Annotated in this window: 70 protein-coding genes, 1 tRNA gene and 2 pseudogenes (2 of these 73 only partly in view); 6 read left to right on the forward strand and 67 right to left on the reverse strand. The window is 33.3% G+C overall.

The features are described from left to right. Both ABD939_RS05505 and ABD939_RS05510 read right to left on the reverse strand, forming a co-directional pair. A protein-coding gene (locus ABD939_RS05505) for a type II toxin-antitoxin system HipA family toxin (RefSeq protein ID WP_345165439.1) crosses the window boundary here: on the reverse strand, positions 1 to 821 show its 5' portion. The gene continues 430 nt to the left of window position 1, outside the view; 821 of the gene's 1,251 nt are visible here — the first part of the coding sequence; it begins with the start codon at positions 819 to 821; its stop codon lies off the left edge, out of view. Between the two features lie 5 nt (positions 822 to 826). Next, positions 827 to 1,060 carry a helix-turn-helix transcriptional regulator gene (locus ABD939_RS05510; protein ID WP_345165442.1) on the reverse strand — a complete coding sequence of 78 codons (234 nt, stop codon included), beginning with the start codon at positions 1,058 to 1,060 and terminating at the stop codon, positions 827 to 829. Between the two features lie 125 nt (positions 1,061 to 1,185). On the opposite strand from ABD939_RS05510, the gene ABD939_RS05515 reads away from it, so the two are divergent. Further along, entirely contained in the window at positions 1,186 to 1,770 is a 585-nt protein-coding gene (locus tag ABD939_RS05515) for a hypothetical protein (RefSeq protein ID WP_345165444.1), read from the forward strand. A gap of 316 nt (positions 1,771 to 2,086) precedes the next feature. Here ABD939_RS05515 and ABD939_RS05520 read toward each other — a convergent pair. From ABD939_RS05520 to ABD939_RS05660, 29 genes and pseudogenes are all read right to left on the reverse strand, one after another. Next, positions 2,087 to 3,313 (reverse strand): annotated as a pseudogene (locus tag ABD939_RS05520) (type IV secretory system conjugative DNA transfer family protein); the annotation flags it as partial. After that, positions 3,303 to 4,026: pseudogene (gene mobB, locus ABD939_RS05525) on the reverse strand (MobB family relaxase); the annotation flags it as partial. The pseudogenes mobB and ABD939_RS05520, both read right to left, overlap by 11 nt. A gap of 66 nt (positions 4,027 to 4,092) precedes the next feature. After that, positions 4,093 to 4,392: a hypothetical protein gene (locus ABD939_RS05530; protein ID WP_345165446.1), complete on the reverse strand. Its 300-nt coding sequence runs from the start codon at positions 4,390 to 4,392 to the stop codon at positions 4,093 to 4,095. 381 nt (positions 4,393 to 4,773) lie between these two features. Further along, a complete protein-coding gene (locus tag ABD939_RS05535; protein WP_345165449.1) occupies positions 4,774 to 6,345 on the reverse strand; it encodes a M81 family metallopeptidase in 1,572 nt (523 codons plus the stop codon). A gap of 15 nt (positions 6,346 to 6,360) precedes the next feature. After that, entirely contained in the window at positions 6,361 to 7,005 is a 645-nt protein-coding gene (locus ABD939_RS05540; protein ID WP_345165451.1) for a copper homeostasis protein CutC, read from the reverse strand. Next, positions 7,006 to 8,937, reverse strand: a complete 1,932-nt coding sequence (locus ABD939_RS05545) for an endo-beta-N-acetylglucosaminidase (protein ID WP_345165454.1) — start codon at positions 8,935 to 8,937, stop codon at positions 7,006 to 7,008. Positions 8,938 to 8,968: 31 nt separating this feature from the next. Next, positions 8,969 to 10,366 (reverse strand): hypothetical protein, encoded by a 1,398-nt coding sequence (locus ABD939_RS05550; protein WP_345165457.1) that lies wholly within the window; start codon positions 10,364 to 10,366, stop codon positions 8,969 to 8,971. A 43-nt stretch (positions 10,367 to 10,409) separates the two neighbouring features. After that, on the reverse strand, positions 10,410 to 11,483 hold the full coding sequence (locus tag ABD939_RS05555; protein WP_345165459.1) for a mannonate dehydratase: 1,074 nt from the start codon (positions 11,481 to 11,483) through the stop codon (positions 10,410 to 10,412). 6 nt (positions 11,484 to 11,489) lie between these two features. Beyond that, a complete protein-coding gene (locus ABD939_RS05560; protein ID WP_298554124.1) occupies positions 11,490 to 12,677 on the reverse strand; it encodes a CaiB/BaiF CoA transferase family protein in 1,188 nt (395 codons plus the stop codon). 2 nt (positions 12,678 to 12,679) lie between these two features. Beyond that, on the reverse strand, positions 12,680 to 13,450 hold the full coding sequence (locus ABD939_RS05565) for an enoyl-CoA hydratase/isomerase family protein (RefSeq protein WP_298554127.1): 771 nt from the start codon (positions 13,448 to 13,450) through the stop codon (positions 12,680 to 12,682). Then, positions 13,437 to 14,591: an extracellular solute-binding protein gene (locus ABD939_RS05570; protein ID WP_345165469.1), complete on the reverse strand. Its 1,155-nt coding sequence runs from the start codon at positions 14,589 to 14,591 to the stop codon at positions 13,437 to 13,439. The genes ABD939_RS05565 and ABD939_RS05570 overlap by 14 nt, the downstream gene beginning before the upstream one ends. A gap of 29 nt (positions 14,592 to 14,620) precedes the next feature. Continuing rightward, positions 14,621 to 15,673: a lactonase family protein gene (locus ABD939_RS05575; RefSeq protein WP_345165471.1), complete on the reverse strand. Its 1,053-nt coding sequence runs from the start codon at positions 15,671 to 15,673 to the stop codon at positions 14,621 to 14,623. A 53-nt stretch (positions 15,674 to 15,726) separates the two neighbouring features. Then, positions 15,727 to 16,524: an SDR family NAD(P)-dependent oxidoreductase gene (locus ABD939_RS05580; protein WP_345165474.1), complete on the reverse strand. Its 798-nt coding sequence runs from the start codon at positions 16,522 to 16,524 to the stop codon at positions 15,727 to 15,729. Positions 16,525 to 16,535: 11 nt separating this feature from the next. Continuing rightward, positions 16,536 to 16,952: a hypothetical protein gene (locus tag ABD939_RS05585; RefSeq protein ID WP_298554135.1), complete on the reverse strand. Its 417-nt coding sequence runs from the start codon at positions 16,950 to 16,952 to the stop codon at positions 16,536 to 16,538. Position 16,953: 1 nt separating this feature from the next. Continuing rightward, the gene (locus tag ABD939_RS05590) at positions 16,954 to 18,414 is read right to left on the reverse strand and encodes a sugar porter family MFS transporter (protein ID WP_345165479.1); all 1,461 of its coding nucleotides are present in this window, start codon (positions 18,412 to 18,414) and stop codon (positions 16,954 to 16,956) included. A 38-nt stretch (positions 18,415 to 18,452) separates the two neighbouring features. Then, positions 18,453 to 19,157: an RraA family protein gene (locus tag ABD939_RS05595; RefSeq protein WP_345165482.1), complete on the reverse strand. Its 705-nt coding sequence runs from the start codon at positions 19,155 to 19,157 to the stop codon at positions 18,453 to 18,455. A 23-nt stretch (positions 19,158 to 19,180) separates the two neighbouring features. Then, the gene (locus ABD939_RS05600; RefSeq protein ID WP_345165485.1) at positions 19,181 to 22,036 is read right to left on the reverse strand and encodes a glycoside hydrolase family 38 N-terminal domain-containing protein; all 2,856 of its coding nucleotides are present in this window, start codon (positions 22,034 to 22,036) and stop codon (positions 19,181 to 19,183) included. Between the two features lie 64 nt (positions 22,037 to 22,100). Further along, a complete protein-coding gene (locus ABD939_RS05605) occupies positions 22,101 to 23,126 on the reverse strand; it encodes a LacI family DNA-binding transcriptional regulator (protein WP_345165488.1) in 1,026 nt (341 codons plus the stop codon). Positions 23,127 to 23,272: 146 nt separating this feature from the next. After that, on the reverse strand, positions 23,273 to 24,583 hold the full coding sequence (gene fucP, locus ABD939_RS05610; RefSeq protein WP_298554149.1) for an L-fucose:H+ symporter permease: 1,311 nt from the start codon (positions 24,581 to 24,583) through the stop codon (positions 23,273 to 23,275). Between the two features lie 144 nt (positions 24,584 to 24,727). Further along, positions 24,728 to 28,759, reverse strand: coding sequence for a two-component regulator propeller domain-containing protein (locus ABD939_RS05615; RefSeq protein ID WP_345165490.1), 4,032 nt, complete (start codon positions 28,757 to 28,759; stop codon positions 24,728 to 24,730). Between the two features lie 15 nt (positions 28,760 to 28,774). Further along, on the reverse strand, positions 28,775 to 30,568 hold the full coding sequence (locus ABD939_RS05620; RefSeq protein ID WP_345165492.1) for a metallophosphoesterase: 1,794 nt from the start codon (positions 30,566 to 30,568) through the stop codon (positions 28,775 to 28,777). A 7-nt stretch (positions 30,569 to 30,575) separates the two neighbouring features. After that, complete coding sequence (locus ABD939_RS05625) at positions 30,576 to 33,491, reverse strand: glycosyl hydrolase 115 family protein (RefSeq protein WP_345165495.1); 2,916 nt, start codon at positions 33,489 to 33,491, stop codon at positions 30,576 to 30,578. 22 nt (positions 33,492 to 33,513) lie between these two features. Further along, the gene (locus ABD939_RS05630) at positions 33,514 to 34,590 is read right to left on the reverse strand and encodes a phosphatidylinositol-specific phospholipase C1-like protein (RefSeq protein ID WP_345165499.1); all 1,077 of its coding nucleotides are present in this window, start codon (positions 34,588 to 34,590) and stop codon (positions 33,514 to 33,516) included. Continuing rightward, positions 34,591 to 36,030: a glycoside hydrolase family 125 protein gene (locus ABD939_RS05635; RefSeq protein ID WP_345165502.1), complete on the reverse strand. Its 1,440-nt coding sequence runs from the start codon at positions 36,028 to 36,030 to the stop codon at positions 34,591 to 34,593. A 98-nt stretch (positions 36,031 to 36,128) separates the two neighbouring features. Further along, positions 36,129 to 38,435: a GH92 family glycosyl hydrolase gene (locus ABD939_RS05640; protein WP_345165507.1), complete on the reverse strand. Its 2,307-nt coding sequence runs from the start codon at positions 38,433 to 38,435 to the stop codon at positions 36,129 to 36,131. A gap of 5 nt (positions 38,436 to 38,440) precedes the next feature. Continuing rightward, the gene (locus tag ABD939_RS05645) at positions 38,441 to 40,069 is read right to left on the reverse strand and encodes a glycoside hydrolase family 28 protein (RefSeq protein ID WP_345165510.1); all 1,629 of its coding nucleotides are present in this window, start codon (positions 40,067 to 40,069) and stop codon (positions 38,441 to 38,443) included. Between the two features lie 2 nt (positions 40,070 to 40,071). Then, positions 40,072 to 42,147, reverse strand: a complete 2,076-nt coding sequence (locus ABD939_RS05650; RefSeq protein ID WP_345165513.1) for a glycoside hydrolase domain-containing protein — start codon at positions 42,145 to 42,147, stop codon at positions 40,072 to 40,074. A gap of 143 nt (positions 42,148 to 42,290) precedes the next feature. Next, a complete protein-coding gene (locus ABD939_RS05655; protein ID WP_345165517.1) occupies positions 42,291 to 43,949 on the reverse strand; it encodes a RagB/SusD family nutrient uptake outer membrane protein in 1,659 nt (552 codons plus the stop codon). A gap of 18 nt (positions 43,950 to 43,967) precedes the next feature. Further along, positions 43,968 to 47,021 (reverse strand): SusC/RagA family TonB-linked outer membrane protein, encoded by a 3,054-nt coding sequence (locus ABD939_RS05660; protein WP_345165520.1) that lies wholly within the window; start codon positions 47,019 to 47,021, stop codon positions 43,968 to 43,970. Between the two features lie 381 nt (positions 47,022 to 47,402). On the opposite strand from ABD939_RS05660, the gene ABD939_RS05665 reads away from it, so the two are divergent. Both ABD939_RS05665 and ABD939_RS05670 read left to right on the forward strand, forming a co-directional pair. Beyond that, positions 47,403 to 48,272 carry an inositol oxygenase family protein gene (locus tag ABD939_RS05665; protein WP_345165523.1) on the forward strand — a complete coding sequence of 290 codons (870 nt, stop codon included), beginning with the start codon at positions 47,403 to 47,405 and terminating at the stop codon, positions 48,270 to 48,272. Between the two features lie 33 nt (positions 48,273 to 48,305). Further along, entirely contained in the window at positions 48,306 to 49,883 is a 1,578-nt protein-coding gene (locus tag ABD939_RS05670; protein ID WP_345165526.1) for a solute:sodium symporter family transporter, read from the forward strand. Between the two features lie 35 nt (positions 49,884 to 49,918). Here ABD939_RS05670 and ABD939_RS05675 read toward each other — a convergent pair whose 3' ends face one another. From ABD939_RS05675 to ABD939_RS05700, 6 genes are all read right to left on the reverse strand, one after another. Further along, positions 49,919 to 51,529, reverse strand: a complete 1,611-nt coding sequence (locus tag ABD939_RS05675) for a UxaA family hydrolase (protein WP_345165529.1) — start codon at positions 51,527 to 51,529, stop codon at positions 49,919 to 49,921. 30 nt (positions 51,530 to 51,559) lie between these two features. Continuing rightward, a complete protein-coding gene (locus tag ABD939_RS05680) occupies positions 51,560 to 53,011 on the reverse strand; it encodes a tagaturonate reductase (protein WP_345165534.1) in 1,452 nt (483 codons plus the stop codon). Positions 53,012 to 53,025: 14 nt separating this feature from the next. After that, a complete protein-coding gene (gene uxaC / locus ABD939_RS05685) occupies positions 53,026 to 54,420 on the reverse strand; it encodes a glucuronate isomerase (protein WP_345165537.1) in 1,395 nt (464 codons plus the stop codon). Between the two features lie 66 nt (positions 54,421 to 54,486). After that, positions 54,487 to 56,793, reverse strand: coding sequence for a GH92 family glycosyl hydrolase (locus tag ABD939_RS05690; RefSeq protein WP_345165539.1), 2,307 nt, complete (start codon positions 56,791 to 56,793; stop codon positions 54,487 to 54,489). Between the two features lie 43 nt (positions 56,794 to 56,836). Continuing rightward, the gene (locus ABD939_RS05695; protein ID WP_345165542.1) at positions 56,837 to 59,530 is read right to left on the reverse strand and encodes a GH92 family glycosyl hydrolase; all 2,694 of its coding nucleotides are present in this window, start codon (positions 59,528 to 59,530) and stop codon (positions 56,837 to 56,839) included. A gap of 28 nt (positions 59,531 to 59,558) precedes the next feature. After that, positions 59,559 to 60,761 carry a CaiB/BaiF CoA transferase family protein gene (locus ABD939_RS05700; RefSeq protein WP_345165546.1) on the reverse strand — a complete coding sequence of 401 codons (1,203 nt, stop codon included), beginning with the start codon at positions 60,759 to 60,761 and terminating at the stop codon, positions 59,559 to 59,561. Positions 60,762 to 61,185: 424 nt separating this feature from the next. Between ABD939_RS05700 and ABD939_RS05705 the strand changes: the two genes are divergently transcribed. Together ABD939_RS05705 and ABD939_RS05710 are read left to right on the forward strand one after the other, a co-directional pair. Then, entirely contained in the window at positions 61,186 to 64,779 is a 3,594-nt protein-coding gene (locus tag ABD939_RS05705; RefSeq protein ID WP_345165550.1) for a glycoside hydrolase family 38 N-terminal domain-containing protein, read from the forward strand. 18 nt (positions 64,780 to 64,797) lie between these two features. Next, positions 64,798 to 68,406: a glycoside hydrolase family 38 N-terminal domain-containing protein gene (locus tag ABD939_RS05710; RefSeq protein WP_345165553.1), complete on the forward strand. Its 3,609-nt coding sequence runs from the start codon at positions 64,798 to 64,800 to the stop codon at positions 68,404 to 68,406. Between the two features lie 102 nt (positions 68,407 to 68,508). Here ABD939_RS05710 and ABD939_RS05715 read toward each other — a convergent pair whose 3' ends face one another. The 25 genes from ABD939_RS05715 to ABD939_RS05835 form a co-directional block, all read right to left on the reverse strand. Then, the gene (locus ABD939_RS05715; protein ID WP_345165555.1) at positions 68,509 to 69,594 is read right to left on the reverse strand and encodes a peptide-N-glycosidase F-related protein; all 1,086 of its coding nucleotides are present in this window, start codon (positions 69,592 to 69,594) and stop codon (positions 68,509 to 68,511) included. Positions 69,595 to 69,627: 33 nt separating this feature from the next. Beyond that, positions 69,628 to 70,938 carry an L-fucose:H+ symporter permease gene (fucP, locus tag ABD939_RS05720; RefSeq protein WP_345165560.1) on the reverse strand — a complete coding sequence of 437 codons (1,311 nt, stop codon included), beginning with the start codon at positions 70,936 to 70,938 and terminating at the stop codon, positions 69,628 to 69,630. Positions 70,939 to 71,272: 334 nt separating this feature from the next. Next, positions 71,273 to 71,986 (reverse strand): LytR/AlgR family response regulator transcription factor, encoded by a 714-nt coding sequence (locus tag ABD939_RS05725; RefSeq protein WP_345165564.1) that lies wholly within the window; start codon positions 71,984 to 71,986, stop codon positions 71,273 to 71,275. After that, positions 71,983 to 72,756, reverse strand: a complete 774-nt coding sequence (locus ABD939_RS05730) for a sensor histidine kinase (RefSeq protein WP_345165568.1) — start codon at positions 72,754 to 72,756, stop codon at positions 71,983 to 71,985. The genes ABD939_RS05725 and ABD939_RS05730 overlap by 4 nt, the downstream gene beginning before the upstream one ends. Positions 72,757 to 73,170: 414 nt before the next feature. Next, the gene (locus ABD939_RS05735; protein WP_345165572.1) at positions 73,171 to 75,027 is read right to left on the reverse strand and encodes a LamG domain-containing protein; all 1,857 of its coding nucleotides are present in this window, start codon (positions 75,025 to 75,027) and stop codon (positions 73,171 to 73,173) included. A 19-nt stretch (positions 75,028 to 75,046) separates the two neighbouring features. Then, the gene (locus tag ABD939_RS05740; protein WP_345165576.1) at positions 75,047 to 76,576 is read right to left on the reverse strand and encodes a SusD/RagB family nutrient-binding outer membrane lipoprotein; all 1,530 of its coding nucleotides are present in this window, start codon (positions 76,574 to 76,576) and stop codon (positions 75,047 to 75,049) included. A gap of 10 nt (positions 76,577 to 76,586) precedes the next feature. Then, positions 76,587 to 79,676 (reverse strand): SusC/RagA family TonB-linked outer membrane protein, encoded by a 3,090-nt coding sequence (locus tag ABD939_RS05745; protein WP_345165579.1) that lies wholly within the window; start codon positions 79,674 to 79,676, stop codon positions 76,587 to 76,589. Between the two features lie 483 nt (positions 79,677 to 80,159). Beyond that, a complete protein-coding gene (locus tag ABD939_RS05750; RefSeq protein ID WP_345165582.1) occupies positions 80,160 to 83,114 on the reverse strand; it encodes a T9SS type B sorting domain-containing protein in 2,955 nt (984 codons plus the stop codon). 122 nt (positions 83,115 to 83,236) lie between these two features. Next, positions 83,237 to 85,027, reverse strand: a complete 1,791-nt coding sequence (locus ABD939_RS05755; RefSeq protein ID WP_345165590.1) for a hypothetical protein — start codon at positions 85,025 to 85,027, stop codon at positions 83,237 to 83,239. 58 nt (positions 85,028 to 85,085) lie between these two features. Beyond that, positions 85,086 to 87,341 (reverse strand): GH92 family glycosyl hydrolase, encoded by a 2,256-nt coding sequence (locus tag ABD939_RS05760; protein WP_345165593.1) that lies wholly within the window; start codon positions 87,339 to 87,341, stop codon positions 85,086 to 85,088. Positions 87,342 to 87,346: 5 nt separating this feature from the next. Next, positions 87,347 to 89,689 carry a GH92 family glycosyl hydrolase gene (locus ABD939_RS05765; RefSeq protein WP_345165596.1) on the reverse strand — a complete coding sequence of 781 codons (2,343 nt, stop codon included), beginning with the start codon at positions 89,687 to 89,689 and terminating at the stop codon, positions 87,347 to 87,349. Positions 89,690 to 89,700: 11 nt separating this feature from the next. Then, positions 89,701 to 90,672 (reverse strand): type I phosphomannose isomerase catalytic subunit, encoded by a 972-nt coding sequence (locus ABD939_RS05770; protein ID WP_345165599.1) that lies wholly within the window; start codon positions 90,670 to 90,672, stop codon positions 89,701 to 89,703. A 296-nt stretch (positions 90,673 to 90,968) separates the two neighbouring features. Next, complete coding sequence (locus tag ABD939_RS05775) at positions 90,969 to 91,946, reverse strand: isoaspartyl peptidase/L-asparaginase family protein (RefSeq protein WP_299431846.1); 978 nt, start codon at positions 91,944 to 91,946, stop codon at positions 90,969 to 90,971. A 2-nt stretch (positions 91,947 to 91,948) separates the two neighbouring features. Further along, positions 91,949 to 94,225: a GH92 family glycosyl hydrolase gene (locus tag ABD939_RS05780; protein WP_345165607.1), complete on the reverse strand. Its 2,277-nt coding sequence runs from the start codon at positions 94,223 to 94,225 to the stop codon at positions 91,949 to 91,951. A 10-nt stretch (positions 94,226 to 94,235) separates the two neighbouring features. After that, positions 94,236 to 95,321, reverse strand: coding sequence for a glycoside hydrolase family protein (locus ABD939_RS05785; RefSeq protein ID WP_345165609.1), 1,086 nt, complete (start codon positions 95,319 to 95,321; stop codon positions 94,236 to 94,238). Between the two features lie 6 nt (positions 95,322 to 95,327). Then, positions 95,328 to 96,407 carry a carbohydrate-binding family 9-like protein gene (locus ABD939_RS05790; RefSeq protein ID WP_345165612.1) on the reverse strand — a complete coding sequence of 360 codons (1,080 nt, stop codon included), beginning with the start codon at positions 96,405 to 96,407 and terminating at the stop codon, positions 95,328 to 95,330. A gap of 3 nt (positions 96,408 to 96,410) precedes the next feature. After that, positions 96,411 to 97,379, reverse strand: coding sequence for a glycoside hydrolase family 130 protein (locus ABD939_RS05795; RefSeq protein ID WP_345165614.1), 969 nt, complete (start codon positions 97,377 to 97,379; stop codon positions 96,411 to 96,413). A gap of 10 nt (positions 97,380 to 97,389) precedes the next feature. Further along, positions 97,390 to 99,267 (reverse strand): sodium:solute symporter family protein, encoded by a 1,878-nt coding sequence (locus ABD939_RS05800; protein WP_345165617.1) that lies wholly within the window; start codon positions 99,265 to 99,267, stop codon positions 97,390 to 97,392. 5 nt (positions 99,268 to 99,272) lie between these two features. Beyond that, complete coding sequence (locus ABD939_RS05805; protein ID WP_345165620.1) at positions 99,273 to 101,531, reverse strand: GH92 family glycosyl hydrolase; 2,259 nt, start codon at positions 101,529 to 101,531, stop codon at positions 99,273 to 99,275. 150 nt (positions 101,532 to 101,681) lie between these two features. Then, positions 101,682 to 103,595, reverse strand: coding sequence for a glucosamine-6-phosphate deaminase (nagB, locus tag ABD939_RS05810; RefSeq protein ID WP_345165622.1), 1,914 nt, complete (start codon positions 103,593 to 103,595; stop codon positions 101,682 to 101,684). A gap of 180 nt (positions 103,596 to 103,775) precedes the next feature. Beyond that, complete coding sequence (locus ABD939_RS05815) at positions 103,776 to 105,092, reverse strand: sugar MFS transporter (protein WP_345165624.1); 1,317 nt, start codon at positions 105,090 to 105,092, stop codon at positions 103,776 to 103,778. A 1,737-nt stretch (positions 105,093 to 106,829) separates the two neighbouring features. Beyond that, positions 106,830 to 106,902, reverse strand: a tRNA-Met gene (locus ABD939_RS05820). Positions 106,903 to 107,022: 120 nt separating this feature from the next. After that, positions 107,023 to 107,205: a CPXCG motif-containing cysteine-rich protein gene (locus ABD939_RS05825; RefSeq protein ID WP_345165626.1), complete on the reverse strand. Its 183-nt coding sequence runs from the start codon at positions 107,203 to 107,205 to the stop codon at positions 107,023 to 107,025. A gap of 78 nt (positions 107,206 to 107,283) precedes the next feature. Beyond that, the gene (locus tag ABD939_RS05830; RefSeq protein WP_345165629.1) at positions 107,284 to 108,108 is read right to left on the reverse strand and encodes a leucine-rich repeat domain-containing protein; all 825 of its coding nucleotides are present in this window, start codon (positions 108,106 to 108,108) and stop codon (positions 107,284 to 107,286) included. A 96-nt stretch (positions 108,109 to 108,204) separates the two neighbouring features. Next, a complete protein-coding gene (locus ABD939_RS05835) occupies positions 108,205 to 110,115 on the reverse strand; it encodes an ABC-F family ATP-binding cassette domain-containing protein (protein WP_345165631.1) in 1,911 nt (636 codons plus the stop codon). A gap of 85 nt (positions 110,116 to 110,200) precedes the next feature. On the opposite strand from ABD939_RS05835, the gene ABD939_RS05840 reads away from it, so the two are divergent. Beyond that, the gene (locus tag ABD939_RS05840) at positions 110,201 to 110,584 is read left to right on the forward strand and encodes a DUF983 domain-containing protein (protein ID WP_345165634.1); all 384 of its coding nucleotides are present in this window, start codon (positions 110,201 to 110,203) and stop codon (positions 110,582 to 110,584) included. Here the strand turns inward: ABD939_RS05840 and ABD939_RS05845 are convergent, their stop codons facing one another. The 5 genes from ABD939_RS05845 to porK form a co-directional block, all read right to left on the reverse strand. Then, positions 110,585 to 111,625, reverse strand: coding sequence for an NAD(P)/FAD-dependent oxidoreductase (locus ABD939_RS05845; RefSeq protein ID WP_345165636.1), 1,041 nt, complete (start codon positions 111,623 to 111,625; stop codon positions 110,585 to 110,587). A 93-nt stretch (positions 111,626 to 111,718) separates the two neighbouring features. Beyond that, positions 111,719 to 112,609 (reverse strand): type IX secretion system ring subunit PorN/GldN, encoded by an 891-nt coding sequence (gene porN, locus ABD939_RS05850; protein WP_345165638.1) that lies wholly within the window; start codon positions 112,607 to 112,609, stop codon positions 111,719 to 111,721. Between the two features lie 55 nt (positions 112,610 to 112,664). Next, entirely contained in the window at positions 112,665 to 114,227 is a 1,563-nt protein-coding gene (porM, locus tag ABD939_RS05855; protein ID WP_345165641.1) for a type IX secretion system motor protein PorM/GldM, read from the reverse strand. Positions 114,228 to 114,276: 49 nt separating this feature from the next. After that, the gene (gene porL / locus ABD939_RS05860; RefSeq protein ID WP_345165643.1) at positions 114,277 to 114,915 is read right to left on the reverse strand and encodes a type IX secretion system motor protein PorL/GldL; all 639 of its coding nucleotides are present in this window, start codon (positions 114,913 to 114,915) and stop codon (positions 114,277 to 114,279) included. 79 nt (positions 114,916 to 114,994) lie between these two features. Then, a protein-coding gene (gene porK, locus ABD939_RS05865; RefSeq protein ID WP_486303712.1) for a T9SS ring complex lipoprotein PorK/GldK crosses the window boundary here: on the reverse strand, positions 114,995 to 115,343 show its 3' end. It continues 1,016 nt past the right edge of the window; 349 of the gene's 1,365 nt are visible here — the last part of the coding sequence; the start codon falls outside the window, past its right edge; it ends in the stop codon at positions 114,995 to 114,997.

Here is a 115,343-nt window from a genome sequence, read left to right on the forward strand (position 1 = left end):
ATATCTTCCGTATTTCCGGTCATCGTCATAGCTGAAGCAAAGTGAATGCGCTTTCCATTGTCTCTATCAAATCTTCTAGTTAGAAAAGTATGGTACTGACCACTAATCTTTTCTATTTTAGAATCTGCCATATCTATTCCTGCTGCAGTAGCTAATTGATAGGCTAAAAATTCCCACGCTGCTTTATCAACGGTATCTGTTTTTGATGGAAACTTAGCTATCCAAAGATTCTTTTTAGCGTCGAAAATATTTGCCTTGGGTCTTGCACCACCTAAAGATGAGCCTGGTGCAATCAATACTGCAATCCATTTTCTCACAGCTTCGCTTTGGTCATAACTTTCCAATTGTTTGGCAGCTTCCTGCAATTCACCCAAGGAAGACCAAGGTGGTGTTGGGCTATGCGCATCATTATCTAAAAAAGGACCTTCCAATTCAGTTTTAAAGCGCAAAGCACCCATCCTACTTTCATCATAAACCCCAAGCAAATAATCTATTTCATAGAGTGTACTTGCCTTTTCATTATTTGCACGAGCATCTTGAGCTGCTCTAAGCTTCATTAAAGTCTTACCCCAAGTGTCTGGCATACTATCTAAAAAGATTCCGAAATTCTCTTTGTTGGTTGGATATTGCGGACCAGAATAGAAATCGATGTCTGGGTCTAACAATCTTTGTGCATCGGTTTTTAACCAATCTTTATCATACTCAAAACTGAATGCTTTTTTTCCCTTGGCAAAATGTGCCGATAAAGTTCCTATTAGTGTTGGTTCTTTAAGACCTACCCAATCAGCAAAAACATATATGTCAAATTTTCCTGTTGCCATCTTTCTTATAATAAATCAAGGTCTTGTAATTTTCTACCAAATTCATCATCTACTGCTAGCTTTTTAAAATCATCTTCCAAGTTGAGAACTCTAAATACATTAAAATAAGAACCTATAGCAACCGTAGGGTCACCTTTTTCAATTCTGTATAATGTAGTCCGGTTAATACCTGCACGTTCGGAAACCTGCTCAGTCGTGAGCTTTCTTCGCTTTCGAGCAAGCTTTATGCTCTCACCCAAATGTTCAAATATTTTCTGGTACTTCGGTAAAAGAACTACTTTCTTAGAATTCATTTTGTTGCATATTTACCACAAATTTACTACTTTTGTTGATAATATACAACATTTTATGCGATTTCAAGTTTATGCTCAATATTTTTAATCAAGACCATGACTTAGCTATACCGATGGGAATACCACATGTATTTCGCTTCCGTCCACCTAACGAAAAAACCATAAGCGAGCTTAAAGAACATTATATTTGGTTTTCAGATAGGAACTCACTTAATGATGAATTGGATTCTAACCCAGAGTTTGTTAAACTTTCAACTAATCCTGAAGAGCAAAAGTTACTATATGATACAATTGCTGAGCATATCCTTGATCCAAAAGTCAAAGCTTATTTTGATAAGCATATGAATACAGAAAGACTTCAAGAATTTGCTTCAACTAAAATAAAACCTTTTGTATCAAGCTTTGGTATTGCTTGCTTTACAATGTACACCATCAACGAGAAGTTATGGGACATCTATTCAGAAAACAACAAAGGTGTTTGTCTTCATTTTGATAGCAGTAATGACCCAAAATTCTTCCATAACATTCTTCCGATGTTTTATGTCTCTGAAATCAAGGAAAGAGAATATAGTGCCATTTCCCAACCTAATCATATCATTGACTTGTTTTATAAAAAAACAAAAAATGGTCTTATGAAAAAGAACTTAGACTTCTAAAAGACAAAACAGGTAGAATTAGCTTTAAGCCTTCTTCTTTACGAAATGTACTTATAGGTTATGATGCGGAAAAAGGCTTTATTGAAGCTGTACTATATACAGTCAAAGACAACTACAAAAATGTGAAAGTTTTTCAAATAGTTAAGCCAGTTAGCATAGGGAAATTATCATATAAGCCGTTGTACATTCCTTGATACAAAGTCGTATTAACAGACTAACATTACACCACCTATTGTACCACCTTTAATAGTTGTTCTAAAAATCTAACTTCTTATTAAAGATTTTTATTGCATCATCTATTACATCATTTACCGCATCATTTGAATATCGACTTTGCCTCTTTATAAACTCTATCAAAATTAACTTGTAAATCAGCATCAGAATAGTTCTGCTGCTTTGTTGGTAGTCGCTTTTCAATTTTAAGCAATTTAAATTGTACTTTTCTGTCCTTTCCATCTGCGAACGTAATAAATTCGCCTTCTTTCAGTCTGAAAAACACATCAGCTCTAATTTTTGCAACCTCACGCTCTCCTGTTGTAATTCGTGTGTCAAAATTAAGATTATGACCTCTGTTTACGCTTGTGATTTCTTTCTTTACAATTTCAAAAAAGCGTTCGTAATATTTAGCTGTGTCTGGATCGTTTACCTTTCCGAAGAATTGATATGATAAATTACTTAAAATTGCTTTACTCGCCTTATCTCCATACATCATATCATTCTGTATTTTGTCTTGCATTACATAAATCGTTGTAATATCATAGCTTCGTAATGTGGCTGGAATTCTGTGCATATTTAATAATCTGATTGTTGGTGCTTCTTCCATCAACAAAAATGAAGCATTTGAATTTCGCACGCTCATTTGCTTTGTAATGGTGTGAATAATAGTCGCTATGATTGGCGAATAAGCTGTTTCGTATTTTGGATTATTGACTACTGAAATCGCTAAAGGTTTGTCCTGGCTATTTATGTCGAGCGGAACATCATCTGCGGATAAAGCCATAAAAATACGTTGCGTACTTATTTTTTTGAGCGCATTGGCCAAAGTGCTTTTTACACCAGCCGTTTGTCTGTGTGAATCCTTACCACTAATAAAAGCGTCAGCCATCACTCTCGATGTTGTATTCTTACTTAAAAATGCAATTAGACTTGAAGTGTTGAGATATTGGTAAACAGCTATTAAGTGAGGTAATGTACAATATTTTGGATGCGAGGTTCTTAACTTCCAAATCAATCCACTAATTAAGCCTTCATCTGCATCATTAAAAAATTTTGTTGTTCCTATACTTCCGGATTCTCTTTGTTCTAATAGGTTTTCTATAAGCACTCTAGCGACCTCATTTACGCTTTCTTCATTGGTCATATATCTTGGTGCTATTGGATTTACTCGGTCATAAATGTTATCGAATGAAATTACTTTGAAATCAATCTCATTTTTTTCAAATAAAGGAAAAGCCATTTCTGTAATTTCAAAGTTTTTATAATCGTGAATCACACCAGAAAATTTATGTTTGCTGAAATGCTGAAGGAAATTAAAAACCACGTTTTACAATTTTACCATGCATCTCAACTTCCGAACCTTTGTATTTAGATCCTGGTGATAGACTCACAGAATTTGAGGCATCTTTTCGACTCACGATAATATGAATTTGACTTTGATTACCTGCTTTTTTTTATGCCTTGAACAATCCGTTTTCCATTTTGTTGATTTGGTGCTTCGGATTCGAGTTTGCTAATTTGAGATTTCATTTTCTTTATATTCCCATCTAATTGATGATTCTCTATTTTTCGAATATCAGTTTTTAGTTGAAGTATTTTAGTAGCAAAAGGTTGGTTTTCTTTAACCTGTTTATCTGTGTCTTTGAATGTTCTTTGATGCTCAATTTTTGCAAAATATTTTATGTCGTCAACAGTTATTGGTTTACCATTAATTTCTCGATTAAAGGACGTTGCATAATCGTTCATTATGGCTCTGGTATATCTTTTTAAATCCTCAGAATTATTCTGTAATTTTCTTAATTCCTATTTACTAGGACGAACTGTAATGGAATAAAATTTTGGTTCTTTCTTTTTGAGTTTTGCCGTATTACCATCGATTTCTTTTACCATCTCTTTGGCTTCAATTTCATCTCCATATTGATTAAAAAAATGCTCTATATCTTCTTGCTCCAAACCTTGATTTTCCTTCTCCAGATACTCAGCAAAATCCGCAGAACTTTGTGAATAATCTCCTCCTAATTTTTGAGCTGTAATTGTGATTTTAAAGGACTATATAAAAAAATAAGAGCCAGCACGAATGCTGCCCCTTACTTCCAACAACAAAAGCTAATCGTTTAATTCCTGAATTTTCTTTTCAAGATTTCCTACGCGCTCTTCCAAACGTGCTTCACGCTTGTTTCTCTCTTCTGCATATTCCTTTTCAATATTAGCAATTTTAGTTTTATAATACCCTTGCATCGCATTGTAGAATGAAATAATCGTTAAGTTATTAACGTTATTGCTTTCGCCAAAATGTACTTGCTTAGTAAGGATGTAACGAATCGACTTATAAAAAGTTTCTTTTTTGAAATTCTTTTTGAAATTCTCGACAGTTTCCACATCAGCCTTCTTGGATGTGTTGCCCAATAATTTTGAAAAGTGTTTTTGCCGACCTACATAGTCTACATTGTTTTCACATAAGGTTAATGAGAAAGCCGCTATCTGATCTAGCGGAAGTGGTTTACGTCAGGAAAAACGAAAAAATTCATTACTGAAGCTACTAGTGGAAGCAATATTAAATTTTATAGAGACCCCGAAAAGGTAAACAAAAATGACAATGTTTCTGGAAGCATAAGAAAAATGTAAATACAATACTGCTTTTAAACAAAAAGGGCTTAAAAATTGAAGACCTTTTTTATTTCTAATGATGGTTTAATCAATTGTTAAATCAATACAATGCTCTTTTATTGAAATTGAAAATAGGTTGATAAAATCTAACCATATGTCTTAATCTCAAAAAATCACCATTTATTCAAATCCAGATACACTAATCCAACGCACACTCAAATCAGGATTCTCCATATCTATATCGAAAGGAAACATAGGGCGTTTAATACGGTTGTAGGATAAACGTTCTAAATCTTGGTCTACACCTCCAGGAGTTAATGCCATCACCCAATCGCCACGCATGTTGTACAACTCTGGAACCAAATAGCCTATTTTAACAACTACAATATCGGCATCTCTAGGGCTTAAATCTAAATCGGCAAAGTCCTTTTCGTAATGATAAGGCTTACGCTTTTTAGTCACAATAACTGATATATTCCCTGTTTTAACCACAACTTCAACTTCGGCATTTTTATCACCTGTTTTAATTGCCGTAACTTCACCTTCTAACAATATTGGAGGTGCATATCTATTATCAACCTCAGCGCCTACATAAGCTTTTACCTTGCCACCAACACCTACTTTTAATGCCTCTTTAATCAATTTTGGTCCGGGAATAGAAGCATATATTAAGAACATACCACCTTTCTTTTTAAATTTATCAATATTTAATAGTTCATTCAACGTCCACGTGACATCGCCTGCCCCACCCGCAGTAGGATTATCTCCCATATCACTAAGCATAAAAGGTTTTTTATAACTTTTTATGGCGGTTTCTATAGCTTCTTCAAAGGATAATGTGGGTGCTACAAACTCGAATTCATGGCGTACATCCCAAAAACTTTGTGCTAACATTTCAGCGGATGCCTTTACGTCTTCTTTACCATCTCCCACTACCATAACTACAGCATGGTTTCTGGGCTCGTCTGCCCACGCATAACCCACCCAAATGCCTGCATCAATAACACCTTCTTTCAATGTTTGTGGTTCTACTTTAGCATACAAACTTTTTCCTGGTTCTATACGTGTACTGGTTTTCTCTCCTGGTAATAAAATGGGTACTGGAATCCATGCTTTATATTTTGGTTTGCCTTTACCAGATTTTAATCGTTCTACTAGATTGACTAACGCACGCTCTTTAGATTCCATAGCATCTTCGTGTGGTGCTAACCTGTAACAGGTGATTAAATCTGTTTCTCTAGCTAAGGTTTCAGATACATTACCATGTAAATCCATACAAGTAGAAATGACACAATCATTCCCCACAACTCCTCTAATTTGTTTTATCATATCACCTTCGGGGTCGTCTAATCCTTGTACACTCATAGCTCCGTGAATATCAAAGAATAGTCCGTCATAAGGCAAATTCTTCTTTAAACTATCTAAAGTTTTTTTCATCAAAGCATCATAGGCTTCTTTTGTAACAATACCTCCTGGTAAGGCATGCCCTTTTACCGCTGGAAAATATTGAGCCTGTTGCCTTAATGTATCTTTTAGCTCTCTTAAAAACTTAAAATATTGAAACACATCTTCTCCATAATAGGCATGAAACGCTTCTTCCGATGTCGTTGCTGGGGAAAATGTACTTGATTCAATTCCCAAACCTGTAATGGCTATTCTTGGAAGATTGTTGTTTTTTTTGGTGCCTTTTTTACAACCAACGAAAACAACAAAAACAAAACCCAAAACAGTTAGACTTATTAATTTTTTCATGCTCTAATTACAATTTTATAATGTTCCTACTATTAATTTACCATGATAGGCTTTGGCTTTAAACATATGATGCGCTTCACAAAGATTGTGCTGTGTTATACCTCCGCAGGGCATGATTTCAAGATGACTTCCCGCTGCAGCTTTCATCATTTGTAATATTAATTCTTGTCCCTCTTGCCATGTTTGACCTTTACCTGAAGTTAATATAGTATCTATGCCATCAATTTTAATCAATTCCTTAATTGTTTCAACGGGGTTATCTATAGCATCAATGGCTTTATGAATCGTTACTTTCATAGGTTGAGCCAGTTCAACTAGTAATTGAGTTCTTTTTATATCCATTTTATTATTGAGGGTTGTAATCCCAAAAACCACACCTTCAACACCTAAAGCTTTGCAAGTTTCTATTGCCTGCTTCATACTTTGAAATTCAGTTTCGGAATAATTAAAATTGCCTTCTCTTGGTCTTACAATTACTCTAACTGGAATATTACATTTCGCCGTAACCTCTTTAATTCTTTCGATATCAGGTGTTAGGCCATCTAAATCTAAACGTGCACAAAGTTCAATTCTATTCGCACCTTGTTTTTCAGCATTTATGGCTTGTTGTATACCTTCTACACAAGCTTCTTTAATGTATAAATGATTTATTTGATTCATTTATTTTAAGTAAGCTGTACTTCTTGAAACCTTACTTCGTGTTCCATCTTTAGCTATAGATTCTACAAGAATTTTTATAGAGTTTTTACTTTCTTTTATATCGAAAGGTGCCACATAATAATCTGCACTTCTTGTTTTACCAAGCCATATTTTTTGGTTGTTATTTAGGTAATAAATATTGTGAAATTTGGCTCGTTTATCTCCTTCTATATGTACGTAAAGTTCTATTTTATTTTTACTAAAAAAGGGCGTTACTTTTACCTTTGGCTTTTTTATAGATGACGCCTTATCTTCTGTTATTGAAAGTGATCCCAGATTTACAAACTCATTTTTATTCCCAGTAAACAAAGCCTCAACCTTAATAACTCTAAGGCCTTTTAATTCTGATAAACTAAATTGACTTTTAGTCCAATCTTGATGTGTTTCTGCTAAAAAAGACTGTTGAGAACCGTTATTGGTATAAATTACAAGATTCAATGTTCCTGAACCTTTAATTGCAAAAGACAACATTTCGCTGCCAGATAATTCTAGTGCTGTTTTATATAAAGGTATTTTAATATTTTTAACACGCTTTACTGCCTGAAACTTAACAGAAGAGCCTCCTGTATAACTTTCGGTAAAATCAAAATTCGCTTTAACCTCAGTACTATCCACTTGCCATTGCCATGTGGGTAAAATATCTTGAATACTTAAATTATGCCATTCTCTAGTTGATAATGGCTTCCCTTCTTCATTATAAAAGCGACCTAATCCATAATTAAAATTTGTAACAAAAGGAAGCGCACTAATAACCGAACGTGCAGGAATATATTTTGAAAATCCTTTCCATTCTTTAGATTGCCATGCAGGAACATCTTCTTCTAGAATAGTACCATTCCAAAATTTTTGTTCCTCATCATAAACTGATTCTGGTTGTTTATCTTTGGCAATGTTGAATGTAGAATTTGGCCAATATAAACCAATAGATGTTGTATATGGCTTTTCGTTTTTATAAAGACCGTTCCAGTTTGTTGGTGTTTTATAACTTTTACCTTGTACATCTATGCCTGAGAACAAGTCCCACGGACTTCTATTAAGTTCTTTTGCACGTTTATGAGAATCTTCTAGTTGGGTTTCGCTCCAACCAAAGTCTAGGAACATAATATCTGATAGTTTTTCATCCCCATTTTGAAAATATATACTGTTATGATGATTTAACTCATCTTGCCAAATAACACGACCGTCTTCTATCATCGCATCATACCACATAATTTTTAATGATGCGTTTGATTTTTTTTGATAGTATTTTAAAAAAGCTTGCATCAAATCTGCTTCTTTTTTCTCCATACCATTGGTTTCTTGATTGATAAACCAACCTTCAAAACCATATACCTTTGCAACCTCAATGAGTTTATCGGCCACGGGGAAGTTTCCGTTAGTATCTTGTTGTAAAAATTCCCGAACCCATTCCTCTTTACCACCATATACATTTGGTGGAAAAAAAACAGTCCCTAAAATCTCTACACCATTTAGGTGTGCAGATTCTATCCAAAACGTTGTAGGTGTAACAATTATTCCTTCTGCTGCAGATCCACCCCATTGAACCAAATAATCTATGTATTGCCAATACGGAAATGCATATTGCTCTACCGTTTGAAATCCTTGTGATGGGTGACTGTTAGTTGGGTGAGGTGCTATTAAAGACACAATAGAAGGCTTAGTACTTAATGCAGGAGAAATTTGTGTTACACTATCTGTAAAACGCTGTTTTAAAGGTAAATGACTTATATTGAATTTGGTATTAATGTCCGTTTCTGGATTCCATTTTAAAAGCTCATCTATAAACCAATATGATGAAAATGGCTGATGCTTGCTAAGTTTTCTTTGAGCATTAGAAAAATTAAAAAAAACAACGAGTACAAGTATCTGAAATGGTATTTTAAATTGCTTCATATTAATACTACATTCTTAATAGTGTGATTATTTATTTTTGATTGCGAATTACAGCTCCTAAAACATCTAAACCTATAGACTGGCAAACTCCGTTTTTATTCTTTTCTTTCATCATATCCAGATTCCACTTATAAACTTCATCAGCTAATCCCCAAAGTTGTTTAAATTGTTTAACATATAATCTGTCATTTTTTAAAATTGTAAACTCTGGTTGAAATTGATTATTGGTTTTATCTCTTGTTTCCCAAATAGCATTTAGAGTTTTTGATACGTTTTTGGTTAAATCTATATCTAATAAACTATGTATTTCTTTTTGGCCTAAGTAGCGCATCATTATACCTCTGCCTGCCAAATAATCTCTACCATGTTTAGCTCCAAAACTAGATAAACAAGGAGCTTCTCTAATTACACCATCCGTATTAGCTACAAATGCATTTTTAATACCCTCCCCTAGTAATTTTATATAATTTTTTAATTTTGATTCATAGTCACTTATGTTAAAATCAGAATCGATATTATTTTCAATTAAATAATTAGATAATTCATTTTTAATAGCTAACATATCTACTAAAGCAGCAATTATCATTCCTTGATCCCCAGTCCAAACCCATCCTTCTACCCATGGCGGGTGGATTTTTTCTTGATATGTAGAACCTTCAACAAAAGCCATTGGTCGCTCTTGAACTAATGCACCATTAGAATCTAGTTTCTTTAGGTACTCAAATTCTTGGAGACTAAACCAACTATCAAACCAAACCCATTGTCTATAGGCCATATCCAAGTATTTATTTTTATCTTCTTTAATACTTTCATCCAATAAAAGTCTATAAATACGAGACGACAATAAAAAAAGTAATACGTTAGTCACCGTATTTTTTACCCCTTTACTGTATCCGTTGGCATCTCCATTTCTACATCCGTGAAGGACAGGTTTTGCATCCTCTGTATAATCGTAAGCTGTTTTCTTTTTATACTCCCAGCATAAATCGGTAGATAGCTTTAAATAAGTATCAGCCAACTCTTTATTATCAATTTTTAAAAGATGTTTTCTTGCATTTAGTGCCATTAACCCCCACCAACCAAAATCATCCGCCCAAAGTTCACCGGGATCATAGCTATTGAAAAAGGTTAAATTTTCCTCTAGCATACCTTCCACTTTTTTCTGGATAGTAATAATTTGATCGTCTTCTGGCCAACGCTGTTGTAATGCTTCAACAAAAACAAGACAAGCATCAAAGGTATTTCCTCTTTTCCAAAAATCATTAAAGTTCCAAACTTCCGCAAAGCGCTTAAATGCTAATAAAGCTCGATTTTTTAATATCTTTTCTGGTAAATTAGAATTAAAATGAGCAAAAGAAGTAAATGAAGAAAAACTCATTAAAGACACTCCAAATAAACTCGTATTTCGAATAAATTTTCTTCTTTCCATCTTTTGACTTTTAATACTATTAGATAATAATGATTCTTTAATTTTATTGCTCATTCACAGCTCTTAAAGCCGCTTTCATATACCCCATAGCATAAGCCATACCTGCATACCAAGAACCATCACAACTCATTTGCGGTGTATGGTCTGGAATTAAAATGCCTTCAAAATTATTCTGTTTTAAAATTTCTAAAATTTTAAACATATCAATATCTCCTTCATCCACAAATACCTCTTTATAATTAGGCACTTTACCTACTACATTTCTAAAATGGATATAAGCAATTTTATTTTGTTTACTATACTGATTTGTTGCTTCGTAAACGCTGCCATCTGTCATTTCTGCTATGGTGCCTAAGCAAAATTCAAGATTATTACTTTCACTGGGTTGCATGTCTATAAGACGCTGATACATATCTGGCTGATAAACCAATCGCGGTGTGTTTCTAACATAGGGCATTGGTGGGTCGTCTGGGTGAGCAGCCATTTTCACACCCGCTTCCTCTGCAACAGGAATAATTTCATCTAGAAAATACTGCAACCTTTCCCATAGTGTATCATGAGAAATACGTTCTACGGTTCCTTCAGTAGCATTTTCATCATAGACCATGTTCCAAACCATGCCATTAGGAATAGGGGTTTCGTCTACTGAACCTTCCATCCCAACAGAAACAGCGCCTCCTCTAGCAAATGGTTTTTCAACTCTACTAGATACGCCTGCCAAAGAAAAATTGTATCCAAAAACAGGTATTCCTGCTTTACCAACAATACGAATCTGCTCTTTAACCAATTCTATTTGTGCTTCTTTTTTTGGGCCATCCAAAAGAATATCATGCCAAATAGAAGGGTCGAAATTTTCTATAGCATACCATTCTAAACCGTGACTATTTATCTCTTTTTTAATTTTAAGAAGTTCTTCTAAAGTCCATAGCTCGCCATTACCTGCTTTACCCCAACCTCTATCGCCACCAATAGGCTGGTTGGCGTTAGATTTACTGTTATCTGCATTACCAAAATAATCTACCATGTGCACTACTAAATGTGTAGCTCCACATTGCTTTGCAAATTTATAATGCTGCTCATTGAGCATGTGGCGGTATAATCCAAATCCTAATTTCATCTTATACTATTTTTGTTTTAAAAATGCTTTAACCTCTTCATCTGTATAGCTACTAAAGTGTTTCAATATCTCTTCAGCATGTTGATTTAATAAAGGCGCTGGTTTATCAATTTTTTGCGGTGTATCACTAAATTGAACAGGGAAACCTGTAGTTTTCACTTTACCTATTGTAGGGTGCTCATATTCTAAAATCATGTTGTTGTGTTTTATCTGAGGGTCTTCTACCATCTCTTTAAAACTATTAACCTGTGAGCACCAAATATCTTCAGCTAACAATATATCTAACCATTCGGTAGTAGTTTTTGTTTGAAAAACCGCGTTGAAATCATTGCGAATCTCATCCCTTCTTTCTATAATATTATTTGAATCGAATGTTTCATTATCGTACTTATCCAAACCGATGACCTGGGCTAATTTTCGAACAGCATTCATGCCTATAGCAATATAGCCATCACTTGTATCATACAATCCATATGGCGCTCCAAGCCACGGATTTGGAATACCACTTTCACTACGTTCAGGATTTTCGCCTTTGTGTAAAAACGCCGTAATTTCCTGAGTATGAAACCCTACTGCCGAACTCAATAAATTAGCTTCTATTTTCTGTCCTTTTCCTGTAACGCTGCGTGAATAAATCGCTGCCAAAACCGATTGTACAATAAACAAACTCGTTAATAAATCTGCTTGTCCAACCGCAGTCACTACCGGTAAATCTCCTTTTTTTCCATTTAGGAATGGCCCACCACTAATAGATTGTGCCAGTAAATCTTGCCCTGGTCGTTTTAAATAAGGTCCAGATGCACCATAACCTGAACTAGAGCAATACACTAATTTGGGGTTTAGCATTTTCATATCTTCATAACCTAATCCCAAACGCTCCATAACTCCTGGGCGAAAATTCTCTAAGAGTATATCGGCTTTGGCAATAATATCTTTTGCTATTTGTTTGCCCTCATCGGTTTTCATATCGAGCGCAATACTTTTTTTATTTCTGTTGAAACTAATAAACGAAATACTTTCACCTTTTGGATATAGATTGCCATAAGCATAATGACGCATCCAATCGCCTTTGGGGGGCTCTATTTTTATGATTTCCGCACCCATGTCTCCTAACATCTGTGTTGCCCAAGGGCCTTGTGCTAATTGTGAAAAATCGGCAACAACCAATCCTTTTAATGGTCCGTTTTGTTCCATAGTTATTTTTCTGATTTTTTTATAAAACTTTGAATGGCCTGTTGTGCTTCCTCATGCAAAAACAATTTTTTAACGGTGCGTGCTTCATTGTTTATGCGTTCTTCAAAGGGGGTAGCCGTCATACTTAAGTTTACCAAGCGTTTCAACTGCGCAATAGATTGTTGTGGTCGCCTTGATAATTTACCCGCGTAATTCATAGCCTGAGAAAGAAAATTATCACTTGGAAATATGGCGTTAACAACACCCCAATTGTTTAAGGTTTTAGCATCATATTGCCCTCCTAAAAACAACATTTCTTTAACACGGTTTACACCTATCTTTTGAATCAATCGCTGTGTACCACCACCTCCAGGAATTAAACTTAAAAATACTTCTGGTAATCCCATTTTGGCATCTTCTGAAGCTACAATCATGTCACAAGACAAAGCAATTTCAAAGCCACCCCCTAGCGCAAAACCGTTTACGGCGGCAATCCATGGTTTTGATGCATGTTCTATAGCATCATACAATTGCATTCCTTTTTCTTGAAATGCATCAAACTCTTCAGCAGTTTGACTGCCATATTCTTTAATATCGGCTCCAGCCATAAATGCTCTTCCTTCTCCGGTTATGACAGCGACGTTTACTTTATTATTTGAATTAATCCATCGAATACCTTCAACAATTTCATCCATCATCAGCCTATTCATGGCATTTAATTGTAAGGAGCGGTTAAATTTTAACACCGCTATTTTATCTGTAACTTCAATCTGTATCGTTTTAAATGTTTTCATTACCAACTGATTTATAAAGTTCGTTTAAATTTTTCATGATAATTTCAGAGCTTATATTTTTCAATATCCCTTCATGAATAATATCTGCACCATGCTCCTGAAATTGATTCCATCCTGGATGTTGTGGACGTATGTAAGCGTTTTCAATAGTTAACTTAGTGTCTTTAAAAAAGTTATTACATAGCTCATTGTTCTCTGCATTTTCCCAAGCAGTTTTACTTGCGGGTTGCCCCCCATTTAAAGTAAAAACACCTTTTTGAATAGCTGCACTTGCGGCATACATTACAAAATTTGAAGCTATTGAAGGGTGCTTACATAAAGCTGATACTGCTAGTCCTACACCTCCCATTATCGTTGACACGTTTTGCTGCTGGCCAACTGGACTATTGGTGAAATGCACGATATTTTTGGTGTAACTTTTTCGGGAATAATTGGTATATCCAAATAAATAGGGTGAATAAATGATTTCATCTTCATTACCCATGCTGTCTAATATTTGAATAGGGTTCCAGTTTAAAGACTCTGGATGACTATGCGTTGCATGAAACTTTATATCGTCTAATGCCTCCACTCCAACTTGCGAATTTATATGTTGATTTTGAATAAAGCCTTTACCATAATTCTGAGCACAAAGGCTTAGAAACGTACACCAAATATCGGTTGGACATAGTGCCCATGCTACTGAAAACTCTGATGGTAGTTTTTTATAAAACCCTTTAAGTTCTTCACGGTTTTTTGGGAAGCTTAAACCTGTATTTCCAAGAAGGTCTTTTCTATATGAAGCCACTAAAGCCGCTGCATCTATAGGCGTTGCATAGAAATGGCTGTTGTAATTATATATATCATAACATTTACCTAAAGCGTCAGATTTTAATAGTTCTAATGCTCCCGAAGAAACACATGTTTCTAATTTAAGTAACAATCCATTTTTATCGGCTTGCCCCATGTAAGGATGGTCAATAGTTATAAAATCGTACTTACCAATTAAATCCTCTATTGGCATGTCTCCAAATTCTTTTAAAGAGCGTACATCCCATTGAATATTTACTTTCGGATTTGTTTTTTTGAATGCCTTTGATGCTGCAATCAGAGGTTCATACCCTCGTGGGTGGTCCCACGCTATACCTTTAAGTTCAATCATTTTAGATTATGATTATTTATTTTTTCAATTTACAACCAGCAAATATTTACTGGTGTTTGTACTTCTAATTTTGATTGTTCTCGCAGCGTTCCATTTTTTGGATTAATTTGAAAAACAACTAATGTATTTGAATCTTGATTTGCTGCAATCAACCATTTACCTGTGTTATCAATATTGAAATCTCTAGGTGTTTTACCATTAGTAGATTGATGCCCCACAAGATTCAATTGTTTAGTTTCACTATCTATTCTAAATATTGTAATAGTTTCTGATCCTCGGTTTGAAGCATACAAAAACTTCCCGTTTGGATGAATTCTTATAGCTGCACCACCAATAGCTCCCGTATGATTTTCTGGAATAAAACTTAGTTTTTGTACGATTTCAGGTTTACTTCCTTGTAAGTCAGCCACAGAAATTTCACCTGTTAACTCTCCCAATATATAAGCAAAATCTTCGGCGTTATCCATAACCATGTGCCTTGAACCGCTACCCTTCTCAATTGTAATATCAAGATTTGGTTTAGCCTCCCATTTTTTAGAAATAGGATTTAGTTGATATGCCTTGGCCGTATCTAAAGTTAAGTCTACTCCATACATTTTATCTTCTCCGAAAGGATATACCATATGGGCATGTGCAGCTTCTTGTCGTTCTGCATTAGGCCCTGTACCTTTGTGTTTCATCTCTTGCGAACAAGGTGCTAAACTCCCATCGTTTAGAATTGGAAAAGACAATAAATTTCCTGAAACATAATTAGCTAACACCAGTTTATCCTCAATTATATCTAAATGACATGCATAATCTCCATTTATTTTTTGTGAGTTTAAAAGTGTTAATGCCCCATCTTTTTCAATTTTATACGCATACACTTTAGGGTTTAAGTTTTCAAACATTTCCTCAAGAGCATAGAGATATTTTTTGTCTTCAGAAATTGTAAGATAACTAGGGCTACGTTGTTTTGTATAGTACAGGTTTTTAATTTCTCCAGTTTCTAAATTTAGCTGAAAGCACCCTATACCATTACCTGTTGGGTTTTCGGCAGGTGCACCCGCTTGCGTGTAACTTCCTGTATAGAATATTGCCATACTTTGTAGCGTTAATGTTAAGAAAATCAATTTCATAAATAAATTATGATTTATTATTTTTTACGTGGTGGCCGTGGGTCATACTGTATGGTATGATTCATATACGCACCATCTATATAAAGGTCTGAACCATTAATATAGGCTGCCATATCACTAGCAATAAAGGCTACAGTATTTGCAACTTCGGTAACATTACCTACGCGTCCAGATGGAATCCAATTGTTGAATTTTTCTCGACCAAATTTGTTAATTTCTTCTCTATTCATATTAGTTTCTATAGCTCCTGGTGCTAGAGAAACCACTCTTATATTACTTTCTGCTAATTCTAGAGACAAGCATTTTGAGAACATTTTTAAACCCGCTTTTGCAGAACAGTAATGAATTAAGCCTTTTCTTGGTACAACATCATGAATGGATGAAATGTTTATGATAACACCAGATTTCTTTAATTCCATTCTTCGTCCCGCTTCTTGAGCACACAAAAAAGGACCTTTTAGATTGATGTCTAATACTCTATCCCATTCATCTTCTTCTAAATCTAAAACATGCTCTACGCTTTCACTACCAGCATTATTTACTAAAATATCTAAACTGCCGAGTTCTTCATCTAGTTTATTAAACATAGCTTTAACCTCTTTAAATTTAGATACGTTTGCTCTACCAATAGCTACTTTTACATCAAAAGACTTTCTTATCTCTTCGGCAACAACTTCTGCCTTTTCTTTATTACTGTAATAATTTATAAAAACATTTGCACCACAAGCTGCTAGTTGCTTACAAATTTCGGCTCCTATGCCTTGGCTTCCCCCAGTAACTAAAGCTGTTTTTCCAGTTAAATCAATATGTTTCATGTTGCTTATGTTTACTTTACTGTATTAAAAAGAGTTTTAACCTTTTCCTTTAATTCAATTTGTTTCTCTTTACTTAATTCAAAGAATTCAAAATCAGAAATGTGTGTGTTCGATTTTTCTATAATTATAACTTCACTACCTTCTTCCATGGCTATATTATGCCACATATCTTGTGGGATATTATAAACTTTTTGTTGTTCCATGAGTTGCAATTCAAAAACGGGCTCTCCATCTTCTATTTTGGCTGCAATTAATACTGAGTTTCCTTTTGTTAAAACAAAAACCTCATCTGTTTCTAGATGAACATCTAGTTTTTTTATATTATCAATATGCTGCTCTTCTTGATAGTTAAGTTGAGCTACTTGCCATCCTTCTCGTATTAAAAAAGGATGGTACCCATCGCCCTCTATTTTATATGTTTCTATCATTTTATGATTTGTTTCTAGTCTTAATTAATGAATGCCAGTGTTTTTCTATGTCTTCTAAAGTTTTTCCTTTTGTTTCTGGAACAAATTTCCATATAAACCAAATGGCTGGCATGGTTAAAAAGGCATACAAAAAGAAGGTTCCAGAAGCATTAATAGTTTCTATTAAAACAGGATTGGTAAGCGTGACTACAAAACCAGTAACCATTAATGAGAAACTTCCGATAGACACCGCTAAACCTCGTATTCTAGTGGGGAAAATCTCACTAATAATAACCCAAACAATTGGACCAAATGAGAATGCGAAACTTGCAACGTACATTAGTAACGGTATGATAACATATTGTGAACCAATAGCGAACAATATACCAACACCTGATAATGAAATAAAAGCGCCTACAACTCCTATAAGTAGTAGTTTTTTTCTACCAAACTTTTCAATCTGAGAAATGGCTACAAACGTAAATGCACTATTTACAACCCCCACTAAAACCGCACCTAAAAAAGCACTTTCTACACTTTTTACAGATTCGTTAATAATATTTGGTGCATAGTACATTATTGCTGCAATACCGCTTAAATGCGCAAACATTGGAAGTAGAATACCTATTAAAAGTGGAATTCTTAAAAACGGTTGAAACAATTCTTTAAAGCCTCCTGTCTCTTCTTTTTCTAGAGCCTCTATTTCTTTCATCTCCAGTTGTGCTTCTTCTTTTCCAAGTATCTTTTCCATTATCGCTAACGCTTCAACTTTTCTCCCTTTAGTAATTAACCATCTAGGGGTTTCTGGCACTATAAAAAGTAAGCCTAAGAATAGTAATGCAATAGGAACTTCTGTACCAAACATACCACGCCATAATTCATCTACAAATAGCCAATTCCAAAATGAAGACGGCTCTTTAGTAATGACTCCTGCCGCATCGCCTGCATTACTTAATACAATCCAATCTATTAAAAAGGCTAATAAAATACCTAAAGTAATGGACAACTGATATAAAGACACCATTTTGCCTCTACTCTCTGGTTTAGAAAGTTCCGAAATATAAATTGGTGCTACTACAGATGTTATACCAACACCAATACCGCCTATTAATCTGACTACTATTAAGAAATTAAAAGATGTAGTAACATCTGATGTTATCCAAAAGTTGTTATCCAAATTACCTAAAAATTGTGGCGGTAACATAGAACCTAAGGCCGATACGGTTAAACAAAGTGCCGCTAAAACAAGAGCCTTTTTTCTTCCAAATTTATCTGTTATAGACCCTGCCACTACGCAGCCTAAAATTGTACCCAGTAATGCTGATGATACTACCCAACCTAACATGGCTGCGGACAATTGAAAGTGCTGTTCTAAAAACGAATTACAGCCAGAGATAATAGCTGTATCGTATCCAAACAGAAATCCTCCGATGGTAGACACAAAACTGATTCCCAATAAATAGTTAGATTTTTTAGTACTCATAATATGTGGTTTTAGTTTAGTTAGTTTGCATTTTACTTTTACATAATTCCGAATTTATTATAAGCGTCAACAGTACTCATACCTTCTTCTAAAGCTTTTTTAACTAACTGTTCGCCTCTAGCTTTTCCTATGGCACCCATAAATGCTTCTTCTTCAACAGCTTTAGGTACTATAATTACACCATCTCTATCTCCATAAATAATATCTCCTGGATTGATGCGCGTACCTTCAATTTCAATTGGCACTCTATAATCTATCACTTTTCCTCGTGGACCTTGGTCTTGTGCATAACCACCATAAGAAAATGTTGGAAAATTAAGCGATAAAACTTCGTTTGTATCTCTGGAATAGCCATGAAGTACAGCCCCAGATGCCTTGAGTTTCATAGCTCTTGTACTCATTAATCCACCCCAAAGTGCATATCTTGGAGACGACCCTGAACAGATGTAAACTTCATCTTCTTTTAAATCGTCTAAAGCTTCGAACATAATCCCAAAAGGTTTTTTCATCATTGGGTTATTGGTATTTTCAGCAGACTCTTCAAAAACATCCGCTTCTAACACAGGCATAGCTCTTCCTATTAAAACAAAATCTGTGTTTAAAGGTTTTATATTTGGTGGAAGAAATTGATGTTGATAACCAAGTGTATCTAAAATATCGCCTACTAAGGCAACGAATAATTCTGATTTAGCTATACTGAATAGCTCTTTATCATTTTTCCATGTTTTCTTTGTACTGCTCATATAATTTAATTACAAAATATTAATTAGTTGTTTAGTAGAATCTTATAGGTTTCAATAGCGTTGTTACCTAAATCAATTTTTATATTCTTACCATTTACATCAAGTGTTTTAACTTCCTCTTCAATTAAATTTGTTTTAATCACTTCTGAAGCTGCTTTAGGTAAAGTAATTGTTGGTTGACTATTTTTCCCATCAAGCTCAACAAGTCTTAAAATAAGTGCATTTTCATCTTCCGCTTTTTTAATAGTACTAACGCGTACCATAGGGTCTGAAACGTTAAAGAAGCTATGACTTGTAGGTAAAGTTCCTGAATAGTTTTTCTTGTCTTGTTTTACAACTTGTAATGGGTGGTTTGAACCATTTCCAAATTGATAAGACGTTTCATCATTGGCTTTATTTGATGTTATTGAAAACTCAAAATGATGATCTCCTGTTTGATGGTACCAATTCCCTTCGCCGTGGCAACTTTTATGTGATGCCATAAGAATACCTTGAAGCACTGTATATTCTACCGATTCTCTCGTTGGATCTATCCAGTCTGCCAACGATACATCCGTAGCTAAGGTTACTTGAAAACCATCTTTTTCTGAAGAAATAAAATTCATTACTTCTCTTGGATGAATCTCTACAGGTTTTTGATCGTAAGTTCCACCCCACGCCCACCCGCGTGGTGCTTCTTTCATTTCTGACTTTCCTACTTCTGCAATTGCAAGAGGTACTTCATATTTAATTGTGGAATCCTCCATATCTAAAGGTAGCATGAATCTAAACTCACGATTGTGAGTACCATCCCAGTTTAAAATATCAACTGAAAAATCGATTTTCTTAATATGGTGATGCACTTTTACATATTGAACAATATCTGCATGTTTAAACTTAACCTTGTTTTTATACTCGGTATAAACTGCCCCATCACTTACTATTTCCCAATTTGCTGTATGTTGACTTGTTTTATTAAAACCGTCCATTTTAGGTTCTGTCATTTGGGTAAACTCCCCTGCACCATTACCATCATATTTCATGGTAATAATATCTCCACCTGCAAATCTTGTTGTTTTTACTACTTCCCTATTTAACTTCTTATCAAACAAATAAGTTAAACCACCATCTCCTAATCGTAATGTGTAAAATTCGTTACTTAGTGCGTTAGGGGATACCGTTTTTTTAATCTTAACTGATTTTTTTCCTTTTTTTAAGTAAAATGTAGCATATCCTAAAGAAGGAATGTTTGGAGCCACAAATTCCAGTGTTCTTTTTCCGTCTCGTTTCGTTATCTGTGAAGCAACAGCTGTTCCGTTGGCATCAACAACGTAATAATTTGAATTATCCTTTAATTCTACAGCTGCGGTAGTGGTTCTTGCCCAAGAAAGGTCGTTATAAACAACAATGGCATTGTTGCGGTTGGTTTTTACTTTTTTAGTGATTGATTGAAGTGATTTTTCAATTAATCTATCTGCTTCAGAAGCTGCAAATTCTAATTTAGAACGAAAAATACTATCGGTTATATGTCCGTTCTTTCCTCCCCAACCATGATCTGGATAAATGGATTCTTCAAAGGCATTAGAAATTTCTTCTGTCGGATAATCATCAAATGACCCTTTCAAAACCGCATCTACTGAAGCAAAAATTTCTGCTGAAGGCAACAAACGTCCTGCTTTTCTTGAAGCAGTAATTGCTTTTGCATGTCCTGGTCCATGAATATAAGACCATATATTTGGTCTTTCTCCAGAAATTGTTTCAAAAACGGCATCTGGTGTTTTTACTTCATTCATTAATGCGGTTACCGTAGAATGCCTTAGTATTGGCATTTTTACACCTGTTTTCTTTATAATAGCATTCCATTCAGACACAATATTCCCATAATTTGCAGGTCCAGCAGCGTCGTTACTAATTAATATAGCAAAATGAGGTGGCAGATTTCGTTCTTTATAATAATCTCCCCACATTTTTACTCTTGATTGTAATTTGTGCATTGCCTCAATGGCATCTTGTTCAAAAAGTTTATAAAACATAACCGCCCAACCATAATTTCCTGGGCTATATGTTGGTATTGATGAACCATCAGGTGAATACCAATTATAGAAACCTTCTTTCATTCTTGAAACAAATAAGTTTTCTACACCAGATTTTGCTAGTATTTGAGGAAACTGTAACGTTCTTCCTGGTACGTCTGTATTAAAAGCGGTAACCACATCGTTACCTTCAAAATTCTTTTTAAGCCAACGTCTTCCAAAATACATTTCTCGAATCAATTGTTCATCGGTTTGCATCCCTTCATAAGGTTGATTGTAGGTTGCTCCCCACGTAAATCTTCCTTCGTTAGAGCGTGTCATAACCTCTTGCTTTCTATCTGGAAACTCTTCAATAAATTCTTTAAGGTTTAGCGTTTGTTCCATTCCAAAATGAAACCCTTTATCGTCATGCATGATGTCTAAGGCTGGCGCAATAATATCATGTATACGTTCATGTCTACAATGGCCAGGTGTATCCATCCACGCTATATCTTGGTGTGATGAAGAAATAACATGAAATGTACCTTCTTCAAAATACCCCCAGTCTGTTGTCACTAAAGGTGTGAATAATTGCTTTGTAGTATACTTTCTAGAAGTACCAACGAATGTCATGCTTTCTGGTGTTCCAAAAACTGGCAACCAAAGCCACGCTTTACCATCTTCATATTTAACCTCTATTGTTTTACCACTTTCTAAAACTACTTTTTTATAATGTTGATGCTTCTCAACATCTAAACTTGCTTTAGCTAATAAATTTCCGGTAACCTCTGTATATTCATAAGGTTCTACGTAATTAATGTTGATTGTTTTTTGTCCAAATGCAAAACTAAAAACTAGCATTAGGATTAAAATTGAGTGTTTTTTCATTACTATTAATTTTAATTATATTTTCACTAAATCGGTTTAGTTATTGATTAAAAAATTATTTTACTCATAATAATTGACCACAAGATTCTCTTATTTCAAGTTTTGTTTTTAAGACAGTTGGCTTTATGTCTTGCTGAACTGTGCTTTCAATTTTATTTAATAATATTTCTATGACTGAACAACCTATTTCTTTAATAGGCTGAATTACCGCTGTAATTGGTGGCTCAACAATATCAAAAGCACTTAACTCATCAAAACTAACAATTGCTACATCTTGCGGGACATTTATATTTAGTTTTTTAAGTACTCTTAATCCTTGTGAAGCCAAATAATGCGTTGCAAATACAATAGCATCAACAGGCGTTGAACTTAATATTAATTTTGATACAGCCTTTTCAATTTCCTCTAAATATGCTTCGCGCTCAATTTCAATTATATACTCTTTTCTTGATTCAATATTAAAACTTTTCAATGCATCATTATATCCCAAAAGTCTTTGCGCAATAGGTTCTAAAGCTGGTTTCAATGTTATCAACCCTATTTGTTCTCTGCCTAAATTTAAAAGGTGCTCAGTAATTTTTTTAGTGCCTAAATAATTATCAACTACCACATAATCGGTATCCTTATTAGGGTAATGTCTATCAAACAAAACAAAAGGAAACTTCTCTTTTTTTAAAAAATCAATTTCTTTTTGATTCTTCTGCGTAGATGCTATAATTAGTCCATCCACTTGCCTATTTAACATTGACTGTATTAGCTCTCCCTCCTTTTCAGGATCTTCATAAGAACTACTAAAAAGTACTGTGTACCCTTGTTCTTTTGCTTTCCTTTCAATTACACCCGATACTTTAGAATAAAATGTATCTGAAATATTAGGAATAATTAAACCAATAGTTTCACTCTTACCTCTACTTAACCCACGTGCTAATTGATTTGGAATATAGTTATGCTTTTTAGCATATTCTATTATTCTTTGCTGGGTATCTTGACTTATTTTATTTTCGTCTCCTTTATCATTCAAAACCAGCGAAACTGCCGTCTTGGAAACATTTAAATCATTTGCAATATCTTTCAGGTATACCTTTTTCATTTAGTAAAACTAAAACGGTTTAGTCTTAGCTATACAAATAAAGTTAATTAGATTTAAATTTCCTAAATTTTTGCTTTTAAAATTTAATATACATAAATCAACTGAACAAAATTATTGTTTATTAACCTTCTTATAAATTGAAAAAGTTAAACTACTACCCGTTTGCAATTCACAAAATAACCGTACCATGAAATATATAAGAAACACAACAATGGTAATATAAATGAAAAGTTAACCTCTGAAACACCTAATACTTTAGTATCAGATACGCCATTACCTCCCAAATCTATAATCATGCCTTGCAATTTTGGCATTAATGCTCCGCCAACAATAGCCATTACTAATCCTGCTGACCCAACTTTTGATTGCTCTTCAGTTAAATCTCCAAGTGCAATTCCATATATTGTTGGAAACATTAAAGACATACAAAATGACACACCCACTAGCGCATACAAACCAACAATACCGTTAATAAAAATAGTACCTAAAACAAAACACATTGCCAATACAGCAAAAACCATTAACAAGTTACCAGAACTCATAAATCTTAACATATAAGTGCCAATAGCTCTACCAATTGTGAATAATATAAACGCAGCCATTTGATAATAGCCTGCTGTAACACTATCCATACCAATAGCCTCTGCATACTGATAAATGTAAGTCCAACACATTATTTGGGCACCAACATATAATATTTGAGCTAAAACACCTAAAGTGTACTTACTATCTTTAAACAGGTTACCAAACGTATCACTAATACTAGGCATTGCGCCTTCCTCTTTAGATTGTGGCATTTTAGCAACCAAAAACAAAACAAAGATGCCTAGAAGAACGAGCCCAAGAATAACATAAGGATTTCTAATTACTAATAAATCTGATGTTTTTATTAAAAGTTTTGAAGCTTCATCTAAAGCACTGAAATTTTCTATATCATCAGATTTTAAATTTTTTAAAACAAACTGTTGCGCAACAAATAATCCTACAATTAATCCTATTGGATTAAATGCTTGTGCCAAATTTAAACGTTGAGTTGCTGTTTCTTTTGGCCCCATAGCAAGTGCATAAGGGTTGGCGGCAGTTTCTAAAAAAGCTAATCCAAAAGTTAAGACATATAGCCCCAAGCAAAAAAACCAAAATTGCTCTGTTGTTGCGGCTGGATAAAATAATAAAGCGCCAACGGCATATAAACCTAAACCTATGAGAATACCAGTTTTATAAGAATACTTCCTCATAAACATAGCAGCTGGTAAAGCCATACAAAAATACCCGCCATAGAATGCCATTTGCACCCATGCTGCTTGTGAATTTGAAAGCTCTAACACCTTTTTAAATGCTTGAACCATGGGGTCTGTAACTGCATTTGCAAAACCCCAAAGCGCAAAAAGTGATGTTACCAAAATAAAAGGCAATAGCATCTTTTTAGGGACAACTTCAATTTTTTGTTTTGAATTCATGTATTGAATTTAAATTATAGAGTTTAATTTATAAACATCAAATGTCGCATTTAAGCTATAATAGCATACAGACATTTTATTCAAAAACATGGATGTTTTCAAAATGAAAAATTTTAGAACGCCTTAAAAGACATAAAAAACACTTTACTTTAATAATTTACTAGGAGCGTAACCAAATTGCTTTTTAAAAACCCTACTGAAATATAAGGGGTCATTAAATCCAACCATATCCGATACTTCAGAGACATTGTAGTTTTTAGTTTTTAAAAGTTGAGCTGACTTTTTTAAACGAATGGTTCGAATGAACTCGTTAGGAGACAAATCTGTTAACTGCTTTATTTTTCTGTATAATTTAGAAGAACTCATAGCCATTTCATCTGAAACGAAACTTGGCGATAAATTAGGTTCGTTTAAGTTGGTTTCAATAACTTCTTTGATTCTAGATACTAAATCAATATCAATTTGAGAATGTGCCAAGGTCATTACATCGCTTTCTGCAACCCCTGAAAAACGTTGTTTTAAATCAAAATGAATTTTTATAACGTTATCTATTCTCGATTTTAATAAGGCGGGGTCAAAAGGTTTAACTAAGTAGCCATCTACTCCAATTTTATAGCCCTTAATTCTATTTTCGTTTTCTGCCAAAGCTGTTAACAAAATAACTGCTATATGACTAATATTTTCATCATTTTTTAAGGCTTCTACAAACTTAAAACCATCCATTACTGGCATCATAACATCTACTACGCACAATACTGGTTTTATCTTTTTACAAATTTCTAAGCCTTCTTTTCCATTTTCAGCTTCATAAACTGTAAAAAAGTCAGACAAATAGTCTACAGCATATTTTCTAAGTTCAGAATTATCTTCTATAACTAATATTTTATGCTTAACATCAATATTTAAATTTTTGGTTTTAGATTCAGTTTGATTCAACACTAAAGGAGCTTCTTTAATAATTTCCTCAGTATTCTTTTGAGAATTCTCAGTATCTACTTCTTGTATTTCTTCAGTTGTAAAAGCATTTTTATAAACTGGCAATTCAATAGTAAATACACTTCCTTTTTTAGTTTCACTTTCAACCTTTATTAAGCCTTTATGAATTTCTACCAAGGCTTTTACTAAGGAAAGTCCTATACCAGTTCCCGTTGTATTCTTCATACTATTTTTAGCTTGATAAAATCTTGAAAATATTTTTTCCTGACTTTCTGAGGGTATACCAATACCATCATCACTAACTTCAATGATTAAGGTTTTATTTTTTTTATCTCCGATACCTATAAATAAATCAACATTACCATGATTATCAGTAAATTTCATTGCATTTGACAACAGATTATAAAGCATCTTATTCAACTTATCAATATCTACCCAACACATAATTGCATCGTCTTCGGTATTGAAATTAAAATTGATGTTTTTTGACTGCGCTAACTCTATAAAAGAATAGAAAACACTTTTTGTGCTTTGTATTACATCAACTTCTGAAACTTTTAGTTTTAGTTCTCCAGTTTCAGCTCTTCTAAAATCTAATATTTGATTTACTAGTCTTAAAAGTCTGTTGGCATTTTGATGAATTAAACCAATTTTATGTTTTGATTGACTTCCTCCAACTTGTGCATTTAGTAATTGTTTTGCTGGACCTAAAATTAACGTTAAAGGGGTACGCAATTCATGAGAGATATTTGTAAAAAACCGCAGCTTTTCGTTATTTAATTTTTCATCTCGTTCTCTTTTTACTTTTTCAAGTAAAAGTTCTTGCTTTAGTTGAATACGGTATTTAATCTGTTTTCTTAAAAAATAAATAAAAACTGAAAGTAACACCAAAACCAAAATAAAGAATTGGTATGTTAACCAAAAAGGAGACGATATACTTATATTATAAGTTGATACATCACTCCAATATCCGTTATTATTAGACGCTTTTACCCTCAAAATATAATCATCAGGATATAAGTTAGTGTATTGAACTGTTCTTGAATTACTTGTAGTTGTATTCCAGGTATCATCAAAACCTTCTAGCTTATATTCATAGGTATTTAACCGCTCATTGGCATAAGATGGTATTGCAAACTTTATTGAAAAATTACGATTGCGATATTTTAATTCAACTGAATTATTATAGTTTAAATCTTTATTAAGAACTATTTGATTATCAATTTCAATGCCTGGCAATACTTCCTTGTTTTGTATTTTAAAATCCGTTATTAAAGGCTTAGGCGCGTTGGTATTTTCCTTTATATCAATAGGTGAAAAATATATAATATCCTTGTCTCCACCTATATAAATTCTTGTGTTATCATATTGCAAAAACCCACGTTTATTAATAAGATTTGAACGCACACCATTGTTTATATGAAACGATCTGTACTCGTTTTTTTCTGGGATATACTTTACAATCTTATTATAATTCATATTTAACCATAAACAGCCATGAATGTCAGTTGTCATATCTGTTATCCAACTATTCTTCAATTCTACAGGATTCTCTTTAAGAAAAAAGTCATCTCTTAATGAATCATAATAATTAAGCCCTTTTCGTGTACCTGCCCAAACTGTACCCTTACCATCAATAATAATGTCTTTTATTTTATTATTAGATAATCGTCTTTTATTTTCCTCAAATTTGTAATGCCTTGTTTCTTTATTTTCTATGTTATACTTAACTACACCTTCTTCTGTTGCCAACCATAAAACATCTTCTTTATCAGGTACAATTTTATTAATATCTTGCATAGCATCAAGCTCAGGATTAATTTTTAAAGACGTTCTCTTTTTTAAATCAAACTCAATTAACCCTTCTCCAACAGACCCTATTAATAACTTGGTATCAGAAATTTTATAAAATGTTGATATTGGAGATGATTTTACACCAACATTTAGCTCTGTTACGCTGTTAGTTTTTAAGTTATAGTTTAGAACTTTTCCGCTCCACAATCCTATAAAAAACTCAATATTATCAATGGTATAAATACTACTTATTCTCTTGTAAGATTTTAGTATTTGCTTAAATGCATTACCATATTTTATATACAATCCGTTAGAATTTGTTCCTACTAACACTTTATTATCATAGGTTTTTGCAAAGGAGCTTATAACTGGAATATTGCCACTTGAAGTAAAATTTGCCTTTATAGATTTAAATTGATTTTCGTAAGGATCTAATTTATCTAAGCCATTCTCTGTACCTATCCATAGTATGCCAGATTGATCAAAATAAAGAGATAAAATATAATTATTTACTAAAGAACTCGTGTTTCTAATATCTGGAATATACCTATTAAATGTGTTGTTTTTTATATCCTCAATACTTTCACATTCTATAATACCGTTTAATGTACCAAACCAATATTTTCCATCAGGAGCAATGGTATAGCATCTAAAATAATCAGTAGAATTATCTTTATGAATCAGGCTAAACTCGTTATCAATATTATTAAATTGATATAATCCATCTTTTGTTCCTACATATAACTCATGCAACTTATCTTCTAAAATAAAATAAGCGTCCGAATCATTAATTAATTCACCTTTTTTAGGAGACAACTTATAATTTTTGAAATTAGAAATATTATTTTTTTCATCTATAGTAAGACTAAAAACACCTTTATTAAAAGTTGTAAACCATATTTTACCATCGCTAGTTTGATATATTGACCTTATATTCTTAGCTCCATCTGCATTGACTTTATAAAAACGTTCTTCTTTTTTATTAAAATAACATATTCCATTTTGCATGGTACCCACCCAAAGTCTATCTGAGTTATCAATAAAAATAGACCTGATTTTATCTCCTACAATTGCATTCTTCTTATTTTTATTGCTATGATACGTTTTAAATGTGTGTGTTGGAATATTGTATTTAGTTAGACCAAAATCTGTTGCAATCCAAAGATTATCGTGCTTGTCTGCAACAATCTCCAAAATATCATCACTATTCAGAAAATTAGAATCATCAACTTTAACTTCAAAGGTTTTAAAATCGTAACCGTCAAACCTGTTTACTCCTCCAAATGTACCAATCCACAAAAAGCCTTTACTATCTTGTACAATAGACCTTACTGAATTGTGAGACAATCCATTTACTTCATTATAATGTTCAAAAACGAGTTCTTGAGCACTTGTTATGCAAGTACAAATAAAAATGAAAAATATAAACAGTCTATTCGTTTTCAAATTAGTGCTCGATATTTAGTTAACTATAATTTTGTGCTCCTCTAAATTTATCACAAAATTTTGAGATGGCTCACCATTTAAAAACTTTTTAAAGATGAAACAAAACTGATTGAAGTCTTTTTGTCTATTAGAAGGTGTTTTTAAATGTTGGAATTTATCCTGAAACAGTTCAATGATTTGTTTGTAATTATCTAATCTTTTTTCTCCAATATCACTAAAAGCAAGAGCATCGGCAGAACGCAGTCGATATAAATCAAAAAGCATATCAAAACCTGCCCAAGTTTTAAATTCAGTATTATTTTTAGTATCCCCTGAAGCAAATTTTAGTAAATCCTCCCCTGTTGCTTCTACTAGAAAATCGGTAAAAGAAATATTCCAATCTTCTTCTAAAAATCGTAATCGCACCAATTCCTTTAAATGAAATTGGGTGAAATCTTTATAACTTTTAGCTTTTAAAATAGTAGAATCCCATACTGTTTTTGAATTACTTTTTTTCAGATGTTCATACTCTTGCTTGTATAGCGGAAATAACTCCCTAAATCTAGGAACACTATCCACTACAATAGTTTCTATTTTAAATTCTTTGGCTGATACAGTTGCAATTTTATACGCTGGAATATATGCTGCTAATGATGGAATTTGAATGTTTACCAAACTACCACTTTTAAAAGTTGCAACGCCCGTATCATTAATATGCATATGACCGCCAAAATGGACTTTTACACCAGCATTTACAAAAGCTTTTGCAACAACTTCTTTAGGTGCTCTGTGCAATTGCATTTTAGTTTCTCCTAATAAATTTTGAATATGTTCTGAGGCACCATCGTTAAAATCTACAGTTGGATAATGACTAAAAACGATTAGTTTTTTATTTAACTTTTCTGCACGTTGTGTAACAGTTTTAATCCAATTTAGCAGGTGTTTTTTATGCGTTAAAACATTATTATAACCAATACTTGCACTACCGTAATTTTTTGAATTCCTTGGCACATAAACATTCGCATCAATAGCTAAAAACCAAAGCCCTTCCGTGGGTTCTACCAAATAACTTACATCTGGAATTTTGTTTCCAAAAGGCGGAATTTCATAATTTCTATTTGATAAATCGGCTTGTTGTATTGCCTCATTAAACTGATAATTTGAATACGTATAATCTGAAAACGGTGTTTCCCAATACACATCTTTTTCCTTTGGAAAAAACCCAAAATCCTTTAATTCGGAAAGTATTTCTTTATACCCCAACTTAGCAATATCTTTGGTAAAAATGGGGTTCAATTCTTGATTTTCTTCAGCTTTAAACGCTTTTTCTGAACTAAAAATAGGTTGTTGTTTTCCGCCTTCTCCAAGAAAATCGTATTTACCCGACTCTTGGTAAAACGGGCGCACAGGGTCATGATTACCTGTTGTAAGTATAAACTCAATATCATGCGCTTCTGAATACTTTTTTAATATTTGTTTTAGCCCTTTTATATTCAGCATTTGTCCGTCGTCACTAAAATCCCCTGGCAGCACCACGTATTTTATGTTACGAGACGCTACATCATCTAAAGCAGCTAAAAAAGCAAAATAGTTTTCGTTGAATAATCGCGTAGATTGCAATTGCGATTGCATGGTTCTTACCAAGGTATATTTGCCTGTTGCTGAATTTAAAACACCTTTATACTCATTATCTGAAAACGTGCCGTAAATATCTTGCAGATGCACATCTGCCATAAAAGCCACTTTAAAGCTCTTATCTGTTTTTCCTTGCTTCTCATTACAAGAAAACAATAGCAAACCAATAAAAATGACACTAAGTCTTTTGAACATTTAGATACTACATTTTAGTTTCTGGAGGAAATGCATACGATTTTTTCCATCCTCCAAAGTCGATTAAAATTTGGTCTATCATTACGCCAGCATCTACCATCCAAATTTTCAATTTGTGTTTTCCTGCTGTATTTACAATTTGCTTTACAGATTGTACGGATGCATTTTTTAATACATTTTGTTTCCAAGCATCACTTCTCCCAAAAGTTTGAAAATCGACTATAACAGGTTCTGCATCATCAATAGCTATGGCACAACGCACACCTGTTTTGTTATTAGGCGCATGTGTTGGAATGGCTTGTAAAAACACATCAACCTCTCCAAAATTAAACGCATAAAAATCGTATTCTAAAATAGGACTATTTTGTTTTATAGCTTCCAATTCTATTTCAGACTTTGCTTTTCGTGGTAATGCCACACTTACATTTCCTGTGTAACCAACACCATTAAAAGTAGTCCATTTTGCTTCTTTCCCATCAACTTTACGAGAAAAGTTTTCTGCATTTATAGAAACAAATCCTTTGTCTTCAACAAAGCCTTTGTAATCTTCCAACACTTTTAATTTTGGATTAAAAACAGACACCCCAATATGTGTTTTCTTATCTTTTGAAATAAAATCTATTCCAGAATTTACTTTAAAACTTGGTGGAATCAGTTGATAATCGTGCCCTAAAGGTGCTTCTTTTCTGTTTTCTCCTTTCGGGACTTTATCCCAATCTATAGTTACCCAAATACGCTCTTCTAAATGGTTTTTATTTAGTTTTCCTGATGTTTTCGATACTATAATCCAATCTGCTTTAGGCACTGCTTCCCATTCCAATTCATCTTTTCCTTTTAAAAATAAATCGATGTAATACTTGTTTTTGGTGTAAGCATTAAAAACGGGTAAAACATCGGCATAGGAATTTATAACCGCATCATTTACTTCCATTTGATAGCTTTCTAAAGCCATACCCAAAATACTCGTTTTTTCTTTTAAAGGGATTGTTGCCGTTGGTTCAGCAAACACAGGCAAATGCCTTGGCGCCATTGTCATAATATGCTTCCACTTTCCGTTTTGGAGCGTATTGTTAAAATAGTCCGTTTCTTTTTGAATTGCTTTAAATGCATCAAAAGATTTCGTAGCAAAATCGCTAGCACTTTGTCTTCCTTGAGCTGCAACAAATTTATTTTTATAACTGTAAAGCCATTTAAGATTTAAATTTGATGCGCCTGTAATGGGATAATGAATTAGTTGATAAAAGGCATCTTTTCGGTATGCTGGAATGTTTTTTTGAATTTCATTTACATCACTAATTAAATTTTGATGCGCTTGAATGCGCTTACCAACTTCATCTCCATAATGATATTGTGTCAACTCTGTTTCTCCTGATTTGGTAACTGGTTCTACGCTACTCCAAGCCATAAATTCTGGTCTGCGCTGAAAGGCTAATCGGTTATATTGAAACATCAAATTGGTAATAGCTTTTGCGTTTTCTTTTCCAAATGCATTAGCACTCCAATTTAGATGATGATTTTTAACTGAATCGTCATTTTTAAAAGTATCAATATTCCAAGCCATATCTAAAAATAACTCGATATTATATTCATGTGGTTTGATATCGCCACAATTTAAAATCCAAATGTTTTGAGACCCAAACTCATAGGCTTTCGTCATTTCCTCCCACATTAAAACAGGATTTGTAGAATTTAACCATAGGTAATCGTGGGGTCTTCCCCAATACGAGGTATGGTAATAAACTCCTGCCCCTCCACTTCTTTTTTGTTCATCTTCATTACTCAATTGGCGCATGTATCCGTAATTATCATCGGTCCAAACCAAACTAATATCTTCGGGCAAGTCTAAACCACTCTGGTAATAATGCAACACCTCTTTATAAGGTACAAATGCCTGTGGTTTTGCAACTCCTCGCTTTGTATTGGCTTTAAGAATTTCGCGTTGATCGGTTATTACTTTTTCTAATAATTTTACTTGAGAATCGGTATCATCTTCGCCAACTATCATAGGTGAATCGTGTTCTCCACGCATTCCAACGGTATAAATACCTTCAAAATTTGCCGTTTCTTTTGCTCGTTTTTTAAATAATGATTTTATGGATTCTGAATTCGTATCGTATCTATAATCGCCCATAGTTTCATGATGCCATTCTGCGTTTATATTACACAGCATGGGTTCTGCATGCGAACTCCCAATAACTATAGCATAATTATCGGCAACTATTTTATTTTCTGGATAATGATAAAATGCCTTTGTACATTTATGCATTGCAGGCCAAATGGTATTGGCTCTTAAACGCAATAAAAGCTCAAATACTTTTGCATACGTTTTCGGACCAATATCTCCCGTTTCTGGTTCGTAATTTAATGCAGCCCACCGTTGTAAGCCCCAATCTTCATCATTTAAAAAAATGCCTCGATATTTTACTGATGGCGCACCATAAATCTTGTTTTCTATGTTTAAAACTAATTCTTGTTGCTTTTCTGGATTAACATCTGCCCACCATTCCCAAGGAGACATACCAATCATTCGAGATATTTCTAACAGTCCGTAGGCAGTTCCTCTTCGGTCTGAACCGATAATTACTAATGCTTTTTTTATTCCTTTTGAAGGATTATTTATAACTTGAATGTTATATGTTTCCCATTTGCCTTTAATTTGAGAAACATCAATATTATGATTTTTAACGAATTGCTGAATTACTTTGCTTTTCCCTAATGTACCTGCAATAATTTGGTATGCTGCTTTATTTTGATGAGTTGCAACTGTTTTTCCTGAAACATTTTTTACATCGTTTGCTAAAATTTTAGAAGCAATTCTAACCACTTCCGCATCTTTTTTATCAATGTGTATTGAAGCTATTTCTCCATTTTTAACCAATGGGAATTGAATCGTATTTTGCCCCCATGCGGAAAGACAAAACATTAAGAATAAGAGTTTAAAGAGTTTAGTCATTGTATTCTGCTGCTTTTTTAATCCTTTCATAAGTGCCATCATCAAACTTCACTTCAAAATCAGATTTAAATAATGTTGATGGTTTATAATAATCGGTAGATATTACTTGCGCTCCCGATGCTTTTGCTTTTTCAAATTTGGTGTAATCGTTTGTTCTAGCTTCTTTAGTTCCTGCATCGGCACGCGTGCGCACCATATACCCTTTTGCAACTAACTGCTTTATATATTCAAAATCGGTAATGGGATTATTTACAATTCTAAACGCAGCTTCAGGATTTCCTTCTTTACTATTCACAAAAAATACGCGGTTTTTTAGTGTGCTATCACCATTAATGTAAAGCTTGTTTTTTTGTTCTTTTTCATCTAAAACGAAAAGGAATTTCCCTTTACAGTCTTCTAATTTTGGCCAGCCGTTTTTTAAGACTGCTTCTTCCAAATTATTAAAATCTTTCCGCACGTCATCTGGCACTATCAAATCGTCTTTTGAAAAAACCGAACGTATTTCAGCATCTAATTCTTGATAGGCTTTGACTGAAAATGGCAATGGCTTTGTTAACTGTGGTAGTGCTTTATCTTTCGTATTCATTAAGATGATAATTGGTGTATGTGTTGGGTTTTCATCCGACCATTGCTTCATCACGCTTAAACAATCTTTGAATAACAAATGATGACTTCTAAAGTCGATATCTTGAATATGAAACAATTTAAATCCAGATGCTTCTAAAGTATTATCTTCATCATAAGGCATTGGAATAGCTCCAGATTGTTTTACAATTTCTAAACCTTTCGGATTGGAAAAATGACCACCTTTTGGGTCGTAAAACACATCTAATTCTAAATTTCGCAAACCTAGATTTAGCTGTTCTTTAATACTAATATGCTCATATTCTAAAGATTTTGCTTTGCTAGAATCAATAGTTCCAATATAATTTAACAATGGTTTTTCCATACCTATTTTATATGAATTATGACTTCCAATAACCTGAATATCATTCAATTTTAAATGTGTTTTATTTGCACACCCAAAACAGATAACAATAATCAGACATAAAAGAGCCCGTTGTTTCATTTAAATAGATTTTAAAAGTTTCGGTTTTTCGTTGTATAGCTTTAAAATTAGCTCCCCAAATAAGGTATTCGCCCAAGCAAACCAAGACCTAGAGAATTTAGAAGCATCATCTTTATGAAAGGTTTCATGCATAAATCCTGAGCCATTATGCGTATTCATCAATTGTTTGATACACCAAACTATTTCCTCATCATTATCACTTGTCATGGCTCTTAAAATAATGCCCATAGGCCAAATGGTATCTAAACCTGCATGTGGGCCACCTTGCCCTTCGCCTGCTTTCCCTTTAAAATAATAAGGGTTATCATCACTTAATAAATAGGCTCTTGTATTTTTATAGACTTCGGAATCGTAAAACGCTTCATTCATCAAATATTTCATGGCGATTAATGACGGAATATTAGGGTCGTCTATACATACTTTGTTTCCAAAACCGTCTATTTCGTAGGCATATATTTTGCCATAGTGTAAATGCTCTGAAATAGCGTATTTATTTACTGCTTGCAATACTTCGCTAGAAAATGAAGCACATTCTTTAGAAAACAAATCGTCTTTAAAAACCGTTTTATAAACCTCACTTAATTGTGCTAAAGATTCTACTGCAAACAGGTTTGATGGAATTAAAAAGGGGTACATCGTACCATCATCAGATGGTCTAAATGCAGAACAAATGAGTCCTACTGGTTTTATTGGTCTGCCTTTTCCACTAAAAGGTGCTGTAACGTTTTTATTTCTTCTAACGCGTTCAAAATAATAGGGTGTTGTTCCGCTTTTGCGTTGTTCTGTTCTTAAGGTTTCTACTGCTAATCGCATGGCCTTATCCCAATCTGCATCAAAAACAGAAGTATCTCCGGTTTCTTTATAGTATCCGTAAGCCAAACGAACGGCATAACATAAAGAGTCTATTTCCCATTTACGTTCGTGAATACCTGACTGTGGCGTTGGTTTATCGTCTTTCCATTTTGTTGGTCTTGCAACATCTTTGTAAAATGCATTGGCATAAGGGTCTAGCAACACGCATTTGGTTTGCCTATTTATTAAGCCTTTAAATAAATTTTTTAGTTTTTCATCTTTATGAACCAAAGGTAAATATGGCCAAACTTGAGCTGTAGAATCTCGCAACCACATGGCATCAATATCGCCTGTTATAACAAATGTATCTGGTTTATCATCAATAATCTCATAATCTACTGTGGTGTCTAAAGTATTTGGAAAACAGTTTTCAAACATCCACGCCAATTCTTTATTACTGATTCCTTTTTTTACATTTTTTATAGTTTTTTCAACCGCATCACTAACAAATGTTCTTTTAGAAGGAATGGGTCTGTTGGAAGGATACGCTTGAAAATTCTGAGCTACTCCTAAAGCAGAACAGTTTAATGCTGTAAGTCCAGCAACACCCAAAGCACTTTGTTTTATAAATTTTCTTCTTGTTGTCATTTATTTAAGAATTAGCATCTGAAAATGGTACGAATAAAATAAGGATTAGTGCCTCTAAGAAAATAGATATCATCCTAATACACTAAAGATAATACACTTTAATTATCTCTGGCTTCCATTTTCATGTTAAGTACACCACCACTCGTTATGTCTTTATGAAACAAGGTAAATTCTTTTAATGACTTACCATTAAAGGTCGCTTCTTTTGCAAAAACGTTGGTTTCATTATTATCAGTGGCTAGAATTTCTAAGGTTTTTCCTGAATAATAATCGGGATGCAATTGAATGGAAATTTTATCGAAAATAGGACTTCCTATTTGATATTCTGCATCTGCATCTGTTCCGCCATTTATTTGGAATAAACCAATTTTCATTAACACAGCAAGACTTCCCATTAATCCTTGGTCTTCGTCTCCATTATAACCTGTTGATGGTGCTAAACCTCCAAAAACGGTAGATGTTACTTTTCGAGACCAATACTGTGTTAAGTCTGGTCTGCCCAGTTTATGAAAAGCAAAAGCTGTTTGTATAGAGGGTTGATTGCCATAGTTTATTGGAATCTTTCTATATTCTGGATGTAATTCTGATGCATGTGATGTTCCAGAGGTAAAGTTTAAGGTTTCTGCCTCTTCAAATTGGGTATTCAATTTATCGGAAGCCACATCTTTTCCTCCCATTAATTCTCCTAATTCTGGAATATTATGAGGTACAAACCATGTAGATTGTGCACCATTGGCTTCTATAAAACCTTCCTCATAATTGTAAGGACTATAGTCAGCTTGCCATTGTCCCTTTATATTTTTGGGTTGCATCCACCCTATTTTTTTATTGAATAGGTTCTGATAGTTTTTAGAACGCTTCATAAAATAATTATAATCTGCTTTCTTGCCTAACTTTAATGCCAATTGGGCTAACGTCCAATCTTGATACGCATATTCTAAAGTTAAACCTGCACCATCTTGATGCCCTCCAAATTTACCTTCTGGATTTGGATGCGGCACAAAACCATTTTTTAAATAATATTTAAGACCACCTCCTTTTTGTGTTTTATGCTCATAGCCCGCCTTTTCCATAATACCATTTGGCATATGGTTTTTCTTTAAAGCTTCGTAAACATATTCTAAATTATTTTTAAGAATACCTTTTTGAATGGCACTCACAAAAAAAGGTGTGGACGAACTTCCCGTCATAACATAAGTATAATTTCCTCCTGATGGTCCTCTAGCAACTAAACCACCATCTTTGTAATACTGCAGTAAAGACCATGTAAATTCTTCATAAATTTCTGGATATACTAAGCCCCATAAAGTATTTATTGTCCATTGCGCCCCCCAAAAAGCATCTGAGTTATAGTGATTAAACTTAGGCGTACCATCTTCTTTTAAAGGCAATTGCCCTATTCTAAAGCTTTTTCCTGTATTATCTGGATACGCACCATTTACATCACTTATGGTTCGTCTTCCTTGAAGCGCATGCCACAAGTCTGTATAAAATCTCTTTTGTTGCTTTTCAGTATTCCCTTCAACTTTTATTCTTCCTAAAAGACTATTCCATTCGGTTTTTGAATCTGAAACTACAGCATTAAAATCCCAATGCGGTAATTCTGTTTTCATATTTAAACTGGCATTTTCTTCTGAGGTATATGAAATAGCAACTTTCATAAAAAGCGGCGTATTCAAATCCTTAAAATGCAACATGTAATTCCCTGTTTCTTCATCTTTTTGAAGATGATTTACAGACTGATTTAAAGCTATTTTAAAAAATACTTTTAAATCTTTTGGTCTCCTATGCGTTGGCGTAGCTACTACAGAGCCAACAAATTCTTTATCGTTAATTTGTTTTAATATGCCATTTGCATTATCGCTAGGTCCTAAAACGGTATTTAAATTTAATAGGATTCCTGCTTCAGATTTTTCAGGAAATGTATATTTATGAAAACCGACACGTTTGGTACTTGTTAATTCTATTTTAATATTAAAACGTTGAAGTTCTAAGCTATGATAACCTGGTTTTACCACTTCATTATCATGACTAAATTTTGAATAGAAATCGGTAAAAATGTTATTTTTATTTTCTTCGGAAAAGGTAACTGGCATTACAGAAACACCAGATATTTGCCAACCATGAATATGGCTAAATCCTTTTATTGTATCTGTTTTATAACGATAACCACTACCCCAAGCTCCATCTATTTGATTATCTGGACTTAAATTTACCATTCCAAAAGGACGGCATGCCGACGAAAAGAAAAACCATCTAGAATTTTCTGTATCTAGTTGAGGATAGACCATATTTGAAAAATCGACCTCTTTATAAACCTCATCTGTGATTATTTGTTTACTATCATTTTTACAAGCAAAAACTGATAATAGTATAAACAATATAAAAAATTTACAATATCTCATTGGGTCTATTTAATAATGGCAGTAGCCGTTTTCAATTCATCATCTTTTGTTACCTCATGCGTTTCTTTTAATGCAAACTGTTTATGATTAGTTTCTGGTAAAACCACATTTTCTAAATTTAAAACATTTACTTTATCAAATACAAATGCTGGTCTAAAATCTTTGTTTTCCAGTTTTAAATTTACATTTTTAAAAGTAACATCTTTTGCATAGCGAACATAGAACCCCCAAGCAGGCAGTTCTCCAAACATTGAAAACTCTGGATAATCCTTTATTTTATGAGGCACTTGTTCTAATCTACTTAAAGGCACATAAGCCATTCCTTTTGATGCTCTACCTGGATATGTAATATCTATATTTTCTATAATTACATTTTCTATATTATGCCCAGGAATACCTACAATTGAAGATGGAAAAGGGTTGTGGAAAAAATCGACCTCTGGTCCTCTTAAATCGTAATTTATATCTGGTCTTCCAAAAGGTATTTCAACCTTTACATCTTTTATATGTACATTTTTTATGGTTCCCGGTTGCTCGCCACCTCTATGACCTAAGCGAATAAAAATACCATTACCTGTATTTTTAGCAACAATATTAGACACACTAATGTTTTCTATAGCACCTCCATCAACACTTTCAATAGCTATTGCAGAACGAAATGTATCAAAAACATTAATATTTTCGATAGTTACATTTTTAAATCCACCGTAAGATGCAGTTCCAAACTTTAATGCACTTGCACTACTTTTAATTGTACAATTTGCAATATATATGCTATCATTATAATACTTTGGAAAATATGATTTTAAACAAATGCCATCGTCGGCAGAATCTACATCGCAATTGGTTATTTGTACATTTTTACAATCGGTAATATCCATACCATCGTTATTCCAAAAGGCTCTGTTAACTATTTTAAGGTTATCTAATTTTAATTTTTCGCAAAGCTCAAAAGAAAGTCCCCAACATGCTCCATTTTGAAGATTTAAATCCAAGACATCTACATTTTTACACATTGAAAACCTGAATAATTTAGGTCTTGCCGTTTCATTGGGACGCATGCGCCTGTAGTTGTACTTTGGATCTATACGTTCTCCTGAGTGGTGTAAACTATCTATATTTAGTGCTAAAGCTCTCCCTTGCCCATCTATTTTACCTTTGCCGTAAATTTTAAAATTATTGGCTTTATAGGCTACTAAAAATGCCATATTTGAGTAATCATCTCTCTTTGGAGATTCAGGTCGTTCTGGCATTGGTACATCTTTATAATCATAAGGGTTTGTACTCCCTAATAAAACAGCACCTTCTTTCAAATACAAGCTTACATTAGATTTCATTACAAGACCTCCAGAAAGGTATCTCCCTTTAGGAAACACTAAAGTACCACCATTAGCTTGATGAACTTTATCTATTAATTTTTGTAAAGCAACTGTATTTAATATTTTATGGTTACCTACTACACCATAGTCTGTAACTAAATATTCTTTATTGTTAGTCTTTTTTAGGTACTCTTTTTTAACTTCACTTTGAGAGACATTTACAGGTGTTTCGGATGCTTTTTTACATGATCCAAAAAATAAAATCAGTAAAAAAACATATAAAACAGAAGTACTACATTTTGTCTTGTATGCCATGTTTAATTTTGTTTACCCCAGTCTTTATTGGGTGTATCAGTTAATTCAAATTGCAAAATGCCGCCTTTAGAAATTAAATTAAAGTCTATAATACTTGAGTTAATTTCTTCTCCATTCCAAGTTACTTTTTGAATGTATATCTTTTTTGATGTTCTGCCATTTGCAATTATTTGCAACGGTTTATCATTTGTTTTTATAGTAAATTCATCAAATTGTGGTGTAGTTAATGCCAACTGAGTAGTTCCTGGAAAAACAGGATATAAACCCATTGTAGACCATACGTACCATGAAGACATGGTGCCTGCATCGTCATCCATTTCTTTGATATAACCATTGGGCGTATTAGTAAAAATTTTACGCGTAATGGGTTGTTCTAATTTATGGTGTGTTCCGTACCAATTATTCGTTTCTTTATTTAACAATTGGTCTATTAACCTTTGCGTTTTCCATGGCGAATTTGTGTAATTATACAAATACGGTACTTGAATATCGGGTTGGTTACCTATGTTAAATAATTCGTTTTCAAAGAAATAATCTAATTGAGTTTCAAACTCATCTTTACCACCTATCATGGTTTGAATTCCATTTATATCAAAAGGTACAAACCATCTGTATTGCCACAACGTGCCTTCGTATAATCCGTCTCCATGCATGATATCTGAATTTTCATCCATAGTTAAAAACTTGTCTTTCCAAAGGGTTTTATATTCAAAAGCTTTATCTCTATAAAATTTAGCTTCTGCATTTTCTCCTAAAGCTTTAGAAATTTCTGAAAGTGCCCATAAATCATAACTCGATTCTAATACATTATCTGGCGATTTAAACGGTAAATGTTTGGCTTCTGCTTTCATTTCTTCATAAATATCAGATAATGGAAATGGCAAAATTCCTTTTTGATATGCATCTAATACAATAGCTATGGTATGCTCTGTTCTAATGGTTAAAAAAGGTTCTGTTTCAGTTGCCCAATCAGGTTTCCCTTGTTTGTACAATGCTTTTAAAGACGTTAACATGTCTTTATATCTATTTGGATATAAAAATGAAAATAAAGGAAGTTTTGTTCTAAACGTATCCCATACAGACCAACCGTGATAATGCGATGAATTAGATTTGTATGGATTACCATCACTACCTCTAAACACTCCATTTTTATCATTTATAATAAATGGCGATTGTGTTGCGTGGTACAAATGTGTATAGAATAATTCCTTTAGTGTATCATTTTCTGTCTCTACATGAACAACATCCATAAGATTGTTCCATGATGTAAATGCTTGCTCTTTAACTTCAGAAAAACTTAATTTTTCTGATAATTTTAAATTTTGGATTGCACTGTTTTCATCAACAACCGACAAAGCACATCGTAATAAAATATCTTGATTATTTTTAGTTGAAAACTTAAAAATCAATTTAGAATCATCTTCAGTTACTTCTGATACTTCATGATTAAATCTAATAGCATAGTAAAATGTGTATTTACCTTTTCTACAAACATTAACGCTTGTTATTTTGCCACTAATGATACCATTTTCTATATGATAACTATGAGATACGTGACCCGCATAACTACTTGCTAAATCTATGGTAAATCCAGCATTTTTAGATTCTGGAAATGTATATTGATGAAATGCGACTTGCCTATTTGCAGTAAGTTGTGTTTTTACACCGTTTCTTAAATTAACTGAATAATATCCAGCTTTAGCTTTTTCACTTTCTTTTGAATATGTTAGACCTTTAGGAATTGAATCTTCTTTTGAAATAACAAAAGGTAATATTCTTAAATTTCCTCCTACGCCTCTACATCCTACTCCAGAAAATCTGGTATTTGAAAAACCAATGATTTCTTTAGCACTGTAATCGTACCCAGAATGTGCTATTGGGTTTGTATCTGGACATGGTTTTACCATTCCAAAAGGAACACTGGCAGCAACATCTGTTTGCCCATGGTCGTTTTCTGTAGAAATAAAAGGGTTAATATATACTGCATTGCTTTGCTTTTCCTCTGGTTGAGGAACTATATTATTTTGTCTTTTACAACAAAACAAGCTTAGAAAAACAAGTGTAAGGTATATATGCATAATGAAGTTAAAAAATAAAGGCAGACAACTAAATTCATCTGCCTTTATAAAACTAAACTAACTCAAACTAATTACTCAAAAATTAAAGTTTTAAATATTAAATATAACTCTTTTTTCACATTTAATGATGCGAGAATAATACATTAATAATTTGGATTTTGCTTTAGTGCCCCCTCTGATAGTCCCACTTCGTTATCAGGAATTGGTCTTACCAAATGTGTATTTGCACTGAATGTTCCATGATCCACATTATGAGGGTTATATATATTTACACGTTCTTCTAACTTACCTGTGCGTTTTAACACAGCCCATCTATCTTCTTCTCCAGCTAGTTCTAAAGCTCTTTCATCAAGAATTGCATCAATATCTATAGATGTATAATGATTGACAACACCTGTTGCACGCTCTCTAACAATATTTAAATTATTTAAAGCAGAGGTTGTATTACCAGCTCCTAGATGAGCTTCTGCAGCAATTAAATGGGTTTCTGCAATTCTAAATATAAATGTATCTCTAGAGCCACCATTTTCAGCATCAATACCTACATCATCAAATTTTTTGAATATTGGAAAATTAGTCCTAAGAACATTTGAAGAATATTGATAAACTACACCTGGAATATTATCTGGAAGTCCAAATAAATATTGGTCAGGTTGATATACCCAGTAACGGTCTAATTTATCTGCTAATTCAGCAGTATCAATCGGGGTTTTAGGATAATATACAATAGTGTCACCAACAGCTATATTATCAGTTCCTTCAGGAGAAGTAAATTCACCTGCCTCATCTGCAAATAAAACTCTGTGTAATGTAACCTCATCTCTAGTGTCATTATCTGCTAATAACTCATAAAAACGTGGTGTAGGCATTAAGCTCGTATTATTAGCTCCATAAGGATTACCGCGACCAATACCAACATAATCGTTAACTGGATTCATAAAAATACCATGCTTAGAGTTGTTTCTATCATCAAAATTACCCCCTGGACCATACTGAACAGCAAATAGTATTTCTGGGTTTACTTGATTACCATAGTCAAATACTTGAGCGTAAGTTTGACTTCTAATATCAAAAGACCCTATAGCTTGTTCTGCTAAAGAAGCAGCAGTTGTAAAATCTGAGGTACTACCAAAAGATTTGTAAGCTTTAGTTAAATACACATCCGCCAATAAATGTTGTGCTGCTCTTTTTGAGAATCTACCTGTTTGTGGACTATCCAAAAGATTAGGAATTGCCTCTTCTAAATCTTTTATAATTTGAGCAAAGGTTTCCTCTTCAGTAGACCTCACATAGTCTGTACGAATAGAAAGGGTTTCATCTAGCTCAAGTACAATTCCACCAAAATGCTTTGCTAAATTATAAAAACCGAGCGCTCTTAAAGCCTTTGCTTGAGCTATACCATAATCTCTGTCATCTAAAAAAGCTTCACTCCAAGAAATTTGGTTTTCATAACGATTAATTACGGTATTGGCCTCTGAAGTTAAAGCATAATTAGCTCCCCAAAAATTCGCAGAATTACCGTCGCTTGCTGTAAGCCCAAAGTAATCATTAATAGCCGTATTACTCCTCACATCATCTTGCGATGTAAACATATCTGTTCCAGAGAACATAATGTTATATTGCTTGTAAAGGTTTCTAAGATTAGTATAAACCCCTGCAACTAATTGATCTGCATTATTTTCATTAATTGAGTTCTCTACAACTAAACCGCCATAAAACTCTTCTTCAATATAATCATCACAAGCGGTAAATATTAACGCTAAAGCTATGATTATATATTTTATTTTAAAAATTGATTTCATCTTCTTAACAATTTATATTTATAATGATACATTTAATCCAAACAATACTGTTTTGGTCATATAGCCAGCTGCATAAGAATTTTGCAAACCTGTTTCTGGGTCTGGACCTTCATAATCTGTAAAAATAAAAGGATTTTGAATGTCTAACGATAGCCTCATACCTTGTAATTTCAACTTATCTAGTAAGTTTGAAGGTAAAGTATATGTAAAGCCAATGTTTGCTATTTTAACAAAATCAAACTCTTCATAATAGTATTCTCCAGGGTGTGCATAAGACAACGCTGGTCTAGATGCATTTGGATTATTTGGAGTCCAATAGTCTAGATTAATTTTATTAAATTTTGCTTGGTCATTTTGATAAGGTGCGAAATTTTGATAAAACTCTGAATGTCCTAAAGAACCTTGCCTTGTATTAATTTGTATTCTAGCTTCGAAGTTCTTATAATTAAAAGTATTCGTAATACCTGCTATCCAATCAGGAGAAGTTGACCCAATAACAACTTTATCTTCGTTATTAATAACATTATCGCCATTTTGATCCACAAATTTATATTGCCCTGGTCTTGCTCCAAATACAGCAGCCTCTGCATATTCATCTAATTGCCATATACCGTCATTTTCATAAGAAAAAATCGCAGCAGGGTCTTCTCCTACTTTAGTTACACCATGACGACCAAATGGTACTTCTTCAACATCCCCTTCAATTTTCAAAATTTCATCTCTGTTTCTTGAAAAGTTAAAATTCGTACGCCATCTAAAATCATCAGTTTGTATATTAGTAGTACCAATAACCACCTCAATACCTCTACTTCTTACTTTACCAAAATTACCTACAGCACTAGCAAAACCTGATACGTTTAGTAAAGATCTTGGAAACAAACTTCCGTCGGTGTCCTTATTGTAATAATCTACTGTTAAATTTACTCTATTATTAAAAAGTCCAAGATCTAGACCGATATTGGTTTCTGTAGACACAGCCCAAGTTAATTCATTATTAGCCAAACCAGATATAAACTGACTATTTGATAAATCGTCACCAAACAAATAAGTACCATTATTTAAAAAGGATAAGGATTGATATGGTGCAACCGTATCAATATTTCCTGTTTGTCCATAACTTACACGTAATTTCGCATTGCCGATCCAATTTATATTTTGTACAAAGTCTTCTTCAGAAAGTTTCCAAGCTAATGCAGCTGATGGAAAGAAATCCCATTTGTTACCAACAGCTAAACGAGAAGCTCCATCATATCGACCTGTAAAGGTTAACAAATATTTGTCTTTATATGAATAGTTTAATCTTCCAGCAAAAGAGGCTATGTTATCTTTCAAAAATCCACTACTAAAGTTACGTATATCTAAACCCGCTCCAGTATTAAAAAACAAAAATTCATCAGACAAGTTACGGGTTTGTATATCTCCTCTTTCAAATTCTCTATGAAATAATGATGATATAAATGTGGCTTTTAAATTATTGTTTTCATCTAAATCAAAATTCATATTAGCAATATTATCCCAAGTATATGTCACAATTGAAGCAGTTTCGTACACAGCTCTAGTTCTGTTAGCTTCATTTCTTGCTGCTTTTGTTAACAAACCTCTATGTTCTCCTAATCTATTATAAGTTAAACTTGGAGAAAACTGCGTTTTTAAACTTAACCAACTTAGTGGTTTATATTCTAGAAATGTATTGGCGATAATATCAAAGCGTTTAGTATTTAAACGCCAAGAACCTTGCTGTTCATAAATTGGGTTTATAAAACGTTGGTCTTGCTGATCAGGAATCAATGTAATAGAACCATCATCCTCATAAGGATCCACTGTTGGTGCTAAACGGAAAGAACTTCTCATTAATTCAAGACTACCTTCTTCTCTTTCAGAAAAAGCTAAATAAGTTTTAACCCCAAAAGTTAGTTTATCATTTACTTTCTTTGTAATTGCTCCAGAAAGATTATATCGTTCAAAGTTTTCAATACCAACAACACCTTCATCTTTTAGATACCCTAATGAAGCATTATAAACTAGACCATCTTTTCCACCAGATGCAGACAAAGTATGACCCGTTTGAACACCTGTTTCTTGAAACATTCCAATCCAATCAGTATATCTTCTGTTCGCAACATTACTCTGTTCTTCAGCACCTATAAATTCAATTGTATTATCAGTTACAATATTATTGTAATCGGATACAGTTGCAGCTCCTGAATTTAGTAAATTACCAAATTCTCTAGCCCTAACTACATCATCAGTAAAAGCAACAAATTCATCACCGCTAAAAAAATCTGGCGAATTCACTACACTTCGAACACCAAAGGTAGCATCATAAGTAAAACGCGTTCTTCCTTCTTGTCCACTTTTTGTTGTTATAATAACAACTCCATTAGCTCCTCTAGCTCCATAAATGGCTGTGGAAGAAGCATCTTTTAAAACATCAATTTGCTGAATATCAGCTGGATTTAAAGCATTAATGTTGTCAAAGAAAATACCATCAACTACATATAATGGTTGTGATAAATCGGCGAAAGGACTATTATTAATACCGTCATTTCCCTGATTGTTATTTCTTATAGCTCCATTACCTCTAATATTTATAGATAGAGGCGCCCCTGGCTTGTTGTTAAGAGTTCTAACATCTACACCTGCTAAACGCCCTTGCAGTGCTTGTGCAACGTCTGTTTTTCGTTGCTCAACAACTTCATCGCTACCAATTGAAGCAACTGCCCCTGTTAAATCTTTTCGTTTTACACTTCCATATCCAATTACTACCACCTCATCAAGTTTAGCAGTGTCTTCTGAAAGTTGAACATCTAAAGGAGATTGTCCTGCATAAGTTACCTCAAAAGTTTGGAAACCTAGATAGGAAAATACTATAACATCTCCATTATTTGCTTTGATTTGATAATTACCATCAAAATCAGTGGCAGTACCAGTTGATGTGTTTTTAACAAGAACATTAACCCCTGGTATAGGTACATTCTGTTCATCAGTAACAACACCAGAAACATTATCCTGTGCAAAAATTGATAAAGCCCCTATAAAGAAGGCAATCAATAATAGTTTTAGTTTTTTCATTTTAATAAATTTAGATTAGTCAAAATTATTTGGTTAAAATTAAGTTAAGGCTTAAGACTTGATATGGAATTTTATATCAAAAACATGGAAATATTATTTAAATTATGTTAAAACGTTAATCTTTACCTCACATAAAACTGCATTAAAATTTCAATCATTATTTAAGCTAATACATTCTATACATCTCTTAGATAAAGAAAGAAAAGACTTATTATTGATTAGATAATCCATATAAATAAATTATTAGTCCATCTTATAAAATATTGATGTGGTTAAATTTGTTATAGAACGTATTTGACATCATTTCGCATTTATTTTAAAATTTAAGTAGATTATTTTAAGAATGAGAAATTAAGGAATAAAAACTAAATAAGTTAGAGTATGAAAAAATCATCAATTCATCAACCTCTCGAGAATATAGAGCATTGGGAAGAAGATCTAATTAAAAGGTATCCTGATCCCGATACTAATGGTAAAGAAAAAGAAGACTTTAGAAACTACGAAGATTCAGATAGAGCTGAAAGTGTGAAAGAATTTTATAGACTTAATCATATATTTCAAACCTATGATTTTGTATCAAAAAAAGAAGCTGGTTTTTTAGAGTTCAATAGAAAAGAAATGTCTATTTGGGAAGCTGTTGATTTCTTAAACACCCTTGTTGATGATAGCGATCCTGATATTGACTTAGATCAACTACAACATTTATTACAAACGTCTGAAGCTATAAGAGCTGACGGACATCCAGACTGGTTTGTCTTAACTGGGTTTTTACATGATGTTGGCAAAGTGCTTTGCTTATTTGGAGAACCTCAATGGGCTGTAGTTGGAGATACTTTTCCTGTAGGTTGTAAATTCTCTGACAAAATTGTACATGCCAATTATTTTGCTGACAATCCTGATTCAACAAACCCAAAATACAATACAAAATATGGTATCTATTCACCAAATTGTGGGTTAGATAATGTTAAAATGAGTTGGGGACATGATGAGTACCTATATCAAATCATGAAAGATTATTTACCGGAACCAGCATTATATATTATTAGATATCATTCTTTCTATGCACAACATCGAGAAAACGAATATAGCCACTTGATGAATGAAAAAGATGTTGAAATGTTTGAATGGGTAAAGAAATTCAACCCTTATGATTTATATACAAAAGCACCTGTTAAACCAGATGTTAAAGCTCTAAAACCTTATTACCAAGAACTTGTAAAAAAATATCTACCTAAAACGCTAAAATTTTAAGAACTAAGAAATCAACTAATCAGCCAAACAATAATGTTTTATACCTATTTAGGATTTTTTGGATTTACCTTATTCGTAATACTTTATACAACATATAAACTCCGAAAAGATAAATTTACAACCTCAGAGGGTTTTTTTTTAGCTGGGAAAAGTTTAACAGGCCCAATCATCGCAGGGTCTATGATACTTACCAACATTTCTACGGAACACTTAATAGGAATGAATGGTAGCTCATATAAAAACGGCATCATTATAATAGCTTGGGAGGTTACTTCTGCTATTGCTTTAGTTATAGCGGCCATTTATTTTATTCCGAAATTCATTAAATTAGGGATAACTACCATCCCCGAATTTCTAGAAAGGCGTTTTGATGGTGTAATACGCTCTGTTGTTGCCTTTTTGCTAATGTCATCATTTATTATAACGCTTTTACCAATTGTTTTATATTCTGGAGCTATTAATATTGAAAGTGTTTTTGATTTTTCTGCAATATTCAATGTATCAAAAAGTGAATCGCTTATTTATACTGTTTTAGCCATAGGTATTATTGGTTCTATGTATGCCATTTTTGGCGGTTTAAAAGCTGTAGCATACTCAGATTCTTTAAACGGTATTGGCTTAATGCTAGGAGGACTTCTTATACCCACAATTGCCTTATATCAAATTGGTAATGGTAATATGTTTGATGGCTTAAGCACAGTGTACCATTTTGCACCAGATAAATTTGATATTATTGGTAAGCCAGATTCAGTACTTCCTTTTTCTGTTTTATTTACCGGGTTAATGATTAATCAGTTGTATTTCTGGGGAATGAACCAGGCTATTATTCAGCGAGCATTTGGAGCTAAAAATTTAGTCGAAGCTCAAAAAGGACTTATTTACACTGGTGTATTGAAGCTCTTTGTTCCTGCCATAATCGTTTTACCAGGTCTAATTGCTTATTACTATTTTCAAGACACCTATTATGCAACACCAGATTTGATATATCCTATGTTGGTAAAAAAGGTACTACCTTCTTATCTGTTCGGTTTTTTTGCGGCTGTCATTCTGGGCGCAGTTTTGAGCACATTTAATAGTGTACTAAACTCAGCAAGTACCATTTTTTGTTTAGATATCTATAAAAAGATTTTTAATAAAAATGCTTCTGATGCCAAATTGGTGAAATATGGTAAAATATCGTCTGTTATTCTGGCCTTAATAGCTATTGCTGTAGCACCAATGGTTGCTTATGCCCCTGATGGTTTGTACCAGTTATTACAAGAACTAAACGGCATTTTCTTTATTCCTATTTCTTCTATTATAATTGCTGGAATATTCTTTAAACAAATAAATACTAAGGGTGCAAAAGCAGGACTCTTCTTCGGATTTACATTTTACATTCTAACCACTTTTATATTTAAAGTAAATATACATTTTGTGCATTTGTGGGGTATTGAATTTCTTCTAAATTTTGCAATCATGTTTTTAGTTTCAAAAATGTATCCTTCAGAAATTAAAACGGATTATTATAGTATGAAACAAGAAGTTATAGAAAAGTCTTGGCCTAAAGTTAAACTTTACGGCAGTATACTTGTTGCTTTAACTGTACTAATCTATATTTTGCTATCGTAGATAAAAGAATGATATAATAGCTTTAAAAAATCAACTTATAAAGACACCCCTCGTCTCCAAGGTATAAAGTCGTTTTGATTCAATGCTTTGGCTTTGGTTTGTATTTCTCCGCTTGCTACTTTAATGATAAATTCTAGCATTTCATCTGCCATTTCCTCTATTGTTTTTTCACCGTGAATAACACCACCCGTTTCAATATCAATAATATCTGGCATTCTATTGGCCAAATCTGTATTAGAAGACACTTTAATTACCGGAGCTATTGGATTTCCTGTTGGTGTTCCTAAACCTGTTGTAAATAAAACTAGGTTGGCACCTGCACCAACTATAGCCGTTGTACTTTCTACATCATTACCGGGCGTACACAATAAATTGAGTCCAGATTTACTAACATACTCTCCATAATCTAAAACATCTTGTATTGGAGACGTTCCTCCCTTTTTGGCAGCTCCTGCAGATTTCATGGCATCTGTAATTAAACCATCTTTTATATTTCCGGGAGACGGATTCATATCAAAACCAGAACCTGATTCTACTACAGATTTCTCGTAAGCTTTCATTAGTTTTAAAAACTTTTCGCCTTTTTCATCATCTATACATCTATTTACCAACTCCTGCTCTACTCCACATAACTCAGGGAATTCGGCTAAAATAGCAGTGCCATGTAACGCAGTTAAAATGTCTGAAACAGCTCCTAAAGTAGGGTTTGCAGATATTCCCGAAAATCCGTCCGAGCCTCCACATTCTAAACCTACTTTAAGTTTAGATAAAGAAGCTGGTTTCCGTACTATATTATTTGCATTTTTTATGGCTTCGAAAGATTCTTTTATAATCGTAGACAACATATTGTCCACTGTTCCCATCTGTTGCTGTTCGTATATTAAAACTGGCTTATTTAGATTAGGATTTATGCTTTTTATAGCATCTTTAAATATATCTATTTGAAGGTTTTGACACCCCAAACTTAACACAGTAGCACCAGCTACATTTGGGTTATTAACATAACCTGCCAATAATTTTGCTAAACTTTCTGAATCTTGACGAATGCCTCCACAACCACCAGGATGCGTTATAAATTTAACATCAATATTATCAAAAACTTTTGTAGTATTTTCAGTTATCTCTGTTGATGATTCTTCTCCCCTTACTAAAGCTCTTAACATGAGTTGATGGGTGCTTACTTGCTGATGTAAAAGCTCTTTTTCAAAAATATCTTTTAAAATTTCAACATTTCTATTTTCGCAAAATACCAGCGGAAAAAATAACCAAACATTTTCTGTACCTACTTGACCATCTGCTCTATGATAACCTAAAAAGGTCCTTTCTTTCCATTTATCAACATTAGGGGCTTTCCAAGTAAAAGGAACTGTTCTACCAGACACTTTTTCGGTTTCATGTTTTACATTCTTCGTCGTTAATACATCTCCTTTGTTAATCACGCCATTAGCTTTTCCTACAAGAACACCATACATAATAATACTATCGCCCAAGTTAAAATGCTCTAAGGCAATTTTATGTTTAGACTTTGTATTTGATATGACTTTAATATCCTCTTCTTCAAAGGAAATAACCTCTCCTGCTTTTAAATCTACCAGAGCAACAGCAACATTGTCTGAGGTGTTTATTTTTATAAGCTTTTTTAGCATCTTGTAAACTGTAATTCGTGTTGTTTAAATTTAAAACTGTTGACTATAATTCGCAAATCCTTTTTCAATACCATTGGTCTCTATTTCTTTTAATGCAAACGCAATGGCTTCTGTTAAACTTTCAACATGCGTTAAATCTTCTCCCCAATAATCTTGAATACTTAAAACACTTTTTGCCACCAGAAAATAATCATTAGATTTCCATATTTCAGAAAATTTTAAAACAATAGCCTCACTATCTTGAACAGGTAAGGATTTCCCTTGCCACACTCCTTTATAAAAACGTATTAAGCAAGCAAAAGCAAAGGTTAAGTTTCTTGGTACTTCATTGTGAATATTTACATATTCTAATAAACTAGGTAGTACTCTTACTTTAAATTTTGATATTGAATTTAAAGCAATACTCGATAAATTATGACTAATAAAAGGATTTCTAAAACGGTCAAAAACTTCATCAGCAAAACTATTCAATTCACTTTTATCCATATCTAATGTATCTATAATTTCATTAAATACGGCAGTATTTATAAACGAACCAGTAAATGAATTATCTACAGATTGTTTTACTGTTTTGTTCCCATAAAGCAAAGAAAAAGGCACCATGGCGGTATGCGCTCCATTCAAAATGCGCACTTTCCGTGTGCGGTAAGGTTGCATATCATTTACAATCTTAACATCTAATTTTGTTTTATAAAATGGTAGTTTCTTTTTTAATGTATTTCCGCCTTCTATAACCCATAATAAAAAAGCTTCTGCGGCTACGATTAAATTATCTTTATAATCTAGCTTAGCGTTATATAGTTCTATTTCATCTTTTGGATAACCAGGTACAATTCTATCGACCAAGGTATTATGGAATGTATTACTTTCTAATAACCATATTTTAAAACCGTTTTCCAACTTCCAATCGGAAACATATTTTAAAATGATTTCTTTTAATGTTTTGGCATTGTAATTAATAAGTTCGCAAGGAATAATGGTTACCCCTTTATTAGTAGCACCTTTAAAATGTTTAAATCTTTCGTACAATAGAACAGTTAGTTTTGCCGGAAATGAACTTGGTGGTTTCATGTGTGGAGAATCAGTACTTACATAAGCAATACCTGCCTCGGTTGTGTTAGAAATGATAAATTCTAACGATTCTTCTTTTGCTAAACCTAAATACTCGTCAAAATTAAGATACGGGTTAACTCCTTTTACAATATTCTCTATGAGTTCAACCTCTTGAATTTCTTCTCCTTTCTTTACCCCTTTCATGAAAAGCGTGTATAGACCATCTTGGTTATTTAGCATTTCTACCAAACCCTTATCAATTGGCTGAACTACAGCTATTCCTCCATTAAAAGCTGCCTTTTTGTTTAACTCCTGAAAAGCATATCCAATAAAGGCCCTTAAAAAATTACCCTCTCCAAATTGTATTATTTTTATAGGTGGATGTTCCGTTAATCCTATATTTTTTCTATTTAGTAATGGTTTACCCATGTCAATTTGTAGAATTAAAGATTAAAATATTCTTTAGCGTTATTATAGCAAATGTTTGATACTAGTTTTCCTATCAAATTCATATCGTTGGGCAGTTCTCCACTTTCAATTTCATTACCTAAAATATTGCATAAAACACGCCTAAAATATTCATGTCTGGGAAAGGATAAAAAACTCCTAGAATCTGTTAGCATCCCAACAAAACAGCTTATTAATCCCATATTAGAAAGTGCATTTAATTGTTTGGTCATACCATCTTTTTGGTCTAAAAACCACCATCCAGAACCTAACTGAACTTTCCCTTTAATACTCCCATCGTTAAAATTACCTATCATTGAAGCGAACACTTCATTATCAGCAGGGTTTAAGTTGTATAAAATTGTTTTGGTTAATTTATTATTGGCATCTAATGCGTTCAAAAATTTTGATAGGCTTTGGGCTTGTGGATAATCTCCAATAGAATCCCATCCTGTATCAGGACCCAAAATTTTATGCATTCTCTGATTATTATTTCTCAATGCCCCTAAGTGAAATTGTTGTACCCATCCAAATTCATGATAGGTTTTACCTAGAAATATCAATATGGCAGTTTGAAACTTTATAGCTTCATTATTAGTTATAGGTTGTTTATATCTTTTCTTCTTAAAAATAGATTCAACCTCACCTCGTGTATAGGTTTCAAAATAGATTTGATTCAAACCATGATCACTTAGCTTACAACCATTAGCATCAAAAAATGTAATCCTGCTATATAGAGCATTACATAAATCTGTAAATGTATTTATCTCCTTATCAACAGTCCTTGCCAAACTATCAATATAATTGTTATAGTTGTCGTCTAGAATTGCAATACTCTTATCAGGTCTAAATGAAGTACTTACTTTTACCCCAAAATCAGAATTAGCTATTTCTCTATGATACTTTAAGTCATCCGTAGGGTCTTCCGTAGTGCAAATTATTTCAGTATTAACCATTTTTAATAAATTTTGACAACTGTAAGGTTTTGAACTTAATTTTTCCTTCGTAAAATCATAAATGCTTTCTGCTGTAATATCGTTCAAAAAATCATGTATATCAAAATATCTTGCTAATTCTAAATGTGTCCAATGGTATAGTGGATTTCTAAGTGTAAATGGTACCGTTTTCGCCCATTTGAGAAACTTTTCTTTATCTGAAGCTTCACCAGTTATAAACCTCTCATCAATACCTAGAGTTCTCATGGCTCGCCACTTATAATGGTCACCATCCACCCAAACTTTTGTTAAATTTTCAAAAACCGTATCCTCGGCGATATCTTTAGGAGATAAATGATTGTGATAATCTATTATAGGTTGATTTTTAGCGTAAGTATGATAAAGTTCTTCTGCAAACTTTGTTTGTAGCAAGAAATCTTCATGTATAAATTTCATAAAATATAGTTTAAGTTTTTATACTATTTCTGTTTTGTAGAAATACAACCTTATGTTATTTTTACACTATTTGCCTACCATTTCAAAAACGAGTGCACCCCCATTTAGTATTTCCTCGTGTGTAATATAATTTCTGCTCAACAATTCCCCATTTAAACTTACCGAATTAACGATGTAATTGGTATCACTCAAATTTTTAGCTTTTATACTAAACTGTTTACCGTTAGTAAGGTTAATAGTAGCTTCCTCCACTTGTGGTGCTCCTAAAACATACTCACCTCCTGTTGGGTTTACTGGATAAAAACCAAGTACACCAAACATATACCATGCAGACATTTGTCCGCAATCATCATTCCCCATCAATCCATCTGGTTTTGTATAATAATAGTCATCAATTAGTGTTTTTATAATTTTATCTGTTTTATGAGGTTTATCTGAGTATTTGTATAAATACGGTACATGATGACACGGTTCATTTCCATGCCAATATTGCCCATACGTCCCATGAATATTCCAAACCAGAGTTTTAACCTCTGGCTTAAATTCTGAATAAAACATATTATCCAATTTTTTTCCAAATTCTGTTTTACCTCCCATAATATCAACCAAACCTGGGATATCCTGTAACACATGAAATTGATAATGGTATGCATTACCTTCGGTAAAATCTGAACCTTCAAGCCATTCACCAACCACTTCAGATAAATCTATATCTTTTTTAAATTCGCCTTCAGCATTTTTACCTCGCATAAAACCACTTTGTTTATCATATACGTTTTTATAATAAGTAGCTCTTTTTTTAAGAAAATTAGCTTCTTTATGTTTTCCTAGTTTTTCAGCAAGTAAAGCACCAGCATAATCGTCATATATGTTCTCTAAAAGACGCGACACCGTTTCTCTTCCATCGTCAATACTAGAAAGTTTTACATCGTAAGGTATATATCCAAAAGAATCTATTAATTTTACGTGGTTGCGGTAATGTGGTTTGGTTAAAGATGTCCAGACGGCATCAAAAATTTCCTCATCACTATAACCTTTTGGTTTAATCCCTTTTAAATAAGCATCAGCAATTACAGGTACGGCGTGGTTACCTACCATGGTGTGAGTTTCTATACCCCAAAGCTGCCACCTAGGCAGATACTTGTTAGCCTCTTTAGGATTTAATGAATCAATAGTCATAAATTTATAACTATCAAGCATAGAGGTGTTAATATCGCTTACCAATTCTGGGCTAAGAATCGTGTACATAGGGTTTGCCGCACGATAGGTATCCCAAAGAGACAATGTTGAATAGTATTTACCGCAAGTTGCTTTTTGCACACCCGAATCGGCACTTCTAAATCTTCCGTCTACATCTGCAATATTATTAGGCTGAATATGGAGATGATACAAACTCGTGTAAAATGCTACTTTTTTTTCTTCTTTTCCTTTTAAGTGAAACTTTGCTAATATGTTATTCCATTTTTTGTTGGTTTCTGCTCTAATGGTATCAAAACTATTCCATGTATTAATTTCAGCATCTAGGTTCTTTTTAGCCTCTGCTATTCCTACTGTAGATACTCCTATTTTTACTTCAAGAACTTTAGCACCTTGCATATCAAAATCAAGAATATAGCGTGGTGCCTTTTCATCCTTGTTTACTGGTGGTGTTAGCTCTTGCTTTTTTACAATTTTCTTATTGAATTTAATTATATAATACAAATCTCTGGGCGCCCACACCCTAGCTTTTCTATAGCCAGTTAACGTATAGTCGTCTTCAAATTGTTGATTAGCTTCTAAAATATTTAAAGGAATTTCATTGATATCCCAAGAGACGCCGTATTGTAAATCTATCAATAGTTTTGCATTTTTTTCATTATCATAAGTATACCTATGATATGCCACTCGTTCTGTAGCCGTTAACTCTACCTGCACTTTAAAATCATCTAAATACACCTTATAATAACCTGGTTTGGCTATTTCAGTATCCTTATTATAAGTAGACTTATAATTATAACGAGATGCACTATTAATAGTATCTGTGTTTAAAGGTTGTAATAAAATATCGGACATAGAAGGACATCCAACACCATTTAAATGTGTTTGAGTAAAGCCTATTAACCAAGGGTCGTTGTACTGGTAACCAGCAATATGATCCATTTCATATCCTTTGTAATGAATATTATAAGATTCTGGACTTGGTTGCACCATTCCTAAGGGCGTTGTTGCTCCTGGAAATGTATGTCCTTCGTTTTGGGTTCCTATAAATGGGTTTACGTAGGAGGTATAATCCACTGCGTGAATTGGTGCTTTTTGTTTTGATTTTTTTGTGCAACTCAACACGAAAAAAACCATCAATAAAATGAGCTTTATATTTATTATTCTAGTCTTCATAAAAGTTTTTTTTATTATAAACAATACTATTTTTTCGCTTCAATTATTCACTAATTGAAGCATGTCTATCTCCTTTAAAGGCTCCCCAATCTTTATTAGGCTTTGGTCCCATTTCAAATTCTAAAGTACTGCCGTTCATAATAGCATCATGATGAATCCAAGATTTTGTGTAAGCTTCTCCATTTAAAGTCGCAGATTGTATGTACACATTTTCTTTTGAATTGTTATTCGCTATTATAGTAAAGACTTTACCATTTGCAAGATCTATACTTACCTTTTTAAATGCGGGGCTTCCTATTTGATAGGTTGGACTTCCGGGGCAGGTAGGATAAAATCCCATGGCTCCAAAAATATACCAAGACGACATTTGTCCGCAATCTTCATTACCTGGTAAGCCACCAGGAGTGTCTTCAAAATTATCATTAATTAATTCTCGGATAAGCTTTTGAGTTTTCCATGGTGCTCCAACGTAATTGTATAAATATGGGGAATGCATGGAATATTCATCGCCTACGTAATAGAAGTCGTTTTTAAAGAAATGGTCTAAGTATTCCTCTAGTTTATGATTGCCTCCCATAAAATTGGCTAATCCTTGCACATCATGCGGGGCAAAAAGTGTAATGTTCCTAAAATAATTTTCTCTGTCCTTGTCGCTTCCATACGCCCACCCACTAATTGATGGGTCGTTAGCATCTCGCCAAGAACCATCGGCATTTCTTCCTCTAACCAATTTTGTTTCGGGGTCTAGCATATTTTTATAATATAGAGCACGTTTCATGAATTCATCATAAACATCTGTTTTACCCATAGCTTTCGCCATTTGTGCGATACAATAATCATCATAAGCAAACTCCATGGTTCTTATGGCAGACTCTCCATATTTATCAGTAGGTACATACCCTAATTTTTGATACTCTAAAATTCCTGCACGCGCCACATAACGACCAGTACTTTTAGTAGTTGCATTTTTCATCATGGCTTCAAACGCTTTATCAACATTATAGCCTCTGATTCCTTTTACGTATGCATCCGCAATTACAGCATCGCCATGTGTACCATGCATAATGTTTGAATAGCCTGGACTTGGCCATTTTGGAATCCAACCCCCTTCATCATAAGAGTTAAGCAACGCTTCAATCATTACTGAAACCTTCTCAGGTTCAAGAAGTATAAGCAATGGGTGTTCCGAACGGAATGTATCCCATAAAGAAAAATCAGTATACATAACTCCTGGCATTACTTTGCCATTAAACGCACTATAATGATAACCATCTTCTGTTATATTTCTTGGTAAAAGCATACAACGTTGTAAAGCGCTGTAGAAAATTTTCTTATCTATTTCTGAGGCTTCAATCTTGATTTTACTTAATGCTTGATTCCATTTATTTTTAGTCTCTTCTGCTGTTTTTTCAAAATCCCAATGATTAATTTCACTATTTAGATTTTTTCTTGCTTGGTCTATACTTATAAAAGAAGTTCCAATTTTAACTTGTACTTTTTCGCCTTCGTTAGTTTTAAAAGATACATGAACTGCATTAGCCTCAGCGCCTTTAGTTGCCATTAGACTAATTTGTTCTGGCGTATGTGTTACTGGAGGTGCGCAACCAAACTTTAATGTAGCACCGCCACCACTATCAAAATACTCAATTTTAATGTTATATGTTTTAGCGGCTTCTAAAGAAATGCTATACGTATCAGTAGTTGCACCTCGATTATACCAAGAATCTATAACTAATTTTTCATCTATAAATAAGCGTACGCCATCATCACTAGTAACATAGAATGTATAAACTCCTGCTTGTGTTGTAACGAGTTTGCCAATGTATTTTGCTGAAAATAGATCTGGTTTTATGCCTGCAAAAGGAGATCCGCTCCACTCGAAATCTATAATAGCATCATTTCTTGTAACACTTGGTTTTCCAGATAAGTTTAGATTGTTATAAAATTCACCTGTAAATCCTTCAGGAAACAGTAGAGATGTCTTAGTTATATCGGGTTTTGGTACTATCGTAAAACTATCAAAAGGCTTACTAAATTTTGCCACGAAATAAGATGCAAATTCTCTGCCGGTATAGCCCATATTTCCAGCTCTACCCGTATTATCTGTATAACCTTCTATCTCATTTTTTTCTGGGTTTACACGAAAATAGCCATGGGCAACAGGGTTATCAATTAAGATATGCGACTCATCTGATTTTGGATACGTAAACTGTAAAAACTTAGCTTTAGCAACAGCAGTTAATTCTGCTTTAATATTGTAATCCTCTAAAGTAACCGAATAATAATGTGGTTTTGCTATTTCATTAGCATGGTTAAATGTTGATGCCCTTTCTTCGGCTGTAACTTTTAAGTCTCCAACCATAGGCATTATAGTTAGCGGACCATATTCAGACATAGAGGCTCCGTTTGGATAATGCGTACTTCTAAATCCTTGAATTTTTTCATGCTCCCACCAATACGGAATATCTTTTTTTGTGGTTTGTGGGCTAATCTGCGTCATTGCAAAAGGTGCTCCAACACCAGGATAAACATGTCCTTGCGGTAATTCGGCTTGACTTAAGGTAGATTTACCAGACCATGGTTTTGTTCCTATTCGTGTATCAATGTAATCTATTGGAGAATTCACTTCGGTAAGTGAATCTTGAGTTTTATTAGGATTACAACTTACTGTTAAAAACGTACCTATTACTAATGTATATATTAGTTTTATGGATACTGTTAAGGTTACGCTTTTCATATATTTCTAAAGGTTTAATAAACTGCTTTTAAGGCCTCTCAATTGTTATAACATTCTTATCAATTAACTCTTGAATTTTTTGTTTACTCAGTCCTAATTCTGCCAAAATTTCTTCGCCGTGTTCGCCCAACATTGGCGATGGTCGTTTTATTTTACCAGGAGTTTCGCTCATAGAAAAGGGTATATTAGTAACCTTTACTTTACCAGCTTTAGGGTGCTCTACCTCTACAAATGTTTTATTGTGAATGACCTGCGGATTATGTTCTACTTCAGTATGGTTATGTACTTTGGCCACCCACAAATCCATTTCCAACATAATATCTAACCACTCATCTGCTGTTTTGGTTATTGTTAAAGCTTCTATTGCAGCATGAACTTCGTCACGTTTATCATAAAGTACTTGCGCATCATCATATTGCATTAGCTCAGGTTCTCCTAATGCATCAACTAACTTAGCCCATGGATTCATAGCTATTGTTAAATAGCCATCGCTTGTTTTATATGTTCCAAATGGTGCTCCACTTCCTGGGTGTCCTATATTTGATTCTGGTCGTTCAAAAGAGGTATTTAAGTTCTGAATTGCAAAGAAATCCTGCATTTGAAAAGCTATAGCAGACGACAATAAATTTGTTTTTATTTCTTGCCCTTTACCCGTTTTCTCTCTAAAATATAGTGCTGCAAGAATAGCATAAACAGAATTCAATCCGTTTACTTGGTCGCAAAGCGATGTTCCTAATACCACAGGTCCATCAGATTTTTTTCCGCTAGTCATCGCAGCACCACTAACACTCTGTACTAACAAGTCTTGCCCTGGTCTAGTTACATAAGGGCCATCTGCACCCCAACCACTTGCTGAACAATAAATAACACTAGGGTTAATCTTTTTTAAATCTTCATATCCAAAACCCAAACGCGCCATCACTCCAGGACGAAAATTCTCAACTACTACATCTGTATCTTTAACAAGTTTATAGATAATTTCTTTCCCTTCTTCAGATTTAATATCTATAGATAATGAGCGTTTGTTTCTATTCCAAGCCATAAAACAAGGCGATTCGTCTTTGGCAATCCATTTGTTTAAAAATGTCATACCTCTATAAATATCTCCTGAGCCGTTTCTCTCTATTTTTATAATATCTGCACCTAAATCTCCCATCATTTGGGTTGCATAAGGCCCTTGTAATAATTGTGAAAAATCTAAAACCTTAACGCCTTCTAATGCTTCTTGCATTTTTATAATTTTATATTAGTGTAAAATCTAAATTTTTAAAACTTTTTAAGCTCATTCTAAATTTTTCATTTTTGAGATATTTCATTAGCATTTCAACTTCTTTTCTAACTAAAACAGAATGAAATAAATACTTCTAAAATTTCATTTAATACTAGTTTTTTAGAATTTTAGTTTATTATCTAAAGATAATTTTCAACTTTATAGTAAAATTATCATTTCGACGAACAACTCACAGAACTAGCTAAATAACGTTTTTAAAACCCCAAAAAGCGACAAACTTAAAAACAAGACCAAAACAGCTGTATATTAAGCAACTACTTATTGTTTCAATATTATAAAAAACTAAAATTATTTAATATATTTGATAACTAAACCGATTTAGTTTTTTGTGTAAAACTTATTTTCAAATTTAATTAATATAATCTTGAATACTAAAAAACTTTCCTTTTTTATTAAAATTCGTTTTTGTTTTGCAATACTTACCTTAAGTAATATTTATGCATTTGGAAACAAATTTAATGTAAACAAAGTAGCCCCTTTGTTTCATGACGGGAATAGTAACAGCCATATCCAAGAGCTGAACATGAATTATAAGTTATACAATATTTGTAAAAATGATATTGAAGGTTATAGTAAATCACTAAGCGGACGAGAATTTGGAGCTTATGGTTCTATTAGAGAGGGCTTGTATAATTCTTTAATAGCAAGAGCTACAACTGGCGAAATGGCTATTGAGTTTTTAACAGGAAAAACGCCTGAAACGTTCACATATAATGCTGTTACGTTTTTTATGATAAGTGATATTGACTTAAACTTAAGACAGCCTTTTGATATTCTTGTTAACGACAAACACTTACTTACTTATACAACCAATGAAGATGGCTCATTACGCATCTCAAACAACCCTAATAAAGGACATGCCGAATTTATACTAGTAAAACGAAATGGTGGCGATGGTTATGGTGCGTTTCGTTTAACCGTTCCTACGTCATTATTAGATGCTGGAGAAGAAGCTAAAATTAGAATTGTTGGTCAAAAGAAAAACTCTAACTCATGGTTAATGATATTTACAGCAACTGATGCTGTAGAGCGTATTAAAAAGTCGGCAACAACTGAAGCTGCTTTTGATATTAAAGAAAAAAACGGAAAACTCTATGTAGATGCTCCAGCACATTTTTCTGGTAAAAAAGTATACGTTATAAGCGACGGTCTAAAAAGTAAAGTAAAAACATTTGAGGTTTTAGGAGAACAATCTAAAGCTTCATTCACTATCCCACCTCCTAAAAACAACTTCAAAATTGTTTATGGAGACGACGCTCTGTCTTTACTTTTTGAAAACAAAAATGGCACAACATCAAAAACCGATATTAAAGGGCATTATTTATACCATCATAAAACCAACTATAAAAATGGTTGGCGAGCTTCTTTAACAAAAATGTATCGTCCCGAATATTTTGATACGTATGACGATTTCTTTGATAAAAAATATGCAGATGGAGGTATTTCCATCATGAACTCAAGTCATCAAGACATTGCATGGGTAGACAGACCAGAGGTTTGCATTATATTAAGAGATACGATGCTTTTAACACCTGTAATTAAAGATGCTTTTATTAGAGACGATTACGGGTTTGATATTGAAGATGGTTTAATGCTAAGAGAATATCTTAACAGACACCCAGAATCTCAAGAAAAAATTACAACACTTTTAAATAAGAAATTAATCTCTGTTGGCGCTACATACAATTGCCCTTACGAAGATATGTATGATGCCGAAGACCAAGTACGTCAATTATATCTTGGTAAAAAATGGGTGAAAAAGACCTTTGGGGGGTACGATTCTAAAGTATACTGGAACGTAGATGTACCTGGAAAAACGTTACAATTACCACAAATACTAAAAAAAGCAGGTGTAGATTATATGGTAATTAGTAGACATTCTAGAGGGATGTTTCATTGGGCAAGTCCAGATGGAAGCTCTGTTTTCACATATTCCCCTGGGCATTATGGTGTTGATGAAACTATGCTAAGGCGAGGCGACATGAACTCTAAAATAAAATATGGTGCTGAACAAATAAAGTTTTGGGAGAAGAACTTTGAAGATGGTAAAGTACAAACACCACTACTATCTAGCCAAGATATGTTGCCCGCTATTGACTATTCTGATTATATAGCATCATGGAATACATTTGATACTTTAAAAGATGAAAAAGGACAACCTAAAGACGTGAATTTACCACCTATGGAATTAATGACTGTAGATGAGTATATGCCACTTGCCGAAAAACATGCTACAAAGGTAGATACTATTTTAGGAGAACGCCCAAACGTATGGCTTTACATTCATGGGCCAGGGCATCATGATGCGCTTACAGCAAGTAGAGAAGGCTCTAAGTTACTACCAGCTGCCGAAAAATTCTTATCAATAGCTAATAAAATAGAACCTGCTAAAATGCCTTATCCTTTTGAGGAATTTGATGAAGCTTGGCAAGCTAAAATTTATCCCGACCACGGTTGGGGTGGTCATGATGGCGATGTTACCGATAATCTATTTCAAGCAAATCTTGTAAAGTCAAGAACTTTAGGACAAAACCTTTTAGATAAAGGGATTAACTTTTTATCAAGCTATATAAAATCTAATAAAAAATTAGGTGTACCCATCGTATTATATAATAGTTTATCCTGGAAACGGAATGACCCTGTAACCACTACGGTTCATTTTCCTAAAGGAAAAATTCAAAATATAGCTATTGTATCTGCAAATAAAAAAGAAATAGCATCACAAACTAACAACAAACAATTACATGATGATGGCAGTATTAAAAGTATAGCTATTACGTTTATTGCTGAGGTTCCTTCTATTGGTTATAGTACCTATTACATTCAAAACAAAATCAGCTCTAAACAAAACAAATATGAAAACGCAACGCTAGATACTTACGAGAATCCGTTTTACAATATCACGTTTGAAGATGGTGGTATTTCACAAGTATATGATAAAGCATTTAAGAAAAACTTATTTAAAACAGATGTGTTTAAAATAGGAGAAATATTTACTATGGAATCTGTTGGAACAGGTGCTGGCGAGTTTGGAGATATACAGCAACCTTCTATGAAAGATTTTGACCAAGTAAGCATTCATAATCCTAAATGGAAGATTATAGAAAATGGCCCAGTTTATACAAAATATAGACTAGAGCAACAAATTTTACATAGTATAGTAAGACAAGATGTAACGCTGTATCATAACTTAAAACGCGTTTACTTTAATACCAGTTTACGCAATTGGTCTGGCAAATTGTATCGAGAATTTAGAACAGCATTTCCTATAAACATGGATAGTCCTGAGGTAGCTCACGAAGTACCTTTCGGAAACGTACGCGTTGGTAAAGATGAAATTGAAACTGGTGGCGAATGGTACACACCGCTTTGTAAAGATGTGCGTCCAAGAGGTATTATAGATTGGATTTCTGCAACAGATGATAATGTAGCCATAACTTTAAGCTCATCTGTAGCTGCTGCCGATTGGATTGACCCAACAGGAAAAACCAATACAACTATGTTACAAAATTTATTACTAGCCAGTAGACGGTCATGCCATTGGGAGGGTAATGAATATTTACAAGGTGGAGACCATCACTACCATAATGTATTTACATCCAACAAATCAGGAAGTGTAAAGGGACAAAAAATAGCAAAACAAGAAAACGAACCTATACAAGTTGTTGTTAACCCTGTAACCACTTCAAAACCATACTTACCAGAAAATTTGAGTTTCTTTAAAATTGATGCGGAAAATGTCATCATCACAACAATTAAAAAAGCGGAAGATTCTGAAGAGTTTATTGCGAGAATGTACAATCTTAAAGATGGAAATGAAAGCGTAAATATGTCTTCCTATTTCAGTATAAACTCTTACAAGCACACTAATATTATAGAAGAAAATCCTAAACCTGTAGCACCAAAACTAGAACTTGGTAAATATGCCATTGAAACTTTTAGCCTTGGTACTAAATAAAAATTAATACATTAAAAAATGAAAATCAAAAATCAAAAATCAATCTTTAATCTAATTTGTAGTTTCGGTTTAGCCTTAGTTACTATTAGCGCAGCTTATGCAAACGATGGTGTTTTAAAAACCCCTAAAAGTTCCGCTTTTCATGGCGGTACCGGAAGTGTTGGACATATAGAAAGTCTTAACGTCAATTATCGTTTACATCAAATTTGTAAAAATGACATAGAAGGGTATAAAGAAATGCTTTCTGGGTCTGAATATTTCTTGTATCCATCATTAAGAGAAGATATGAATGTGGCGATGATTTCAAGAGCTACCACAGGAGAAAAAGGATTTGAGTTTTTAACTGGAGAGGTTCCTAAAAACTATGCTAAGGATAAAGTAAATTTCTTTTTTTTGAGTGATATTGATTTTAACTTAAGAGAATCCTTTGACATTTTTATTAACGACAAACCGCTATTAACCTTTAATTCTAACAAAGATGGCTCACTTTCTATAACAGAAAACCCAGGAAATGGTCATGCTGAATATATTTTAGTAAGAAGAGATTTAAACGGCGACGGTCTTGGAGCTTTTCGTTTAACCGTACCTACATCATCTCTAAAAAAAGGAGAAAGTGCAAAAATTAAAGTTGTTGGGCGTAAAAAAAGTTCCAACTGTTGGTTCATGATTTTTAAAGGTACCGATGTTGTAGAGCGCATTAATAAATCTGTTACCGATGAAGCCGCTTTTAGTATTAAACAAAAAGACGGAAAGCTTTATGTTGATGCACCTGCACATTTTGCTGGAAGGTCAGTTTATGTTATTTCTGATGGTAAAAAAAGTAAAACTAAAACCTTTACTAGTCAAGCTGAACTTGCCAAGGCATCATTTAACATAACAGCACCAAAAAAATCTTTTAGTATTTCTCATAACAATCAAGAGATTTCACTAACCTTTGATAATGAAGATGGCAAAACTATGAAATCAGACATTGAAGGCCCATATTTATATCATCATGTTGCCAATTTTAATCCAAATTGGACAGCTTCATTAGCAAAACTATACAAGCCAGAGTTTTTTGATACCTATGATGATTTTTTTGATAAAAAATACGAAACGGGTCTGGTATCTATAATGAATTCTAGCCACCAAGATATTGCTTGGGTAGACAGACCAGAAGTATGCATTATTTTAAGAGACACCTTACTCCTTGCACCAGTACTTAAAGATGCTTTTATAAGAGATGATTATGGTTTTGATATTGAAGATGGATTAATGCTTCGCGAGTATATTGAAAGACACCCAGGTTCTGAAGAGCAAATTACAACATTGCTGCAAAGAAAATTAATGTCTGTTGGCGCTACATACAATTGCCCTTATGAGGATATGTATGATGCTGAAGACCAAGTGAGACAGTTGTACTTAGGAAAAAAATGGGTTAAAAAAACCTTTGGTGGTTACGACTCTAAAGTATACTGGAATGTTGATGTACCAGGAAAAACAATGCAACTCCCACAAATATTAAAAAAAGCTGGTGTTGATTATATGGTAATTAGTAGGCATGCAAAAGGCATGTTCCATTGGGCTAGCCCTGACGGAAGCTCTGTATTTACCTATTCACCTGGGCATTACGGTAACGATTTACTGTATCTTTCTAGAGATATGAATAACAAAATGAAATATGGTGCAGAACAAGTATTGTATTGGGAAAATAGTTTTTCCGAAGGTAAGATACAAACCCCTTTACTATCTAGTCAAGACATGTTACCTGCTATTGATTATTCAGATTATATTGATACCTGGAATGCCTTTGATAAAGTAAAAGATGCTGAAGGTAAAGCTATAGACGTTAATTTACCAAAAATGGAATTAATGACAGTTGATGAATTTTTTCCTTTAGCAGAAAAGAATGCCACTAAAGTAGATACCATAATGGGAGAACGCCCTAATGTATGGGTTTACATTCATGGTCCTGGGCATCACGATGCACTTACAGCAAGTAGAGAAGCCTCTAAATTATTACCAGCCGCTGAAAAGTTTTTATCTATAGCAAATAAAATTGAACCAGATTTATCGCCATATCCTTTTGAAGCCTTAGATGAAGCGTGGCAAGCCAAAATTTACCCAGACCATGGTTGGGGTGGTCATGATGGCGATGTTACAGACAACCTTTTTAAAGAGAGTTTTGTAAAATCTAGAACCATGGGGCAAAACCTTTTAAATGATGGTATAGAACTTATTTCATCTAAAATTAAAAAGAACGAAAAATTAGGAAAACCTATCGTGCTTTTTAATAGTTTATCATGGAAAAGAACAGACCCAATAACTACAACTTTAAAATTTACTAAAGGCAATATAAAACATGTCACTATTGTATCTGCTGATAAAAAAGAAGTGCCATCTCAAACATCTAATGCTAAATATTATAACGATGGTAGTATTAGAAGTATTGATGTTACTTTTATAGCAAAAGATATTCCTTCCATAGGTTATGCTACGTACTACTTACAAGATAAAAATTCGGCCTCAAAAGGTAAAAACAATTCAGCTACAACTAGTACGTATGAGAATTCATTTTACGCTATAAACTTTGAAAAAGGTGGTATTACTAGCGTATATGATAAAGAATTAAAGAAAGAGTTATTTGATAGTAGTATATTTAAAGCTGGCGATGTATTCACTATGGAATCGGTTGGAAATGGTGCAGGAGAATTTGGAGATGTACAACAACCTACCATGAAAGATTACGATCAAGTAAGTGCTCACAATACCGAATGGAACATTTTAGAAAGTGGTGCTGTGTATACTAAATACAGACTTGAACAACAAATTAATCATGCTATTGTAAGACAGGATGTAACCTTATATCACGATTTAAAACGAGTTTATTTTAATACAAGCTTACGAAATTGGTCTGGAGAGTTATACAGAGAATTTAGAACCGCATTTCCATTAAATATGGATAATCCAGAGATAGCTCATGAAGTGCCTTTTGGAAGTGTTCGTGTTGGAAAAGACGAGATTGAAACAGCAGGAGAGCGTTACACACCACTTTGTAAAGATGTGCACCCAAGAGCCATTATAGATTGGATTTCGGCTACTGATGATGATATATCGGTAACCTTAAGCTCATCTGTAGCTGCAGCAGATTGGATAGATCCAACTGGTAAAACTAAAGCTGGCACACCAATATTACAAAACCTTTTATTAGCAAGTAGAACCTCTTGCCATTGGGAAGGCAATGAATATTCGCAAGGTGGCAACCACAACTTTCATAATGTATTTACCTCAACTAAAGCAGGAAGTGTTCTTGGACAAAAAGTTGCTAAACAAGAAAATGAGCCTATACAAGTAGTTTTAAACACTGTAACATCAGCTAAACCATATTTACCAGAACAATTAAGTTTCTTTTCTATCGATTCTGAAAATGTGATTGTAACTACGGTTAAAAAGGCAGAAGATTCTGAAGATTTTATTGCAAGAATGTATAATGTAAAAGATACCAACGAAACGGTAAACATATCTTCTTACTTTAATATTAAGTCTCAAAACCATACTAATATTATTGAAGAAAATCCAGTACCTGTTGCTCCTGCATTAAAAGTGGGTAAATACTCAATAGAGACTTTTAGCTTAGAAACTGATTAATAGCAACCATCCTTTTTTTAATAAAAATGGCTATCCGAATCTAGATAGCCATTTTTATTTATTGAAATCAACGTAACTTCCAAAAAACATCAAAATTGTACTTTAATCGTTCACTACAGGAGCTTCTATTGGCGTTTTGCTTTTAACTACAACATAAGTTGAAATAGCATAATAAGCTCCAGTTTGGCTTGATTGTGTTCCTCCATCTGACACCCAATCTTCAAAATCATACTCAAAATCGAAAGTTACATTTGAGTTAGATTTATCAAACTTATCAACTCTTGGTGGTACAGCCATACCAGGACACCAACCTGCTCTATCGGGTGCCCAATTACCGCGTTGTGGGTTTATTTTATTACTTCCACATCCAATAGGTTTTAATTCGTGTGTAAATTTGGGGTCATTATTAATTAAAATTTGGTGTGTTCTAAAGCACCATTCTGCACAACCTCTGCCATCGCTATCTGCAGGAGTGGCATGCCCCCAACCAGATATAACTGTTCGTAAATGTGTACTAAAGGCATTACTTGGTATTGCTATGGTTTTGGTTAAATCAAATCCTGCAGTACTACTTCCGTAAGGTACACCAGCTAAAGATAAAGCGTTATATGCTATAACTTCTGAAACGGCATAATAAGGATAATCAGGAATACCTTCTTCAAAATCAAATTCAACAGATAAATTCCAGCCATCGTCGCCCCAAGTTTCAATAAATGCTCTTAGCTCAACTTGACCTTCGAGCAAAGACTTAAAATCGGTAACATCTATTTCTATACCTCTAGTAAGCTGTGATGTATCAACGCCATAGGGTGTAATATAACGACCTAGTTCAAACCACTTTTTCGTTTTTTTGTCCTTAACACTTATGTTAGCATATACGTCCCATATATTACAACCAACAGATGGGCAATCCAAATTGATAAACATTTTAACGGATTTAACGTTGGTATTATCCTCATTTAAGGTGAATGTACTAATTTTAGTTTGACTTAAACCTGCACCAAAACCAACTCTTGTTTGACTAAACGTTTTATAATTTAAGGTTTCAAAATCTTCTGGCGGGGTTTTGTCCCCAGATTTAGTTTCATCATTTCCAGTATCATTACTACTACTGCAAAAACTAAATCCTAAAATAAATATTAAACAAAATAATAACTTTACGGTTGTTTTTAAAAAATTATTTTTCATAGCTTTCTTTTTCTTTTTAAGAAACTCGGTTTATTAATTGTCAATATAATTTTCATAATTAGAAAACACCTTTTTGCCATACCAAGCAATGTAGGCAAAACATAATAGCGGTAGTGCAAATGATATATTTACTTCTGGAACCGATAAAATATTTACATCTGCAACCCCATTCCCTCCAATATCTATGATTTCGCCTTGTAATTTTGGCATTAATGCTCCTCCAACAATAGCCATTACTAATCCTGCTGAACCAACTTTAGATTGTTCTTCAGTAAGACCTTTTAGAGCAATACCATAAATCGTTGGAAACATCAAAGACATACAAAAAGACACCCCTACCAAACTATACAAACCAATAACACCCTTTATTAAAATTGTAGCGCACACAAATACCATGGCTAAAACTGCAAAATACATGAGTAACTTTCCTGAACTTATAAATCGTAACAAATATGTACCAACAGCGCGTCCTATTGTAAATAGAATAAAAGCTGCCATTTGATAATAACCCGCAGTTACACTATCCATATTTATAGCTTCGGCGTATTGGTAAATATAGGTCCAACACATGATTTGTGCTCCTACATATAATACTTGTGCTAGAACACCTAGTTTGTATTCTTTATTCTTAAAAAGTACGGAAAAGGTTTCAGTAATATTAGGCATATCGCCTTCTTCTTTTGATTGTGGCATTTTACTAATTAAAAACAATACAAAAACGCCTAGAATAGCTAAGCCAAGAATTACATAAGGATTACGAATTACTAATAAGTCGGATGTTTTTATCAAGATTTTTGAAGCTTCATCCAAAGCACTAAAATCAGTGATATCGTCGGATTTTAAATTCTTTAACACAAACTGTTGCGCTACAAATAATCCTGCAATAAGCCCCAATGGGTTAAAAGCCTGAGCTAAATTCAATCTTTGAGTAGCTGTTTCCTTTGGCCCCATAACTAAAGCATAAGGGTTAGCAGCCGTTTCAAGAAAAGCCAAACCAAATGTTAAAACATAAAGCCCAAAACAAAAAAACCAAAATTGTTCCATCACAGCTGCTGGATAAAACATTAAAGCACCTATGGCATATAATCCCAATCCAATTAATATACCAACTTTATAAGAATACTTCCTCATAAACATAGCAGCAGGTAATGCCATACAGAAATAACCACCATAAAATGCCATTTGTACCCAAGCTGCTTGAGAGTTTGATAGCTCTAGAACTTTTTTAAAAGCTTGCACCATGGGATCGGTAACAGCATTTGCAAAACCCCATAATGCAAATAATGATGTAACTAAAATAAAAGGAATCAAAACATTTTTCGAAACAACTTTTGGTTTATGCATAATTATTTATTTAAAAATTTTGTAAAAAAGAAGAGCCTTTTACAGCCCTTCTTTTGAAACTAAAACTAACTCAAAACTAATTTTATTCTTAAATTTATATGTAACTGTTCTTAAAAAAATTACTGATAATCAAACAATTGATATTTATATAAATTTAAAATATGATGTAGATGATAAAGAAAAATTTCGACCAACAACAACTCTGGTGTGCTAAATAAAAAAAAAAGACCAATTAGTATGAGACTAGGATTTAAACTATTAGAATAGATGGTTAAAAAGATCAAACATAATAAGAGACAGCTATAGAGATTTACTCTATACCCTAGAAATAAATTTAAATGACTAAACCTGATTTTAGAATCTTATCTTTAACTTTTTCTGCATAAGTTCTTCCTATGGTATACCTTAATCCGTCAATTTCAAGACTATTAGCTTCTATCGCATCTATTTTATTAATAGCTACTGTATACGAACGGTGTATTCTAATAAAGTTATCTGGCAACAAATCAGTGAAAGCACTTAACGTTTGGTGAATTATAAAGCGCCCTGATTCTGTTTTTATTTTTAAATAATCCTTTAAACTTTCAATAACTAAAATTTCATCGACGTAAATTTTCTGAAGTTTCTTTTTATCTACTTTTATAAAAATATACGGACGATTAGATAATTGAGCACCTGAACTAGATTTTGACTCAAATACACTTGTTATTTTATTAACAGTTTTTACAAACCTAGAAAACTCTATTGGTTTCATTAAATAATCAAAAACCTCCAAATCATAAGACTCTACAGCGTATTCTTTATAAGCACTAGTAATAATAATTATTGGTTTTTTTGTTAAGCTCTTTATAAAGCTTAAACCATCTAACAAGGGCATATTAATATCCAAAAAAATAACATCAACAGAATTTTCCTTTAAATAAGCCAAGCCATCTATGGCATTATTAAAAGTAGCAAGCAATTCAAAAACTGGAAATTCTTTTAAATAACTTTTTATAACTTCAATTGCTAAAGGTTCATCTTCAATTATGATGCTTCGTATTATCATACTACTTTAATTTTTAATTTTACATTAAATTTTTCACCCAAATCATCAATCTTAAGAAGATAATCGTCGTCTTTATACCCTAAAGTTAATCTTTTTTTAACATTTCTCAAACCAATACCGCCCTCGTATTTAACTGTATTTATATATCCCATTTTTTGTAGTTCTTGAGGCTTTGGGTTAGAGATAAAAAAGTAAAGATAATTTTTTATAATTTTAAAGTTAATACTTATTCTAACCTTATCAATATTCTTATTGACACCGTGCTTAAATGCATTTTCAATAAATGATATTAATAGCATAGGTGCTATAGTTTTATTTTGTATATCTCCAGAAATACTCATATCAATCTCTAATTTGTTGCCATGTCTTATCCTCTCAATCTCTAAATAATTTTCTATAAAATGCAATTCATTTTCTAGTGTTTGTCTCTTTTTTTTGGTTTCGTAGAGCAAATACTTAAGTAATCCCGCAAGTTTAATTATAACTTTTGATGTTTTATTCGAATTAGTAATGGAAAGCGCATAAATATTATTGAGCGTGTTTAGAAAAAAATGAGGAGATACCTGAGCTCTTAAAAACTGAAGTTCAGTTTCTAACTGAATTTTTTCTAAATCTGTTAAACGTTTATTCTCTTCTAACCAATCAAAAGTTATTTTTATAGCAGCAACAAATGCTATAACATATAATTCTCCTATCATCATATCTACAACATAATTCACAGTGAGATGATTAATAACTTCGGGACCCTCTGGCCAAACATCTGTGCTCACTAAAAAATAAGTTAAATTAAATTTTAGTAATACCATAAGAAAAATGGCTGACAGTAAAAACAATATATAAAGTAATATCCGCCGTTTAAAAAGAAACAAAGGCATTAAAACGTATAAATTGAGATAACAAAGCGACATGTGTATTGGGAAACCAATTAAATTTGTTTGCAATGAATACCAATAATCATTAAAATAACTGCCCCAACGAAACGTGTTAAACGAGAAATAAATCAACCAAAACATCACATGATGTCTTAAGGTAATTTTATATATCCTTGTTGGTTTTAATTTAGTACTGTACAGCATCAAGATTTATTTTCTGTAAAAAAATTAGTGTGCTAACAAGTTATAAAAAAAACGTTAGACATGTTTAATGTCTAACGTTTTTTATATTTATAAAGTGAAAGGTATTAACTATTTATTCCAAATAACACCTCTCATTTCACCTGCATAATTTCCAGTTTCATCAGCAAACTTAATACCTTTAACCTTATCAAGTGGGAAGTATACTTGAAGGTTGGTTTCAGACCCATCAATATCGGTATCAAATTGTCCAACAGAACGTACTTCATCCCAAATTCTGAAATCTTTAATATCTCCATTCATTTTGAAACCAAAAGAATTACCTAACCAAATTTCTGCCCATCCAGAGACTGCTGGAACTCCTATATCTGTAGATTGTCCTACCATATCGCCATCAACATATATTGAAGTTGTCATAGCCGTGTTGTCATGTACTATAGCTACGTGTTGCCACATTCCAGATTTTAAGGTTCCCGCAGGGTACATTGGTCCGATATAACCAAACCCTTCTACGTTGGTCCAGTTCCATCCGCCACCAGAATTAAGAACATTTTCTTCTGTTAATTCAGCATAACCATCTACACGGAAACCAATATTACCATTACCCATGATATCCCCTATTGGTGGATTAGTTGTAAAGTTTAAAGTTTTTAATCTTACTTCAAATTCATAAGTATAATCACCTTGCGGTGTATAATTTGGTGTAATTCTTAAACCAACCGCACTTGGATCTTCGCTATCAATATAAACTCCGTCTGAAGGTGCTACTAAATTAGCGTTTATTAAATCTATGGAATCTCTTAGTGCATCTGCAGTACTATCTAAAACAGCTTGTCTGCCATCGTTATCTTTTATATCGTTAGCATTAGCTAATAATTCATCTATATAATCAAGCGTACCTACTGGATAATCACCATCCATGTCACCTTCAACAACAGTAGCTCTAAAATCTGTTATTTGCTGGATAGCAGCGTTTAAATTTGTGTAGTCTAAAAGAATTACTGGTGGTTCTGACACCCACTCAACTGATCCATTGATTGTGGCAGTATAATCACCACTAATATCAGTAAAAGATGAACCTAAATTAGATCCAAGAGGAAAATATACTTCAAGTCCTGATTCTGAACCATCAAAAGACGCACCAATATTACTTTGAATTGTACTTGCGTCTAACACGCTATTCCAAACTCTAAATTCTTTATAAAGGGCATTACTTACTCTTTCTATGAAAGCCGGACTATTTCCTAATATTAATGGTAAATTTGGAAAGGCAGGAACTGCTTCTAAAGTAGCTACCAATTGGCCATTTACATATAGTTTGTTTGTAGACTGATTACTTGTTAAAGCAATATTAATCCATTCACCAGGTACTAAAGTTCCAGAGGGAGCTTCTCCTTCTGGCCAACTACCGCCAATACCTGCATACATTTCAACTTGCCCATCACCAAAATAACGTACACCTAATCCATTAGCTCCAGGATCAACGGAAGAAATTAAATTAGCACAACATCCTGAAGGGTTAATATCAACTATGTATACTTGAAATTCAACTGTAACATCACTAAAATATAATTCTTTAATATTATCTGAAAATTGAATACCTGCTCCATTTTCTGATTTGACCCAAGGAAAAGCTTCGGAAACTAAACTTACTAAAAATTTATCTATGGCAGCATTGATTTTTAGTACAGCATCATCTATATCAGCTTGATCTTTAGAACTTTCTATGCGTTTATAAATCCAATTAACAACATCTTGTAAACTTTGTATAGACCCAGGCTGAAAATCACCAGCATTTATACCTTCTACTCCTGTAGCTATTAAATTTTCAGCTTCAGCAATTCTTGCTTCCAATTGCGCAATATCAAAATTCTGTCCCGTGGCATCATCATCGTTAGCACAAGACACGGCAAACAGCACCATTATCATAGGCAGCACTAGTGCTGCTTTTTTTAAATTCTTAAACATTTTTTTCATCATATTTTTTTTAAAAATTACTATTCATTAAGCCATTAGACTTTGTCTTGGTATCTGCAATATCCCACCATAATCTATTATCCATACGGTTTGTGTCTATTGTATTTTGGTCTGCTGGCAACATATCCGCCTCTGTATTAAATGCATTGTCTGGATATCTAACACGCTTAACATAAGTCCCTGCTGCTACAGTAGCTGCACTACTCACACCTTCAATAGGTAAAGTAAGGTCTGGATAATCTGTACGTCTAAAATCTACCCAAGCTTCTCTACCATTAGGAAAGTTAGCAATGTATTTTTGTGTAATTAATTGCTTTAATTGTGCTTCATTTGAACCAGATAATGCCGGTATTTCGTTTATATATGCAGTTGCTGCTGCGGGTTCGACTCCTACAAATTCCATAGAAGCTCTTATACCATCTTGCATTATAGATGTAGGATCTCCACCAGTCCATCCTCTTAATGCGGCCTCAGCTTGTAAGAATATCACTTCTGCATAAAGCATTACGGGTTGATAATGGTCTATTTCTGCATCATTCCCTGTAAAGCCAATATAAGTTGTGCTTTCATTCATGGTTGCAAAATCGTTCGCATCAGCAGGTAAAATATTGTATCCGTTTTCAACGCCTTCTAGAGTTTCACTACCAAACATTGGAGAACTTTCTTTGTAATTAAACCATATTCTAGCTCTAGGGTCTTCCATAGATGTTTGAGAGTACATCATATCAGTAAATGTTTTAGAACATCTAATGTTGTCCCAAAAAATAGCCATATTACGTAAATAATCATAAAAGCCATTTACCCATGCTGGTATGTGTGCTACATCATCATTACTTTGCATAACACCAGCATTTATAGCTGCTGCTGCTTCTGTTTGTGCTTTTCCTGGGTCTACATTAGATATTCTCATAGCTAATCGTAATCGCATTGAATTTCCAAAACGTTTCCACTTTTCTAAATCCCAACCATATATTAAATCGTCTGCACTAGGCATAATAAACTGGTTAGCATCATTAGAATTTATGGCATTTACTGCATTATTTAATCTATCAAACAAGTCGTAGTAAATATCACGTTCTGAGTTATATGGCACTTTTGATGCAAAGCCATTTTCGAAGTATGGTAAATCACCATAATAGGCTAACATGCGCGCCCATTCTGAAACTTCCCAAATTTCTAAAACTTGCATTAAGTTATTGTAAAATGGGTCGTCACCATATATGCGTTGAAGTGATTTAATATTTGCCAAACCATCAACAAAAAATGCATTCCATCCCGTGAAAGCCCATCCATCAACATACTCGTACCTACCAGACTCAAAACCAGATACCGTATTAGCCCAGTATTGTGCATAAAAATCTGCATATAAATTTACGTTACGTTGATAATCAAAAACAGGCGTAGTCACAATTCTGTTAAATAACTGTCCAGGTTGTGGTGCTGTAACCGCATTGCGGTTGGTGTTCATTTCTTCAAAATTTTCTGTACAACTGACTGCTATAAAAAACACGCCAGTTAATAGCATTAATACTTTTTTCATAATTTTTTTTTTAAAATTTAACATTCAATGAAAAACCATAGGTTCTTTCTACAGGCACAGGAGAAAAATCAAATGCTTGACCGCCTACCGATGAATTAAATGAACTTGCATCCGGTACTGTACCTGGTGTATTTCTATAAAGGTAGAATAAATTTCTACCAATTAAAGATAATTTAACATCATTGATAAATCCTTTACTAAAAGATTTTATTATGGATTTTGGTAAAGAATACCCAAGCGATAGTTCACCTAATTTCATAAATGAAGCGTCATAAATAAATTCTTCAGATATACCTGATACTGTACCCCAATAGGATTGAGCACTTACTATTGTGGTATTTGAACTACCATCAGCTAAAACACCATTGGGCGTAAAAAACGGATCTCTTCCAAAAGACAACGTTTTTGGAGTATTACCAGTTCCTGTGGCTGAGGCCTCAGTTAACGAATATATATCACCGCCTTGCTGCATCACAAACAGAGCGTTTAAAGATAACCCTTTATATGCTGCATTAATACCAATGGAACCAGTAAAATCGGCTTGAATATTTCCAATTTTTTCTTTTTCCGTAGTATTAGCTGGTAAGCCATCAGCCCCGACTATAATATTTCCATCAGCATCTCTTTGGTATTTAAAACCATAAATATCACCATATCTTTCACCAACATAACCACGGACTTCTTCTATTATAGTATTACTTTGAAAATATGGAAAAAACTCAGTATCATTTGGCAATTCTTCTATAACACCTTTATTGGTTGCAAAATTTAAAGTTAATCCCAAATTAAAATCTTCAGTTTTAATAGGTACTACATTTGCATATACCTCAATACCCTTGTTAGAAATCTCACCTACGTTAGTAAGCAAACTTGAAAAAAGACTTGTGCTATTTACTGGTACTGAAGCTATTTGATTTCTAGTACGCTCATCATACAAAGCAATATCAAAATTTAAACGATTATCGAATAACCTTAACTCAACACCAAATTCTGTAGTGGTTGAAATTTCCGGATCTAAATTAGGATCTACACCTTCGTTTGGAGTGGTTGATTGTGATAAATTAAAATTACTTAAAAAGACATTAAATGTCGGGTTAGTTCTTTGAGGCTGAGAAGCTTTACCAACTTCAGCCCACGTCCCTCTTACTTTTAAATAATTCATCCAATCTGGCATTTCCACCATTTCTGAAATTAATGCACTTAAACCAACTGAAGAATATAAAAACGAATTATTTGTTATTGGTAAAGTAGAAGACCAATCGTTTCTTACAGTCGCATTTAAAAACAAGTAATCTTTATAAGACACATCAGCAAAACCATACAAAGAGTGAATTTCCTCATCTGTAAATTGTTCATTAGCCTGTATATTAGTTCCTGCATTTAAGAAAAGTGTACTTTCAGAATCTAATTTACCTGATGATGCGTTTAAAGACTCTATACCTCTACGCATTTGATTACCACCAACACTAACACCTAAGGTAAAATCTTCATTTAAATCCTTATTATAACTCAATAAAAATTCAGCGTTTTCTTCTTTAAAGAAAGACTCAGAAGTATTAATTGATGGTGTATTATTGAAAAATATTTGATCTTCAAAACGTGCTCCAGAGACTGACTCGTATCTATAGATATCTAAACCATACTTAACTTTTAACCTAAGTGCATCTGAAAACTTAACGTTTGTAGCTAAATAACCAAATGATCTGTTACGCTGATCGTTATTAAATGTTTGGGTTTGTAAAAAATATGGGTTTCTATTATCCGCATTAGCATTTTCAGTTAAAACAGCACTAGGCCCAAATAATATTTCTTTTGTTTTATTATCTTCTAAAACAAAACCTGGAGATAAGTCTCTAGTTCTTATATTTGCTGGCATTCCGTTAAAAAACGATATAAAACTGTATCTACCGATAGTAGGTCTTTGAAATCCTTGAGTATTTATATAAGACACTTTTGCATCAACATTTAACCAAGGGTTAATATCATAATTAGCTTTAAAGTCAAAATTTAAGCGTTCTAAGGCTTGACCTTCAAAAATACCCTCTGTATCATCTTTACTTATCAACACCTTAAAGTTACCATCTTCACTGCCTTTAGTAAAAGTTATTGCGTGTCTTGTACTCACACCTGTTCTTGTAAAATCTTCTAGTAAATTTGATTCTGATTGGTACGGTAAAGATTCGCCTGTCCAAGCAACTCTTTCAACACCATCAAATCGAGGTCCCCATGATACTCGAGAACTAGGATCATAAACACCATCAATACCTTGTCCATACTCTCTTTGAGTATCTAGAAAAAAGCTTGCCTCAGAAAATGTTGTAGACCCTGTATAGGATATACCTAAACCTTGAGAACGTTTACCACTCTTTGTTGTTATTAGCACAACCCCGTTACCACCACGTGCACCATATAATGCAGCAGCAGGACCACCCTTTAATACGGACATAGTTTCGATGTCATCTGGATTAATATCTAAAAAACCTCCACCGTTGGAGTTACCTCCAAATAAATCTACTGCATCTGTTGTAAAATCTTGTGTGGAAAATGGCACACCATCTATAACCCATAGCAATTGGTCGTTTCCACTCAAGGAACTAGCACCACGAATATCTATTCTAGGTTTACCAGTAATACCACCAGAATTAGTGATATTAACACCTGCTGCTTTACCTTGTAAAGCCGCTGTTACATTTGGATTTGCTGCGGTTGTAATAGTTTCAGAATCAACTTCCTGTACCGCGTAAGCTAACGCTTTCTTTTCCTTTTTTATACCAAGAGCAGTAACAACCACTTCATCGAGAGCTTCAAGACTTTCAACTAGAGTGATATTAATTGTTTTTTGGTTCCCCACCACAACTTCTTGTGAAACAAAACCTACATAAGAAAACACTAATGTTGAAGAGGAACTTACATTAAGAGAATAGTTTCCATCAAAATCTGTTGAAGCACCATTCGTAGTTCCCTTTTCAGTAACATTTACGCCAGGTAAAGGAATCCTACTTGGATCAACCACCGTTCCGCTTACTACAGTTTGTGCTTTCATACTGTAACAACACAGTATACTTAGAGCAAACAGAAGTTTAAGTACATTTTTTGTCATAATCTGATTAGTTTAATTTTTAGTTAATTTATTGTTAAATATAAAACAACAAAAAAGTTGTAAGTAAAAGTCTAGTTTTTCGACAAACAACAGTTTTGAAAAGGAGTTTGATGCTATATTATTAAGCATGTTAAATAATCTTACAAATTATCTACTTTTATAAATTTGAACTAGCAATTTAAAACTCAAAATTTAATTACGATATTTATTTAGCCAAGTTTAGGCTACAGATTTCAATTTCATATTCTTTAATAGCTTTATATACTGAAGTAGAGTGCATAATACTATTTAAAGCAACACATTTTGATCTATGAAAAAAATAACAGATTCAGATTGTAATCTACAATTTATTTAGACTAATAAACCCATTTGTTGTCCAAACTTATAATGACACCTATAAAAAGCACTATAAACATTCTAGAGACTTTCACTTGGATGAGGAATGAACTGTTCTACAATTATATTTGATTTCACAACTATATCTTAACGCTTCAAAGTAAAGTGACCGGAAAATACAGGTCCGTCTTCTAAATAAACCTTAAACCAATAATCGTCTGTTGGCATTAATTGTCCATTAAAAGTCCCATCCCAACCATTCTGTGATGTAGAAACTTGTTTAAGAAGCTTACCATATCTATCAAAAACTAAAATCCTAGTATTGGCATGAACATCCATATTTAAACCAATTATCTGCCAGTAGTCATTAAATCCATCATTGTTAGGGGTAAAAAATTTCATAAATCCCAAAACCGAGATATCTAAGGTAGTTTCACCACAGCCATCTTTATCATTCACATACAATGTGTAAAATCCTGGTTTAACATTTCTAAATTCAGGTTCATCTTGGTATACTATAAAATTTGAACCATTATCCACTAAAGCATATTCATAATTGCCTTGTCCTAGATTTGTGGAATTAATGGTTACACTATTATTATTTTCTGAAAAATCAACTATAGTTACATCATTTTGTGTGATGGACGCTTTCTCAGAGGCATTTACAAAAATATCCTTTGTTCTAAAACAGTTTGAACCATCTGTTTTAATTAACGTTACATGATACGTTCCTGGAGTAGACACAACTATTGTAGCCGTACTTTCAGGTAATAACTGATTAACGATAGTACCGTCTAAGCTTGTCCAACGCCATTCATAGATAAACACTTCTGAAGTGGCTTCTATAGGATCTAACTCCACCACAAAACTAGGGTCTGAAGTACAAACAATATATTCCGCATCTATTGTAAACTCAGGTAGCGCATTCACTATTAAATCTATGGTAGTACTTGCATTACAATTAACACTTACAGGATTAACAACCCTTACATTAATAGTTTGTGTTTTAGAATATAACGCATTTGGTAGTATTGGACTATCTGTAATCAAGTTGTCGTTTTCGTCAAAAAAATCAAAATAAATTTCCATATTAGATTGATTTCCGAGAATGGCACTAGCAAATAACGATGTATCAAAAGCAAACATTCCGTCGTTATCAATATCTCCATCATCACCATCGCATACTATTTGAGGCATAATAGTATCTGTAATTATTGGTTGTTCATCTACAATAAATTCTAAAGTTATACTATCACTACAAGGGCCATCGGTATCTTGGGTGGCATTATTGGTAACCGTAATAGTTATTGTTTGAGTTTCTGTTAAGAACGGATTTGGTAACGTGTTTGAACTAACCGCTATACCTGTAATATCTATATAATCATAAGTTACAGTTACATCTGTAAGCGATTGCCCGTTTAATACCCAATCCTCAACTAACGACGTATCAAATGGATATGATATATCTGAATCAGTTGTATCAAAATCACATTGCCTATCTATTAAAACCGCGCTTGCTACAGGTAAAGCTTCTACATTTAAAAAATTGGGAAATGCTTCAAGTCCCAAACAATTGTTTCCTAAATTACTCTTTACACGCACCCAAATATTTTGAGAAATTGGTGCGTTTGTATTTTGATGGTTAGAAATATCTTGTATTTCATTAATTTCTAACTCTGCATCCATTTGTGATTCATAAAAATGAACCGTAACATCAAACGTTGGGAATACATTTGAAGAAATATCATCTCTAAGTGAAGAGAAATTAAACGTTGCTACTCCGTCTCTTTCATCCAATCCGTCGTCGCATTGATACAAGGGCGTGGGATTGTAATCTCGCAAAGCCATACTAGATGGGTTTACCACTAAAGTTAATGGCACTACCCTAAAGCATCCGTTTACATTTTCCACTCTCACCCAAACAGTCTCGGAGATAAATCCGGGAGCATCTTGATAATTCTCTGGCGACTGTATTGCGTTGATTGCATTTTGTGCATCATTATCAGTTTCATAGTAGGTAAAAATTAAACCTTCGGCAATGTAATCAGTATTAATTTCTTCTTTGATTTGATTAAGCGTAAGATTAAAAATTGCTTGTCCATCATTTGAAGCATCGTCACATTGCATATAGGTTTCAGGAGTATTAACAACAGGTAGCTCATTAACGGTTAAATTTATTTCATTTGAATATATATCACAACTATTTCCACTTCTAACTAGCTTAACTCTGTATTGATAGTTATTAAAAGAAAGCGAACTATTACTTATTGTTAAATCTGAACTCGACGTGCCAGAATATGTTGCATTATCTGAAATTACCACCCAATTAATTCCGTCTGTGCTTAATTCCCATTGGTAGTTTTCAGCCTCTGGTGAAACTACACCTATGGTTGTTGTTGAAAATTCACAAACCGCAGTATCTAAAGGCTGCGTAGTTATGGATATGGGTGCAGAATCTAAATAATCGCTATTTGGTATGGTATACCCACTGGATGCATTGTCTACAAGTCCATTAATATCTACGGTAGGCACCACATCACCAAGATAAGCATCGCTATTTGCGTCAGAAAATCCTGCTTCCAAAACATCGCTACAGCCATCACCATCACTATCTGCATCTATGTAAGTAAAAGTCGTATCAAGGTCAACATCATCAGGTGTATAATTTACCAAACCAGAATCTGGGGATGTTTCCGCAGCGTTTGTCCATCCGTTAGTTCCGAAAGGGCCATCTTCTCTCCCGTCATTATTTGCGTCAAAAAACAAAATTCCTAATTGCCCTGTTTCTTCAATATCAAAAATACCATCATTATCACTGTCTAAATCTATATAGTCTGGTATTAAATCTCCATCGGTATCAATAGGTGCTGTATTATTTTCATAGACATCATCGTAGCCATTTTGATTAGCATCGATATTGGATGCTAAAACTAGTGTTCCTGTATTCTCGATGAAGTCTGGAATACCATCATTATCACTATCAAAATCAACACTATCTAATATTCCATCGCCATCGGTATCAGTAGTACATGAAAAAAACTCAACATCATCTAGCAAAACATCATTACCATTAGCTCCAGAAGATCTTGTTCTAATTTCCAATACGGCAGATGCATTTATTGCAGAAAACCATTCGCCAGCAATTTGCGTCCAGCCTACTGACTCAGGTATTGATATTGGTCCTCCTACTAATACCCCATTAATATAGAGTTCGATTATGGGATCTATAGCATTAATTCTGCTCTAACAGAGTTTAAAACCCAAACTGAAAATTCATATAGCCTATTTTGAACAATGCCTTGTGTAATGGTTTTACTATAAAAAAATGGAAAATTACCGGCAGAACTACCATTTATAACCATCATATTACCTGTTCCAGAGGTGTTGTCTCCAATATTTTTAAAATTTTGGTGGCAATTAAAAGGATTGTTCACAATTAAATACTCTCCAGCATCTGGTGTAAACCCTCCAAAATTGCAAATTCCTAGTACATAAGACGTACTAAACCCCATATTACCCATTTCAAAATCTCCATTTTCTATCAGGTTTCCGGTCTCACTTAAACACTCTATAGCATCTAATATACCATCGTTGTCATCATCAATATCACAAATATCACTAATACCGTCATCGTCTGAGTCTAAATTACCAGAACGTATAGGGTCACATGGATGTTGAGAATTAACATTTAGCACAGTACTATACGTTTCAGAAAAACACGTATAATTATCTTGGCTTACAACAAGATAGTACATATTACCATTAAAAGACCGTGGGATATTGATGAGATTTAAAGTGCTTGTTGTAACACCACTATAGTTTGGTGAAAGCTCAGATAAAGGCATACCACCTAAATTAGGGTCTCCCAAAAACCACTGATATATAAATCCTGAGGTAGATGGTGTACTTCCACTATAATCAGGCGCTCCAGAATTAAACACTCCGGTATCCATTTTATTAAATGAAGCATCAATAGATATATTATCTTCCTCTAAGACCGAAATAGTATTGGGAGGAGTGTTTAAAACCGAAATAACTGTTGCTGTTGTCTCATGGCCTGTATAACTGTTATATCCTCCTGTACCCCCTACTACTAGTCCATTTAAATCAATTCCTGACCCATCCAATATGCCATCATTGTTAGCATCTATACCTCCAGATTCAATAGCATCATTGCAACCATCATTATCGCTATCTAAATCAAAGTGATTTGGTATGCCGTCTTTATCTGTATCGCAAAATTCGGATAATGGACTAAAACGTAGATCATCAATCATATAGTCATTACCCCCAATGGAGGCCCCTCGTCTAACCCTTAGTTCAATATCAATAGTGGTATTGGTTCCCGAATTTATAATAACACTAGCCTCCTCCCAAGCGCCAAATGGTAAACCTGGAGTTCCTTGCCATGTTCTATTTAAAACACCATTAACATAAAGTTGAATTGCACCACGAAAATCTGGAACTGTATTATCACTTCTTGCCCATATCATGTGGGCAAACTCAATAAGATAATCGCTATTGGCTTCAATCGTTCTGTTTATTGTAATAACTGATAAAAAATCTGTCCCTACACCCGCTTGAATACCAATAATTGTACCTCCTGTGGTTAAACCTGTAGTATGGTCTGTAATAACACCCATAGTTCCCATTGGATCAAAACAGGGATGATTGGGAGGCGCTATGGTATAAACAGGGTTAGATTGAAACCAAATACTTTGGCCACTACAATTTGTAACATTTGTAAAAGGAGAAGGGATTGAAAAAGATGTTAAATCAAATTCGAATATACCGCACTCGTTGCTATCCAAAACACCATCATTATCGTCATCTAAATCACAACCATCTGGGTAGCCATCACCATCATTATCGGCGAAATCGTCATAGCCAGGACACACATCAACACTATCTAAAACACCATCGCCATCTGTATCTTGTGCATGTAGCTGCATAATGCCCATACCAAAAAAGGCAATCATAAATAGTATTAGGGTATTCAAATAAATTTTATTCATTAGCAATTTCTTAATCGTAAATACACTTGTAATTCGAAACAAAGTCTACAATTACATTTTAATTTGTAAGGGTCTCATGAGAAATAAAGTGTTTATCAAAAACCTCTGTATTAACCTTGATTTCTATGCCTTCTTGAGTTGATTTCTTAGATAAAATTAATTCATTGTTCTTATAATAGTTTTTGTCTAAATGAATAGTAATCTTATCAAATACTGGAGTAAATAATGCATAGTTAGGTTCCGCAGGAGACACCGGATAAATGCCAATCATTGAGAAAACAGCCCAAGCACTCATAGTACCCGTATCATCATTTCCTGGTAGTCCGTCTGGTGTGTTTTTAAAATGTTGTTTCAATAATTCATTTACTTTTAGCCCCGTTTTATACTCTTGCCCTTTTATATGATTAAACAAAAACGGATAGTTAATATCTGGTTCGTTAGCCATATCGAACTGGTTTTTCTCAAAAACATCTTCTAATCTGTTCACAAAAGGTGTTTCGCCTCCCATTAATTCTATAAGACCTTTAGTATCATGAGCGACCATGAAAGTATATTGCCATGCATTACCCTCTATAAAGCCTAAGTTTTTTTCAAAATTAGCACCTGCTTCAGGATTGTATGGTGTTACCCAACTGCCGTCGTCATTTTTAGGACGCAACAAATTGAATTCTTTATCAAATAATTTTCTATATGAAATGGCTCTTTCTGAAAAAGTGTTGTAATCGTCTTTTTTATCTAGTGCTTTTGCTAGTTGTGCTATTGCAAAATCTGAAATATTATATTCTTGAGTAGTTGATACTGAGCCACTATGAACTGTTGTCGTGGTTAAATAGCCTTTTTCAATATAATCTTTAATACCGGGTCTTAACGCATTATTTTCTAATTGTGTCGCACTTTTTTTCATCGCCTCATAAGCCTTGTCAACATCAAAATCTTGAATACCCTTTAAATAAGTATCAGCAATAATAATACCTGCAGGATCGCCTACCATAGTTGTAGTTTCAGTTGCATTTAGCTCCCATTTTGGTAACCAACCCGATTCGTCGTAAATCTGCAACATGCTTTTTATCATATTAGATTGTTGCTTTGGGTATACAAGACTCATCAATTGGTGTAAATTTCTATACGTGTCCCATAGCGAAAACACGGTGTAACGCGTACCATCAGTTTTTAAAGTTTCCCTAGTTTTCATTTTAGGATACTCGCCATTAAAATCGTTTAAGGTATTTGGATGAATTAGCGTGTGATACAAAGCTGTGTAAAAAATAGTTTTATCATCTGCCGTACCACCTTCAACTTCTATTCGCGATAAATAGGTATTCCACTCTTTTTTAGCATCCGTAAGAATGTCATCAAAACTTTTGCTAGCTGTTTCTTTTTCTAAATTTTCACGCGCATTTTCTATGCTCACGTAGGAGACGCCTATTTTCATTTCAACCGTTGATGGTTTATCAAATTTATAACGCATAAAAGCACCAATACTATCGCCAACCACTTCTTTTGTATAATTTTCTTTGATTCTAGTTTCGTCGTTATAGGTCATCCAGTCTGCTTCAACACCTTTGTAATTTCTTGGTTTTTTCCAAATACCAAATTTATCAGCAGGTTTTGAAAAGCGCACTACAAAATATACAGGATATGCTTCTTCTGGTTTATAATAACAAAACGAACCGACGCTTCGCATGCCTTCAATTTCTGTAGGCGACACCACTTTTACCATCGCCCCTTCTTCATTCGTTAAACCCAAACCTAGATTTAAAAGAATATTGGCATCTCCAGCAGGAAAATGATATTTACTAACCCCAACGCGTGTTGTTGCCGTAGCTTCAACTTTTACATTGTATTTATCTATTTTATTGGTATAATAACCTACTGTTGCGTTTTCTTCTGAATAGGTTGAACCATATTTTAAATGATTTGTTTCTAAATTCCCTGTTGTGGGCATTGCTAAGATCACGCCAAGTTCTGGGCAACCCACACCGCTTAAATTGACATGACTAAAGCCCATTAAAAATGGATTTTCATTGATATAAGGCGTCGATAACCAACGGCTATCTTTTTCTAAGGGTAAATTTTGAGATCCTGCAACATTAAACGGCGATACATTTGCCATACCACGAACTGCTATAGGTCCAGGATTGGTGGTTCCAAAATTTGAAGTTCCTATAAACGGATTTACATATTGCGTGAAATCTTTCAACACCTCAACCGCTTCTTTTGTTGTAGGGTCTTTTGAAGTTTCATTTTTACATCCTAAAAAAGAAATAAAAAGAATTACCAATAATCGAGACAATACTATTGAAAAAGATTTCATACTTGTTATTGTTTTAAGTTTGAGCTCAACGAATACGGAACCGAATCAGCATCATTTGCCCAATTTTTATTTGGTATACTATCCATTTCAAAATACAATTCCCCTCCGTTTTGGATAGCATCAAACGTTATAAATGATTTATTATATGCTTTTGAGTTTAATGTTCCTGACTGAATATAAACATTCTCTTTTGAGTTATTAGGTGCCGAAATTTGAAACGTCTTTCCATTTTCTAAATGAATGGTCGCTTTTTTAAATAAAGGGCTACCAATTACATATTCATTTACGGCCGGCGTAACAGGGTAAAATCCTAAAGCGCTAAATACGTACCACGCCGATGTTTGTCCGTTATCCTCATCGCCACAATAGCCGTCTGGTGTTGGTGTGTATAACTTTGTTAATACCTCTCTTATTTTTTCTTGCGTTTTATAACTTGCATTTGCATAATTATACAGATAAATCATGTGCTGAATGGGTTGATTACCATGCGCATAGTTCCCCATATTCATAATTTGCATTTCTCTTATTTCATGAATGGTAAAGCCGTAATACGAATTATCAAAATCTGGAGGCATATTAAACACAGCATCCAATTGGTTTACAAAAGCTTCTTTTCCGCCCATTACATCAATTAAGCCATTGACATCATGAAAAACCGACCATGTGTAGTGCAAGCTATTTCCTTCTGTAAACGCATCGCCCCATTTTAATGGATTAAAAGGCGATTGAAACGAACCGTCTTCATTTTTACCGCGCATCCAACCTGTTTCAGAATCAAACAAATGCTTATAATTTAAAGAACGTTTATAAAATGTATTTGCTAAGTCTTCTTTCCCTAGTTTTTTTGCCATTTGCGCAATTGTAAAATCGGCGTAAGCATACTCTAATGTACGGGCAGCGTTTTCATTTATACCAACATCGTAAGGCACATAACCTAATTTGTTATAATAATCAATCCCTTCTCGTCCAACCGATTTAATCACATTTCCGTTAGAAAGTGGTCTATTTTCTGCGGTAGTAGCATTTTTAATCATGGCTTCTAAAAGTAGGTCAACATTCTCTACATCTACACCTTTTAAAAATGCATCTGAAATAATAGGCGATGAATTAGAACCTATCATACAATCACGATGCCCAGGACTAGCCCATTCTGGCAACCAACCAGATTCTTTGTATGTATTTGCTAAGCCTCCCATAATTTGGCTATTTAGCTCTGGATACACCATATTGAAAAAAGGAAAAACAGCTCTAAAGGTATCCCAAAAGCCATTATCGGTAAACATATAACCTGGTAAAACTTCGCCGTTGTATGGGCTGTAGTGGACAACATTATTATCTTTATCTAATTCGTGTAATTTTCTAGGAAATAATAGCACACGGTATAAACAGGAATAAAAGGTTCTTATGTTATCCATATTATCATCTTCAACTGTAATTTTATTTAATTCGGTTTCCCATGATGCTTTTGCTTTTGCTCGTGTTGCATCAAAAGTATCGGTTCCTATTTCTCGATTCAAATTAAGTTCAGCTTGCTCTAAACTAATAAATGATGATGCTACTTTTACATGAACCGCTTCGCCCCGTTTTGTTTTAAAACCTACAATGGCTCCAACATGTTCGCCTTTATTTTCTTTTGAGTTTTTTGAGAGTTTCCAATTATCGCCCCAAGTGTGCGTTACTTCAAAATCTTTATCAAACTCTGCCACAAAATAGTTGTGAAAATTTTCTGGAACGCCTCCTTTATTATTTCTACAGTAGCCTATAATTTTTCGTTCTTCGGGTATAATTTTAACCATAGATCCTTTAAAAAAAGCATCTAATAGAATGTAAGATTGATTATCTGGAAAGGTGAATTTAAAGTGAGCTGCTCGCTCTGTTGGTGTAACCTCAGCAGTAACATCATAATCTGCTAAATACACACTATAATGGTGTGGTTTTACAGTTTCTGCTTTATGAGAAAACCAAGATTGACGTTCGTCTTCTTGATATTTTAAATCGCCCGTTACCGCCATTAATGAAAATGCGGCATAATCGTTTATCCACGGACTTGGTTGGTGGGTTTGTTTAATACCTCGTATTCTATTTTCGTCGTACTTGTATGTCCAACCATCTCCCATTTTGGAAGTCATTGGTGTCCAAAAATTCATTCCCCAAGGTGTTGCAATTGCAGGATATGTATTTCCGTTTGATAAATCGAAAGAAGAGTCTGTTCCCATTAAAGGGTTTACAAAATCTACTAAACTTTCGCTTTCCGAAATTATATTCGAAGTATTTTCTTTTTCCGCTTCTTGATTACAAGAAAACATACTTAAAAATAATACACAAAATAAATATTTAACTGTCTTCATACATCTTTTCATTAATAATACGATTCTAAAATTTTAGCCCCTTTTGATTCTAATTCTAGTTCATTTAAACTTGCAGGAATTAAAATTGTTTCCCCTTTTTTAATATCGTAGCGTTCACCATTACAACTTAAATTAGCTGCACCTTCAACACACGTATAAATAACGAAAGAATCTACATTTGAATAGTCTTTTTTCATCGCACCATCTAATGCAATAATATTGGTTTTAAAATATGGCGAATGCACTAGTGTATTTGATTTATTTGTCTCTACTTTGTAATCTGTTTTATAAGCATCGTGCACTTCGTAGTCTATAACATCAATCGCTAAATCGTTATGCAACTCGCGCTTTTCTCCCGTTTTAGCATCTACTCTATCGTAATCATAAATTCTATAGGTAATATCTGATGTTTGCTGAATTTCAGCTAATAAAACACCAGCACCAATAGCATGGACTCTACCCGTTGGAATATAAAATGTATCGCCTTTTTCTACAATTTCATGATGCATTACATTTAAAATCGTATTATTTTCTAAATGCGTTTTATAGTCTTTTTGATTTATTTTTTCATCAAAACCAACAATTAATTCTGCATCTTTATCGGCGCCCATAACATACCACATTTCATTTTTACCAAACGAATTATGACGCTCTTTTGCTATCTCATTATTTGGGTGTACTTGTATGGATAATGGTGTTTTAGCATCAATAAATTTAATGAGTAACGGAAATTTATCGCCAAAGGTTTCGTAGACATTATTACCTACAAAATCGCCTTTAAACTCATTTATTAATGCTTTTAAACTTTTACCTTTAAGAAGCCCTTCTGCAACCAAGGTTTCATCATTTTCAACTCCTGAAATCTCCCAAGATTCTCCTATGCTTTCTTCTGTATAATCTTTATTTAAAACTGTTTTTAATTTTTCGCCTCCCCAAATTCTATATTTATAAAGGGGCGTAAATTTTAAAGGGTATAAATTCATTTATATTTAGTTAAAGTTTTACAATATATTTTCCAAACAGCACCTTTTTTCAATTCATTATACTATAACATCGCTAAAAGCAGTATTATAAAACGTAGAAATAATGCTAAGTTTTTTCATATATAAAATTACATTTATAGCGATAATTTTAGCTGTAATATTTAATCAAAATCATGGAGATATATTGATTTTCTATTTTTTTAGATAACTAATCCATCTTTAAATGTAGTAAACTCTAAGGACTCCTTCTTTATATTTACCTTATTCTTTATTTTCGTTAAAAAGCAGCAGAGCTCTTATATTTTGATTTTATATTTAGCATCTATTAATTGATTCTCTATAGACTTCGTTTGTACAGCATAATTAAACCCTGGCCTTAAGCAATAAGAACCATATTCGCCATTTTTATTTAAAGCAATGAAGCCTACTTGCAACCACTCTAAATCTGGCTCGTTTTGATAGATTTTATAAATGCGCTCTACCACTTCTTTGCAGGCTGCTTCTGGCGATTTTCCATGGCGCATTAATTCTACTACCATAGCGCTTCCTGCTGTTTTTATCATGGCTTCTCCCATGCCTGTAGCTGCTGCTGCACCAACTTCGTTATCTAAAAATAAGCCTGCTCCAATTATTGGCGAATCTCCTACGCGTCCATACATTTTCCATGATGCCCCACTTGTGGTACACGCCCCAGAAAGGTTACCGTTTTCATCTAACGCCAACATGCTAATCGTGTCGTGGTTTTCTATATTAATTATAGGTTTGTAATTAGAATTAACTAACCACGCTTCATAAGCTTTTTTAGATTTTTCGGTTAACAAGTCTTCTTTTTCAAACCCTTGTTCTAATGCAAATTGTAATGCGCCTTCTCCAACTAACATGACATGAGGTGTTTCTTCCATAACCTTTCGCGCTACAGAAATAGGGTGTTTTATATGTTGCAAGAATGCTACCGAACCACAATTATTATTTTGGTCCATAATACAAGCATCTAAAGTTACTTTTCCTTCTCTATCGGGAAAGCCACCTAAACCTACAGTTTGTACATTTGGGTTTGCTTCTGCGGTTTTTACACCAACCTCAACGGCATCGAGAGCACTTCCTCCGTTTATTAAAAGTTCCCAAGCCGATTCGTTCGCTACTAACCCGTGATTCCATGTTGAAATGACTACTGGTTTTATAATTTGCTTTTTTTCTTTTTTTGAAGTTGAATTTTCGCAAGCATTAAAACTAAATATTACACTAAAAATTAATATGGCTTTTAAAAATCTCATATTCAATAGATGTTATTTTGTTGTGGCAAGCGTGTTTTATCAAACAAAGCATCATTGGGAGTATTTGTCATTTTAAATTCTAAAACACCACCATTAATAATTTCTTTATGTGTGATATATAGTCTATCTAATACTTTTCCATTTAGGGTCATGCTTTCAACATAAATATTTTCTGAAGCATGATTGGTTGCGATAACCTTAAAGGTTTTATCATTTTGCAGTTGGATTGTTGCTTCTTCAAACAAAGGCGCTCCCAAATGATAAACCCCTTGCGCAGGATTTACAGGGTAAAACCCTAATGCATTAAAAATATACCAAGACGACATTTGTCCGCAATCTTCATTTCCACAATGCCCATTTGGTTCATTTTTATATTGGTTTTCTAAAATATTTCGAACTAATTTCTGAGTTTTAGATGGTGTTTTTAAGTAATTATATAGATACGCTACATGATGACTTGGTTCGTTACCGTGCGCATATTGCCCAATCATCCCTGTGCTAAAAACAGGTAGTTTGTCCGTTGGCTCGGGATAATACGAAAACATAGAATCTAGCTTTTGCTCAAAACGTTCTGCACCTCCTGTTTTTTCAATTAGTGTACCAACATCATGCGGCACGTACCAGTAATATTGCCATGCGTTGCTTTCGCAAAAATATGGACTATACTCTTTTGGAATAAAAGGGGTTATAAAATTCCCTTTTTCATCTTTAGGCTGAAACCACGAGTTATTTTTGTTGTGAAGGTTTTTCCAATTTTGAGAGCGTTCTATAAAAATTTTGTAATCGTCAAGCTTTCCTAAACCTTTTGCGAACATGGCAACGCACCAATCATCATAAGCATATTCCATAGTTTTTGAAACCGACCAATTTTCATGATGTTTATCAACAGGAATATATCCTTTGGCTCTATAAATATCTATTTGTCTATCATTAACCATAGCGCTTTCTTTACACGCTTTATAGGCTACTTCTGCATTAAATTTAAAGCCTTTAAAATAAGCATCTACAATAACTGGCACCGCATGATAACCAATCATCATATTAGTTTCACTCCCTTGCATAGACCAAACGGGAAGCTCACCTGTTTCATCATAATGTGCCAAGAGTGATTTTATCATATCTGGCACTAATTTTGGCTGTAAAATGGTGTAAAGCGGATGCGCCGCCCTGTAGGTATCCCACAACGAAAAAGTATCGTATCGATGAAACCCTCGTGCTCTAGCAATAGGTTTTACGCCTGTTTTGTAATTTCCATTTTCATCATTAGCCGCTTTGTAAGTGCCACCATAATCGCTAAATAATGTTGGTGCTAACATGGATTGATACATCATTGTATAAAACACACTTTTCTTATTGTCGTCTTTTGATTTTATTTTTACTTTTTTAAGTTGATTTTCCCAAATAAGCGTTGTTTTTTCCTGTTGATAATCAAAATCGAAACCTGTAGTTTCCATTTTTATGGCATAGGAAGCAGCCTCACAACTTGTTGAAGATAATCCTGTTTTGATAATAACCTGCTCATCTTCCATCGTTTGATATTTGAGCACCATTTTAGTGTTCCCTTTCATGGGGTAAATCTTCAGTGTGTCACCTTTAAAGTAGCTATGCGTATCAAAAGGTTTTGAAAACTGCATTTGAAAATACACTTTTTGGTTTCTTGCCCAACCTGTAGACATACGATAACCTTGAATAGTGGTATCGTTTACTTTTTCTAGATAAGTCTCTGTAGGCTTATCCCAATTTAAAGCATAGCCTAAATCGATATGAATTTCACTACTACCATCTTTTGGAAATGTATAACGGTGTATCCCAACACGTTTTGTAGCGGTTAATTCTGCTTTAATACCATAGTCTAATAAATCTACAGAATAGTAGCCAGGAAATGCTTTTTCTTGGTCATGACTAAAAGACGAAAAGGGTTTAAAATTATTAGCCTCAATCCTTTTTTTTGACCTACTGTTTACTGGCATGATTAAAATATCATATAAATCTCCAGCACCAGTTCCCGATAAATGGGTATGCGAAAAGCCCGTAATTATAGAATCTTGATAATAGTAACCTGCAATTCTATCCCAACCAGGAATACCAATATCTGGACTTAACTGTACCATACCAAAAGGCACTGTTGCGCCAGGGTAGGTATTACCAGGACCATCTGTACCAATAAGTAGATTTACATAATCCACCAACATTTTGTTAGTATCAGACTTTGTAGTTTTAGATTTTCTACATGCTCCAAATACTATTAAAATAATGATACAAATGAAGCCTTTTTTCATAATACTACTATTATTTTGAAAATTTTATAACATTATAATGCGATTCTTGAATATCGAAAAATGCAACACCACTCGCTCCACTTTCCTTAACCGCTTTAATAGCATTAGCTACGGTTTCATCATCCATTTCAGGAAGGTATAAACCCGTGTGTAATTGTGTATTTCGTCCTTGTAAATCTTTTACCCCCTGTTCTGAAGCAAATTTCACCCAATCTAAACCTTCATTATAAAAATTATTGTAAATCATAGGTAATACGGCATCAACACTCCATTTATCCCAACGTTGGCGAACCATATGGTCTGCCATTTCTGGGTATGGAAATACAGCAGCTGTTAATTTTTTACCGTGTTTATGCGCTATGTCATAAGCGCCGTCTACTACTGTTTTAATTTCGTTTAATCTAAACTGTTTCCACTCAATATCTATAGCTGGCACTTCTACTTCTTTTATGTTTCGTCCATATAATTTTTCAAATTTTTCTACGGCAGCATCAGAATAATCAAAATCAAAATCTGGTAATTCTTCATTTTGAACCAAATTATACTTCGGTAATAAACCTACTGGCAAATACACATCAGGATATCTTATATAATCTAGATGCACACTTGTAACCCCATCAACTTTAGCTAAACCTTCAACTAAATTCCATATATGTTGACGCGCATCTGGATGACTTGGCGATAACCATTGATAATAATCTACATAAGGGCGGTTGTCAAAACACGATTTACCACTACGGCTTACCATATACCAATCTGGGTGTTTTAGGGCAGTTGTGTCGCCTGGTCTGTTTATGGTAAATATCCACGCATGCACTTCCAAACCTTCTTCTATTGCAAAGGGGGCTATTTTAGATAAATAATTGGCATCTGCTCTGGTATCAATTAATACAGCATCTATGCCGTTATCTGCATATTTTTTAAATTGTTTTTTATGAATACTATCGGCTACTCCAGCACCTGCACCGTACCATGCCCAATATTTAAAAGCTAGTTCTACAGGCTCATCTGTTTTAGCAACTGTTTCTTTTTTTTGCTGAGTGCATGAAACCACTAAAAACAAAGTGATGATTATAATATATAAATTATGTTTCATTTTGAATTATTTTATAATGATTTGACCGTTTTTGTTTATAATAATTTTATCTCCCGTAAATGGACTTTTAACCCAAATATTATATCCCGTTTCATGAGATTGATATGTAGGTATTACTTCTTGCTTTAAAACTAATTTTGCAGCACCAACATCTTTAGGTGTTATTGTTTTATCCATTAAACCTTTATGCAAATCAAATAAAAACCACTTGATATGTTCATCTTTAGGAATTACAAAGTTTTTAGCTTCTTGTGAATCTCCTCTTGCAAAATACACATAGCCCCAAGTTTCTGGTTGATGCATTGCAATAACGCCTTGCGGAGACCATACCCAATTGTATTCTGACTCAAATGCTCCAGAATTATTTTTTTTGCGAGAGTACCTATTGTTTTCTAATTGAAAATTCCAATGAACCCTAGAAAAATTTACTCTCCAAAACTTATCTTTCAATTCTACAATTTGATGATACGACGTATTAAACACCTTTAAAGGAATAGCAATTTCTACGCTCCAACTTTTATCTATATCGTTAGGATTATTTAATGTCCCATCAATATGCACAGCAGATTTTATACCGTTAGCATCCCAATCATTTAAAACTAGCGCTCCATTTCTATATGGTTTTGTAATGAATAAATCCCAAAGTGTATTTAAAGTATTAAATTCAAATTCATAGTAATTATGTGCATCTCCATCTGGGTCTATGAAAATTTCAAAATCATTGTTATAATAAACAATCGTATCTTTTTGTTTTAAAGTCCCCCACACATGAGGTTCTTCCATAGTTGCTAAAAAATAAATATACTCATTATCCCAGAGCATTTTTACACGGGTATTGTATTTTGGTTTTTTTACTCCTTCTATATCTATAAACAAATCAGAAAACTCGGCATTTCCCCAAGATTTCTCTAATCCTAAACCATCTATTTTAATAGGTTCTTTTATATGATTTGCAATATATGTTTTAGGGATAATACGGTTTGTTGCATCTTGAGCGCAACTAGCTAGCGGAAGACATAGAAATAAAAGGCATATAAAACATAAGTCTTTCTTAAAAATGGAACATAATAACACTATTTTATACATATTTTATACAATACTATTACTTTTAGTAAATTCTAATATTTCACTTATATAACCAAAGGCTAATGCTACAACCGTATCTGCGGCGCCATAAAAAATAGTGACTTTATCGGCTTCAACATCCTGTAAAGAGGCACATGGAAAAATTACATTAGGAACATCTCCAATTTGCTCATAAGGTTCCGACGGCGTTAGTAGATAAGGTTGCGTTCTGAACTTCACAATGTGTGGATTATTTTCATCCAGTATTGCAGAACCCATGGCATATCTAAACCCATTACAGGTATTAATAACGCCATGATAAAACATAAGCCAACCTTCATTGGTTAAAAAAGGTACGGATCCTGCACCTACTTTTGTACATTGCCAAGCACTATCCTTAAATGCTGTTGGAGACATCATGTGTCTGTGTTCTCCCCAATATTTCATATCTGGACTATAGCTCATATAAATATCGCCAAAAGGAGTATGACCGTTATCGCTAGGGCGACTCATCATAGCATATTTTCCATTTATTTTTTTAGGAAATAACACACCGTTTCTATTAAAGGGCAAAAAAGCGCTTTCACATTGAAAAAACTCTACAAAGTCATAGGTATAACCAATTCCAATAGTTGGACCATTATGACCTTCGCACCATGTAATCCAATAGCGATCTTCTATAAAAACAACCCTAGGATCGTATTTATAATCACCTAAAACCTGTGCTTCATCTGCTGCTTTAAAATCTATTGGGTTTTCGTTTATTTTCCAATTAATTCCATCATTACTAAAACCTGCAAAAATATTCATTTGCACCGCCTTATTATCACATCTAAATACGCCTGCAAAACCTTCTTTATAAGGCACTACAGCACTATTAAATATACTATTAGATGATGAAATAGCATCTCTTTGAATTATAGGATTTTGCGAATATCTCCAAACAGGATCTATAAGATGTTTAGGTTTATCTTCCCAAGGAATAGCATTCATCAATTTTTCTTTAATTTTTATATTGTTTTACTTTATCTAACCACGTAAACTTTAAAACAACGGAAGTAATTACAAATACCACGATAGCCCAAATCATTTTAGGATAATCTCGTATCATCAAATAAATTGGTATAAGAATCATACTGGATTGCCAAACAATTCCAACAATACAGCTTAACATGTCGCTTACAAAATCATTGTTTTTTTCAAAGCTTGCATCTTCACTTTTAAGCACTTTATAAACAGGATTCCACCATCCCCAAGGGCGCACATTAGAATAAAAGCTCTTAAGAGTCTCCATGCTTGTTGCAGGAGTTAGACATGTTCCTAGAAAAGAACCTAAAATGGATACTGCAAATATTACAGGAAACACATAAATAGCTGGCATATATGCTGCATCGCATAACCAACTGCCTACTTCAAAATTAGCTTTATTTTGATCTAATAAAAATTGAATGGTTGCAATAAACAAACCAGACGTCATACCCCAGAAATAACCCCAACCGTTAAAACGCCACCAAATCCATTTTAAGAAATTTGCTGCTACGTAACCACCAAAAAGTGCACTCGTTATCCATAATGTTAATGAATTGATAGACTCTGCAAAAAAGCCCATAAAAACACCTAAAGCTACAATAGCAAAAGATGCTATATGACTTGCTTTTATATAATGTTTAGGTGTGGCTGAAGGTTTAAAATATTTTTTATAAATATCGTTAACAATATATGCAGGCCCTGAATTTACATAAGCTGAAAAGGTAGACATAAAAGCCGCTAATAACCCTGCTAATAGTAAACCTTTAATACCCACAGGTACGTGATTATTAATCACTTTGGGTAAAATAACTTCTAAATCAGCAAGACTTAATGAGCTAGAACTTGCCATTTCAGGAGCTAAATAAACCAATCCTAAAACAACAATACCTCCAATAAGTAAATATCGAGGTATAAAAAGTACAAGGTTTGTAAATCCACTCATATATGCAGCTTCCTTTACAGATCGCGTAGATAGAATACGTTGCATGTCATAACTTGGTGTAGGGCCAGCTATACTTGCAAAAAAACCTTTAAAAAGTGACATCCCTATAAACGCACCAAACATTTTGTAACCGTGTGTATCAATTAGTGCATTAAACGCTTCAAATTTACCAGACCAAGACCCTTCTAATTCTGCTCCAAAAAGCAAACTACTCCATTGTTCAGACAATACACTGTTGATTTCTGCATCTGTTACATTAATAAATGCATAAGCTGCCACCAAAACCCCTGCTAAAACCATTATAAAATATTGTAACACCTCTGTAGCAACCACAGAAAACATACCACCTTTAATGGTATAAATAGTTGTTAGAAATATGATAATTAAGGCGTAGTTTTGATCTGAGGTTAGTAACACGGAATCGCCAAACATTAGCGTTAAATCCCATGGTAAAATAATGGTCATAAATTTACCAACACCTTCAAAGAAATAAGCTATAAAACCAACCGATGCTATTATTGCAAAAATAGCAACTATTAAGTGTGAAGCTCTACCAGATTTACCATCTCCAAAACGTGTTAGAATCCATTCAGAACCTGTCATGATATTAGAACGCCTTATCCAAGCGGCTAAAAATATCATTACAAATATCTGGTTAAAAATTGGCCACATCCACATAAACATGAAGCTTTTGGCACCATAAAGAAATAGAATACCAACCATCCAAGCGGTTCCTGACACATCAAACATTCCAGAACCATTACTCAACCCCAAAAAATACCATTTGATACTTTTTCCGCCAAGGAAATAAGAGCTTAATCCTTTTGATGCCTTTTTAGAAATCCAAATACCAACACCTAAGGTTAAAATAATATAAAGGGCAATAATTAAAACATCTACTATATCCATTATTCTTAAATATTTTTATGGATGCCCCATGATTTGTTAGGCTTAGAATCCATAACAAAATAGAGTTTACCGCCTTTTAAAATTTGTTCGTGAGAGATAGATGTTTGATTAAACACCTTACCATTTAGTGAAGCTGATTTAATATAAATATTTTTGCTAGAAGGGTTTTCGGCTTCAATTTCAAATGTTTTACCATCAGAAAGATTAATGGTTGTTTTTTTGAAAATCGGACTTCCAATATCATAATCTCCAGAGGCAGGATTCATAGGATACAATCCTATAGAACTAAATACATACCAAGCAGACATTTGTCCGCAGTCTTCATTTCCACTCAACCCATTTGGCGTTGTATTATACTGGGTATTTAAAATATAACGCACCCAGTATTGTGTTCGCCAAGGTTGGTTTGCATGATTAAACATATAGGCAATATGATGACTGGGTTCATTACCATGGGCATATTGACCAATTAATCCTGAAATATCTACAGAAATATTATCTCCTGTAATTTCAGAACTCTCGATAAATAATTGATTTAAGCGTTTAGCAAAGATTTCGTTACCACCGTGAAGTGTTATGAAGTTTTCAACATCGTGTGGTACAAACCAACTGTGTTGCCAAGCATTACCTTCGGTATAATCGGTATGCTCTCTATGGTTGGAATGTTTAGGGTCAAAAGGTGTATTCCAAATTTTTCCATCATCTGATTTCCCTCTCATAAAACCATTATCACTATCAAATAAATATTTATAGGCCTTTGAGCGATTTAAGAAATAAGTGTAATCGTCGTCTTTACCTAAAGCTTTTGCCATTTGTGCGACACACCAATCGTTAAAAGCATATTCTAAGGTAATCGTTACCGATTCATCTAATAAATTATAAGGAATGTAACCGTATTTTTTATATAAATTTAATCCACGCTCGTCTTGCATCATAGTTTGCTTCATAGCTTCATAAGCTTTTTCTGCATCAAAACCTGTAATGCCCTTTTTGTAAGCATCAACGATAACAGGTATAGAGTGATAGCCAGTCATGGTATTCGTTTCATTAGCATAAAGTGTCCAAACTGGTAATATTTTTTTGGTTTCATAATAGGCCAACATCGAGTTTATGATATCTGAAACTTTATCAGGTGCAATAAAAGTCAATAATGGATTTTCTGCTCTAAAAGTATCCCAAAGTGATAGTGTAGAATAGGCTGTATAATTTTTTGCAGTAACAATACTATCATTCTCTTTTCTAAACTGCCCATTTTTATCACTGTAAGTAACAGGCGCCAATTGCGCATGATACATCGCAGTATAAAACATGGTTTTAAGTGAATCTACTTCAGTTTCTACTTCTATGATATCTAAAGCGTTTTTCCATATAGCTTTTGCCTCAGTTTTAACCTTTTCAAATTCAAAACCTTCCTTATTTAAATTATCTTTTGCATTATCAATACTTACAGATGACAGAGCGACTTTAACTCGCAATTCATCATTACCCTCAGGATTAAAAAATAATTGTGATGCTACTTTAACGCCTTTAGCAGTATTAGTTTCATTCAAATTACCATCTGCATAAAGATGCGTTTTAGTTATTGGTTTTGAAAATTTAGCAACAAAAAACACTTTTTGATTTTTTGCCCAACCTTTACTGAAACGATAACCGCTTATTGTGTATTCGTCTTCAAAATTTAAAGAACTCTCAGTAACGACATCCCAATTAATTTCAAACCCTAAATCAATTACAACAGATTGAATATCGTCTTTTTGAAAAGTATATTTGTGATATGCTGTTCTCTTAGATGTTGTAAGCTCAACATTAATGTTATGGTCTTCTAAATATAATTGGTAATATCCTGGAGTAGCAGTCTCGTTGTTATGGGAGTATTTTGATTTGTAATTTATACTGTCTCGGTTTTTCTTTGGCGTAACAGATACATCTACCTCTTTGTTTACAGGCATAAAAATAATATCTGCTAAATCGCCAATACCTGTTCCACTCAAGCTTAAATGGCTAAAACCAATAGCTAAAGAATCTGAGTAATGATAACCAGAACACCAATCCCAAGCACTTATACCGTTTACAGGACTAACCTGTAACATTCCAAAAGGAACTGTTGCTCCAGGGTATGTATGCCCGTGACCTCCTGTACCTATAAAAGGATTTACATATTTGGTAGCTTTTAGGTTTGAACTAGTATTTGAATTTAAATTCTCGTTTTTATCTACGCAGCTGAAAGTAAAAACAAATAAAAATAAAAGTGAATATTTGAACATAGGCTATCTCTCCATATATAATCAAAATTTCATAAATTAATCTGAACGACAAATAAATTTAGACGGACAACGTATTATCTAAGCTAAACATCATTAATTGGTAAATAGAAATCTATATTAATCGCAATGCTTTAATAAAACTATAGCTTACTAAAACACATGTCTCTTAAAAGCCTCAATTGCTGCATAATCCGCTAAGCCTAAATCGTTATACCTTTTTGCAGTCAACCTATTCCTGTCTTCTGCTCTAACCCAAAATTCACGAGAATCGTTACCTTGAAACATTACTCCATCTTTTTGAGATTGATGATAAAAAATAGCGCGCCTTTTTCTAAGTACTTGATCTGGACTCATAGGAACTGCCATATCTATTTGATAAGTTTCCCATTCGTGCCATGCACCACGATACAACCAAACCCAGCAATCATTCATATAATCCTCTTTTTTCAACTCATCAATAGCTCCAAATAGTGCATCTAAACAAGTTTTATGAGTACCATGTGGATCAGATAAATCTCCAGCAGCATATATTTGGTGAGGCTTTACCTCATTAATTAATGCAACCATAATATCTATATCCTTTTGATTAAGACTATTCTTTTTTACAGTGCCTGTTTCATAAAATGGTAAATCTAAAAAATGAACATTTTCATCACTTAACCCCAAATACCTTGTAGCTGCTTTAGATTCACTTCTACGAATATCCCCTTTAAGTTTTCTGAGTATGTCTAAATCAATCTCATCATCATTTTTTGAATTTATAAAATTGATAATTTGGTCAGACACTTCACAATCTTTACAAAGGGACAAAGTAATTTCAGAAAACTTAAGCGCTTCTTCATCTGAAACTGCTATATTTCCTGAGGTTTGGTAGGCTACATGTACATCATGCCCTTGCGCTATCAACCTATCAAAAGTTCCTCCCATAGATATTACATCATCATCTGGGTGTGGGCTAAAAATAATAACACGCTTTTTCTCCGGAATAGCTCTTTCTGGTCTTTTAGAATCATCAGAATTTGGTTTACCTCCTGGCCAGCCTGTAATGGTATGCTGAAGTTTATTAAACATTTTAATATTTAAATCGTACGCAGAACCTTCCTGATTCAACAACTCAGCCATTCCATTGTTGTTATAATCGGAATCAGTTAGTTTCAAAATTGATTTCCTTAATAAACCAGATAACCAAACCACAGCTTTTAATTTCAATTTATCATCCCAATCGCAAGTTGAGACTATCCATGGTGTTTTTACTCTTGTAAGTTCTGAAGATGCTCCTTCATCTAAAATAAATGTCGTATTAGTATGCTCTTGTAAATATGTTGCTGGTACTTCTGAACTTATTAAACCTTCAATAGTTTCCTGTAATATCCCAGCCTTATTGTTACCCCATCCTAAAAGCACAACACGCTTGGCATCCATTACTGTTCCAATACCCATGGTAATCGCCTTTCTTGGTACATTATCAATACCTAAAAAATCTGGTGCTGCATCAACTCTAGTAATGTGATCTAAAGTGATACTTCTAGTTCTTGAATTTAAATGCGAACCCGGTTCATTAAAACCAATGTGCCCAGTTCTACCAATACCAAGCAGTTGAAAATCCAAACCTCCTAATGCCTTAATTTTATTCTCATAATCTATACAATATGCTTTCAAGTTTTCAGTACTAATTGTACCATCTGGAATATTGATGTTTTCTGGTAATATATTTACATGATTAAAAAGATGATCGTGCATAAAATAATGGTAACTCTGCAAATTACTACGCTCCATTGGATAATATTCATCTAAATTAAAAGTAACAACATTTAAGAAACTCAACCCTTCTTCCTTATGCTGTCTTACAAGTTCTTGATACACACCTATAGGAGAAGAACCCGTTGCAAGCCCTAACACACACACTTCGTTTTTAGCCTCTTTTGTTCTTATTAAACTTGCAATTTCATTAGCTACCAATACAGATGGTTCTTTAGATTCTTGAAAAATGATAGTATGTACTTTTTCAAATCTTGTGTCTTCAAAAGTTCCTGGTTCCTTAAATTTTATTGTATCTAAAATCATAGACGTGATATTAATTTTTATTACGACATAAAATTAATATCTGTAAATCATTAATAGCTCATTATTTCGACAAACAACTGCTGGCATTAGCTGAAAACTGCAATTATCTTATTTAATGGTATCTTTTGTTTTTCTTTGATTTGTTTCTGAATTAACGTTCCTAATTTTAGTGATAAGGAATTAATTTATGTTCCAACTCTTCAATTTATGTCCCCAAATGGCAAAGAGCAAAACAATAATATAACATGGAATCAATATCCAATAACTTTCTGTAGAAGCGTTAGATAGTACTTCTGTATTTGTAATTCCATTTTCTATTAGTTCTTCTTTTCTGGCATCAACCAATCTTCCATATAATGGAGGAATTATTGCACCGCCAGCAATAGACATAATTAATAAAGCTGATGCTGTTTTTGTAAATTTACCTAGACCTTCTAAAGTTAAAGGCCATATTGCTGGCCAAACTAAAGCATTAGCTATACCTAAGGCAGCAACAAACATTACCGAGGTTATCCCTGTAGTTAATAAAATACAAATACTAAACATAATACCTAAGACTGCACTAATTTTTAGAGCCGTACTTTGCTTTAAATATTTTGGAATTAAAATTACTCCTAAAGCGTAGGTAAATACCATGGCCAACAGTGTTAATGTTGTAAAGAATTTAGCACTTGCTGCTGAAAACCCTAAAGATATCCCATAAGCTATAATAGTATCGCCAGCCATAACCTCTGCACCAACGTAAACGAACAAAGCTAACACACCAAACCATAAATGCGGAAATTGAAAAATATTAGTTTTTGCCGTTTCACCTTCTTTTCCTTGCTCATCTTCTACCGCTTCTACATGTGGTAATGGTGCTTTTCTTATTAAAATACCTAGAACAAATAAAACTATCGCCATTAGTATGTAGGGTATAAAAACACTATCTGCCATAGTATCTAAAAGCATGTTCTTTTCATCAACGGAAACACTACCAAGTTTATCTTTCACTTCATCTATACCAGATAATAATAATGCACCAAAAATTAAAGACCCTAAAGCACCCGCAATTTTATTTGCTATACCCATAATAGCTATTCGTTTAGCACCACTTTCTATAGGCCCCAAAATTGTAATATATGGATTTGCTGCTGTTTGTAGTATAGTCATCCCTAAACCTTGTATGAATATACCAGTTAAAAACACCCAATAAGTTCTTGCCTCTGCCGCAGGTATAAATATCAATGCCCCAACTCCCATAACTATTAAACCAAGAGACATTCCTTTTTTGTAACCAATTTTATTTAAAATGTATGAGGCTGGTAAAGCCATAAATACAAAGGAAATGTATGATGCGGATGCTACTAGGTAAGATTGCGCTTCAGTTAACTCATTAATAGTTTTCATAAAAGGAATTAATGCTCCATTAATCCAAGTAACAAATCCAAATATAAAAAACAAGGCTGCTATAATTGCTATAGCAACCTTATTAGAATTCTTAGTACTTTCAATCATTTTAAAACTAAATAAAAAATTTGGATTAAAATAAATACCAATTTAATCCCAACAGAATTTGTTCGACCAATAACAATTCCGAAAAGGTGTTCGTGAAATATCAGTATTATTCGAGAGTAACCTAAGCTTAAACTACCAACTTATTCACTTTTCTAATTTTATGGCTAGAATATCTATTTTCAAGTTTTGTTTTACTGAACTCATCTTGACTTTTTGTTTTTAACCGAAAATGAGTTGGAATTTAACCAGATGAGGCACTTTTTGAAACTCATAGCAGCGCTACGGACAAAAAAAGTAACGAAATATGGGTGAATTTCAGCCATTTTTTAGGAAGTAGAAAAAGTCAAGATGAGTTCACTGTGTTAGAATATCCTAAAGACACTTCTTAAGGTTTATCTTTTAAATCTACACACAAATTTCATCTCAATAAGTCTGAAGATGACAATCGCTATTAAATTTCAATTGACACAGTTTATCGTTTTTCTATTTCTGGAGTCTATTCTATAATCTTAGACAATTATTCAGGACAAGGATTCTTGTAATTATCCTTAACCAAACCAACATGAACTTCCAGTCCATAGATTTGGGCTGGTAACTCAAGGTAACCCCCAATGGTAATTACTCAATTATGAAATTTCTGTTATTCCCATCGTTTGGTCTTAGGTGACTCTTCAAATACTCATTGACCATCTCATCGGTCATATTAACGGTATCCAACAACCGCTTCCAACTCCCAAAAAACCTACTCTAATATTTCTATTTTAAACTCAGAAACTCCTGTTGGAGTTTTCTCGAACTTCTTCTTTTTTATTTCTTGACTAAATGATTTACACTTTAAAAAGGCCTAAACTCAAGATTCATGTGCACATGATCCCTTAAGAATTAGTCCCTTTATAACCTGCACACCTTCATTATCATATGTTTGCGTTAACAGTGCGAGACGTAGAATCTGGATATCCCCTTTTAATAGCATGATAACTGAATTTAGTATTCCAAACTTCATGGAGCATCATTCGAAATGCACTGCAACCATTTGATTTTTGTTTTTCCATAAAACAAATGTAGATCTTTTTAGAAGCTAAAGTGAAATACTTCAAAGCTCATAGTTTTAACTGTTTTTAATACCAATAATCACAAAGTGGTACTTAAAAAATTATCACTATTGTTAAGTCCTATGAATACTAAAAAAAACAAAACTTTAGATAATCCCTCTTACTTCTTAACTTTAAGGTTTTGAATTATAAACCAAAAAATATTAATAATTAAACAAACTTATAGTTTTTGATATTGAACGTATTTTAAATTAGTTCAACAAAAACAGTAAAATGTTGTACATAAACATTTCTTCAAGTTAAAAAAGTCGAAGAGGAATCTTCGACTTTTTGTACAGAGGGGGAGACTCGAACTCCCACACCTCGCGGCATTAGATCCTAAGTCTAACGTATCTACAAATTCCACCACGACTTCATTTCAAAACTTTAACACTAATAAATAGGTTAAATCCTAAGTCTAGCGTGTTTCTTGGATTTTTTCATTTAAAGAATTTTGATTTCATCAAAATCAAAAGGATTAATTTTAATCTTAAAAAGTGCAATAAAATTTTGCGTTATATATCAAATGAAATCAAACTATATCAAATACTATTTAAGGGAATAAAAACAATATTATTCTGTACCTATTCTGTACCCATCAAAATAAAAAAACCTTTCAATTTCTTGAAAGGCTTGATTTTACTAGTAGCGGGAACTGGACTCGAACCAGTGACCTTCGGGTTATGAGCCCGACGAGCTACCTACTGCTCTATCCCGCGATTTAACTCTAAAATAATTTACTTAGCTTTTAACTTTCGGTTCATAATGCCGACCAAATTATTTCGGACTGCAAATATACAATCCTTTTTAGGTTTCTGCAAACATAAAAACGGAAAATATTATTGTTCAATACTATCTGCCTCAAACACTGTTAATTCAGTATTTTCAAAATGAGTGGTAACTTGAATTGGGTTACAGCAAACTTCACAATCTTCAATATAAGATTGCTCTGAAACAGAATTATCTAAAAGCATAGATATTGATTCCCAACAGTAAGGACAAGTAAAATGATGCTCTAACATATAAATTTAAATATAAAAAAAGGTAACATTAAATGCTACCTTTTTTCCAACTAAAATTTATAAAATTTCACTACGTAATTAATCTTTTTCAATATCCATAGTTGCCGTAGAATTTTGTAATTCTAACTGCATTAAACTTGGTGGGTTTTTACCAGAAACACTTATGTATTCTTGGTTTAAGTTGTTATCGCTTACCATAATAGTAGTTAACTTAGTTAAGTTAATAAATTCTATTGGTAAATCTCCTGTAAATTGATTTGTTGACAAAAGCAACTCTTCTAAATTAGTTAATTGAGCAATTTCAACTGGAATTTCACCATCCATTTTGTTATCCATTAAACTTAACTTTTCTAATTTTGACAATGCAGAAATTTGATATGGAATGTTTCCTGTTAAAAAATTACTACCTAATAATAACTCTTTTAAGTTTGTTAATTCCATTAATGATTCTGGAATATTACCAGTAAATTTATTACTGTATAGTTTTAAAGATTCCAATTTTTTTAGCTTTCCTAACTCAGATGGAATATCTCCTTCAAAACGATTCATAAACAATTCTAATGAAGTTAACTCAGTTAAATTCGCTATTGTTACTGGAAGTTTACCAGTTATTTTATTAAATCCTAAATTAATTTTCTGTAATGATGTTAAATCACCTATTTGAGATGGTAATTCACCTTGTAGGTTATTAAACTGTAAATTAATTTCTACAATTTTGTTATTCTCAATTTTAACGCCATACCAAGTATCAATTGAGGCGTTTAGGTCCCAGGTTGAGTTCCATTCTGCTCCGTTGGTTGCATTATACAATGCAATTAGAGCATCTTTTTGATTTGAAGAAACATTAGCAAAGGAATATACCGTAACTAAAGAAAATAAGATTATAAGCTTTAAGGTTTTCATTTCGAATAAATTTGGGATTAATTCTAGTACGAATATAGTACTGTATTAGATTAAAAACCATTTTATTCGGTGAAATACACTAAATTTTAACATTTACTAATCGACAAACTGCTCTATTTCTAGCTGAAGATCTTCCCATTTTTGCATTAAATTTTGCAAATCTGTTTTCTTTTTTTGATAATTATCAAAGAAGTTTTCTTGAGATGTTACTTCCTCATAATTAATTTCAAGTGATAAATCTATCTCCTTTATATCTTTTTCTAACTGATTAATTTTAGACTCAACATTACTTAATTTATTATTTAAAGACTTTAATTTCTTTTGGTCTTCGTACGAATGTTGTTTTTTCTCTTTTGGCTTTTCCTTAATTACAGTTCGCTTCTCAACATCTCTCAAGCTCTCTACTTTACGCTGATCTAGATAATAATCAATATCACCTAAATATTCCTTTATTTTATGGTCTTTAAACTCGTATACTTTGTTAGTTAAACCTTGAAGAAAATCACGATCGTGAGACACTAAAACCAAAGTCCCTTCAAACCTGCTTAATGCTTCTTTTAAAACATTTTTAGACTTAATATCTAAATGGTTTGTGGGTTCATCCATTATTAACACATTAAATGGTTGAAGCATTAATTTTGCTAATGCTAAACGGTTTCTTTCACCTCCAGATAGCACTCTTACATATTTCTCGACTTCATCTCCTCTAAATAAAAATGAGCCTAAAATATCTCTTACTTTACTTCTATTCGTTTCGTTTGCAGCATCTATCATGGTATCTAAAACGGTTTTGCTACCATCTAAATATTCTGCTTGATTTTGAGCAAAATAACCAATCTGTACGTTATGACCTAGCTTTAAAAACCCGTCATATTTAGTATCTCCAACAATAATTTTTGCTAAAGTAGACTTGCCTTGTCCGTTTTGCCCAACAAAGGCTGTTTTACTGTCTCGTTCAACTAATAAATCGATATTTTTTAAAACTTGATTATCACCATAATTCTTTGATACTTTTTCGGTTTGTACAACAACCTTTCCTGGAGTTATAGATACAGGGAAATTTAAAGTCATCACGCTATTATCATCTTCATCTACTTCAATTCTATCTATTTTATCTAGTTTTTTAATAAGCGATTGCGCCATTGTAGCTTTTGAAGCTTTTGCACGAAACTTTTCAATTAACTTTTCGGTTTGTTCAATTTGCTTCTGCTGATTTTTTTGTGATGCTAACTGTTGCGTTCTAAGTTCCTCTCTTAAAACCAAATACTTGGTATAAGGTTTTGGATAATCGTAAATTCTACCTAAAGAAATTTCAATGGTTCTATTAGTCACATTATCCAAAAACATTTTATCATGAGATACAATAACCACAGCTCCTGAATAATTTTTAAGAAAACCTTCTAACCAAATAATCGATTCTATATCTAGATGGTTTGTTGGCTCATCTAAAAGGAGTATATCATTATTTTGAAGGAGTAATTTAGCCAACTCAATACGCATACGCCATCCTCCAGAAAATGTATCAGTAAGTTTACTAAAGTCCTTTCTTTGAAATCCTAAACCTTGTAAAATCTTTTCTGTATCACCTTGGTAATTGTAACCTCCTAATATTTCATATTGATGTTGAAGCTCGTTAATATCGACCATAAGTTTATGATAACCATCACTTTCATAATCTGTACGCTCTGCCATTTGGGTATTAACAGCCTCCATTTTGGCTTCTAAATCCTTAATTTCTGTAAAAGCCTCATAGGCTTCATCAAGTACAGTCCTACCTTGTACAAAATCTATATCCTGCTTTAAAAAACCTATTTTCAGTTCTTTATCTGCTGCAATTTGCCCAGTATCTGGTTCCATTTCTTTAGATAGGATTTTAAGCATCGTAGATTTACCTGCTCCGTTTTTACCAATAAGACCGATTCTGTCTCCATTACCTAGTTTAAATGTAATGTCTTCAAACAGATATTCACCTTGAAATGAAACCGATAAATTATGAATATTCATCATAGAAATGTAACTTTTATTACCAAGCACTAATATTTAAAAATGTATTTTTGCTTTGTAATTGCGCATGCAAAAATACACAAATATTATGTTTAAAAAAGGAACAAAACTATATAGTATTTTAACAGGATCTTGCCCAAAATGCCACGAAGAGTCTATGTTTAAAAATAAGAACCCTTATATTCTTTCTGAAGCTCTAAGCATGAATGAAAATTGTAGTAATTGTGGCACTAAATATAAAATAGAGCCTTCTTTCTTTTATGGCTCTATGTATGTAAGTTATCCTGTAGGAATTGCTTTTGCAGCTGCTGCTTTTGTAATTTCCTTTTTTGTTTTTGAAGCAAACATTAATGTGGTTTTCATATCAATTATTGCTACATTAATTCTATTTATGCCTGTTATTTTGCGCCTTTCAAGAAATATTTGGATTAACTTTTTTATGCATTATGATAAATCTTTGGCTAAAAAGTAATTAATCAAAACGTGCAATATCAATTTCTTTATCCAGAATGGTTTTATTCTCTATAAAACTAAAAAGTTCTTTGGCTACATAAGGCCCTATCATAACACCACGAGTTCCTAGCCCGTTTAAAACAAACATATTTTTGTAAGTTGGATGGGCACCTACTAATGGCCTTCTATCTTTTACCGTTGGTCTTACGCCTGCAACATGATCTGTAACCTCATATTCACAATTAATTAATTTATCTAGCTTATTTAAAAGTGTATTTTTAGCCTCTGGTGTCACTTTATTTGTTTTGTCTTCCCAATTATAAGTTGCTCCAACAATATACATATCATTTCCTATAGGAATTAAAAATACACCTGCTTTTAAAACATAATCAATTTTTAAATTAGGTGCTTTTATAGTTAGTAATTCTCCTTTTGTTGGTACTAGTGGTAAATATTTAAAAAATGGATTTTTAGTAACCCCAAAACCTTCAGCGAAAACAATATACTTCGCTTGGATGTGCTTATAATTAAAACCATTTACATCATTATTTAAATCTTTATAATCAAATGATTCTTCTAACAGCACATCATCTTTTTGTAAATACTTTTTATAGGATTCTACTAAAGTTCTAACGTCTACTCTACCTGATTGTAGAACTTCTCCAAAACCAAAAGGCGCATCAATTGATTCATTATTGTTTTTTATAATATTTGTAGAAAGATATTCTGAAAGCGACGGTTTATCTGAAGCTGTAAACCAATCGTTTTGTTCTTCAAATGAAGCAAATTTTCTATATACTGGAATTTTATAATCTAGTTTAATATTTAGTTTTTCTTCTAATTGCTTATACATTGGTAATGCAATGTTTAGTTGTTCTTTACTTTTCCAAACTGATGTAAAGCGTTTTAAAACAACTGGATTGTACAACCCTCCTGCAACTGTAGATGATTTTTGAGATTCATTATCAAAAACCAAAAAACTTTTATTATTGGCTTTTAGTTGCTCGGAAAAACTAATTCCTGCCAAACCAATACCTACTATAATATAATCTACCTGCATACTATTGCGAATATAATTAGAATACTACTTTTAGTTATAATAAAAAAGACCATCTTTTCAGATGGTCTTTTTTATTACTAATTTCAATTGAATTTAATATGTCCACATATCTAATTCAAAATCTCTAATTTTATCTTTAATCCTTTCAGATTCTAACAATTGCATTAATGCATTTTGTGATACATACTCTGAAACTGCTCTATCTCCATGTACATTCTCTTCTTTGAAGATATAACCTTGGAAACGTCTTGAATTTAAAAGATGATCGAAAGAAAATGGCATAGAACTATTTTCGTTATTAAAGGCCTTTGCTTGGTGTAATACTTCTCTAGCATCTGGGAAAAACACCCAAAAAAGAGGTACTAAATCTGGACTATCAGAATCAATAAAGTTTACATCTGGTGCAACAGGTGCTATTGCAATTAGTCTGTACTTCATTTCAGCTTGACGCTTATCAAAATACCAAACACCTCGCATATGATATTCTTTAATATCAGCAGCTGTTATATCTCTTCTATTTATGTATTCTTTAGATAATTCTTCACCTGCATTTAATTGCTCAATACCCAATTCTGTGGTATCAATCATGGTTAATGCAGATTCAATATCCTTCAAAGTTCTTTTTGTGGTAAAATAAGAATCATCGTAAATATTTTTTATTTTACCATTTTTGATGTTCTTCATAAGCACATCATACAAAGAACGTCTATCACTACCAATATTGTTTGTGTCTATTGGATAGTATAACGGGAAATTTGCACGCTCATCTAGAACAACTTTTTCCCAAACAGTTTTAGAAAAAAGAATATCTCTGTCATCAACATAACCATATTCTAATGGCTTATCATTATCTACAGCAACTTGCGCTTCTGTTCTTACACCTATTTCTTCAGGGCTTTTAGCATTTAGTATATTGGCTTGTGCAAACACACCAGATACTGTAAAAACAGCTGTAACGGTTAATAAAAAACTTTTTAATTTCATCTTAATATACATTTTAATTACTAGGGAATTAAGCAAATGCTAATCCTAATATTTTTTAATTTGTAAGCTCAATTAGTACTGGTGATACTTTTTTAAGTATTACACTAACACCACTAGCTTTAGCTTCAATATCAAATATTTGAACGTTTGATCCACGCTTAGCTTTTAATAAAACTTTTTGTGCTCTACTATCTAACTTATTTCCTTTTACATTTATTGTAGGTTGCCCAGGAACTTTAAATTTAAATCCTGTAACACGTAATGGTAACTCAAAATCAAAATCATCAAACTTAGCACCAATAGTTGAAATTTTAACGGCATTTCTTTGCATTTTTATCGCACCATCTTCACCTCTTACAGTACCTGTTGGTTTTGGTAAATCTTTAATTCTGAAAGTAGCATTATCACTTACTTTACCGCCATCTGGTAATGTACCAGAAACGTTAATTGTAACTTCTCTTCCTTTAATTTTTGTAGCATCCATTACATAGCTACTACCAGATCCTCTAGATAATCCTTGAGCGCTTGCAGAAACTTTGTTGTCTGGAATACCAGCAAAAGAAATAGTCATTGGGTTTTTTACACCTCTGTAAACTACATTCATTTTATCAGCTGAAATTGTAGCTGAATTTGGTTTTGCAACTGTAGCAAATGATGATTGTACTGGAACTTCAATTTCTTCTCCATCTTGAGCAAAAATCAATTTTCCTTCAATTTTATGTTCACCAACACCACCTGTTCCAATTTTTAACTTTACTTTACCATCTTCAATAGAGTATTGGTTTTCTTTTAATGGTCTTCCATCTAGAGTTAACTCTACTCTGCTTGGTTTTGTAGATGCATCTTTACGACCTAAAACGATTTGTCCATCAAACTGCTCACCATTAAAGTAAGCCGATTTTGAGGTTTCCATTAAGGTTGTATAGTTCGTCATAGATACTTCACTGGAAAGCGTTCCTTGTAACATGTTAGCTAAAACCTGAGACTCAGTAGTTTTAATATCAGCTTGAAGTTGGGTCATTTTGGTTAAAGACGCTACCAAAGGAAACCCCTTGTAGTGATAATCTAACCAATCTACTTTAACACCATCTCTGTTTTTAACTTCGTCAGTATTAAATTTCTCGTTAACTTCTTTTATAACAGACTCCATACCTTTTTGGTCTGCTAAAACTTTAGCAACACCTTCTCTAAAGGTTTTCATTTGATTCAAAAATTCTTGACCATCTTCTTTAACTTTGTCTCCTTTAAAGAAATGCTCATCAAGATAATCGCCTTTATCCATGATTTCATAATCTGTAGGATCATCAATTTTAGCGGTCATTTTCCCTTTCAAATCTGCTAAATAAGCATCAAAAGTATGTGCCAATTTATCTATTTGGTCTGCTTTGGCCTTTAAAGGCTCATATTTTTCTGGTTGATCTGCAGCTTTCACATCTAAACTTGCTACAAAACTAGCGTTTCTTGCTTCTGTAGCTTCGTTAGATTCTACTAACTTTTCGTTCATTAATCCGAAGGCTGAAAGGACTTCTTTGGACATATTTAATGCTAGCATCGCTATAAATATTAAATACATCAGATTAATCATCTTCTGTCTTGGTGATAAATTATTTCCTGCCATTTTTTAAATTAGGTTTTTGGTTAATATTAAATTTGGGATTAACTCCTAATTATTTGTTCATAGCAGATAACATTCCTCCATAAACACCATTTAATGATGATAAGTTGGATGCTAAAGATTCCATTTGTTCTTTTAATTTACCAGCGTTTTCAATAGATTCTTCATTAATAGCAGCTTGCTTATTAACGCTTTCTAGTTGAACTTTATATAAACTGTTTAATGATTCCATTTGAGCTGCTGCCAATGATAATTCCTCACCATATTTTTTAGTAGCTTCAATTGAATCTGCAGTAGATGACATATTTTTTGCAGCACCTTCAAAGTTTTTAATGCTATCGCCTAAACTTGCCATTAACTCGCCATCAATTTTAGCGTCTTTTAATAACTCATCTAATTTTTTAGATAACAATCCTTCTGGAGATTCATTTGCTCCTTTTTTACTTGTTTGTTGTCCTCCAGCTAATTCAGGATATACTAAAGACCAATCTAATTCATCATCAACAGGTTCGAATGCTGATAATGCGAATATAATTGCTTCGGTAACAAGACCAATAGTTAACATTACGTTACCTGTTAGTGGTCCAATTTCGAAGTGAATAATTTTGAATAGTGCACCAACGATTACAATTGCTGCTCCTAATCCATATGCCATATTCATGAATTTCTTGTTTGCTTTTGACTTTGCCATAATTTTCGGTTTTTAATTTAAGTGAAATACTTAAGTAGGTTAATTAATAGTATTTATTGTTATTGATTTGATTAAAATTTTATTGTCCGTTTTTAGTTACTGCTGTCCCCATGTAATCTTGAACGGTTCTAAAACCTATAAAACTTCTTGCTGAATCTGCGTACTCATAATCTCTAGAACTTACTTGTAGGAAGTAAGCAACATCTTTCCAAGATCCTCCTCTAACAATTTTACGTTGATTGTTAGCATCGTTTACACTTGGGTTAATTGTTGATGTATATTCATAAGAGTTGGGGTCGTAAGATGCATTTACCCATTCAGAAACATTACCAGCCATGTTATATAAATTATAATCGTTTGGCTCATAAGATTTTGCTTCAACAGTGTATAATGCTTGATCTGCAGCATAATCCCCTCTTACAGGTTTA

Origin of the sequence: Algibacter aquimarinus (assembly GCF_039543265.1) — a bacterium.
GTDB lineage: Bacteria > Bacteroidota > Bacteroidia > Flavobacteriales > Flavobacteriaceae > Algibacter_B > Algibacter_B aquimarinus.

What these genes read in the sequence shown, in the direction of transcription:
- ABD939_RS05515 (WP_345165444.1), top strand. Translation starts at nt 1,186, where the DNA reads ATGCTCAATATTTTTAATCAAGACCATGACTTAGCTATACCGATGGGA.
- ABD939_RS05535 (WP_345165449.1), bottom strand. Translation starts at nt 6,345, where the DNA reads ATGAAAAAATTAATAAGTCTAACTGTTTTGGGTTTTGTTTTTGTTGTT.
- ABD939_RS05540 (WP_345165451.1), bottom strand. Translation starts at nt 7,005, where the DNA reads ATGAATCAAATAAATCATTTATACATTAAAGAAGCTTGTGTAGAAGGT.
- ABD939_RS05545 (WP_345165454.1), bottom strand. Translation starts at nt 8,937, where the DNA reads ATGAAGCAATTTAAAATACCATTTCAGATACTTGTACTCGTTGTTTTT.
- ABD939_RS05550 (WP_345165457.1), bottom strand. Translation starts at nt 10,366, where the DNA reads ATGGAAAGAAGAAAATTTATTCGAAATACGAGTTTATTTGGAGTGTCT.
- ABD939_RS05555 (WP_345165459.1), bottom strand. Translation starts at nt 11,483, where the DNA reads ATGAAATTAGGATTTGGATTATACCGCCACATGCTCAATGAGCAGCAT.
- ABD939_RS05560 (WP_298554124.1), bottom strand. Translation starts at nt 12,677, where the DNA reads ATGGAACAAAACGGACCATTAAAAGGATTGGTTGTTGCCGATTTTTCA.
- ABD939_RS05565 (WP_298554127.1), bottom strand. Translation starts at nt 13,450, where the DNA reads ATGAAAACATTTAAAACGATACAGATTGAAGTTACAGATAAAATAGCG.
- ABD939_RS05570 (WP_345165469.1), bottom strand. Translation starts at nt 14,591, where the DNA reads ATGATTGAACTTAAAGGTATAGCGTGGGACCACCCACGAGGGTATGAA.
- ABD939_RS05575 (WP_345165471.1), bottom strand. Translation starts at nt 15,673, where the DNA reads ATGGCAATATTCTATACAGGAAGTTACACGCAAGCGGGTGCACCTGCC.
- ABD939_RS05580 (WP_345165474.1), bottom strand. Translation starts at nt 16,524, where the DNA reads ATGAAACATATTGATTTAACTGGAAAAACAGCTTTAGTTACTGGGGGA.
- ABD939_RS05585 (WP_298554135.1), bottom strand. Translation starts at nt 16,952, where the DNA reads ATGATAGAAACATATAAAATAGAGGGCGATGGGTACCATCCTTTTTTA.
- ABD939_RS05590 (WP_345165479.1), bottom strand. Translation starts at nt 18,414, where the DNA reads ATGAGTACTAAAAAATCTAACTATTTATTGGGAATCAGTTTTGTGTCT.
- ABD939_RS05595 (WP_345165482.1), bottom strand. Translation starts at nt 19,157, where the DNA reads ATGAGCAGTACAAAGAAAACATGGAAAAATGATAAAGAGCTATTCAGT.
- ABD939_RS05600 (WP_345165485.1), bottom strand. Translation starts at nt 22,036, where the DNA reads ATGAAAAAACACTCAATTTTAATCCTAATGCTAGTTTTTAGTTTTGCA.
- ABD939_RS05605 (WP_345165488.1), bottom strand. Translation starts at nt 23,126, where the DNA reads ATGAAAAAGGTATACCTGAAAGATATTGCAAATGATTTAAATGTTTCC.
- fucP (WP_298554149.1), bottom strand. Translation starts at nt 24,583, where the DNA reads ATGAATTCAAAACAAAAAATTGAAGTTGTCCCTAAAAAGATGCTATTG.
- ABD939_RS05620 (WP_345165492.1), bottom strand. Translation starts at nt 30,568, where the DNA reads ATGTTCAAAAGACTTAGTGTCATTTTTATTGGTTTGCTATTGTTTTCT.
- ABD939_RS05625 (WP_345165495.1), bottom strand. Translation starts at nt 33,491, where the DNA reads ATGTTTTGTCTTTCCGCATGGGGGCAAAATACGATTCAATTCCCATTG.
- ABD939_RS05630 (WP_345165499.1), bottom strand. Translation starts at nt 34,590, where the DNA reads ATGAAACAACGGGCTCTTTTATGTCTGATTATTGTTATCTGTTTTGGG.
- ABD939_RS05635 (WP_345165502.1), bottom strand. Translation starts at nt 36,030, where the DNA reads ATGACAACAAGAAGAAAATTTATAAAACAAAGTGCTTTGGGTGTTGCT.
- ABD939_RS05640 (WP_345165507.1), bottom strand. Translation starts at nt 38,435, where the DNA reads ATGAGATATTGTAAATTTTTTATATTGTTTATACTATTATCAGTTTTT.
- ABD939_RS05645 (WP_345165510.1), bottom strand. Translation starts at nt 40,069, where the DNA reads ATGGCATACAAGACAAAATGTAGTACTTCTGTTTTATATGTTTTTTTA.
- ABD939_RS05650 (WP_345165513.1), bottom strand. Translation starts at nt 42,147, where the DNA reads ATGCATATATACCTTACACTTGTTTTTCTAAGCTTGTTTTGTTGTAAA.
- ABD939_RS05655 (WP_345165517.1), bottom strand. Translation starts at nt 43,949, where the DNA reads ATGAAATCAATTTTTAAAATAAAATATATAATCATAGCTTTAGCGTTA.
- ABD939_RS05660 (WP_345165520.1), bottom strand. Translation starts at nt 47,021, where the DNA reads ATGAAAAAACTAAAACTATTATTGATTGCCTTCTTTATAGGGGCTTTA.
- ABD939_RS05665 (WP_345165523.1), top strand. Translation starts at nt 47,403, where the DNA reads ATGAAAAAATCATCAATTCATCAACCTCTCGAGAATATAGAGCATTGG.
- ABD939_RS05670 (WP_345165526.1), top strand. Translation starts at nt 48,306, where the DNA reads ATGTTTTATACCTATTTAGGATTTTTTGGATTTACCTTATTCGTAATA.
- ABD939_RS05675 (WP_345165529.1), bottom strand. Translation starts at nt 51,529, where the DNA reads ATGCTAAAAAAGCTTATAAAAATAAACACCTCAGACAATGTTGCTGTT.
- ABD939_RS05680 (WP_345165534.1), bottom strand. Translation starts at nt 53,011, where the DNA reads ATGGGTAAACCATTACTAAATAGAAAAAATATAGGATTAACGGAACAT.
- uxaC (WP_345165537.1), bottom strand. Translation starts at nt 54,420, where the DNA reads ATGAAATTTATACATGAAGATTTCTTGCTACAAACAAAGTTTGCAGAA.
- ABD939_RS05690 (WP_345165539.1), bottom strand. Translation starts at nt 56,793, where the DNA reads ATGAAGACTAGAATAATAAATATAAAGCTCATTTTATTGATGGTTTTT.
- ABD939_RS05695 (WP_345165542.1), bottom strand. Translation starts at nt 59,530, where the DNA reads ATGAAAAGCGTAACCTTAACAGTATCCATAAAACTAATATATACATTA.
- ABD939_RS05700 (WP_345165546.1), bottom strand. Translation starts at nt 60,761, where the DNA reads ATGCAAGAAGCATTAGAAGGCGTTAAGGTTTTAGATTTTTCACAATTA.
- ABD939_RS05710 (WP_345165553.1), top strand. Translation starts at nt 64,798, where the DNA reads ATGAAAATCAAAAATCAAAAATCAATCTTTAATCTAATTTGTAGTTTC.
- ABD939_RS05715 (WP_345165555.1), bottom strand. Translation starts at nt 69,594, where the DNA reads ATGAAAAATAATTTTTTAAAAACAACCGTAAAGTTATTATTTTGTTTA.
- fucP (WP_345165560.1), bottom strand. Translation starts at nt 70,938, where the DNA reads ATGCATAAACCAAAAGTTGTTTCGAAAAATGTTTTGATTCCTTTTATT.
- ABD939_RS05725 (WP_345165564.1), bottom strand. Translation starts at nt 71,986, where the DNA reads ATGATAATACGAAGCATCATAATTGAAGATGAACCTTTAGCAATTGAA.
- ABD939_RS05735 (WP_345165572.1), bottom strand. Translation starts at nt 75,027, where the DNA reads ATGTTTAAGAATTTAAAAAAAGCAGCACTAGTGCTGCCTATGATAATG.
- ABD939_RS05740 (WP_345165576.1), bottom strand. Translation starts at nt 76,576, where the DNA reads ATGAAAAAAGTATTAATGCTATTAACTGGCGTGTTTTTTATAGCAGTC.
- ABD939_RS05745 (WP_345165579.1), bottom strand. Translation starts at nt 79,676, where the DNA reads ATGACAAAAAATGTACTTAAACTTCTGTTTGCTCTAAGTATACTGTGT.
- ABD939_RS05755 (WP_345165590.1), bottom strand. Translation starts at nt 85,027, where the DNA reads ATGAATAAAATTTATTTGAATACCCTAATACTATTTATGATTGCCTTT.
- ABD939_RS05760 (WP_345165593.1), bottom strand. Translation starts at nt 87,341, where the DNA reads ATGAAATCTTTTTCAATAGTATTGTCTCGATTATTGGTAATTCTTTTT.
- ABD939_RS05765 (WP_345165596.1), bottom strand. Translation starts at nt 89,689, where the DNA reads ATGAAGACAGTTAAATATTTATTTTGTGTATTATTTTTAAGTATGTTT.
- ABD939_RS05770 (WP_345165599.1), bottom strand. Translation starts at nt 90,672, where the DNA reads ATGAATTTATACCCTTTAAAATTTACGCCCCTTTATAAATATAGAATT.
- ABD939_RS05775 (WP_299431846.1), bottom strand. Translation starts at nt 91,946, where the DNA reads ATGAGATTTTTAAAAGCCATATTAATTTTTAGTGTAATATTTAGTTTT.
- ABD939_RS05780 (WP_345165607.1), bottom strand. Translation starts at nt 94,225, where the DNA reads ATGAAAAAAGGCTTCATTTGTATCATTATTTTAATAGTATTTGGAGCA.
- ABD939_RS05785 (WP_345165609.1), bottom strand. Translation starts at nt 95,321, where the DNA reads ATGAAACATAATTTATATATTATAATCATCACTTTGTTTTTAGTGGTT.
- ABD939_RS05790 (WP_345165612.1), bottom strand. Translation starts at nt 96,407, where the DNA reads ATGTATAAAATAGTGTTATTATGTTCCATTTTTAAGAAAGACTTATGT.
- ABD939_RS05795 (WP_345165614.1), bottom strand. Translation starts at nt 97,379, where the DNA reads ATGAATGCTATTCCTTGGGAAGATAAACCTAAACATCTTATAGATCCT.
- ABD939_RS05800 (WP_345165617.1), bottom strand. Translation starts at nt 99,267, where the DNA reads ATGGATATAGTAGATGTTTTAATTATTGCCCTTTATATTATTTTAACC.
- ABD939_RS05805 (WP_345165620.1), bottom strand. Translation starts at nt 101,531, where the DNA reads ATGTTCAAATATTCACTTTTATTTTTATTTGTTTTTACTTTCAGCTGC.
- nagB (WP_345165622.1), bottom strand. Translation starts at nt 103,595, where the DNA reads ATGATTTTAGATACAATAAAATTTAAGGAACCAGGAACTTTTGAAGAC.
- ABD939_RS05815 (WP_345165624.1), bottom strand. Translation starts at nt 105,092, where the DNA reads ATGATTGAAAGTACTAAGAATTCTAATAAGGTTGCTATAGCAATTATA.
- ABD939_RS05825 (WP_345165626.1), bottom strand. Translation starts at nt 107,205, where the DNA reads ATGTTAGAGCATCATTTTACTTGTCCTTACTGTTGGGAATCAATATCT.
- ABD939_RS05830 (WP_345165629.1), bottom strand. Translation starts at nt 108,108, where the DNA reads ATGAAAACCTTAAAGCTTATAATCTTATTTTCTTTAGTTACGGTATAT.
- ABD939_RS05835 (WP_345165631.1), bottom strand. Translation starts at nt 110,115, where the DNA reads ATGATGAATATTCATAATTTATCGGTTTCATTTCAAGGTGAATATCTG.
- ABD939_RS05840 (WP_345165634.1), top strand. Translation starts at nt 110,201, where the DNA reads ATGTTTAAAAAAGGAACAAAACTATATAGTATTTTAACAGGATCTTGC.
- ABD939_RS05845 (WP_345165636.1), bottom strand. Translation starts at nt 111,625, where the DNA reads ATGCAGGTAGATTATATTATAGTAGGTATTGGTTTGGCAGGAATTAGT.
- porN (WP_345165638.1), bottom strand. Translation starts at nt 112,609, where the DNA reads ATGAAATTAAAAAGTTTTTTATTAACCGTTACAGCTGTTTTTACAGTA.
- porM (WP_345165641.1), bottom strand. Translation starts at nt 114,227, where the DNA reads ATGGCAGGAAATAATTTATCACCAAGACAGAAGATGATTAATCTGATG.
- porL (WP_345165643.1), bottom strand. Translation starts at nt 114,915, where the DNA reads ATGGCAAAGTCAAAAGCAAACAAGAAATTCATGAATATGGCATATGGA.